At 61.7% G+C, this 112,495-nt stretch carries 106 protein-coding genes, 7 pseudogenes and 1 riboswitch (2 of these 114 cut by a window edge); of the genes and pseudogenes, 44 read left to right on the top strand and 69 right to left on the bottom strand.

Translation table 11 applies throughout. The annotated features are described in order from the left end of the window. The 3 genes from ACZ2HM_RS21085 to ACZ2HM_RS21075 form a co-directional block, all read right to left on the bottom strand. Positions 1–51, bottom strand: partial view of a periplasmic heavy metal sensor gene (locus ACZ2HM_RS21085; RefSeq protein ID WP_470426937.1) — the beginning only. It extends 387 nt beyond the left edge of the window; 51 of the gene's 438 nt are visible here — the first part of the coding sequence; it begins with the start codon at positions 49–51; the stop codon falls past the left edge of the window. Continuing rightward, a complete protein-coding gene (locus tag ACZ2HM_RS21080) occupies positions 48–329 on the bottom strand; it encodes a hypothetical protein (RefSeq protein WP_024018167.1) in 282 nt (93 codons plus the stop codon). The genes ACZ2HM_RS21085 and ACZ2HM_RS21080 overlap by 4 nt, the downstream gene beginning before the upstream one ends. Positions 330–442: 113 nt before the next feature. After that, the gene (locus ACZ2HM_RS21075) at positions 443–1,039 is read right to left on the bottom strand and encodes a c-type cytochrome (protein ID WP_470426936.1); all 597 of its coding nucleotides are present in this window, start codon (positions 1,037–1,039) and stop codon (positions 443–445) included. A 228-nt stretch (positions 1,040–1,267) separates the two neighbouring features. On the opposite strand from ACZ2HM_RS21075, the gene copC reads away from it, so the two are divergent. Together copC and copD are read left to right on the top strand one after the other, a co-directional pair. Continuing rightward, entirely contained in the window at positions 1,268–1,648 is a 381-nt protein-coding gene (copC, locus tag ACZ2HM_RS21070) for a copper homeostasis periplasmic binding protein CopC (RefSeq protein ID WP_404721293.1), read from the top strand. 3 nt (positions 1,649–1,651) lie between these two features. Beyond that, positions 1,652–2,587, top strand: coding sequence for a copper homeostasis membrane protein CopD (copD, locus tag ACZ2HM_RS21065; RefSeq protein WP_404721294.1), 936 nt, complete (start codon positions 1,652–1,654; stop codon positions 2,585–2,587). 11 nt (positions 2,588–2,598) lie between these two features. Here the strand turns inward: copD and ACZ2HM_RS21060 are convergent, their stop codons facing one another. Together ACZ2HM_RS21060 and ACZ2HM_RS21055 are read right to left on the bottom strand one after the other, a co-directional pair. Further along, a complete protein-coding gene (locus ACZ2HM_RS21060) occupies positions 2,599–3,882 on the bottom strand; it encodes a type II restriction endonuclease (protein WP_470426935.1) in 1,284 nt (427 codons plus the stop codon). Between the two features lie 111 nt (positions 3,883–3,993). Beyond that, positions 3,994–4,266, bottom strand: coding sequence for a flagellar biosynthetic protein FliQ (locus tag ACZ2HM_RS21055; RefSeq protein ID WP_088181985.1), 273 nt, complete (start codon positions 4,264–4,266; stop codon positions 3,994–3,996). Positions 4,267–4,551: 285 nt separating this feature from the next. On the opposite strand from ACZ2HM_RS21055, the gene ACZ2HM_RS21050 reads away from it, so the two are divergent. From ACZ2HM_RS21050 to cueR, 3 genes are all read left to right on the top strand, one after another. Next, positions 4,552–5,466, top strand: coding sequence for an NAD(P)/FAD-dependent oxidoreductase (locus ACZ2HM_RS21050; RefSeq protein WP_470426934.1), 915 nt, complete (start codon positions 4,552–4,554; stop codon positions 5,464–5,466). Positions 5,467–5,566: 100 nt separating this feature from the next. Further along, complete coding sequence (locus tag ACZ2HM_RS21045; protein WP_470426933.1) at positions 5,567–7,936, top strand: heavy metal translocating P-type ATPase; 2,370 nt, start codon at positions 5,567–5,569, stop codon at positions 7,934–7,936. Further along, positions 7,933–8,319: a Cu(I)-responsive transcriptional regulator gene (gene cueR / locus ACZ2HM_RS21040; protein WP_470426932.1), complete on the top strand. Its 387-nt coding sequence runs from the start codon at positions 7,933–7,935 to the stop codon at positions 8,317–8,319. The genes ACZ2HM_RS21045 and cueR overlap by 4 nt, the downstream gene beginning before the upstream one ends. 279 nt (positions 8,320–8,598) lie before the next feature. Here the strand turns inward: cueR and ACZ2HM_RS21035 are convergent, their stop codons facing one another. The 5 genes from ACZ2HM_RS21035 to ACZ2HM_RS21015 form a co-directional block, all read right to left on the bottom strand. Then, the gene (locus tag ACZ2HM_RS21035; RefSeq protein ID WP_470426931.1) at positions 8,599–11,577 is read right to left on the bottom strand and encodes a Tn3 family transposase; all 2,979 of its coding nucleotides are present in this window, start codon (positions 11,575–11,577) and stop codon (positions 8,599–8,601) included. Positions 11,578–11,581: 4 nt separating this feature from the next. After that, complete coding sequence (locus tag ACZ2HM_RS21030; RefSeq protein ID WP_020997492.1) at positions 11,582–12,166, bottom strand: recombinase family protein; 585 nt, start codon at positions 12,164–12,166, stop codon at positions 11,582–11,584. Between the two features lie 220 nt (positions 12,167–12,386). After that, positions 12,387–13,805: a YncE family protein gene (locus ACZ2HM_RS21025; RefSeq protein WP_037535052.1), complete on the bottom strand. Its 1,419-nt coding sequence runs from the start codon at positions 13,803–13,805 to the stop codon at positions 12,387–12,389. Next, on the bottom strand, positions 13,802–14,170 hold the full coding sequence (gene copM, locus ACZ2HM_RS21020; protein ID WP_008828623.1) for a CopM family metallochaperone: 369 nt from the start codon (positions 14,168–14,170) through the stop codon (positions 13,802–13,804). Before copM ends, ACZ2HM_RS21025 begins: the two co-directional genes overlap by 4 nt. A 35-nt stretch (positions 14,171–14,205) precedes the next feature. Further along, positions 14,206–14,685: a hypothetical protein gene (locus tag ACZ2HM_RS21015; protein ID WP_043150680.1), complete on the bottom strand. Its 480-nt coding sequence runs from the start codon at positions 14,683–14,685 to the stop codon at positions 14,206–14,208. Positions 14,686–14,929: 244 nt separating this feature from the next. Here ACZ2HM_RS21015 and ACZ2HM_RS21010 point away from each other — a divergent pair, with 244 nt between their 5' ends. The 6 genes from ACZ2HM_RS21010 to ACZ2HM_RS20985 all read left to right on the top strand — a co-directional run bounded on the left by ACZ2HM_RS21010 (position 14,930) and on the right by ACZ2HM_RS20985 (position 21,079). Next, positions 14,930–16,099, top strand: coding sequence for a YncE family protein (locus ACZ2HM_RS21010; protein WP_051583499.1), 1,170 nt, complete (start codon positions 14,930–14,932; stop codon positions 16,097–16,099). 46 nt (positions 16,100–16,145) lie between these two features. Further along, entirely contained in the window at positions 16,146–17,129 is a 984-nt protein-coding gene (locus ACZ2HM_RS21005; RefSeq protein ID WP_037535050.1) for a malate dehydrogenase, read from the top strand. 88 nt (positions 17,130–17,217) lie between these two features. Then, positions 17,218–18,090: a LysR substrate-binding domain-containing protein gene (locus ACZ2HM_RS21000; RefSeq protein ID WP_470426930.1), complete on the top strand. Its 873-nt coding sequence runs from the start codon at positions 17,218–17,220 to the stop codon at positions 18,088–18,090. Then, positions 18,087–19,238 (top strand): TDT family transporter, encoded by a 1,152-nt coding sequence (locus ACZ2HM_RS20995; protein WP_470426929.1) that lies wholly within the window; start codon positions 18,087–18,089, stop codon positions 19,236–19,238. Before ACZ2HM_RS21000 ends, ACZ2HM_RS20995 begins: the two co-directional genes overlap by 4 nt. Before the next feature lie 106 nt (positions 19,239–19,344). Continuing rightward, on the top strand, positions 19,345–20,589 hold the full coding sequence (locus tag ACZ2HM_RS20990; protein ID WP_470426928.1) for a molybdopterin-dependent oxidoreductase: 1,245 nt from the start codon (positions 19,345–19,347) through the stop codon (positions 20,587–20,589). Between the two features lie 13 nt (positions 20,590–20,602). Beyond that, the gene (locus tag ACZ2HM_RS20985; RefSeq protein WP_037535047.1) at positions 20,603–21,079 is read left to right on the top strand and encodes a hypothetical protein; all 477 of its coding nucleotides are present in this window, start codon (positions 20,603–20,605) and stop codon (positions 21,077–21,079) included. A gap of 143 nt (positions 21,080–21,222) precedes the next feature. Here ACZ2HM_RS20985 and ACZ2HM_RS20980 read toward each other — a convergent pair whose 3' ends face one another. From ACZ2HM_RS20980 to ACZ2HM_RS20965, 4 genes are read right to left on the bottom strand one after another with little or no spacing between them, the layout of a single operon-like run. After that, entirely contained in the window at positions 21,223–21,900 is a 678-nt protein-coding gene (locus ACZ2HM_RS20980) for an alkaline phosphatase family protein (RefSeq protein WP_470426927.1), read from the bottom strand. A 22-nt stretch (positions 21,901–21,922) separates the two neighbouring features. Then, the gene (locus ACZ2HM_RS20975; RefSeq protein ID WP_470426926.1) at positions 21,923–22,360 is read right to left on the bottom strand and encodes an EamA family transporter; all 438 of its coding nucleotides are present in this window, start codon (positions 22,358–22,360) and stop codon (positions 21,923–21,925) included. 8 nt (positions 22,361–22,368) lie between these two features. Continuing rightward, the gene (locus ACZ2HM_RS20970) at positions 22,369–22,791 is read right to left on the bottom strand and encodes a DUF190 domain-containing protein (protein WP_056056363.1); all 423 of its coding nucleotides are present in this window, start codon (positions 22,789–22,791) and stop codon (positions 22,369–22,371) included. Then, complete coding sequence (locus tag ACZ2HM_RS20965; RefSeq protein WP_470426925.1) at positions 22,791–23,864, bottom strand: chloride channel protein; 1,074 nt, start codon at positions 23,862–23,864, stop codon at positions 22,791–22,793. The genes ACZ2HM_RS20970 and ACZ2HM_RS20965 overlap by 1 nt, the downstream gene beginning before the upstream one ends. 349 nt (positions 23,865–24,213) lie before the next feature. Further along, positions 24,214–24,291: riboswitch (Fluoride riboswitch) on the bottom strand. A gap of 161 nt (positions 24,292–24,452) precedes the next feature. Between ACZ2HM_RS20965 and ACZ2HM_RS20960 the strand changes: the two are divergent. The 3 genes and pseudogenes from ACZ2HM_RS20960 to ACZ2HM_RS20950 form a co-directional block, all read left to right on the top strand. After that, positions 24,453–24,785: pseudogene (locus ACZ2HM_RS20960) on the top strand (chloride channel protein); the annotation flags it as partial. A gap of 104 nt (positions 24,786–24,889) precedes the next feature. Further along, entirely contained in the window at positions 24,890–25,252 is a 363-nt protein-coding gene (locus ACZ2HM_RS20955; RefSeq protein WP_192239384.1) for a DUF190 domain-containing protein, read from the top strand. A gap of 21 nt (positions 25,253–25,273) precedes the next feature. Next, positions 25,274–25,528, top strand: a complete 255-nt coding sequence (locus tag ACZ2HM_RS20950) for a CrcB family protein (protein ID WP_244647480.1) — start codon at positions 25,274–25,276, stop codon at positions 25,526–25,528. Positions 25,529–25,653: 125 nt separating this feature from the next. Here the strand turns inward: ACZ2HM_RS20950 and ACZ2HM_RS20945 are convergent, their stop codons facing one another. The 4 genes from ACZ2HM_RS20945 to ACZ2HM_RS20930 are packed head-to-tail and all read right to left on the bottom strand — an operon-like array spanning position 25,654 to position 28,562. Continuing rightward, positions 25,654–25,779: a hypothetical protein gene (locus ACZ2HM_RS20945; protein ID WP_260171586.1), complete on the bottom strand. Its 126-nt coding sequence runs from the start codon at positions 25,777–25,779 to the stop codon at positions 25,654–25,656. A gap of 52 nt (positions 25,780–25,831) precedes the next feature. Further along, positions 25,832–26,344, bottom strand: a complete 513-nt coding sequence (locus ACZ2HM_RS20940) for an MgtC/SapB family protein (protein ID WP_107963382.1) — start codon at positions 26,342–26,344, stop codon at positions 25,832–25,834. Next, entirely contained in the window at positions 26,341–27,411 is a 1,071-nt protein-coding gene (locus ACZ2HM_RS20935; protein WP_037535043.1) for a sulfite oxidase, read from the bottom strand. The genes ACZ2HM_RS20940 and ACZ2HM_RS20935 overlap by 4 nt, the downstream gene beginning before the upstream one ends. Positions 27,412–27,470: 59 nt before the next feature. Beyond that, positions 27,471–28,562, bottom strand: coding sequence for a YeiH family protein (locus ACZ2HM_RS20930; protein ID WP_183128845.1), 1,092 nt, complete (start codon positions 28,560–28,562; stop codon positions 27,471–27,473). A gap of 110 nt (positions 28,563–28,672) precedes the next feature. On the opposite strand from ACZ2HM_RS20930, the pseudogene ACZ2HM_RS20925 reads away from it, so the two are divergent. Further along, positions 28,673–29,031: pseudogene (locus ACZ2HM_RS20925) on the top strand (LysR family transcriptional regulator); the annotation flags it as partial. Positions 29,032–29,048: 17 nt separating this feature from the next. Here ACZ2HM_RS20925 and ACZ2HM_RS20920 read toward each other — a convergent pair. Next, a protein-coding gene (locus ACZ2HM_RS20920; RefSeq protein WP_333977088.1) for an IS630 family transposase occupies positions 29,049–30,106 on the bottom strand; the annotation gives its coding sequence in 2 pieces (ribosomal slippage) (positions 29,049–29,618 and positions 29,621–30,106; 1,056 coding nt in all). Positions 30,107–30,135: 29 nt separating this feature from the next. On the opposite strand from ACZ2HM_RS20920, the gene ACZ2HM_RS20915 reads away from it, so the two are divergent. Further along, positions 30,136–30,714 (top strand): LysR substrate-binding domain-containing protein, encoded by a 579-nt coding sequence (locus ACZ2HM_RS20915; RefSeq protein WP_470427328.1) that lies wholly within the window; start codon positions 30,136–30,138, stop codon positions 30,712–30,714. Positions 30,715–30,993: 279 nt separating this feature from the next. Here the strand turns inward: ACZ2HM_RS20915 and ACZ2HM_RS20910 are convergent, their stop codons facing one another. The 11 genes from ACZ2HM_RS20910 to lgt all read right to left on the bottom strand — a co-directional run bounded on the left by ACZ2HM_RS20910 (position 30,994) and on the right by lgt (position 43,965). Then, positions 30,994–33,177: a heavy metal translocating P-type ATPase gene (locus ACZ2HM_RS20910; RefSeq protein ID WP_470426924.1), complete on the bottom strand. Its 2,184-nt coding sequence runs from the start codon at positions 33,175–33,177 to the stop codon at positions 30,994–30,996. A 24-nt stretch (positions 33,178–33,201) separates the two neighbouring features. Further along, entirely contained in the window at positions 33,202–34,167 is a 966-nt protein-coding gene (locus ACZ2HM_RS20905; RefSeq protein WP_470426923.1) for a c-type cytochrome, read from the bottom strand. A gap of 43 nt (positions 34,168–34,210) precedes the next feature. After that, positions 34,211–35,443, bottom strand: a complete 1,233-nt coding sequence (locus ACZ2HM_RS20900) for a c-type cytochrome (protein WP_333970668.1) — start codon at positions 35,441–35,443, stop codon at positions 34,211–34,213. Next, positions 35,440–36,060: a cbb3-type cytochrome c oxidase subunit II gene (locus ACZ2HM_RS20895; protein ID WP_333970667.1), complete on the bottom strand. Its 621-nt coding sequence runs from the start codon at positions 36,058–36,060 to the stop codon at positions 35,440–35,442. Before ACZ2HM_RS20895 ends, ACZ2HM_RS20900 begins: the two co-directional genes overlap by 4 nt. Then, positions 36,057–37,643, bottom strand: a complete 1,587-nt coding sequence (locus tag ACZ2HM_RS20890) for a cbb3-type cytochrome c oxidase subunit I (protein WP_333970665.1) — start codon at positions 37,641–37,643, stop codon at positions 36,057–36,059. The genes ACZ2HM_RS20895 and ACZ2HM_RS20890 overlap by 4 nt, the downstream gene beginning before the upstream one ends. A gap of 9 nt (positions 37,644–37,652) precedes the next feature. Beyond that, the gene (locus ACZ2HM_RS20885) at positions 37,653–39,020 is read right to left on the bottom strand and encodes an alginate export family protein (protein WP_470426922.1); all 1,368 of its coding nucleotides are present in this window, start codon (positions 39,018–39,020) and stop codon (positions 37,653–37,655) included. Continuing rightward, complete coding sequence (locus ACZ2HM_RS20880; protein WP_470426921.1) at positions 39,017–40,531, bottom strand: bifunctional metallophosphatase/5'-nucleotidase; 1,515 nt, start codon at positions 40,529–40,531, stop codon at positions 39,017–39,019. The genes ACZ2HM_RS20885 and ACZ2HM_RS20880 overlap by 4 nt, the downstream gene beginning before the upstream one ends. Before the next feature lie 116 nt (positions 40,532–40,647). Further along, complete coding sequence (locus tag ACZ2HM_RS20875) at positions 40,648–41,232, bottom strand: DsrE family protein (RefSeq protein ID WP_470426920.1); 585 nt, start codon at positions 41,230–41,232, stop codon at positions 40,648–40,650. After that, entirely contained in the window at positions 41,205–41,969 is a 765-nt protein-coding gene (locus ACZ2HM_RS20870; RefSeq protein WP_470426919.1) for a substrate-binding domain-containing protein, read from the bottom strand. Before ACZ2HM_RS20870 ends, ACZ2HM_RS20875 begins: the two co-directional genes overlap by 28 nt. Next, entirely contained in the window at positions 41,966–42,586 is a 621-nt protein-coding gene (locus ACZ2HM_RS20865) for an MBL fold metallo-hydrolase (RefSeq protein WP_470427327.1), read from the bottom strand. The genes ACZ2HM_RS20870 and ACZ2HM_RS20865 overlap by 4 nt, the downstream gene beginning before the upstream one ends. A 542-nt stretch (positions 42,587–43,128) precedes the next feature. Next, positions 43,129–43,965 (bottom strand): prolipoprotein diacylglyceryl transferase, encoded by an 837-nt coding sequence (gene lgt / locus ACZ2HM_RS20860; RefSeq protein WP_470426918.1) that lies wholly within the window; start codon positions 43,963–43,965, stop codon positions 43,129–43,131. Positions 43,966–44,092: 127 nt separating this feature from the next. Here lgt and ACZ2HM_RS20855 point away from each other — a divergent pair, with 127 nt between their 5' ends. Beyond that, positions 44,093–45,844 carry a chloride channel protein gene (locus ACZ2HM_RS20855; RefSeq protein ID WP_470426917.1) on the top strand — a complete coding sequence of 584 codons (1,752 nt, stop codon included), beginning with the start codon at positions 44,093–44,095 and terminating at the stop codon, positions 45,842–45,844. Between the two features lie 25 nt (positions 45,845–45,869). Here the strand turns inward: ACZ2HM_RS20855 and ACZ2HM_RS20850 are convergent, their stop codons facing one another. From ACZ2HM_RS20850 to ACZ2HM_RS20815, 8 genes are all read right to left on the bottom strand, one after another. Beyond that, the gene (locus ACZ2HM_RS20850; RefSeq protein WP_082919883.1) at positions 45,870–45,983 is read right to left on the bottom strand and encodes a DUF2474 domain-containing protein; all 114 of its coding nucleotides are present in this window, start codon (positions 45,981–45,983) and stop codon (positions 45,870–45,872) included. Continuing rightward, a complete protein-coding gene (gene cydB, locus ACZ2HM_RS20845) occupies positions 45,983–46,990 on the bottom strand; it encodes a cytochrome d ubiquinol oxidase subunit II (protein ID WP_119750134.1) in 1,008 nt (335 codons plus the stop codon). Before cydB ends, ACZ2HM_RS20850 begins: the two co-directional genes overlap by 1 nt. A gap of 5 nt (positions 46,991–46,995) precedes the next feature. Further along, positions 46,996–48,399 carry a cytochrome ubiquinol oxidase subunit I gene (locus tag ACZ2HM_RS20840; RefSeq protein ID WP_119750136.1) on the bottom strand — a complete coding sequence of 468 codons (1,404 nt, stop codon included), beginning with the start codon at positions 48,397–48,399 and terminating at the stop codon, positions 46,996–46,998. Positions 48,400–48,556: 157 nt separating this feature from the next. Next, positions 48,557–49,333, bottom strand: a complete 777-nt coding sequence (locus tag ACZ2HM_RS20835; RefSeq protein WP_470426916.1) for a sulfite exporter TauE/SafE family protein — start codon at positions 49,331–49,333, stop codon at positions 48,557–48,559. 5 nt (positions 49,334–49,338) lie between these two features. After that, complete coding sequence (locus ACZ2HM_RS20830; protein ID WP_470426915.1) at positions 49,339–51,024, bottom strand: bifunctional protein tyrosine phosphatase family protein/NAD(P)/FAD-dependent oxidoreductase; 1,686 nt, start codon at positions 51,022–51,024, stop codon at positions 49,339–49,341. A gap of 20 nt (positions 51,025–51,044) precedes the next feature. Then, positions 51,045–51,482: a DUF6691 family protein gene (locus tag ACZ2HM_RS20825; protein ID WP_470427326.1), complete on the bottom strand. Its 438-nt coding sequence runs from the start codon at positions 51,480–51,482 to the stop codon at positions 51,045–51,047. After that, the gene (locus tag ACZ2HM_RS20820) at positions 51,482–51,913 is read right to left on the bottom strand and encodes a YeeE/YedE family protein (RefSeq protein WP_470426914.1); all 432 of its coding nucleotides are present in this window, start codon (positions 51,911–51,913) and stop codon (positions 51,482–51,484) included. The genes ACZ2HM_RS20825 and ACZ2HM_RS20820 overlap by 1 nt, the downstream gene beginning before the upstream one ends. Further along, positions 51,913–52,821 carry an MBL fold metallo-hydrolase gene (locus ACZ2HM_RS20815; RefSeq protein ID WP_470427325.1) on the bottom strand — a complete coding sequence of 303 codons (909 nt, stop codon included), beginning with the start codon at positions 52,819–52,821 and terminating at the stop codon, positions 51,913–51,915. The genes ACZ2HM_RS20820 and ACZ2HM_RS20815 overlap by 1 nt, the downstream gene beginning before the upstream one ends. 104 nt (positions 52,822–52,925) lie before the next feature. Here ACZ2HM_RS20815 and ACZ2HM_RS20810 point away from each other — a divergent pair, with 104 nt between their 5' ends. Both ACZ2HM_RS20810 and ACZ2HM_RS20805 read left to right on the top strand, forming a co-directional pair. Further along, entirely contained in the window at positions 52,926–53,597 is a 672-nt protein-coding gene (locus ACZ2HM_RS20810; RefSeq protein WP_470426913.1) for a peroxiredoxin, read from the top strand. Beyond that, positions 53,594–53,974, top strand: a complete 381-nt coding sequence (locus tag ACZ2HM_RS20805; protein ID WP_182914079.1) for an ArsR/SmtB family transcription factor — start codon at positions 53,594–53,596, stop codon at positions 53,972–53,974. Before ACZ2HM_RS20810 ends, ACZ2HM_RS20805 begins: the two co-directional genes overlap by 4 nt. Positions 53,975–54,010: 36 nt before the next feature. Here ACZ2HM_RS20805 and ACZ2HM_RS20800 read toward each other — a convergent pair whose 3' ends face one another. The 3 genes from ACZ2HM_RS20800 to ACZ2HM_RS20790 form a co-directional block, all read right to left on the bottom strand. Beyond that, a complete protein-coding gene (locus tag ACZ2HM_RS20800) occupies positions 54,011–54,640 on the bottom strand; it encodes a peroxiredoxin (RefSeq protein WP_470426912.1) in 630 nt (209 codons plus the stop codon). 104 nt (positions 54,641–54,744) lie between these two features. After that, positions 54,745–56,184 (bottom strand): bifunctional metallophosphatase/5'-nucleotidase, encoded by a 1,440-nt coding sequence (locus tag ACZ2HM_RS20795; protein WP_470426911.1) that lies wholly within the window; start codon positions 56,182–56,184, stop codon positions 54,745–54,747. Positions 56,185–56,190: 6 nt separating this feature from the next. Continuing rightward, positions 56,191–57,483 (bottom strand): NAD(P)/FAD-dependent oxidoreductase, encoded by a 1,293-nt coding sequence (locus tag ACZ2HM_RS20790; protein WP_470426910.1) that lies wholly within the window; start codon positions 57,481–57,483, stop codon positions 56,191–56,193. A 245-nt stretch (positions 57,484–57,728) separates the two neighbouring features. On the opposite strand from ACZ2HM_RS20790, the gene ACZ2HM_RS20785 reads away from it, so the two are divergent. Genes ACZ2HM_RS20785 through ACZ2HM_RS20775 form a run of 3 tightly spaced genes read left to right on the top strand, consistent with a single transcriptional unit; the run spans position 57,729 to position 63,475 of the window. Continuing rightward, positions 57,729–60,905 carry an efflux RND transporter permease subunit gene (locus ACZ2HM_RS20785; RefSeq protein WP_470426909.1) on the top strand — a complete coding sequence of 1,059 codons (3,177 nt, stop codon included), beginning with the start codon at positions 57,729–57,731 and terminating at the stop codon, positions 60,903–60,905. Further along, positions 60,898–62,070 (top strand): efflux RND transporter periplasmic adaptor subunit, encoded by a 1,173-nt coding sequence (locus ACZ2HM_RS20780; RefSeq protein ID WP_470426908.1) that lies wholly within the window; start codon positions 60,898–60,900, stop codon positions 62,068–62,070. Before ACZ2HM_RS20785 ends, ACZ2HM_RS20780 begins: the two co-directional genes overlap by 8 nt. Next, complete coding sequence (locus ACZ2HM_RS20775) at positions 62,057–63,475, top strand: efflux transporter outer membrane subunit (RefSeq protein WP_333970636.1); 1,419 nt, start codon at positions 62,057–62,059, stop codon at positions 63,473–63,475. Before ACZ2HM_RS20780 ends, ACZ2HM_RS20775 begins: the two co-directional genes overlap by 14 nt. A gap of 17 nt (positions 63,476–63,492) precedes the next feature. On the opposite strand, the gene ACZ2HM_RS20770 is transcribed toward ACZ2HM_RS20775, so the two are convergent. The 6 genes from ACZ2HM_RS20770 to ACZ2HM_RS20745 are packed head-to-tail and all read right to left on the bottom strand — an operon-like array spanning position 63,493 to position 69,703. Next, a complete protein-coding gene (locus ACZ2HM_RS20770) occupies positions 63,493–64,116 on the bottom strand; it encodes a class I SAM-dependent methyltransferase (RefSeq protein WP_254798309.1) in 624 nt (207 codons plus the stop codon). After that, complete coding sequence (locus ACZ2HM_RS20765) at positions 64,109–65,458, bottom strand: MBL fold metallo-hydrolase (protein ID WP_333970633.1); 1,350 nt, start codon at positions 65,456–65,458, stop codon at positions 64,109–64,111. The genes ACZ2HM_RS20770 and ACZ2HM_RS20765 overlap by 8 nt, the downstream gene beginning before the upstream one ends. Positions 65,459–65,505: 47 nt before the next feature. Then, positions 65,506–66,057, bottom strand: a complete 552-nt coding sequence (locus tag ACZ2HM_RS20760) for a DsrE family protein (protein ID WP_333970631.1) — start codon at positions 66,055–66,057, stop codon at positions 65,506–65,508. Beyond that, entirely contained in the window at positions 66,041–68,206 is a 2,166-nt protein-coding gene (locus ACZ2HM_RS20755) for a protein-disulfide reductase DsbD family protein (RefSeq protein ID WP_470426907.1), read from the bottom strand. The genes ACZ2HM_RS20760 and ACZ2HM_RS20755 overlap by 17 nt, the downstream gene beginning before the upstream one ends. Positions 68,207–68,223: 17 nt before the next feature. Continuing rightward, entirely contained in the window at positions 68,224–68,904 is a 681-nt protein-coding gene (locus ACZ2HM_RS20750; protein WP_333970628.1) for a DsbA family protein, read from the bottom strand. Position 68,905: 1 nt separating this feature from the next. Continuing rightward, positions 68,906–69,703, bottom strand: a complete 798-nt coding sequence (locus ACZ2HM_RS20745) for a TlpA disulfide reductase family protein (RefSeq protein ID WP_333970627.1) — start codon at positions 69,701–69,703, stop codon at positions 68,906–68,908. Positions 69,704–69,788: 85 nt separating this feature from the next. Here ACZ2HM_RS20745 and ACZ2HM_RS20740 point away from each other — a divergent pair, with 85 nt between their 5' ends. The 3 genes from ACZ2HM_RS20740 (at position 69,789) to ACZ2HM_RS20730 (ending at position 72,467) form a co-directional block, all read left to right on the top strand. Continuing rightward, the gene (locus ACZ2HM_RS20740; RefSeq protein WP_043150826.1) at positions 69,789–70,442 is read left to right on the top strand and encodes a winged helix-turn-helix domain-containing protein; all 654 of its coding nucleotides are present in this window, start codon (positions 69,789–69,791) and stop codon (positions 70,440–70,442) included. 44 nt (positions 70,443–70,486) lie between these two features. Continuing rightward, positions 70,487–71,779, top strand: a complete 1,293-nt coding sequence (locus ACZ2HM_RS20735; RefSeq protein WP_470426906.1) for an ATP-binding protein — start codon at positions 70,487–70,489, stop codon at positions 71,777–71,779. A 211-nt stretch (positions 71,780–71,990) separates the two neighbouring features. Continuing rightward, positions 71,991–72,467, top strand: a complete 477-nt coding sequence (locus ACZ2HM_RS20730; protein ID WP_182914081.1) for a DsbA family protein — start codon at positions 71,991–71,993, stop codon at positions 72,465–72,467. 143 nt (positions 72,468–72,610) lie between these two features. Here the strand turns inward: ACZ2HM_RS20730 and ACZ2HM_RS20725 are convergent, their stop codons facing one another. Further along, positions 72,611–73,399 (bottom strand): SDR family NAD(P)-dependent oxidoreductase, encoded by a 789-nt coding sequence (locus tag ACZ2HM_RS20725; RefSeq protein ID WP_013039098.1) that lies wholly within the window; start codon positions 73,397–73,399, stop codon positions 72,611–72,613. Beyond that, positions 73,396–73,947 carry a recombinase family protein gene (locus ACZ2HM_RS20720; RefSeq protein ID WP_041386225.1) on the bottom strand — a complete coding sequence of 184 codons (552 nt, stop codon included), beginning with the start codon at positions 73,945–73,947 and terminating at the stop codon, positions 73,396–73,398. Before ACZ2HM_RS20720 ends, ACZ2HM_RS20725 begins: the two co-directional genes overlap by 4 nt. 139 nt (positions 73,948–74,086) lie before the next feature. On the opposite strand from ACZ2HM_RS20720, the gene ACZ2HM_RS20715 reads away from it, so the two are divergent. After that, positions 74,087–77,044 (top strand): Tn3 family transposase, encoded by a 2,958-nt coding sequence (locus ACZ2HM_RS20715; protein WP_470426905.1) that lies wholly within the window; start codon positions 74,087–74,089, stop codon positions 77,042–77,044. Between the two features lie 428 nt (positions 77,045–77,472). On the opposite strand, the gene ACZ2HM_RS20710 is transcribed toward ACZ2HM_RS20715, so the two are convergent. From ACZ2HM_RS20710 to ACZ2HM_RS20695, 4 genes and pseudogenes are all read right to left on the bottom strand, one after another. Continuing rightward, the gene (locus ACZ2HM_RS20710) at positions 77,473–78,216 is read right to left on the bottom strand and encodes a TorF family putative porin (RefSeq protein WP_119749362.1); all 744 of its coding nucleotides are present in this window, start codon (positions 78,214–78,216) and stop codon (positions 77,473–77,475) included. Then, positions 78,213–78,662 (bottom strand): hypothetical protein, encoded by a 450-nt coding sequence (locus ACZ2HM_RS20705; RefSeq protein ID WP_119749364.1) that lies wholly within the window; start codon positions 78,660–78,662, stop codon positions 78,213–78,215. The genes ACZ2HM_RS20710 and ACZ2HM_RS20705 overlap by 4 nt, the downstream gene beginning before the upstream one ends. 92 nt (positions 78,663–78,754) lie before the next feature. Next, positions 78,755–78,928, bottom strand: coding sequence for a DUF465 domain-containing protein (locus ACZ2HM_RS20700; RefSeq protein WP_119749366.1), 174 nt, complete (start codon positions 78,926–78,928; stop codon positions 78,755–78,757). Positions 78,929–79,615: 687 nt separating this feature from the next. After that, a pseudogene (locus ACZ2HM_RS20695) lies at positions 79,616–80,026 on the bottom strand (bifunctional ornithine acetyltransferase/N-acetylglutamate synthase); the annotation flags it as partial. Between the two features lie 526 nt (positions 80,027–80,552). Here ACZ2HM_RS20695 and rnk point away from each other — a divergent pair. The 3 genes from rnk (at position 80,553) to ACZ2HM_RS20680 (ending at position 82,235) form a co-directional block, all read left to right on the top strand. Beyond that, a complete protein-coding gene (gene rnk / locus ACZ2HM_RS20690) occupies positions 80,553–80,969 on the top strand; it encodes a nucleoside diphosphate kinase regulator (RefSeq protein ID WP_119749368.1) in 417 nt (138 codons plus the stop codon). Positions 80,970–80,973: 4 nt separating this feature from the next. Further along, entirely contained in the window at positions 80,974–81,270 is a 297-nt protein-coding gene (locus ACZ2HM_RS20685; RefSeq protein ID WP_096063962.1) for a hypothetical protein, read from the top strand. Between the two features lie 578 nt (positions 81,271–81,848). After that, complete coding sequence (locus ACZ2HM_RS20680) at positions 81,849–82,235, top strand: hypothetical protein (RefSeq protein ID WP_338054922.1); 387 nt, start codon at positions 81,849–81,851, stop codon at positions 82,233–82,235. A 10-nt stretch (positions 82,236–82,245) separates the two neighbouring features. On the opposite strand, the pseudogene ACZ2HM_RS20675 reads toward ACZ2HM_RS20680, so the two are convergent. Next, a pseudogene (locus ACZ2HM_RS20675) lies at positions 82,246–82,470 on the bottom strand (TehB-like domain-containing protein); the annotation flags it as partial. Between the two features lie 11 nt (positions 82,471–82,481). Then, positions 82,482–82,925 (bottom strand): globin domain-containing protein, encoded by a 444-nt coding sequence (locus ACZ2HM_RS20670; protein WP_037479448.1) that lies wholly within the window; start codon positions 82,923–82,925, stop codon positions 82,482–82,484. 93 nt (positions 82,926–83,018) lie between these two features. On the opposite strand from ACZ2HM_RS20670, the gene ACZ2HM_RS20665 reads away from it, so the two are divergent. The 3 genes and pseudogenes from ACZ2HM_RS20665 to istB (ACZ2HM_RS20655) form a co-directional block, all read left to right on the top strand. Then, positions 83,019–83,480 (top strand): RrF2 family transcriptional regulator, encoded by a 462-nt coding sequence (locus ACZ2HM_RS20665; protein WP_037479447.1) that lies wholly within the window; start codon positions 83,019–83,021, stop codon positions 83,478–83,480. Between the two features lie 52 nt (positions 83,481–83,532). Beyond that, entirely contained in the window at positions 83,533–84,168 is a 636-nt protein-coding gene (locus tag ACZ2HM_RS20660; protein ID WP_262504176.1) for an HPP family protein, read from the top strand. A gap of 316 nt (positions 84,169–84,484) precedes the next feature. Beyond that, positions 84,485–85,048: pseudogene (gene istB, locus ACZ2HM_RS20655) on the top strand (IS21-like element helper ATPase IstB); the annotation flags it as partial. A 172-nt stretch (positions 85,049–85,220) separates the two neighbouring features. On the opposite strand, the pseudogene ACZ2HM_RS20650 reads toward istB (ACZ2HM_RS20655), so the two are convergent. Continuing rightward, a pseudogene (locus ACZ2HM_RS20650) lies at positions 85,221–85,786 on the bottom strand (Tn3 family transposase); the annotation flags it as partial. Between the two features lie 532 nt (positions 85,787–86,318). Between ACZ2HM_RS20650 and ACZ2HM_RS20645 the strand changes: the two are divergent. The 3 genes and pseudogenes from ACZ2HM_RS20645 to ACZ2HM_RS20635 form a co-directional block, all read left to right on the top strand. Then, on the top strand, positions 86,319–87,065 hold the full coding sequence (locus tag ACZ2HM_RS20645; RefSeq protein WP_119749380.1) for a carbonic anhydrase: 747 nt from the start codon (positions 86,319–86,321) through the stop codon (positions 87,063–87,065). Beyond that, positions 87,062–87,757, top strand: a complete 696-nt coding sequence (locus tag ACZ2HM_RS20640; RefSeq protein ID WP_119749382.1) for a DUF2490 domain-containing protein — start codon at positions 87,062–87,064, stop codon at positions 87,755–87,757. Before ACZ2HM_RS20645 ends, ACZ2HM_RS20640 begins: the two co-directional genes overlap by 4 nt. A gap of 93 nt (positions 87,758–87,850) precedes the next feature. Further along, positions 87,851–88,102 (top strand): annotated as a pseudogene (locus tag ACZ2HM_RS20635) (tyrosine-type recombinase/integrase); the annotation flags it as partial. Between the two features lie 132 nt (positions 88,103–88,234). Here the strand turns inward: ACZ2HM_RS20635 and ACZ2HM_RS20630 are convergent. From ACZ2HM_RS20630 to ACZ2HM_RS20600, 7 genes are all read right to left on the bottom strand, one after another. Continuing rightward, a complete protein-coding gene (locus ACZ2HM_RS20630; RefSeq protein WP_470425130.1) occupies positions 88,235–88,480 on the bottom strand; it encodes a hypothetical protein in 246 nt (81 codons plus the stop codon). Positions 88,481–88,497: 17 nt separating this feature from the next. Continuing rightward, on the bottom strand, positions 88,498–90,162 hold the full coding sequence (gene tnpC, locus ACZ2HM_RS20625; RefSeq protein ID WP_470425131.1) for an IS66 family transposase: 1,665 nt from the start codon (positions 90,160–90,162) through the stop codon (positions 88,498–88,500). 71 nt (positions 90,163–90,233) lie between these two features. Continuing rightward, positions 90,234–90,497 (bottom strand): IS66 family insertion sequence element accessory protein TnpB, encoded by a 264-nt coding sequence (gene tnpB, locus ACZ2HM_RS20620; protein WP_229710709.1) that lies wholly within the window; start codon positions 90,495–90,497, stop codon positions 90,234–90,236. A 74-nt stretch (positions 90,498–90,571) separates the two neighbouring features. Beyond that, positions 90,572–90,919 (bottom strand): IS66-like element accessory protein TnpA, encoded by a 348-nt coding sequence (gene tnpA / locus ACZ2HM_RS20615; protein WP_043151652.1) that lies wholly within the window; start codon positions 90,917–90,919, stop codon positions 90,572–90,574. Positions 90,920–91,327: 408 nt separating this feature from the next. Beyond that, positions 91,328–92,050 (bottom strand): dethiobiotin synthase, encoded by a 723-nt coding sequence (gene bioD / locus ACZ2HM_RS20610; RefSeq protein ID WP_328804712.1) that lies wholly within the window; start codon positions 92,048–92,050, stop codon positions 91,328–91,330. Continuing rightward, complete coding sequence (locus tag ACZ2HM_RS20605; RefSeq protein ID WP_206378009.1) at positions 92,010–92,450, bottom strand: acyl-CoA thioesterase; 441 nt, start codon at positions 92,448–92,450, stop codon at positions 92,010–92,012. Before ACZ2HM_RS20605 ends, bioD begins: the two co-directional genes overlap by 41 nt. A gap of 32 nt (positions 92,451–92,482) precedes the next feature. Beyond that, entirely contained in the window at positions 92,483–92,830 is a 348-nt protein-coding gene (locus ACZ2HM_RS20600) for a hypothetical protein (RefSeq protein WP_119749384.1), read from the bottom strand. 283 nt (positions 92,831–93,113) lie between these two features. On the opposite strand from ACZ2HM_RS20600, the gene ACZ2HM_RS20595 reads away from it, so the two are divergent. After that, positions 93,114–94,022 (top strand): hydrogen peroxide-inducible genes activator, encoded by a 909-nt coding sequence (locus tag ACZ2HM_RS20595; protein WP_119749386.1) that lies wholly within the window; start codon positions 93,114–93,116, stop codon positions 94,020–94,022. Between the two features lie 4 nt (positions 94,023–94,026). On the opposite strand, the gene ACZ2HM_RS20590 is transcribed toward ACZ2HM_RS20595, so the two are convergent. From ACZ2HM_RS20590 to ACZ2HM_RS20570, 5 genes are read right to left on the bottom strand one after another with little or no spacing between them, the layout of a single operon-like run. Then, positions 94,027–95,469, bottom strand: a complete 1,443-nt coding sequence (locus ACZ2HM_RS20590; protein ID WP_470426904.1) for a TolC family protein — start codon at positions 95,467–95,469, stop codon at positions 94,027–94,029. Then, complete coding sequence (locus ACZ2HM_RS20585; protein WP_119749390.1) at positions 95,459–96,517, bottom strand: HlyD family secretion protein; 1,059 nt, start codon at positions 96,515–96,517, stop codon at positions 95,459–95,461. The genes ACZ2HM_RS20590 and ACZ2HM_RS20585 overlap by 11 nt, the downstream gene beginning before the upstream one ends. A gap of 1 nt (position 96,518) precedes the next feature. Then, a complete protein-coding gene (locus ACZ2HM_RS20580) occupies positions 96,519–98,225 on the bottom strand; it encodes an ABC transporter transmembrane domain-containing protein (protein WP_119749392.1) in 1,707 nt (568 codons plus the stop codon). Positions 98,226–98,268: 43 nt separating this feature from the next. Beyond that, positions 98,269–100,821: a DUF2309 domain-containing protein gene (locus tag ACZ2HM_RS20575; RefSeq protein WP_119749394.1), complete on the bottom strand. Its 2,553-nt coding sequence runs from the start codon at positions 100,819–100,821 to the stop codon at positions 98,269–98,271. A 44-nt stretch (positions 100,822–100,865) separates the two neighbouring features. Next, positions 100,866–102,221 (bottom strand): proton-conducting transporter transmembrane domain-containing protein, encoded by a 1,356-nt coding sequence (locus ACZ2HM_RS20570; protein ID WP_119749396.1) that lies wholly within the window; start codon positions 102,219–102,221, stop codon positions 100,866–100,868. Between the two features lie 106 nt (positions 102,222–102,327). On the opposite strand from ACZ2HM_RS20570, the gene ACZ2HM_RS20565 reads away from it, so the two are divergent. From ACZ2HM_RS20565 to ACZ2HM_RS20530, 8 genes are all read left to right on the top strand, one after another. After that, on the top strand, positions 102,328–103,191 hold the full coding sequence (locus tag ACZ2HM_RS20565; RefSeq protein WP_119749399.1) for a LysR substrate-binding domain-containing protein: 864 nt from the start codon (positions 102,328–102,330) through the stop codon (positions 103,189–103,191). A gap of 339 nt (positions 103,192–103,530) precedes the next feature. Next, positions 103,531–104,529, top strand: coding sequence for an efflux RND transporter periplasmic adaptor subunit (locus ACZ2HM_RS20560; RefSeq protein WP_470426903.1), 999 nt, complete (start codon positions 103,531–103,533; stop codon positions 104,527–104,529). Continuing rightward, entirely contained in the window at positions 104,529–107,630 is a 3,102-nt protein-coding gene (locus tag ACZ2HM_RS20555) for an efflux RND transporter permease subunit (protein WP_470426902.1), read from the top strand. Before ACZ2HM_RS20560 ends, ACZ2HM_RS20555 begins: the two co-directional genes overlap by 1 nt. After that, positions 107,627–109,003 carry an efflux transporter outer membrane subunit gene (locus ACZ2HM_RS20550; RefSeq protein ID WP_470426901.1) on the top strand — a complete coding sequence of 459 codons (1,377 nt, stop codon included), beginning with the start codon at positions 107,627–107,629 and terminating at the stop codon, positions 109,001–109,003. Before ACZ2HM_RS20555 ends, ACZ2HM_RS20550 begins: the two co-directional genes overlap by 4 nt. Before the next feature lie 10 nt (positions 109,004–109,013). Further along, positions 109,014–109,688 carry a response regulator transcription factor gene (locus tag ACZ2HM_RS20545; protein ID WP_470426900.1) on the top strand — a complete coding sequence of 225 codons (675 nt, stop codon included), beginning with the start codon at positions 109,014–109,016 and terminating at the stop codon, positions 109,686–109,688. Then, positions 109,688–111,031 carry a sensor histidine kinase gene (locus ACZ2HM_RS20540; RefSeq protein WP_119749407.1) on the top strand — a complete coding sequence of 448 codons (1,344 nt, stop codon included), beginning with the start codon at positions 109,688–109,690 and terminating at the stop codon, positions 111,029–111,031. Before ACZ2HM_RS20545 ends, ACZ2HM_RS20540 begins: the two co-directional genes overlap by 1 nt. Then, on the top strand, positions 111,031–111,807 hold the full coding sequence (locus ACZ2HM_RS20535; protein ID WP_119749451.1) for a COG4705 family protein: 777 nt from the start codon (positions 111,031–111,033) through the stop codon (positions 111,805–111,807). The genes ACZ2HM_RS20540 and ACZ2HM_RS20535 overlap by 1 nt, the downstream gene beginning before the upstream one ends. Before the next feature lie 47 nt (positions 111,808–111,854). Further along, positions 111,855–112,379: a DedA family protein gene (locus ACZ2HM_RS20530; protein ID WP_470426899.1), complete on the top strand. Its 525-nt coding sequence runs from the start codon at positions 111,855–111,857 to the stop codon at positions 112,377–112,379. A 3-nt stretch (positions 112,380–112,382) separates the two neighbouring features. Here ACZ2HM_RS20530 and istB (ACZ2HM_RS20525) read toward each other — a convergent pair whose 3' ends face one another. Beyond that, on the bottom strand, positions 112,383–112,495 hold the 3' end of the coding sequence (istB, locus tag ACZ2HM_RS20525; RefSeq protein ID WP_007686288.1) for an IS21-like element ISSsp5 family helper ATPase IstB. 655 nt of this gene lie beyond the right edge of the window; only the last 113 of its 768 coding nucleotides appear in the window; its start codon lies off the right edge, out of view; the stop codon is at positions 112,383–112,385.

The following is a 112,495-nucleotide window of genomic DNA, read 5'->3' as shown; positions in this document are numbered from 1 at the left end:
CGCCCCGATAACGGCCACCACTGCGACCAGCAAAAGCAGCTTGGCCTTCATCGCGATCCCACCAACAGCGTCGATGGCGCAAGCGGATTGGACGGCCCAAATGGAGATAATGTCACGGACGCTTCGGCCGGCGTTGCAAGACCATTGCTGGCGACGCCGAGCAATACAGCGCCGAACGCCGCCACCATGCCAAGGGTCAGCTGCTGCGCGGTGGAAACTTGCGGACGCGCCGCAATGCGCCTGAACACAGCCTCCTCCAGACCGGAAAGCCCTGGGTGAACGGCGTCGGTGCGCAAGCGGCTCAAAAGCCCATCAAGGTCAATGTTCATCGTCTATTCCCATCATTCGATCTCACCCGTTGGCGCCTGACGACTCTACCCAATGCCTGGTCACCCGGCAGCACGCGACGCGATATCTCGCGCTGACCGACGCAAGTACCCATTCAAGGCGCCGTCTTCGCCATACCTGGCATGTCTTTCATCATCGCATCATGATCTTCCGGCGCGCTGGCGACAGCGGCCTGATATTGCGCAGCCGACATCTTCGGTAGCTGACGAACAAAAGCCACCATATCCCAAATCAAATCGTCGCTGTGCGTTTTCCCCCACGCCGGCATGGCCGTGAGCTTGACGCCATGTTTGATCATCCAGAACTGCTCCTTGGCCGACCTTTGTGGCTCCCGGAATAGCTCTGGGGCTCGTGGATACAGGCCCTGGCTGATCTCTGTTTTCTCGAGGCCCGGCCCTAGATGACAGCCACTGCACATCTCCGTGTAGAGCCCCGCGCCGCTCTCTAGGCGCTTTACATCCATCAGATTGCCAGGGACGACGACATTACGTGCGCGCACAGCAACAGAACGATCCCGGAATTGCTCGATCATCCAGTAGATAGGCCGACTATGCGGCGAGTCGGCGCCGATGTCATATGCACCGACATACACCACCACACCGCCGACCGCAGCGACGGCGAGTGCTGCGATCGCAAGAAAGGGGCCGCTCGGTAAATGCCGCCTTATGCCTGTCACCCGCGGATCTGCCATTGCATCCTCCCCACAAAATCTCGGGCGACCGGTGTGTCCAAGCCGTCCACTTGATCATACGCGCGGGGCGCCTCGACCCCTCATGGCCTATGAAAATCATCCTCGTTCACCGAACTCAGAAGGTCGGGTGCGGCGCTCGCCTAAGAATTGTAGCGGCATCGTTGAGGGGTCACGGGCGGCCGTGCGTAATTCGAATTGTCGGCAGTACCGCCGCGCATGGAGAAATCGATGTTTCGTAAGACAGTTTTTGCGGTTGCGCTGGCCGCCTCTGCAATCGTAGCCACGGCCGCTCAGGCACACCCCAGGCTGGCGACTGCGATGCCCGCCGCCGACGCGGTGGTCACCGCCCCTACAAAAGTTCAGCTCGCTTTTTCCGAGGCGCTCGTTGCCCAATTTTCCGGCATCGACCTGACCATGACCGAAATGCCCGGCATGAAAATGGGGCCGATGAAGATGAATGGCGTCAAGGCTGCCCTCGCCCCCGATGGCAAGACGCTTGTTGCGACCTTCGCCAAGCCGCTGTCTGCCGGGACGTACAAGGTCGACTATCACATCGTGTCCACCGACACGCATCGCGTCCAGGGCAGCTACACGTTCAAGGTCAAGTAAGGGGTGCCGGACACGGTAGCGACCGCCGTCAGGCTGGGGCTATATCTTGATCTCATGCTCCTCTTTGGGCTGCCGATGTTCGGGCTCTACACGCTGCGCGGGGCCGAGCGGCAATCCGGCTCGGTCCTGCGCTTCCGTCCCGTTCTCGCCGCCATCGCTCTGGTCGGCATCGGATTATCGATCCTGGGCGTCATGGTTTTGGCCGCATCGATGGGCGGAGTCCCCATCGGCGAGGTCGACCGCGCGACGGTCAGCCTGGTAATCTCGGGCACGACGATCGGCACCGTTTGGCAGCTGCGTATCGCCGCTCTCCTGTTAGTGTTGTATTTCTCCATCGTGGGATGGCAGCGGCCGACCTTCGCATTGGCTTCGCTCTCGATAACGGCCGCCGTGGCACTTTCTACGCTGGCGTGGACCGGCCATGGAGCCGCCGATGAAGGCGCACTTGGCTGGCTCCATCTGGGCGCAGACATCACCCATCTGCTGGCGGCCGGGATCTGGATAGGGGCGCTATGTGGCCTCTGTCTCCTGATCTTCCGGTCCGCTACGCGCATGGCGGCCGAGCATATCCATCTTTCCCACCGGGCATTGGACGGATTTGCAAGAGTTGGCTCGATTGTCGTCGGCCTGCTGATTGTCTCGGGCCTCGTAAATAGTTGGATATTGATTGGGCCATCGAAACTCGGCGCACTTTTCACCACCCTCTATGGCATCCTGCTTCTAGGCAAGTTGCTGCTTTTCGGTGCGATGCTCCTCCTGGCCGCGGCGAACCGCTTTTTTCTGACGCCGGCGCTCGCAGCTGCGTTGGAGCGCGGAGAGGGCGCAGCCGCAGTCGGAGCATTACGCCGGAGCCTCCTGATCGAAAGCAGTTGCGCAATCGCGATCCTCGCGCTGGTCGCGTGGCTTGGGCTGCTTGCGCCACCAGCATCGGGAATGTGAGTGAGAGATTTTTAGGGCAGTGTGCGGGCTATGGCCTTGATCGCCTTCAGCCCTGATCCGAACCGCGAAATTGCCTCCTTATGCCGCTCCAGCTCGCCATAGGGAAGATAGGCGATCTCGAGATCGGCGACACGACTGAAGGCGGGGCGCGCCAGTTGCGCCCGCACGTCGGCTTCTCGGGCGTCCGGGGCGACGAGGAACAGCCCAGCGGTTGCGTGTAGTGCGCTCCCGCTCAGGGCCAGGTCGAGCATGCGCACTATGCCGGAATAGATCGAAGTCGAGTGCTCCACCTCGAAAGCCGCCGCAACACGATCACCGCCCTGTTCGAGCCACAACACATCGATCAGGCGGATGGCGTCGCCGCCGGTCGAGGTGGAAATGGAAGCTGGCAAGCTTTCAAGGCACCCCTCCCCAAGGCGTATCCCGTCATGAAGACGGCCGCGATCATTGGCCGCTATCCAGACATCATAGCCAAGGGCCCGACCGATATCGCGGAGCCAGGCTTGAATTTCCGAATGGGTGCGATCGCTTTCGCCCTGCTTCTGAACAGCCTTATTGAGGTTCTGCGCTTCTGCCCGGGCCTGCTCGAGACGAGCTGTCCAGCCGCTAGCGCTTTGATCCTCTTCACCGCGGGGCGGGGCCGGATATCGGCCTGAGCCGATGTCGAACAATAGACCGCCAATGGCGCCAAGATCGTTGGACAGCAGATCCCGGAATTGTTCATTGAGATCGAGAACCCCCGACCGCATTGCCAGAAAATGCGGCCAACTCCCCAGCTTGACCTTTCCGCCCGTGAGCTTGTTGTACCCGTTAACGATCGCCGTGTTGAACGGCGGCACCAGCGTCGGATGCAGAAAATACAGGAGATTGGCGACCGCTGGCCCGAGCCCCTTAATGTTCAGCCGGTCGATCGTATGGATGCCGGAAATAATTTCTTCCGCCGTATCGCAGCACGCGCAGTGATCCAGCAACCGGCCAAAGGCGCGCTGATGCGCCGCGTTCTCATAAATGTCCGGTATCCGCAGCTTTGGCTTCCACAAAAAGGCATGATCTGCCCCCTTGAAGATCTGCCGTTGTTCCGCGACCGAATGAACCACGGTTTCCAGTGACGAGCCGCGATAAGCGACGCCAAATCGTCCCGTCTCGATCTCGGCGACCACCTGGGCCAGACCGCGGCGGATGGAGCGGAAATTCTTGATCCGCTCGTCCCACAAAAACCAGCTCTGATAGGTCGCGTTCGGATCTTCCTTCCATCGCTGAATGAGTTGCCGCGCCAGCAATTCAAAATCCGCCAAACCATCCCCCCTGTTGGTTACTCTATCAGCCCGAGAGGCTAGCATTGTGATCGACGGCAGGCCAGATTCCTGATCGCTGCCGCACTGGGTGAAACTCGATTGCCTCGCTGATCACTGGATGTCGTCTGGAATGTGGATGAGGAGGTCGCGCGTATAATCGACAAGCAATGCTCCCATCGCGGCACCAAAGAGGACCAGGAATAGCAGCAGCGCGAGCAATTTAGGCACGAAGCTGACCGTTTGCTCGTTGATCGAAGTCGCGGCCTGAATAATCGAGATGACCAGCCCCACGACACCCATGATGATCAAAGGCGGTCCCGCTACCATGGCCATGACCCAAAGCGCACGTCCCATCGACACAGAAAAAGGACTGTAGGTCTCCATTTATGCCTCCCCCTGCACTTGCGCTCGCAAGTGCCAAGGAGCCAACAGTTCCGCCCATCGCAGGACGAACGGCCAAGCGGATGATCGTTGGTTCGATCAGGTCTTCCCTTGGACGCTCGCCCCGCTCCACGCTGCGACCCGTGGGCTCCGGAATGGCCCATCGAGTCTCTCGACGGGCTACTACTGACTTACGCACCGGCGGTGCGCACCCCTCGCCCGGGCCAGCAATTTCTTCAAAATATCGAAGGGCATGCGAGGGCAGATGGGCGGGTGCGCGTAATAGAAATGAGGATCACCGTCGGCGAGGTGCGCATGTACGACTGCATTATCATCGGCGGAGGCCCCGCAGGCCTGACAGCTGCCACCTACCTGGGTCGATTTCTGCGTGCCACATTGGTTATCGACGCCGGGGCCGGACGTGCCGCCAGCATTCCCACGACGCATAATCTCATCGGCTTCCCGGAAGGGATATCTGGTGAGGAGTTGTTGTCGCGGATGCGTCAACACGCTGTGGGCTACGGTGCGGAATTGGTCAGTGACGTGGCCCACAGCATCACGCAGTCCAAGACGGGCTTTGTCGTGGGCATGAGTTCCCGCACCGTCGAGGCGCGGACGGTGTTGCTTGCGCCGGGCGTGGCAAACCACCGACCCAACCTCGCCCAAGCTGCACATGACAGAGGCGTTTCGCGCGGCCTCATCCGCTACTGCCCAATTTGTGATGCGTACGAGGTGCGCGGCAAGCGCGTGGCAGTCCTGGGCTGCTCGGAGCATGGAGCGGCCGAGGCGATCTTCGTGCGGCGCTACAGCGAAACCGTTACCCTGCTCACTGAAGAATCCGTGCAGCTTTCTCTTGCCGACCAAGCTGATCTTGCGGACGGCGGAATTGCGGTCGAACGTGCCGTCATACAAACATTCTCGATAAACGATGATGATGTTCTCGTGCGTCTGTCCGATGGCCAATCGCTCAGCTTCGATACGCTCTATGTCGCGCTCGGAAGTTCCGGAAGATCAGAGCTCGCGCGGGTGGCCGGTGCTTCGTTGAGCGCGTCGGGTTGCATCATCGTCGACGACCACCAGCGAACATCGATCAGCGGCCTGTTCGCTGCCGGCGACGTCGTCGAAGGGTTGGACCAGATTGCCGTCGCGGCGGGTCAGGCGGCCAAGGCAGCGACCGCGATCCACAATTTCTTGCTCGAATAATCAGGCCCCAGCGTCGGGCGGACAGAATATTTGAACCGGGGCCTTGACCCTGACACGATGTCAGACCCCAGATTGTTTAGCGTCGACAAGGAGACGAGCCATGACCGATCCTATTTCCGCGAACACATCTGGTGCGCATAACTGTTGCGCTGGAAAGCACCGCGAGCCGCAAGGTCCGACGACAGCGACGGATCCTGTCTGCGGCATGATGGTCGATCCCGGCGCGACCGCGCACCATGCCTCACACGGCGACCAGGAGTTTCACTTCTGCAGTGCCGGATGTCGGGCGAAGTTCGTCGCCGAGCCGGAACGATATCTGTCGAGCGGGGGCGACACGCCCACGGCCGCAGAACCTGGCACGATTTGGACTTGTCCGATGCACCCGGAGATCCGAAAGGATCGTGCCGGTCCTTGCCCGATCTGCGGCATGGCACTCGAGCCCGAGCTCATAACGGCGGAATCAGGCCCGAGCCCTGAACTCGTCGATATGTCACGGCGCTTCTGGATCGCCCTGGCGCTGACGGTGCCTATATTCCTGCTCGAAATGGGCGGACACCTTTTCCCCGCGCTTCATCAACTCGTCCCCGAGCGAATATCAGGGTGGGTTCAGCTCGCTTTGGCGACCCCCGTCGTGCTTTGGGCCGGTTGGCCGTTTTTCGAGCGCGGTTGGGCGTCCATTCGGACGCGAAACCTGAACATGTTCACGCTGATCGCGATGGGAACCGGTGTCGCCTGGGCCTATAGCGTGGTGGCCACGCTTGCCCCCGGAATATTCCCGGCGGCATTCCGCATGATGGATGGCACGGTCGCCATCTATTTCGAGGCCGCCGCGGTCATCACCGTCCTCGTGCTCCTTGGGCAGGTTCTCGAGCTGCGCGCGCGAGAGCGGACATCGGGCGCGATCAAGGCCCTGCTCAATCTGGCACCCAAGACTGCCCGCCGGATCCTGCCGGATGGTCACGATGAGGAAGTCGCGATTGACCTGATCGTGGTCGGCGACAGGTTGCGCGTCCGCCCCGGCGAAAAGGTGCCTGTGGATGCGATTGTCGAGGACGGCCGCTCTTCGATCGACGAGTCCATGGTGACTGGCGAGTCGATGCCGGTGACGAAGACGGTCGATGCCCATGTAGTGGCGGGCACGATAAACCAAACGGGATCGCTCGTCATACGCGCGGACAAGGTTGGCCGGGATACGATGCTGGCGCGGATCGTCCAGATGGTGGCAGATGCGCAGCGTTCGCGCGCGCCGATCCAGCGCATGGCCGACAAGGTTGCGGGCTGGTTCGTCCCGGCAGTGCTTGCCGTCGCACTGCTCTCCTTTGCGATCTGGGGAATATGGGGTCCAGAACCGCGACTGGCGCATGGCCTCGTGGCCGCGGTCGCGGTGCTGATCATCGCTTGTCCCTGCGCGCTGGGTCTCGCGACGCCGATGTCGATCATGGTCGGGATCGGACGGGGTGCCGGCCTCGGTGTCCTGATCAAGAATGCCGAGGCGCTGGAGCGCATGGAAAAGGTCGACACGATCGTCGTCGACAAAACCGGCACGCTGACAGAAGGGCGCCCATCGGTGACGAATATCGTGGCGATGGACGGCTTTTCGGAGCACGATCTTCTTCGCCTGGCGGCGGGCGTCGAGCGGGCGTCGGAGCATCCGCTGGCGCTCGCGATCGTCGCGGCCGCGAAGGATCGTGACATCGACGTTCCCGAGGTTTCCGACTTTGACTCGCCTACCGGAAAGGGCGCGGTCGGAACCGTGGACGGCAAGCGGATGTTTCTGGGCGGCGCGGCCTATCTCAATGAGAATGGCATCGATGTGTCAGCCGCGGCTGCACGCGCCAATGAGCTGCGGGCGGACGGGGCGACGGCGATTTTTGCGGCCGTTGATGGCCGGGTCGCCGGGATTCTCGCCATTGCGGACTCGATCAAGGCAACCACAGCGGAGGCGCTGGCAGCCTTGCGAAAAGAGGGCGTGAGCGTCGTCATGTTGACGGGCGACAACCGGACAACCGCCGAGGCGGTGGCCCGGAAACTTGGCATCGATGCGGTCGAGGCCGAGGTGCTGCCCGATCAGAAGAGCGCTGTCGTCCTGCGGCTGCAGCGCGAAGGCCATGTCGTTGCCATGGCTGGCGATGGGGTGAACGACGCGCCCGCTCTCGCGGCAGCGGACGTCGGCATCGCGATGGGTTCGGGCACCGATGTCGCCATCGAAAGCGCCGGTATCACGCTGCTCAAGGGCGATCTCAACGGCATCGTGCGAGCGCGGCGGCTGAGCGAGGCGACGATGGCCAACATCCGCCAGAACCTGTTCTTCGCCTTCATCTACAATGCAGCCGGCGTCCCCATCGCCGCCGGGCTACTCTATCCGGTGTTCGGCATCCTTCTTTCGCCTGTCATCGCCGCCGCGGCGATGGCCCTGTCATCCGTCAGCGTCGTCACCAACGCGCTGCGCCTCAACCGGGTGACGCTGTGAACATCGGAGCGGCCTCCGACGCGAGCGCTGTGTCGCAGCGGATGATCCGCCATTATGAGAAGATCGGCCTTATCCCGTCGCCGCCGCGACGTGAGAGCGGGTATCGCGACTATTCGCAAGCCGACGTGCACCTCCTGCGTTTCATCGCCAACGCCCGCGATCTCGGCTTTCCCGTTGAGGAAATCCGCGTGCTGCTTGATCTCTGGTCCGACCGCGAGCGCGCCAGCGCGGAGGTCAAGGCTCTGGCGGAATCGCGCGCGGGAGACTTGGGTCGGAAGGCGGATGCACTCAATGCCATGCGCGAAGCACTGCTCGATCTGGCGAATGCCTGCCATGGGGACGAGCGGCCCGAATGCCCTATACTCACGCGTCTGGCGTCCTGAGCCTATCTGGCGGCTCGGCCTTGTCCTCGATGACGCACGTCAGGTCGCTCCGCATTTTTGAGTGTCATAATCACTGTCGGCGCTTTCGGTACGCGACCGTACATCGCGTTGACCTGTGGCTCGTGGGTGTGTGGCTGAAGCAGGTCATCGGCACGATGCACGCGCTTGGCCCCCACGGGCAGAGTGTCACGCCCGAAAAGATGGCCGCTCCCATGCTCAGCATGTTCCGGGTCCGATGGCCGGCATGGGGGCGGTACATAGAACGGACCCAGATATACGCTAAGGTTTCGCCGGGCCTTCGACGGCGTGCATCTGGCGAAGCGGCCTGAGGGCCGGCGATGGCGCATCGGGGTCGGTCCAAAGATAATCGCCGGTGAGGTTGATGTGCTGCCATCCGAGCGGCGAAAGGTGTTGCAGCAGGTCCGGCGGGATCGACCGGCCTAGACTGGCAAGATGCATGCGGGCGGCTTGCATGTAGGTCGTATTCCAGAGGACGATAGCACCGGCGACGAGGTTGAGTGCGCTCGCTCGATGGGTCTGGGCTTGCAATGCGTGATCGCGGATACGGCCGATCCGGTGGAAAAAGATGGCGCGTTTCAGCGCATTTTCGGCCTCACCCTTGTTGAGTTCGCGGGTCGCGCGACGCCGCTGTTCGGGTTGTTCGATCCAATCGAGCGTGAACAGGGTGCGCTCGACGCGGCCGATCTCGCGCAGTGCCAAGGCCAGGCCATTGGCGCGGGGATAGGAGCCAAGCCGTTCCAGCATGATTGACGCACTCACGACGCCGGTGCGGATCGAGGTGCCCAAGCGCAGCACGTCGTCCCAATGGGCAGCGATCAGGCCCTCATCGACCTTGCCCGCGAGGAGCGGCGCAATATCGGGGCCGGGTTCGATGCCGTCAAACAGGTAAAGCCGGCGCGCGGAGATATTCGGTATGCGCGGCGCAAACCGGAATCCGAGTAGATGGCATAGCGCAAATACATGGTCGGAAATGCCCCCACCATCGACGTGATGCTCCTCGATGTGCAGATCAGCACCGTGATGGAGCAGCCCGTCCAGCACCTGCGCCGCCTCGCTCGCGGATGCGGAGATGACGGTGGAATGAAACGGCGCGTAGCGATCCGAGACATGGCTGTAGAAGGAGACGGCAGGCTCCGCGCCCTTGTGCGGATTGACCGCACCGGTCGCCTGGGCACGGCGATCGAGCGGGAAGTTCTGACCATCCGAACTGGACGATGTCCCGGCCCCAAACAGGGCGGCGAGTGGCGCGGTGTGCTGGGCATCGACCAACCTGGCGAGAGCCCGACCGTAGGTTTCCTCGCGTAAATGCCACGAGGCGAGCCAGCTGAGTTGGCGTTGGGTCACGAGATTGCAGGCTTCAGCCATGCGCGTATGACCAAGATTGGTTGCATCGGCGAGCACCGCCGTGAGGATAGCGCGGGGTTCATCGGCAACCCGACCGCTTTGCAGATGCGTAAAGCACTGGCTGAATCCGGTCCATCGATCGACTTCAGCAAGGAGATCGGTGATGCGGATCGCGGGAAGATGGGCGTAAAGCGGCGCAAGGGCGCTATCCGCTTCAGCCGGCGTGACCGCCTTCAACGGCGAAATCCGCAGCTTGCCGAGGCTGAGTTGTACATCTTCCAGCGTATCCGTCTCCGCTTTTCGCTCGACCTCTGCCAATCTACGGGCGAGCCGGGTACGCCGTTCGGCTAGCCAGGCATCGGCCGTATCAGGTGCCGGAATCGGCAAAGGGCCGGCTGCCCGCATGGTGGCGAATACCGGGCCAGGAATAAGCTGTTGCTCGACGGCACGATAGCGTCTGCTTCCCTCGACCCACATGTCGCCGGCACGAAGCCTGTCCCGAAGCTCGACCAGGACGCAAAATTCATAAACTCTGCGATCGGGAATGCCGGGGCCGATCGCGCGACGCCAGGCCTGCCGAATGAAGGCAACCGGCGTATCCGGCGGCAGTTTTTTCAGGCGACCGAGATGAAGGTCGCGCATGATAGCGACTGCTCGCGCGAGCGTATGGCAGGCCGGGACCGCTCCGAACGTGAACGAGGCGATGAACAAGGGACCGACCTGTCGGAGGACGGGGTAGTTGGTAGCGGCGATCGTAACGGGATCGACGGCATCGGGGCGGATCAGCTTGCGGGCTTCATCGACTTCACGGCCGAGATCGTCCCATCCAACTACGGCCTCGACCGCGGCGCCGATGTCGCCGCCCGACACTTTGGCAGTGAGCAGGGCATCGCCGAGCCGGGCGAGTAGCCGGATTTTACCATTGATGGTGCGCCGGTCGCGCTTGAGCGCTGTGTCTGCACCGTTCTGCTCGCGCCGAAACATCTGACCCAGCAGGCGGTCGAACATCAGCACCGCATCGTCGGTAAGCGTGACGATGGTTTCGAGTACGGTTGCCGCCAGCGTCGCACGGCGCCGCGTTGCTTGCAGCGTCCGGACATGTTGCGCCGTCAGCCGAGCCCCTTCCTGACAGAGGCGTCGCAGGCGTTCGGGATGTATGCCTGCCGCGATATCGGGATCGATCCCGATATCGCGCAGCAGAGCTAGCCGCCGGATGATGACGGCGAACGTCTTGCGACCGGGCTTGCCGGGCGGCTGCCGCACCCATCCGAGGCCGCTGAGGTTCGTGCCGGCGTGAGGCAGAAGAAGGGCGTCAAGCAGACGGCGTTGCCCAGTCTCCAGCCCTCGGGTCAGATGCTCGGCGACGTGGCGCTCGGCGTCGAGCAACGCCTGCGCAACCATCCGTTCGACCGAACTGATGCCAGGTACGATGATGCGCCGTCGTCGGCACTCGCCTAGTAGCGACCGTGCCAGCCCAGCCCCGCTGGTCGTCGTCAGCCCAATCGGCAGCAGCCATTCCTGCAACGCCGCTCGCAATGGCCGGCTGAACTGTGTGAACCCAAAGCCCTCGCGCAGCGCATCGAGCTGTTCGTACCGGGTCGGGCCGCGCGTCGCATAATCGGCCAGCACCTCGGGCGCGATCTGCAATTGCTCGGCGACGAACGCGAGCGGCGTATCGGGGATCAATTCGCCCGGGCGCAGCAAACGGCCGGGATAGCGCAGCGCGCATAGCTGGATCGCGAAACCCAGACGATTATGCGGTCGCCTGCGGCGCACGATGATAGCCAGGTCATCCTCACTCAACGTCCAGTGCTGAACGAGCGTGGTTTCATCATCGGGAAGTGCGAGCAACGCCATGCGTTGCTCGTCCGACAGCACGGCGCGACGAGGCATCGGGTTAGGCTCTAGCGGGCGGCGCCCAACCGATCCGGGCAAGAGTGCCAATCAAGGTCGAACGCGGCACCTTGAAGGTGCGACAAACGGATGCCTTGCTTGCTCCGCCATCAAGCGCGGCAGTAATCCGTTCAAGGGTCTCAGTGTCGATCATGGGAGGCCGTCCACCCTGGCGCCCTCGACGCTTTGCAGCCGCCAGTCCCGCCATCACCCGCTCGCGCGTCAGCGCGCGCTCATATTGCGCCAGCGCGCCGAACAGCGAAAATAGCAGTTCGCCGTGCGGCGTGTTCGTATCCATCTGCTCAGTCAGCGAACGGAACGCGATGCCACGCGCCTTTAGGTCAGTGACGATCGCCAGCAAATGCGGCAACGATCGCCCAAGCCGATCGAGTTTCCACACGATCAGCGTATCACCCGCACTCAAATAATCGAGGCAGTCCTTCAGGCCCGGTCGATCGTCGCGTGCTCCCGATGCCTTATCAGTATGCAAATTACGCGGATCGACACCCGCCGCGACCAGAGCGTCGCGCTGAAGATCGACAGTTTGGCGATCATCGGCCGATGACACTCGCATATATCCGACCAGCATGTACGACAAACCCTCAAAACCACTTTGTCGTACACTACGTCAAAGCGACAGGGTTTGTCGACTATTCAGGCGCAGCATTGCCGACCAAAGCCGAGGGATCACCCAAGGGTGTCCGAAAACATGTGTTTTCCGACAGTCTCAAGACGCTGCGGCAACCTATACCGGCGTCATGACCAAGATACTGGATACGGACAGGAGATCGCAGGGTTCACCTGAACCCTCATTTCTGCACCTGAACGACAGCGCTCGGCATCATCGGGTCGCCTGACGCAATGACGAGGTACCGGCGCATGTCGCCCTTCGCGTCGCTGACGATCTGGCGGAGCGGTCCGAGCGTGTTGACGATCGCGCCGCCCGCCGGATTGGTCATGAACTTTGCCAGAGGCTGGATCACGCCGCCACCATCAGCGCGGGAGGATAGCCCAAGGACATAGGGCATCTTTGGGCTGAGGCCCGCAACCGCCGCCTGCAGGATCTGGACTTGGCCTTGATCGAACAGCGTGACCTGGCTGCGGCCAGTCCCGGCGAGGGTCAGCTGGATCTTCATGCCGGCCTGTGCGAGCGGTATCAGGTTTGCACGGCCTTCGCCTACCGGCACCGCGCCGGGAACATAGGCCACGCCTTGCGGCCCCTGACCGATCGGAATCGTCGCGATGACGGTGTTGCTGGCGGTGTCGATCGCCGCAACAGCGTCGGCGTTCTCCAGCCCGACATAGATCCGCGAGCCGTCGCCCGACGGCCACAGACCGTGCGGCAGCGCGCCGACCGGGATGCTCGCGACCTGCACGAAGTCGGTGGTGCGGAACACCTTCACGACATTCTCGGTGCCGACCGTCACATAGGCGAACTGGCCGGCCTTGGTGCGGGCGATGTTGACGTGGTTGGTGATCGCGCCGGTGTCGAACGTCTTCAGCACTGCGAAGGGTGGCTTGGCGTCGAACACCATGACCTTGCCGACGTCCTTCAGCGTCAGCCAGACCTGCTTGCCGTCGGGCGTCGCGGCGATGTCGGGGCAGAACGGGCTTGCCTGCTTGACGCGACCGACGATCTTCTTCGAGGCGGTGTCGATCACCACGGTCTCGGGTGAGAAGCTCGAACAGACATAGCCGTATTTCCCGTTCGGCGAGAAAATCGTCATGCCGGGGCCGTTGGGGACGGGGATGCGCGTGGTCGGCGCGAAGGTCTTGCCGTCGAGCACCTGGATATAATCCTCGCCGCGCACCGCGACCCAGACTTCGCGACCGTCGGGGCGGAAAAACGCCTCATGCGGCGAGCGCCCGACATAGGTCGTGTGCTTCACGGCATTGGTCGCGGTATCGATGAACGTCACCGAGTTCGAACCGATCGAGATCGCCGCCAGCGTCTTACGATCGGGCGAGAAGCCCATGCCGTGGACAAGCAGCTGCCCCTTGTAGAGCGGGCTGAGGTTGGCGGGGGTCTGGTCGCCGAGCTTGATGACGCCGAGCAGCGTGTTGGTTGATGGGTCGATCACCGACACGGTGTTGGAGAACTGGTCCGACGTGTAGAACCGGTCCTGCGCGCTGACAGGGATGTCGGGGGTCGCATTGGGCACTTGCTGGGCAAACGCAGGGCCTGAAAAGCACAAGGCGGTGCAGGCGGTTAGGGTGAAACGCTTCATGGACGGTCTCCGTGATGGGGGTGACCAGTCGCGGTCGGTCCGGTGTGACGTGGCAACGCGCCGCCTTCGGATAGGATGCCCTGCATCACCGCGATTTCCTGACGCTGTTCGACGATGATCCCTTGCGCAAGCCGGCGCAGGCGTTCGTCCTTGCCGTAACGCAGCTCGATCTCAGCCATGTCGATCGCACCTTGATGATGCGGGATCATCATCCTTGCGAAGTCGCGATCGGGATCGTTTGAATAGCCGGTCATCATCGCGCCGTGCATCCGCGTCATCGCCGCATCCATCGCGGACGCGAAGCCGTCCGTTTGCGCGATAGCAGCGGTCGATACGGACAAGCCTATCGCCATCAGCAAGGTCATGCGTGATCTCATCGTCCTGTCCCTAGTTTTCCTGTTTACGACACGCGAGCGATGATGCCGATAATCGTTGCTAGCACGGCCATGCAGGCCGGGAGAAAGAGCATCTGTATAGCCGCTTCGCGCCCTGTGATCGTGCCCGTCAAGATATCGACCGGGCCCTTGATGAACTCCGAGAACGAACGGAGGGGTTCGCCGGGGGCGGGAGTATCGCTGAGTACGATGCCGCCAGCAATCAGACCGAAATACAGGATCATGAAGACCGACACGACCGTCAGGACGAGCGCCGTAGCTGCATCACGTGCGAAGAAGGTCCAGAAAGTCAGCAACATTGCTGCATACACGCCGACGAGCAAGCCCAACGTGGCAGGATGGACGCCGCGCGATGCGATGCCTGGAGCCGTTCTTTCCAGCTCGTCATAATTGCCTGCATCCGGCACGATTGCGAGATGTCGACGCACAGGCTTAGGAGCAACGAGTGTCTCGGTAGCGAGATCGTAGATCGGCTGTGTTGCCATGAGGAAGTCTCCGCGCGTCTCGATGAATGCCGAGCGTGACAGGATAGATGATTGCGGCGGGGCGGTCGGTCCAACGCATAACCACGGTCATTCCAATCATTTAACAGGAACGGTCGGCGATCTATAATCGCGTTTTCGTATTGAAATCATCGCGACCATGCGTTGGACGCGAGGGACATATCGGTCGATCTAGCGGCATCGGACCGGCACGATCACCCGCCGGGTCCGTGATAAGGATCAAACGATGAAAGCTGCGATCGTTCTGGTTGCCGCGATGTTGGCCTCCGTAGCGCCAGTCCCGGCGATCGCTCAGGCCTATTGGGCTGCACCTGCGGCGGACGACTTTCCCTACGATATCAAGGCGGTTCAGGCACCGTGGTCGAAGGCTGATATCGACCTCAGCCATCATGACCGGATCTATGTGTCTGACCCTACATCGACGAAGATCGTTGTCATCGATCCTGCAGCGGGCAACGAACTGGGACGGATCGACCTCGCCAAAAGCGCGATAGCTGAGCCCAGCTTTTCCAGCCCCAAAGTCCAGCACCTGGCTGCAACGCGTGACGGGCGGACCCTGGCGGTATCGGCATTAGCGCAGCACAGTGTGACGCTCGTAGATCTGGCCACGAACACGGAACGAGGCCGGACCGTGTTCCAGACGTCGCCTACCGCCGTCGCGTTTACGCCCAATGGGCACGAACTCTGGGTTTCGCTCGGCGATGAACATGCCATCGCGGTCGTGGATCCTAAGACAGCGCGGGAGATCACCCGCGTACCAGCAAGTGGCGGAGCGGGCGCGACCATCCTGTCGCCAAACGGACGCTATGCCTTTGTATCGCTTACTGAAAGGCCGTCCATCCTGGTTGTCGACGTCGAGCATCGGCGCGTCGTCGGACACGTTGCCAGCAACGGTGCAGGTGCGGGAGCAATCGCGGTCTCGCCAGATGGCAAACAGATCTGGGCAACACGCCGCGAGAGCGGCACGACCACGGTCTTTGCTGCCAAACCGCCGTTTGCGGTACGCGAAGTGATAAACACTGGTCCAGCAACGGGCGCGGTCAACTTCGCCCAGCGCGCAGACGATTCCTTTGCCTATGTCAGCGTTGGCGGCGATCAACCTGCAATCAAGGTCTATAGAACCGACAGCCTGGAGGCTGTGGCAACCGTCCCGCTACAAGCGGCTCCGAGTGCGGTTTGGCCGTCGGGCGATGGTACGAGGATCTATGCCAGCCTGGCCGGAACCAACAAGGTCGCTGGGATCGACACGCTGACGTACACCACCGTGTCGACGATCCCGATCAGTACGGATGCGCAGAGCCTGATCTACGTTCCTGGTGCCGTAAGATCAGGAAAAGGTCTCGCCAATCTGGTGCCATCCGGGCGCGATGCGGCGCTTGCCCTGGCGGCGCGTTGATCGGTCTCACACCGTCTGTAATCTCCCAACGAAAGCCCTTTCCAAAATGACCAAGCCCCCCGTCAGGATCGCGATCAGCGGTGCCGCAGGACAAATTTGCTATTCGCTGCTCTTCCGGGTCGCGCAGGGTGACGTGTTCGGACCGGACCAGCCCGTTATCCTTCAACTGCTCGACGTGCCGCAGGCGCTGGACGCAGTACGCGGCGTGGTCATGGAACTGGAGGATTGCGCGTTCCCGCTGCTGGCAGATGTGATCATTACTGATGATCCGATGGTGGCTTTCAAGGACATCGATGCGGCCATGCTGGTCGGGTCTCGTCCCCGCTCGAAGGGCATGGAGCGCCGTGATTTGCTCGCTGCCAACGCAGCGATCTTCAAGACGCAGGGCGCAGCGCTGGACGCAGTGGCCAAACGCGACGCCAAGATCCTGGTCGTCGGTAATCCCGCCAACACAAATGCCTGGATCATTGCGCAAAGCGCACCGGGTTTCCCTGCCGAAAACATCACGTCGATGATCCGCCTCGATCACAACCGCGCGCAGGGACAGCTTGCGGCCAAGGCGGGTGTCGGTGTCGATGCGATTACAAAGCTCGTCGTCTGGGGAAACCATTCGCCGACGATGTTTGCCGACTGGGGGAATGCCGAACTCGATGGCCAAAAGCTTGCCGACCGTATCGGAAACGAGGCCTGGTACCGCGAGACCCTGATCCCCACCGTTGCGCAGCGCGGAACCGCGATCATCGAAGCACGGGGTGCGTCCTCGGCCGCGTCGGCAGCAAATGCGGCGATCGACCATCTGCGCGATTGGGTGCACGGCGCAGGCGACAATTGGGTGTCGATGGGCGTGGTGTCAGATGGCTCCTACGGTATCCCGCAAGGGCTGGTGTGCGGCGTGCCGGTGCACTGCAAAAGCGGTGGGTATGCGCGTATCGAAGGACTGATCCTCGATCCATTCCAGCGAACGATGCTTGATCGCACGATTGCCGAACTGGTCGATGAACGTGAGGCGGTTATCGACATTCTGAAATGACCGATCGGTATATCTGATTGGAATGACCGTAATCTTTGGTTGGTGCGATTGATCTCCTTTCCCTATCATTGGGGCAAGGAGATCGGGCATGACCCTGGAACAACTCAGGATTTTCGTCGGTGTCGCTGAGCGCGAGCACATGACGCGCGCGGCCGAAGCGCTCAATGTGACGCAGTCAGCCGCAAGCGCTGCCATCGCCGCGCTGGAAGCCCGGCACGGCGTGCCGCTGTTCCACCGGGTCGGCCGTGGGATCGAACTGTCCGAAGCGGGCCGCATGTTTCTGGTCGACGCACGCGCAGTGCTTGGCCGTGCCGCCAGCGCGGAACTTGCACTGGCCGAATATGCAGGACTGGAGCGCGGCACTCTGCGGCTAGTCGCAAGCCAGACGATCGCGGGCTATTGGCTGCCCCGCCAGCTGGCCGCGTTCCATGCGCGCTACCCCGCGATCTCAATCGAACTGGCGATCGACAACACCGAGGGGGCCGCGGCGCGCGTGCTCGACGGTGCGGTCGAGCTCGGCTTCGTCGAGGGTGTGATCGACGAGCCCGCGCTCGCGCATTGGACGGTCGCGAACGACCGCATGGTGCTGGTAAGCGACCGCGCAGCCGACACGATCGACGAGGACTGGATCCGCGCCGCACGCTGGATCGTCCGCGAGCAGGGATCGGGCACGCGCTCGTCGTTCGAGGAGGTGCTGCGCCAGCGCGGCGTCGATCCGTCGGACATCACCGTGGCGCTGATGCTACCATCGAACGAGGCGGTACGTAGCGCGGTCGAGGCCGGGGCGGGCGTCGCGGTGCTGTCGCAGCATGTCGTCGCACCTGCAATCGCGGCCGGCACGTTGCACGATCTACCGCTCGGTCTGCCGCGGCGTCCGTTCTACGCGCTGCGCCATAAAGAGCGGTATCGAACGCGGGCGGCCGATGCGCTGACCGATCTCATCAAGGAGACTGGCAAGTGACCGCCGATCTGAAACCCGTTCTCGATGGCCTGAAGCCCCTCAGCCGGCTCGACTCCCCGCGCGAGATGATCCGGCAGTTCACCCCCAACTGGTTCGCCGCTACGATGGGCACCGGCATTCTCGCGCTCGCCTTGCCGCAGGTGCCGGGCGTCGGCGCATTGCTGCACCCGGTCGGCGAGGCGCTGTGGTACTTCAACATCGCGCTCTTCACGCTGTTCGCCGGGCTCTACACCGCGCGCTGGACGATGTTCGGACACGAGGCGCGGCGGATCTTCGGGCACAACGCCGTGTCGATGTTCATCGGCACGATCCCGATGGGGCTGGCGACGATCATCAACGGATGTCTTGCATTCGGCCTGCCGCAGTTCGGCGCGGGCGTGATCCCGATCGCCGAGACATTGTGGTGGATCGACGTCGCGATGTCGCTCGCCTGCGGTGTGGCGATCCCCTACCTCATGTTCACGCGGCACGAACATTCGCTCGACGGCATGACCGCGGTGTGGCTGCTGCCGGTGGTCGCGGCGGAGGTCGCAGGTGCGAGCGGCGGCCTGCTCGCCCCGCATCTGGCGGACGCGCATCACCAGTTCGTCGTGCTCGCAACGTCGTATGTGCTCTGGGCTTATTCAGTGCCGGTCGCGTTCGGCATCCTCGCGATCCTGATCCTGCGGATGGCACTGCACAAGCTGCCGCACGAGAGCATGGCCGCCTCGAGCTGGCTCGCGCTCGGTCCGATTGGCACCGGCGCGCTTGGGATGCTGGTGCTCGGCAGCAACGCGCCCGCGATCCTCGCCGCCAACGGCCTGGGGCAGATCGGCGCGGTAGCGCAGGGGATTGGCACGATTGCCGGGCTGCTGCTCTGGGGTTTCGGTCTGTGGTGGCTGGCGCTCGCGACGCTGATCACGATCCGCTACTGGCGCGCGGGCATTCCGTTCAACCTCGGCTGGTGGGGCTATACCTTCCCGCTTGGCGTCTACACGGTCGCCACCTTCAAGCTCGGCACGACGCTTCAGCTCGGCTTTTTCGGGATCGTCGGCACTGTCCTCACAGTGGCGCTCGCAGCAATGTGGCTGCTGGTCGGCGCCAAGACGGTCGCGGGCGGCTGGCGCGGGAACCTGTTCGTGTCGCCCTGCATCGCCCAAGCCAATTGATGGGCCGAACTGATCGTCCTGTCGGATCGAACCGTCGCATCCGATCGACCCGTACCGGGTAGACCGGCGGACGGGTCGCGCATAAAAGCATGACATCGAAGGGAGAATGCTGGTGGACAGCCTGGATATGAAATTGGCGCAGGCGATGAACCGCCGTCGCTTTCTCTCAGAAGCCGCGATCGGTAGCGGCGCGCTGATCGCCGCACCCGCGCTGGCGCAGAGCATGGTCGATCTGCATCTGCCAGGTGGCCCATCGGAACGGCCCATGACCAACGCGTTCCCCGGCAAGGGCAACATGATCCTCCAGCGTATCCACCCGCCGTTGCTGGAAACGCCGATGAGCGTGTTCAATGGCGACGTCTTCACGCCGAACGACCAGTTCTTCGTCCGCTGGCACTGGGCCGACATTCCGACCGCGATCGATGTCGAGGCGTTCCGGATCAAGGTGTACGGCGCGGTCACGCGTCCGCTGTCGATCTCGCTCGCGCAACTGCTGAAGCTGCCGCGCGTCGAGTTGGCGGCAATCAACCAATGCTCGGGCAATTCGCGGGCGTTGTTCCAGCCTCCGGTGGCGGGTGCGCAGTGGCGTCACGGGGCGATGGGCAACGCCAAATGGCTCGGCGTGCGGCTGCGGGATGTGCTCGATATCGCCGGCGTGAAGCCGGGCGCGGTCGCGGTGCGGTTCGGTGCGCTCGACCAGCCGGTGGTCGCGGGCGGACCGGATTTCGCCAAGTCGCTGTCGATCGACCACGCACGCGACGGCGAAGTGATGCTCGCCTTCGGGATGAACGGCGAACAGATGCCGCTCCTCAACGGCTTCCCGGTCCGGCTGATCGTACCCGGCTGGTATTCGACCTATTGGGTCAAGATGCTGAACGACATCGAGGTGCTCGCCGCACCCGACGACGGTTACTGGATGGCCAAGGCGTACAAGATCCCTGACACTCCAGGCGCGAACGTGCGGCCTGGCCAGAAGGATTTCCCGGCCGTGCCCATCAACAAGATGATCCCGCGCAGCTGGGTCACGAGCCTCGACGAAGGGCAGGCAATCGCGTTCGACCGGTCAATCCCGCTGGGCGGCATTGCGATGGGGGGCGATTGCGGCGTCGCCAAGGTCGATGTGTCGACCGACAACGGCAAGACCTGGTACAAGACAGTGCTCGGCCCCGATCACGGCAAATACAGTTTCCGCCGCTGGGACGCGCAGGTGCCGCTCACGCATGCGGGCCCGACCAGGCTGATGTCGCGCTGCTGGAACACCGCCGGCATCGCGCAGCCGATGACGCCGATCTGGAACCCGGGCGGGTTCATGCGCGGCAACATCGAAACCACCAACATCGTCGTCGGCTGAGGAGCGCTCCCCCATGAAAACGCCTTCCATCGGCACGCTGTCGTTCGGGTTCGTCGGCGCGACCGTCGTTCTTCTGCTCGCGATTGGTGCCCCGAACAGCCGCGTCGCCCCGCCGCCTGCCGCCCCGACCGCACCACCGCCGCCAAGCGTCTCGGCGCGCGGCTTCTCGCTGGCGTCCACTTCGGTCGATCTCCCAACCGACGAAGGGCAATATCCCGCCGGCCCGCATGCCGACGTCATCAATGCGAACTGCACCTCGTGTCATTCGGCGAGCATGGCGCTGAACCAGCCGCCACTCTCCGCCGACCAGTGGACCGCGGAGGTCACCAAGATGCGCGAGGTCTACAAAGCACCCGTCGCCGCAGCCGACGTGCCGGCGATCGTCGCTTATCTGACCGCCATGAGCGCAAAGCAGCCGGGCGCCGCGAAGGGCAAGGCGCAAGACCCCGATCCGAAGGCTGCGCCCGACGTATCGGGGGGATCAGGCTAAGCCCATCAACTCACGACACGCGGTTCTGCGCGCGAAGTGCTGTGCGGTGTGGCCTCTGGGGGAGGGCGTCGACGCCAATCGAAACACTGCTCGCGCCTGCGCGTTCGCAGGTGCGCCACGTGGCACACCTTACGCGATAATCGTCACCCGGCAGGGCCGAGACGCCGGCACGATGGCTCGGTCGGCACGCCCAGCGGGCCGATAGAGCCGTGCCCGCGGGGTCCCGCCCCACTCGTTGGGGACTTCGGAAAAGCGTCGGCAGACAGCGGAATCCCGCCGGGACGCCCGGTTGAATCGTCGATGATGAGTGTGGTGGCTCCGTCGCGTGCACGATGGTCCTGGATCAATGCGGGACCGAGCTTGCCGATCGCGGCCGTGCCGTACCCTGCTTGCCGCGCCGCTTCGAGAACGGTGGTCTCGTTGAGGTAATTGCCCCCGAAATGCTCGTCGACCTCGCCCAGAACAGCATCGTTCTCGAGGAAGGGCGTCACGCTGCCGGCAGCTGCAGCAATCGGCGCACGAGTCCATATCGTGTTGCTGAAGTCTCCGGTGTCGCCGAGCTGGTGACCGGTTGCGAGCGCCGACGCATTGGCGGTGGTGAACGTCGGGAAGACCGAGTGGCTGTTGGAAAAATAGGTGCCGGTGTCCCGCAATTGCGCGAGCGTCGGCGCGCTCTGGGATGTGACGATCTTGCCTCGCAGGCCGTCGATCACGACAAGAATGACATTGTGGGGCGCCGGGTGGCGCTTTGGCGTGCGCGCCTGAACCGTGGGCGAGACCGTGAGGACCAGGGTCGCAGAGAGTGTCGCAAGGAGGCGCATCGTTGGGTTCCGGTTTCGAGGTTCAGGCAAGGGCGACGAGCACGGCTCCGGCACCGATCAGGACGATCCCAAGCCAGCCGCGGGTGGAAAGATGCTCACCGAGAAACGCCACGCCGAGCACCGCGACGAGGACGACGCTCAGCTTATCGATCGGTGCGACGCGGGCGGCATCGCCGATCTTCAAGGCGCGGAAGTAGCAAATCCAGGAGGCACCCGTCGCAAGGCCCGAAAGGGCAAGGAACAGCCAGCTTCGCGGACTGATCGCATCGAGTGGCTGAAATTTGCCCGTGACCGCAAGAAGGATGGTCAGCACGGCAACTATCACCAGCGTCCGAAAGAGCGTGGCCAAATCGGAGTCGATCCCTTCGACGCCGATCTTCGCGAAAATCGCGGTCGTCGCGGCGAAGCCGGCGGAGCCCAATGCCCAGACGAGCCAGGACGCTGAAGCGGTGCTTCCCATCCTCGCGCTCACTCCGGCTCTGCCGCGAGGATCGCGGGCGCGGCATCTTCGTGACGGATACCGGCAGAGCCGATGCTCCAGTGTTCGAGATGCTTGTAGACGATAACCTTGCCACCAAGGATCTCGCCATGTGCTTCGCAGAAGCGTTCCAGTTCGTGGCGCTGCCCGATCAACTCGACACACATGGTCAGGTGCGGATCGGCGATTTCGGAACCATTTTCGCGCACCGGGCCGTGATTGCTGTAGCCGTAGTGCGTGTTGTGAGCGACCGCGTTCATGATGCCGTCGCGCTTCGCTTGCGCGACAAGCTCACGGTAGAGCGGCTTGCGCGACCAGAAGCTGCGCGATCCGGTCGCGATCTTGTCGGATGGCTTTAGATAGATGCGGATCATACCGATCTCGCTCGGCGTGACCTTATGCTGTTGAGACATCAGTCATGCTCCTTGGTGATGACGGGGGTCGGGGATGGACGGGGGCCGCGCCGTGACGCACGAGCATCGCGCAGGGTCGCAGCCCCGGTATGTGCGCGAGACGCGCGCTTTGGCACCGCGATCCGCTGCGACAGGTAGATGCCGTTATGGCCCGAGCAGATGTAAGCGATGAAACAAGCGACTGCGATCGGGACGGCGTGGGCCGCTCCGAACAGCTCGATCCCCATGATCGTGCAGGCGAGCGGCGTATTGGCCGCGCCAGCGAACACCGCAACGAAGCCTAGTCCCGCGAACAGATCGAGCGGTGCGCCAAGCAGCCAACCGAGCGCATTACCGAGCGCTGCGCCGATGAAAAATAGTGGGGTCACCTCGCCGCCCTTGAAGCCGGCGCTAAGCGTCACGACCGTGAACAGCATCTTGAGCGCCCAGCTCCACCGATCGGCAGGGCCGGTGAAAAAGCCGGCGATCGTGGGATCACCGGGAATGGCCGACCATACGCCTAGGCCGAGATAAGCGCGTGTACCAACGATCCAGACCAGCGCGATGACCAGCACCCCGCCCAGCGCCGCACGCGCAGGGCCGTAAGGGATATGGCGCTTCAAAACTCCGCCGAAGGCGTGGTTGGCTTCTGCAAACACAAGTCCGGCGAGACCAAACGCTACGCCGGCTATTGCCGCCTTGAAGAGCAACACCGGCTCGACGAACAAGGCACCGCTCGCGGACGCCACATAGGTGATGTGGTAAGGCGTATGATGGATGCCCCAGGCGTGACATGCCCAGTCGCCGACGAGCGCGGCTAGCAGACAGGGGATAATGCCGCCGTATTCGATACGTCCGACGGCCAGCACCTCGAGTGCGAACACCGCCCCGGCGAGCGGGGTCCCGAAGACCGCGCCGAAGCCGGCTGCGACACCTGCCATAAGCAGAATGCGGACGCTGGCAGGATCGAGCCGGAAGAGGCCGGCAACGGCGCTGGCTAGACTGCCGCCGAGCTGGACCGCAGTGCCCTCACGCCCTGCGGAACCGCCGAAGAGATGAGTGGCGATCGTGCCGATGAAGACCAACGGTGCCATGCGCAGCGGAACGCCGCCTCCGGGCTCGTGTATCTGCTCGACGATGAGATTATTGCCCGCTTCGACCGAACGGCCGGGAGGTGATAGAGCAACGCGACCGCCGCTCCGCCTAAGGGCAGGAGGTAAAGCAGCCAGGGATAGTCGAACCGCGCCTGTGTCGCGGCGTCGAGGCTCCAAAGGAAAGCCGCGCAGAGTGTTCCCACCAGCGCCGCCATCGGCACGAGGACCAGCGTCCAGCGCAACACCGACAGGGCATGGTCATGGCGATCGCGAAAAAAAGCGGCCAAGTTTAATGCGTTATAGAGATTGCGAAACGTCGCGCGCACAATTCCTCCTTGCTGCCTTGCGGCGCCCGGTAGGAATCATCGGCCCTTGCGAGGGCGGTTCGGCCAACATAGCCAGGCGGAAATCCATCGCCTTCGGCCACTATATGTCGCCGCGGTGCGGCAACGTCAATCCGATGTAGAAATGAAACTGTATGGTTGCCGGATGACAGGCCCGAAACGGCAGGATAACTGACGGACCGATGCTGTTGCTCGCAGCCATCCGATTGCTGTGGCCGGCGGAGCAGGCGAAGAGCCGCCGCCCAAGGGCGGCGAGGTCACGCCGCTGTTCTTCATCGGCGCGGCGCTGGGTCATGCGCTCGCCGGCCCGATCGGTGTCCCCGTCGACCTCTTTGCCGCGCTCGGTTTCGTGGCGGTTTTCGCGGGCGCGGCCAATACGCCGCTGGCCTGCACGATCATGGGCGTCGAGCTGTTCGGCGCCGAGACCGCAGTGCCGGTCGCGGTCGCCTGTTTCGTCGCTTACGCCTGCTCCGGGCATAACGGCATCTACCTGTCGCAACGGGTGGCGGTGCCGAAGCGGGCGGGCAGCACCCTGCCGCCGGACCTGACGCTGCGCGATGCGCGCGCGCTCCGTCCCGTGCCCGACCTTTCAGACCTGTTCGCTCCTCACCCCACGGAAGGCTTATCCATGTCCGACGCCCACCACGTGTCGCAGACCGAGATCGGCTGGTCCGCATCTACATGAAGCCAGCCGACAAGGCGGTAAAGCCGGGCACGCGCTCACGCTGGGCTGCCAAGCCGCTCGACCGAACGCTCGTCGCGCAGGCCAAGGCGGACGGAATCATGAACGCTGTCGCCCACCATACCCACTACGGCTACAGCAACCACGGCCCGGTGCGTGAGAACGGCGCCGAGATCGCCGATCCGCACCTCACCATGTGTGTCGAACTGATCGGCCAGCGCGAGCAGCTCGAAGGCTTCTGCCGGGCGCACGGCGACCTGCTTGCGAACAAGGTCATCGTCTACAAGCACCTGGAGCATTGGACGGTCAGCCCGGCGGGCTTGCGCCAGGAAGATGCGGATACGGCCGAGCTGGCTGGCTGAGGCATGGGGCCATACCTGATTATGTTCGCCGGGACTGGTTCCGACGGCATGCTGCGGTATGGGCTGAACGGCCTCAGCCTGCGCCTGTTCGGCCCCGACCTGCCGATCGGAACGCCCATCATCAACGTGCTCGGCTCATTCCTTATGGGTCTGCTGGACGGCTGGTTCCTGTTGCGGAGCGGATCGAGCCGGGGATGGCGATTGTTCCTCACCACCGGCGGGCTGGGCGGCGTCACGACCTTCTCGACCTTCTCGCTGGAAGCGGCCTTGCTTTAGGAGAGAGCCGAAGTCGGGCAAGCCGCCCTTTATGTTGTCGGATCGGTTGGGCTGGGCGTGCTCGCGCTGTTCGGCGGCCTCGCTCTCGTTCGCTCCTTCAGCCCGGCTTAGCGGCGCCAACCGGCTCAGGAGCGATCATCTTCCTTGACGTTGTCAACCTTCGCCTTGTCTTTGGCGCGGACCGACTCCTCCAGCTCCAGAATCTCGGCCGATTCTTGCGTGGTGGGCTTCTTCTTGTCAATATCGCTCATGAAGTCCTCCGTCTGCAAAACTACTGGTACACCGTTTCGCGCCAAGGATTATTCAGGGTTTCTGCTCGGCGTCCCGCCGGTCCGCTTCGGCCGGGGTCTGCCGAGCGCGTTCGCGGATACGGCGTTCGAGCGGTGCGCCGACGAACAACACTAGCATCGCCAGCAGCAGACCGCCCACAAGTAGTGGCCACACCGCCAATCCCGCTGCCGCTCCGAGCGTCGCTGACACCCAGATGCACGCCGCCGTTGCTAGCCCGTGCACCTCCTGCCCGCTGCCAACGCGCAGGACCGCGCCCGCGCCGATGAAGCCGACGCCGGATAGGATGCCCTGCATCACTCGACCTGCTGCATCGGCGTTCACGTTCGGCAAGCCGCTGTGGACGATCGCCTGGACGGCGATGCAACTCGCGAGCCCGACCAGCCCCAGCGTCCGCAGACCCATGATCTGTCGGTTCTCGCGTGACCGTTCCCAGCCGAGCGTCATGCCGGCCGCCGTCGCCACGATCATCCTGCCGATCGCGTCGACCCAGAAGGCGAGATCGACCGACAAAGGCGGCGGATTCACTCGACCAGCACGTGGACGTGGTGCCAGGCCGTGCAGAGGTATCCGGCGAAGTTCCACATCGTATCGGGTAGTTCGGGCTGACCCTGGCCCGCATCGTCGAACGCGCGCACCACAAGGTGCTGGCGCCCCTTGGGCAGTTCCGCATCGAGCGACCAGCGCTGCCAGCTCCACTGCCCGTCCGGATCGTCGGAGAAATCGGCCTGCCGCCAGTCTCGACCGCCGTTCAGCGACACCTCTACCCGCGACACGTCGCGCTCATAGGCGACGGCATAGCCCTCGATCCGGACCTTGCCCGCGGGCAGACTCTCGCCCGAACCAGGCGAGCAGATCGCGGCGTTGAGCGGCATGGCGTTGATCGTCAGCCCTTGCGTCCAGTCCGCCGTCTCGCTGGTCACGTCGGCCGGAAAAAGCTTGTAATCGTGCGCCTGGATCGGCGCCTCGGAGGGCGTGTCCTTGACCTCGATCCGGGTCAGCCACTTGGCGCTACGCACGCCAGCATAGCCTGGCACGACCAGACGCAACGGCGCACCGTGCTCGGATGCCAGCGGTTCGCCGTTCATCGCCCAGGCGAGCAGCACGTCGGGCGCCCGCGCCTTGGTCATAGCGATCGAGACGCCGAACGGTGCCACCTCGCCTTCCACATCCACCTCGTCAGCGCCGGTGAAGCAGACGAACAGGTTGGACGCGTCCGATGCTCCAACTGCATCCAACAGGTCTGCGAGCCGCACGCCCGTCCACTCGGCATTGCCGATCGCGCCTATGTCCCACGGATCGCCTGAAGTCTTGCCCACCTGTTGGAGATCGGTCCGGCGGTTGCCGGCGCACTGAAGCACAGCCGTGACAGTCCGGACCGGAAAGCGCGCCTTCAACTCCGCAATCGAGATGGAGCACTCGCCCACACTGATCCCGCCCACCTCAATCCGGTGATCGGCCGGCAGGTCCGGCACGGGCCCATGGCTGCGCACATAGAACAGGTTCTGTGGCGTCAAGAACCGCTCGATCAAGGCGCCGGGCACCGGCTCGGCGTTGTAGGGCTCGGGGTTCCGCTCTATCATCAGCTCGCTCATGCTATTGTAACGCCTGACAATCGGTTTGGCCTCGGCCTCATCCTCACTATCTTGCCCGATCATGCGATGTGCAGCGCGGCCAGCAGCGTCAGGCTGATCGCGGCCAAGCCGAGCAACGACAACACGACGGCCATGGTCACGCGGCCCCCGGCCTTGGCGACGGTGCGGACGTCCACGCCGAGCCCGAGCGCCGCCATGGAAACGACGGTCAGCAGCGTGGCGCTCCGGCCGATCGGCGCGATGGCGACGGTCGGCACCAGACCCAGCGAGCGGCAGGCGACCAGTGCGAGGAAGCCGATGATGAACCAGGGCACGAGGTGGGCGAGGTCCATCCGCTTGGCCGTAGGCGCACCGGCGACGAACTCGCCTTCGGGAACCGACTGCGGCGCGAGACGAGGCGCCACCAGCGACAGAACAAGGCACACCGGCCCGAGCATCAGCACGCGCACCAGCTTGACGAGCGTACCCATCTGCACGGCGGTGGCGCCCAACGGCGAGGCGGCTGCGATCACCTGCGGCACGGCATAGACAGTGAGCCCGGCGAGCGCCCCGAAGGCGAGCCCGCCCATGCCGAGCGCAATCCCGAGCAGTGGCAGGCCAAGCACTACCACCACACCCAGTACCGCCGTGAACGCGATCGAGGCAGCTACGTCGTCGCTGTCGGCGCCGATTACCGGTGCCACGGCCGCGATGGCGGAGTTGCCGCAGATTGAATTGCCGCAAGCCACCAGCAGCGCCATCCGCGTCGGCAAGCCGAGCAATCGGCCGATCCCAAAGCTGAGCAGGATTGCGCTCACGACCACGCCGGCGATACCGGCGAGGAGCGGCAGCCCGGCCGCCAAGATGGTCGCGGCACTGACCGAAGCACCGAGCAGGACGACCGCCACCTCCAGTAAGTATTTGGCGCTGAATGCGATGCCTTCGTGCCACCTTTCATCCGGGGTCCACAGGCTGCGCACGGCGGTGCCGATCAGGATGGCGAGCACCAGCGCCTCCAGCCACGCCTTGCCGGCCAGTGCGCGCTCGCCCGCCTCCAGCGCGTAGGCCGAGCCGGTGACGGCGAGGCAGAGGCCGACGCCGGGCAGCAGCGCGGGCAATCTGCTAGTCTGGACGGTAGGGAATATACGATCGGGATAGGCAAAACTGGCCACGGCGGTGTTCCTTCCGTCGCACGATCTAAACCCTGCCTACCGATCGCTCCAACTTAGCCTTGTTGTCATTCCGATCGTCAATCGTGATCGGTTTCTATATCAGGTGCGGTGTGACACTGGAGCAACTGCGCATCTTCGTCGGCGTGGCCGAGCGCAAGCATATGACCGTCGCGGCGCGGCCTTAAACGTCACGCAGTCAGAGGCTTCCGCAGCCATCGCCTCGCTTGAGGAGCGACACGCAACCAAGCTCTTCCACCGCGTCGGGCGCGGCATCGCTCTGACAGAGGCCGGACGGCTGTTCCTGACCGAGGCTCGCGGAGTTCTTGCGCGGGCCGACGCGGCCGAGACGGTGCTGGAGGAGCTTGGCGGGCTGAAGCGGGGCACGCTGCGCCTCGTCGCCAGCCAGACCATCGCCGCCTACTGGTTGCCGCCCATCCTTGCGGCTTTCCATGAGCGCTATCCGGCGATTATACCAAGATTCATTGATCAGAACCCGTGTGCCCAGTCTCGGAGACCGATGGACATGATCTTCCACGGCCGATCGACGAGCTGATTCCAGGCGTAGGTGCAGTGATCGACAATCTCTTCGTAGGAACCGAACACCCGGTTCGACAGCCAATTGTCACGCATGAATTGCCAGATGTTTTCCTGCGGATTGAGTTCGGGGCTTTTCGAAGGGATTGGCACGATAGAGATATTGGACGGAAGTATGAGTTTTGGGGTCAGGTGCCAACCGGCTTGGTCCATGAGGAGTACCGCGTGAGCGCCGGGCGCAACCGCCAATGAGATTTCTGCCAAGTGAAGGTTCATCGTGTCGGTATTGCAAAATGGCAGGATGAGCCCTGCCGCCTTTCCCTCCTGGGGACAGATTGCACCAAAGATATAGGCGGATTTCGTGCGCTGATCCTGTGGTGCCGAGGGGCGTGTCCCCCGTTTCGCCCATCGCCGCGTGATCTTGTTCTTTTGTCCGATACGGGCCTCGTCCGTGAACCAAATTTCTACAGGTGTACCGCGCGGGAGGGACGCTCTGACCTTGTCCAACTCGGCGGCGAAGCCCCCCTTTTGAAGGCCTCGATCGCCTCTGGATCCTGAGCATGATGTTTGGGCCGCGCCGAAAGTTTGCGGTAGCCAAGCGCTCGTAGTTCGCGGCTCAATGTTGGCCTTGAGACTGACACACCAAATTCGTCCCAAAGCAATTGTGCCAGATCGATGATCCGCCACCGGACCACCCCATGAGCCGCCGGGATAGGACCGCTTTCGATTGCCTCTACCAGGGCCGCGCGATGGGTCGCATTCAGGATCGACGGCTGCCCAGGGGCTTTGCGGTCAATCAATCCGTCGGGCCCGGTTGCGTTGAACTTCACAACCCAGTCGCGGATGATCTGCAACGTCACGCCGCCGATCCGCGCCCCTTCCGTTCGGCTCGCTCCCTCATAGATCGCCGCCAGCGCAAGCAACCGCCGGGCCTGACCCCCATCTTTCGATCTACGAGCCGCTGCCCTGGTCGCGGCGGCGTCAAAATCGGGACGAAGAGGGATCGGCATGGCAAAACTCCAACTGTTCGCCATGTTGAATCAAGCCGCGCGCCTCTTGGCAACCCCCTCCAGAGTCACGCTCTCAGAGATTTGGTATTAGTATCGAACTGTCGATCGGCAACACCGGGCAGGCCGCGGCACGCGTCTATGACGGCAAGGCCGATCTGGGTATTGTCGAGGGCGAGATCGACAACCCGGCGTTGGCGCATTGGCCGATCGGCGAAGACCGGCTGTTGCTCGTCGGAGCACAGCCTTTCGGCGACGCCGACATCGACGTGACATGGCTGCGACGAGCACGCTGGGGGCAACGGGAGCCTGGATCAGGCACGCGATCGACGTTGAATAGCGAGTTGCGCAGCTTGGGAGTCGATCCGGCTGCCCTCGACGTGGCGCTGACGATGCCGTCTAATGAAAGCGACCGAACGGCCGTGGAGGCTGGGGCGGACGTTGCTGTCCTGTCGGCGCTAGTGGTCGACCCGGCCATCAAGGCAGGTCTGTTGCACGTCGCACCGATCACATTCGCTCCTCGCCCCTTCTTCGGGCTGCGGCATAAGGAACGCTATCGCACGAAAGCCGCGGATGCGCTGTTGGACGTGATCGGGTTGCAGCGGCGGTAGGTACGCATCGGCATTCTCAAAACGCCATCCTTTTTGGGACCGCCCGCGATCGCCATCTCCTTCCTGAAACCTGTCTGACCGCACTCTACCAGATTTGCGCCATAGTAGGACGGGACATCGCCCACGAGCGGCCGGATCTGGCAGTAGCTGTCGTTCGGCAGACCGTGCCGGGACGACGCCCTTGTCCCAGAAGGCGTAGATTACGGCGGAAAACCCTGTCGCCATCCTGGATGCACGACAAACGAGTGTTTGCCGACACCTGAGCGGGGCTGTCGGCGCTTAGCGTATATCTGGGTCCGTTCTATGTACTGACCCCGCTGATGCAGGCGCTGGGAGGTGGCGGCCGGCCTCCGCAGGTCGCCGCTGCCCCAATACCTGAAACGGCTGCAAGGCCAACCCGGCTGTGACCAGCGAGCTTGCCGCCATTAACGCTGCGGCCGTTACGGGATTGATAAAGCCGGCCGCACCGGCCGCCGCCGCGAAGACGTTATATGCAATCGTCACGAACATAAGCCGTCGCAGCACCGCGATCAGCCGTCCGCCTAGCATCCGCGCGACCAGCAAACTGTCGATCCTGTCGTCGAGCACGATCTGCGCCGTCCTAACCGCCGCGGGATGGGCGCTGGCGACCGCCAAACCGACATCGGCGGCAGCAAAGGCCGGCGCGTCGTTCACGCCGTCGCCGACAAAGGCGACGGGGCGGCGGCTCCGATGGATCAGATCGGCCTTGTCTTGCGGCGACAGCGCTGCGTGTCGATCCTCAGGCGCAATATCGACGATCCTTCCGATCGCATCCACGGCTCCGCGATGGTCGCCACTGGCAATGCCCGCCCTTACGCCTGCACCTGTCAGCGCGGACAGAGTCGTTTCGATCCCGTCACGCGGCTGATCGCTCAGGCGCAACGTACCGACATGCACGCCCCCGATCCGGACTGCGAGCGCGGTTGCGCTGCTGTCATCGTCAGGCGCGGTACCTACTTCGACGGCCTGACCGCACCAGGATCCCGAGGCACCGCGGGGGTGCCGCTCGCCAACACCGCGCGCTTTTCCGGCCCTGGCTGAGATGGCGTAGGCAATGGGATGATCGATCCCCGCCTCAGCCTCCGCCGCAGCGTTCAGGACATCGCTGGCCGTCCAGCCGGGCTGGGGAAGCACCGCCTCGACGAAAGGCTTGCCGCGAGTGAGAGTCCCGGTCTTGTCGAAATAAATGGTACGGACGCGCGCCAATGTCTCGAGCGCGCCTGGATCGACGACGCGGATGCCCAACGTCGCGGCCGCGGCAACCGCTGCGAGGCCAGCTAGCGGGCGAGCGAGTACGAGCGCACAGGGGCACAGCACGATCATTGTCGCAAGGCCGTGCTGAATGGCCAGCGCCGGCGCCTCGCCTGTAACGACCCAACCTAGCGCAACCAGCATCCCCAGCAGCGGGATGATCGCGCTCAGCCATCCCGCCAGGCGCTCTACAGGGTCCGCAGGACCGCGTCGCGCCGCCAACTCGATCGCCACTCGGCCGCCAATCCGATCAATGTCGCGATCCCCTGCCCGGCGATCGGTGCGCAGCACGATTGCGCGTTTCAGGTTAAGCGCCCCGGCGGGCACGCGCATGCCCGGACCGATGCTCAGAGGCATCGCCTCGCCCGTCAGAATGGCACGGTCGATACTGCTCTCGCCCGCTTCCACGAAACCGTCGATCGGCACTTCGGCGCCGGCCTCGACGATGATCCGGGTGCCTGGCATTACCGCATCGATCGCGACCCTGGTGCCGTCATCGGCCAGACGCGCCGTCTCCGGGGCGGCGCGTTCGATCGCATCGATTGCATCGATCGCTCGGCTTCGCAGGCGAAGATCGATCAGGCGGGCGACCAGCAGCACGGTGACGAGCATCACCGCGGCATCGAAATACACATTGGCTCCGCCGCTCGCCAATGCCTGGATCGAAGCCAGTATCGCTGCCACGATGCCGACCCCGATCATCAAGTCGAACGAGGGCGAACGCAATCGGAGCGAGCGGACGGCCATCGCCATCAGATCGGAGGCGGCATAGCCCAAAACCGGGACCGCCAAGAGACCTGACGCCAGCGCCAGCCACCAGCGTGTCGAGCTATCCCGCGGCGGATCGAGATACAGGATCAGAGAAGGCAACATCGACCACATGCCGAAAAACAGCGCGACCGCCAGCCGTATCACGAGCCTCCGCCGCGTCGCATCCAAGGCGGATCGCATCGCCGCCGCGTTGCGCGGCGGCGCCAGACCGTAGCCACCGGACTTTACGCAGTCCGCGATCTGCGCTTCGTGAAGCTGTGCGGCGTCCCATTCCACAAAGGCCGAGCGGGTGAGGAAATGGACGGCGACATATCGCACGCCGGGGAGCGCGGCGATCCGTCGTTCGAGCCCGCTCGCGCAGCCTCCGCACCAAAGTCCGTCCACGCCGTAAAGCTGTCGCCTGGGTTCGGGTTTGGTCATGGCTCCAAGGTCACGACCGAATCATCAAGGTGTGCCGGTTTTGACGCCGACGCCGATGAGGCGTCCCCCGAGGGTCTTCCCATAAAAGCTGTCACCGCCATAGTTGGCCTTTGCGTTCTCGACGACACTTCCCTTCTGCCGCGGGTCCTTGGGCCGCTCGCGGCTGTCGATAAACGCTGCCGCGTCCCAGGCTTCCTGATCTGTCAGGCTGTTACCTTGGCCCAGCGGCATGTTTGCCTTGATGAACCCGGCGGCGGTGTTGACCCGCGCCATGCCCGCTCCCCAATTGTAGCTCTCCGGCCCCCACAAAGGAGGGAAGACCACACGGCCATTTAGATCCCGTTGCCCCTGACCGTCGCTTCCGTGGCACGTCGCGCATTTGGCGGCATAGACTTGGCGGCCGCGTTCAGGATCATAGCCCATCGCGGTCTTTTCAAGTTCGGGATAGCCGCCGCCTTCCATCTTCTCGCCGGTTGGCGCGCCGGTCGCCAGCCAGTGCATATAGGTCTGCAAATCCTTGTAAACGTCATGTCCGCCGGGTGGCGGGCCGCCAGACGGCGAGCCCTGGGCATTCATTGAATAGGTGAAACACCCCTTTACCCGGTCCTCCATCGTGTTGATCTGTTTGTTTTTCGACCGGTACATCGGGTAGATGACCCATGCCGCCCACATTGGCGCGGAATTGGCTTTCCGCCCGCCATCGAGATGACAATTGGCGCAGGCGAGCTGGTTGCCGACGAACTGACCGGCATTCGCACCCGTGTTCATGAAGATCGCCTGGCCGCGCCGGATCGCGTCGCCTGCCGGCCCGTCCGGAATCTTGCTCTCCGAGGGCGGCTGAAATGACGATGGCTTGGCGACGGTTTCAGAGCGAGCGGAAGGATCGCCCCGGTCGCTGATAATTCCCAGATCGAATGCGAGCGAGGCAAGAACGAACAAGGCGGCACCGCCGCCGACAGCATAGACGGCGGTCTGGATGCCGCGCCCCATGCCAGCCTGGCGCGGGGTCTCGGACCCCTCGACTGCCTGACGTTCATTGTCGGACATCGGTCTTCTCCTTGGCGCGGGGTGCTGCCGGAATCGGGGGTAGTGTCGCGAGATAATCCGCCACCGCCCGGCGATCGCCGTCGGTCAGCGCTTTTGCGATCCCGTTCATCAGCTTCTGACGTGCATTATCGCGTTCGCCTGAAATCCACGCGGTCAGCTGACCAGCGGTGTAGGCGGGGTGTTGAGCCGCCAGGGCCGGGAATTCTGGTGGCACGCCGAAGCTGGATGGCCCGTGACACGAGGTGCAGGCCGGTATGTTGCGGTTCCAGTCCCCTTCGAGAACAAGCTGCTCACCGCGATCGATATCTCCCCCAAGTCCGGGATGGGCGGTAGATGGCGCGCGCAGTTGCGAATAATAAAGCCCCAAGGCGTTGCGCTCGGATGCCGTAAGCGCCCCTGCCACCATCGCCATCGTCTCATTGCGGCGTGCACCGCTGACGTAATCGGAAAGCTGCTTCGCGATATAAGCCTCCGGCAGCCCGGCAAGGCGTGGCACCGTCTCGGCGCCCTGCCCCTGCGCGCCGTGGCAGGATGCGCAGGCCCACACGCCCGAACGCCCTTGCGAAACGAGCCGCATGATCTCGGCGTTCGCTGGTCCAGCTGCGGGTGCCGCGATGTACATTGGTTGAACTCCTACCTCGGACGAGAGCCGCACGGCGATCTCGTGACCGCCTTGCCAGGGCCCTCGACCGCGGCCAGCCTCACGGATCGATGCGACTCGGTGTTCCGACACGGGGTCTCGCTTGCCAACGAACGTTGCCCGAACATGTGTGACCAGCCGCGCAATCTCGGCATCCGAAAGAACACTCGAGAAATTGGGCATATGTCCGTTATAGACGGTATCGCCGACCCGGATTGGTCCGTCGATGCCATGCAACAGAATGTTAGTCGCAACATCCGGAGTTGCCGTGAGAAATGGGGACGCTGCAAGCGGTGGCACCGCATCACGCACGCCAGACCCGTTAGACTGATGGCAGGTGCCGCACCGGGCTGCGAAAAGAGCCGCGCCGCTGGTGTCGCCGCGGGCGGGCATGTCTGCAAGCTGGTCGGCGCGTTCGACCTGGCCGACAGATACCGCCTCGCTATTGTCGAACAGCAAAACACCACCCCAGATGGCAAGCGCCACCGCGATCATCAGTACCGGCAGGGGGATGGGCCGAAAATTCTCATAAGGCTCGAAAGTCTCTTCAGGCCGCTGGGGATTGGCATGGCCGGTCATCGCGGTTCGCCCGGCTCGGAATAGCCATCGTCGCGCACCGCCATGGGCGGCACGGGATAGCTATGGTCGAGTCCTTGAAGATAAGCGACGAGATCGAGCGCTTCGGGTCTGGCAACCACGACCCCCGTGTCCGGCCGGTACTGGGAAGGCAGCGAGATCACCACATCACCGGGTGCTGCGCGCGCTTTGAGCTCGAACAGATATGGATAGCCCGGCATGATGCTCCAGTCGAAGATCGCCCTTGGCTGATAGAGGTGCGTCAGGTGCCAATCCCGGCTGGGTAGCCGCGCGCCGACATTGAACAGATCCGGACCGGTGCGCATCGTCCCCAGCTGATGAGGGCGATCATTGACATAATCGGAGGCGACGGACGCGCGACCCCAGCCGCGTTCGGCGTCGGGCGCCTGGTCGACCGAGCGCGGCTGCTGGCTGTGGCAGTAGACACACCCTTGCGAGACATATTGGGCACGCCCGCGCATCTGCTGCTCGGTATATGGCTTGAGGCCTGGAGTCGCGGTCATGCCGCGAATCTGGACTGCCGGTGCGATCACCAGCATCAGCGTAGCAAACGCCAGGATCGCCAGCGCCAGGATGCCGAGCGGAACAAGGCGGTTCATGTCGTCACCGCGGGACGCGAGGAAACGACACGATCGGGCTGCGCCGCATCCCGGCGCAGAAGCGCTACGGCGAAATGCGCCGCAAAAAGCAAATGCCCTGCGACCATCAGGCCGCCACCCACGGAACGCGCCGCAAGATAGGGCATCGTGACGCGCACGCTATCGGCGAAAGGACGGGTCGCATCGAGCATAGCGAGACCTTGAAAGATGCCGCCGACCGTCAGTGCGACGAAGTAAATCAGGAACCCGATCACGACTAGCCAGAAATGGGCGGCAATCGCTGCCGGCCAAGGCCATTGTCGTCCCGTCGTCCGGGGCAGGATGTAATAGACTGCGCCGAACAGGATGAGCGATAGAAAGCCATACACGCCAAGATGGGCATGCCCGACGGTATAGTGCGTGAAGTGGGTCACGCTGTTGATCGATCGGAGCGCCTCGATCGAACCCTGAAACGATGCCAGGGTGTAGAACAGAGCGCCCAATGACACAAAGCGCAGCGGGACGGATTCCTTGAGTGCCCAAAGGTTGCGCGCGACCAGAACGTGCTGATTTATCGCGACAGCGATAACAGGAACGAACATCATCACCGAATGGACGATCGATAAGGTGACCACCCAGGTCGGAACGGGGCCGCCGATCAGGTGGTGGATTCCGACTTGACTGTAGAACAGGGCAAGCGCCCAGAATCCCAAGAGTGACAGGCTGTAGGAATAGATCGGCTTGCCGATGATCTTGGGGATGAAATAATAGGCCGCGCCGACGCCGAGCGGGGTTAGCCAAAGCCCTAAGACATTGTGGGCGAACCACCAATTTACGGTGGCTTCCTGAACACCCGAATGGATGCATGGGATATTTGCGATGGCGAAGAGTATCGGGAACCAGCAAAGCGCGCCGAGGTAATACCAACCGGTCACGTAGATATGATGGACCTGCCGACGGACCGCCGTGACGATCAACGGCAGCACGAAAAAGCTGCCGGCGACCGCCAGCAGGATATCGATCTGCCAAGGGATCTCCAGCCATTCCTCGCCGTCGGTCCAGCCCCGCGCGATGGCGATGGCGCCGGCCAGCACGCCGAGATTCCACAGCACCGCGCCAACGATCGGCAACCTCGGGAACCGCAATGGTGTGTGGAATATCCTGGGGGTGACCCACAACGCGACCGCAATCCCCGTCATCGACGCCCATCCATAGATGACGAGGTTGAGGTGCAGTGTCCGAACCCGCCCGAAGGTAAGCATCGCCGAACCATCTAGCCAGTCCGGCCAGTGCAGCTTGAGCGAGGCGATGAGCCCGAACAGCGACCCGACAACCAGCCATGCGATGCCGCTGGACACGAGCAGCAGAACCGGAGCCTTCGAAACATGATCAAGCCCGGCGCGCTCGACATCGAAGTGATGGACGTCGGGACCCTCGGTAGTCGGATCGTCGGCCTGGCCCGCCTCGCCCTCGGTAAAGATCGTGTACGCGTGGCGCTGCTCGATCCGCAGCTGGTTGTTGTTGATCGCCCAGATCATGAACGCGAGCGCCAAGAGTGACGCAACGAAGCTCAGGCCCAGCAACAGGCCGATCGTCAGCGACATGGTGTGCGCTCAGAAGGTGAAAGTGATATCGGCATAGCCATAATTTGTATCGCCCGTCGCTGGCGCATTGGGTGCGGTGCGGAGAAAGTGCCCCTTGAACAGGCGCGCATAGCCTATATCCAGCAGCGCCACTTTGGGGATCAGCTGATAACGCAGCTGCACTTCGAGTTGCTGGCCGGCATCGTGGCCCGAGCGGCCTGCAGGATCGCGCACGCCGGTCAGCCCGAAGCTGTCCGTGGCGCTGTCGAGCCGCAATAGCCGGAAATTACTCATCAGATCGAGCCGCTCGCTCGGCTTCGCCTCGACGCGAACACCGGGCGATACCAGGTTCGACCGCGACACCGGGCCGAACAATGCCGTCGGGCCGAATTCAAACCGGCGACCTCCGTACAGGAAGTCGAAGCGATTGAGCGCATCGCTACCGCGATCCCCGGTGTAGTAATCGAAGAAGCCCACGACCCGCGGCTTCCAACCGTTTGCCCATCGATAGCCGACTTCGCCATGAAACCCGTAGGACCGCACATCTCGATCAACGGTATCGCTTGCCGAACGGCTGGCGCGGGCAGAACCGAACTGCCCCATCCCCTCAAACTCGAAGTCGATTCCGCCATTCTTGGGCGCTCGCTTGATCCGTAGCCCGGGCGTGAACAGTCGGCGATTGGTCGTCTCGAAGCCTTCGGCGTCACGCTCAGTCAGGCCATAGGCATAGGTCTCGAGCAAAAGCGCTTCGCCAATCGGCTGCGCGTTGAACACTCCGAACAGCTGCAAGTCGGTCGTCTCGCGATCCCACTGATGCGCATTGTCGCGGATTGCCGCCGTATCCGACGGCAGGCGGATATTGGGCATCGACCAAAATGCGACAAACCGCCGACCGCCTGGCGCGGTGCGTTCGAGGCGCGCGCCGGTGTAGGCGTTCATCGAATTGCGAAAGCCCTGGCGCGACACCAATCGCGAGGATCCAAGCGCCATCGTCATCCGGCCCGTGGTCACATGTGTATCGCTGCCGTTGCCCAGTGCATCATCGAGGTCAAAGCCAACATAATATTGCGAAAATTCGAGCGCGTTGACCACGCCTGTATCGGCGGATGAGTCTTGGTCCTGGAAATAGCCTCGCGCATCATGAAACTCGGCGCCGATACGGATCGGCCCCGTATCATATTCGGCGAACAGCGTGGTGCGCAGTGACACCAACTGATCGGATGTCGCCGCTTCGGGGCGGAACTGACCGTCGACCACCTCGACCCTAGGGCGAAAGCTGCCTGAAATATGCAGATTGTCGGGCGACCCGATCGCCTCGTGCAATTCGCCGTCCTCGGTGACCTGCGCTGTAGCTGGCGCGGCGAGGGTCAACCCAAGGAGTAATAGCGCCGATTTCATTTCCCGAGCAACGGGATCAGGCGGATATTGCCCATCGCCGGACTGACGATTGTGCGGCGTCTGACCAGACCATCCTCGACCAACTGCGTGATCGAAACGTCGTGTGTCTTAAGCTTGCGGCCATCCTCGAACACGTAGCGGTGCAATCCACCCGTCATCCCGGCATTCGTGGCAACCTTGTACCAGCGCCCGGGTTCGAGTGCGGTTCCCGCCACAGCGACCCCGCTGACGCGCTTGCCCACCGGCGCGTTGAGATCGAGCGTCCAACCGATCCCTGAACCTTGGAGTAGCCCACCGACGCGGTCGAGATCATTACCCGGATTGAGGTTGGTGGCGCTTTGCTCGAGCAACCGCTTCACCTGCGCACCAGTCATCTCCAGGGTGACCAGCTTCGTCGGGTGGGGAACGAGCGTGTAAAGCCTTTCGCGCGTCACCGGCCCCGGCTCGATCGAGACGCCGTACCCCACGCCCGGCATGAAGGCGATATCAGCCCCGGTATGTTCGCGCATCAGGTCGCCGACGAGCACGTCAAACGGGCTTTCTGACTTATACTGCCGTCCGATCCTGTCGGCGCTGTTCGCAAGGACCTCGTCCAACCGCTTTCGGTAGGGCGCATCGATTTGGGTCACCAACTGAGTCATAGTCGGGTCAGGCGCGATCCGGTCGCTCCACAGATCATGGACCGTCCCGGATACGCCCTTGAGCTTGCGATCGCCGCCGATCGTAATGCGCAATTCTCCCAACGCCGCGCCATCCGACAACGCTTGCACGATCCAGGTATTGTTGATCTTCTCAGGCGGCGCGATGCGATCATGCGAGTGGCCGCCAACGATCAGATCTACGCCCCGCAACTCGCGCGCGAGCCTGCGATCGACCGCAGTACCCTGGTGTGACAGCAATACCACGACATCAGCGGCCTTGCGCATCTCTGGGAGATATTGCCTGGTCGCCTCGATTCCGCTGGTGAATTCAAGTCCGCGGACATTGGCCTTGCTGCCAGTCTCATCGGTATTGTGGTAGCTGAGCGCGAGCATCGCAACGCGAATGCCGTTCACGTTGAAAATGTGCCAGGGCCGGCCGAAAATGGGCTTTCCCGCATCCAGCGTGTTGGCGCCCCGCATTGGGAAATTGGCGAGCTTGGCCAGTTCGCGCGTCCGCGCGAGGCCATAATCGAAATCATGATTTCCCAACGCCATGTACTGGTAGCCGAGCGCGTTCATGAGCCGGATGATGGCTGCACCGCGCGTTTCGTTGCCGACAAGGTCGTCGCTGAAGGTGTCGCCTGCATCAACCAGCAGAACATTGTTGGCGCCATCGCGCCGTCGAATTTCGTTAACCTTGCCCGCCAAATATTGAAACCCACCTATCATTGCCGCGCGGTCGAACTGCGCGGGCGCGCGACCGGGATCACCGGTTTGTGCAGTCGCATCGCCGGGGGCAACATGAAACGGCACATGCCGCCCATGGATGTCGTTCGTATGGAGGATGGTAATGGTGCGATCCTGCGCCACCGCCGGCGTCGCCAGAAATACCGTCAGCGCAGCTATGATATGACGCATCTTATCCTCTCCTCAGATTGATTGGCTGATCGACCATTGCGGCCTTACCTTAAGCCAGCCTTAAGGCTTCAGTCCGGTATCAGTGCGAAGCCTTGAAGTTGCAACGTCGCCAGCGTGGTCAGCGCGGCCAGATCGACCCGTACGTCTTTCGCAGTTGAATCGGCCGCAATGTTCTGGCCATGAAGCGCCTGACTGCAGACATGGACCTGGGCGCCTGCGCCTTTGAGCGCCGCAATCAGAGGCAGGTTCGGGTTCGCGACCTTGAACTTGGCTTGATAGGCTGCGTCATTCATCACCAGCGGTGTGGCGGGACCGTGGACGATGGCAACGATATCGCCCGCCGCTGGGCGGATACCGCGCGTCGCAAGCAGATTGAGGAAGCGCGCCACTTTCACAATGCTCGGATTGGGCTGAGCGGGATCGGTCGGCGCCTTGGTGATATTGAAGACGACACGGTATCGGATCGATGGATCCGGCTGATTGTAGGCACCCGGTGCCGGCACGATGGGGCCATGACCCGAAATGGCTGGAAAGCGTGCATCCTGGGCCATAGCGGCGCCAGGCACCAGCAAGCTCATGGCTGAGAGAAGGAGGAGTCGTTTCAACATGGCAGCAGGGACTTTCATCACTTGGAGGTTGCGGGCACGCGCCAACCGTAGCGCCGAAAGATCCGTGCCGCCTCCAGGCTGGTCAGATATGTCGCGAACGCGCGTGCATCCGCAGACGAGCGGTTCGTGCGCGTCACGGCGACCGCCATCGACCGATAGAGGACGATGTTGCGCTCGATGGCGACCTGGTCGGCGATCGCCGGGTTCGCCACTTGCCAAATATTCCAGATGACCCAGGCGTCGATCTCAGGGCGCGTGGTCCAAGCCTCACGGGCAGCGGCGCTGTTCGCGGCAAAAAGCTTGATACGCGGCCGCAGCTTGCGGATGAAATCGATGCCTCCCGCGCGGCTGGCAAGGTCTTCCCAAAGTCCGTTCTGTCCCGCACCCTCCACGACCATGACATCGACATCGGGGCGCGTCAGATCGCGAAAACCGCGGACGCGAAGCGGATTATCCTTGCGTACCAGAATTGTCGCCGGGCGATCATAAAGCGGGGTCACATCCGACTGATGCAACAGATCGGGCAGCGCACGCACGAACTCGGTCATCATCGTGTCGGACCCGCTGTAGATCAGATCGGCCTCGCGTCGCGCACGATCGATCCACTGCGGCGTCGGTCCGCTGACGATCTCCACCTTGGTCCCACTCTGCTGCTCGAACTGGTCAGCGGCGTCACGCATCGCCGGCGCCGGCCCGCCGGGACCAAAGACCCGTAATTGCGCCGACGCCGGCGCGGCGCCGAGCAGCAGGACGACTGCCACGTATAGGAGCGAACGTATCATTTGGCCTCGTTCTCGGGTGGCTTGAAATGGTTGAGAGGTATCTTCAGGAACGCACGGCCGCACGGTTCGGGATCGGGAAGTCTGCCGCCGCGGATGTTGACCTGCAGCGCAGCAAGCATCAGCTTGGGAAGCGGCAGTGTTGCATCGCGCGTGTCGCGCAGCTTGACGAAATCGACCTCGCTGCGATCGCCACCGACATGCACGTTCTTCGCTTTGTGTTCAGCGACGGTTGCACAGCACTGGACGTCGCGATCATCCTTTTCATAGTCGTGCCCGACGAACAGCGCCGTGTCGTCCGGCAAAGCCAGTAAGCGTTCAATACTTCGATACAATGAGAGCGAGCTACCGCCCGGAAAGTCCGCACGCGACGTGCCCATATCGGGCATCATCAGCGTATCGTGGACAAACGCTGCGCCATCAGTTGCATAGGTGATCGACGCCAGCGTGTGACCTGGCGAAAACAAAACGCGCATCTCGGTTTCACCGATCATGAAACTGTCGCCATCCCCGAATAGCCGATCCCATTGCGACCCATCAGTGGGGAAGTCCGGAAGGCAGTAGATGTCGCGCCAAAGTTTCTGGACCTCGACCACATTAGCGCCAATCGCGCGCGGGATACCCAGGGCATCCGCCAGATAGGGCGCCGACGAAAAATGATCGGCATGCGGTGCGTATCTAGGATCCAGTCGACGGTCACCTGCTGCTCCTTAACAAAGGCCAGCAAAGCATCCGCATTGCGTGTGGCGGTCGCGCCGGACATAGGATCGAAGTCGAGCACCGGGTCGATAATAGCCGCATGATTGGTCGCGCGATCGATCACGATATACTGCCAGCTGCCGGTCGGCTCGTCCCACAGCGCCGCGACTGAAATCCCGTCCAACTCGAAGCGTCTCAACGCGCGTCTCCTTTCGAATCACCTACACAATGATTGTAAGCGTGTTAGGTTGCAACCGCCTGATGCGTGACCCACCAGCAGATCAGGAGTGAGCACTTGCGGGAGTCAACCGTGCTTCCGTCTGCATTGGCGAAAAGATGAATTCCGTCCGTTCGCCCTGAGCAACCGGATGATTGCCAGATCGCCGTGTACAGGGCCGCACGGGTTAGTGCGCCGTACACGCTCCATTGGGTGCCGCAGGGGGCATGCTCGGCTTGCGTTCGTCTAGCATGGCGATGGCTGTCGCCGGATGGCCCAAAGCATCAGGGCCGTTCCGCCAGCGATCATCGGGATACAGAGCCATTGGCCCATATGTAGCCCGGTCGCTGTCGTGAAAGCAATGAGTTGCCTGTCAGGCTCGCGAACATATTCAACGAGAAACCGGAACACGCCATAGCCGAGGACAAACGCACCGCTCAGCATGCCGGGACGCTGGCGTGCATTCGTGAAACGGAACAGGCACCAGAGCAGCAGGAAAAGAAACGGCCCTTCGAGCACCGCTTCGTAGACTTGGCTCGGATGGCGGGGATAGGGGCCGCCGCCGGGAAAGACGATGCCCCAGGGTAAAGTCGTTGGCCGCCCCCAAAGCTCGCCATTTACAAAATTCGCAAGGCGGCCAAGCAGCAGCCCGATCGGGGCGCACATCGCGACATAGTCGATGATCCTAAGCCACCGCAGGCTATGGCTGCGCGCAAATATGATGATTGCGATCGCCACGCCGAACGCACCTCCATGGAAGGACATGCCGCCCGCCCAGAGCTGGAAGATTTTCCAGGGCTGCACGACGTAGGTGCTCAAGTCGTAGAAGAGAACGTAGGCAAGACGCCCGCCGATGATGATGCCCGCCGTCACCCATGTCACCAAGCCGTCGGCTTGGTCACGCGTCATCGGTGCCCCGTCTTCGGCGAGCAACCGGATCAGATAGAACCAGCCCAGTAGAATGCCCGAAATATAGGCGAGGCTGTACCAGCGCAGCGCGAACGGCCCGATCTGAACCAGCACGGGATTAAGATGCAGCGACGAAAAATAGATCGCGGTTTGGGCATGACCCGCGAGACTCATAGGATAGTCCATTCTAAGGGAAAAATGCTCCTTCGCATCTTCCTGACTCACGCTCAAACGGTATCCGCAGCATGCTCATGTTCCCATCCTCATCTGTCCAGCAGAACGGCACCCGGCGATATCCTGGATGAGTGAGCGTCTTTTGCGCCCCACGGGAATCGTTTCGGCCGCGCGACGTATTTTCCGGTCCAGTGAAGCCAGCTTCATTCTCCTGGCGGTCGGCATTGGCATAGGTGCGGGCCTGCTTGCAGCTTTGCTCGGCGCAACTGCGCATTTTTTCCAATCCACGCTCTACGGCCTCCATCTCGATGATCGCTTGAGCGGACTAGTGCACATCGCGCCAATGCGACTCCTGGCGCTGCCGTTGGGAGGCATGATGCTCGCAGGGATCGTTCTCCTTGTCCGCAATCACAAGCGGACAGCTATCGACGTTGTCGAGGCGAACGCCCTCCATGGCGGGCGCATACCTTTTCGCGACACGATGCTCGTATCCGGTCAGACATTGGTTTCCAACGGTTGCGGTGCATCGGTGGGGTTGGAGGCGGCTTATGCGCAAGCTGGAGGCGGCATCGCATCACTCATCGGCCAATGGTTGAACCTGCGGCGCAACGACCTGCGTGTTCTGGTGGGTGCAGGAGCCGGGGCCGCGATCGGTGCGGCGTTCGGCGCACCTCTGACTGGCGCCTTCTACGCTTTTGAAATCGTCATCGGCGCTTACACGCCGGCGAGCATCGCACCCGTGGTGGCAGCTACCTTGGCAGCGGTCGTAACCGCGCGCACGCTCGGCGCAACGCCCTACCTCATTGCCGCGACCAGCAGCCAGAGCCTCGCGACAGTGGACTATCTGCTTTATGCCGTCCTGGGGCTCGTTTGCGCGGTAGTGGGCATCGCACTGATGCGCTTGGTATCTTTTGCAGAAGCTTCTGTCCGGCGTACCAAGCTTCCGGAATGGGCAAGGCCGATAGTGGGCGGCACGTTGCTTATTCCGATCGCGCTGGCATCTCCCCACGCGCTTTCGGCTGGGCATGGAGCGCTGCATCTCACCATCGGTGGAGAACTGGCGATCGGCGCGCTTGCCCTAATTTTCTTGCTCAAATGCCTGGCCTCCGTGGTGTCTTTAGGATTCGGCTTTCGCGGCGGCCTGTTTTTTGCGTCACTTTTCCTGGGGGCCTTGCTCGGTCAGATTCTTACCCGGCTATGGATGCTGATCCCTGGCGTTGTCCCGTTATCGCCGGTGGATGCGGCGCTGGTCGGGATGGCCGCACTGGCTGTGGCGGTGGTCGGAGGGCCGATGACCATGTCCTTGCTGGTACTCGAGGCAACACATGATTTTGGCATCACGGCGGTGGTGCTTACGGCAACGCTGTGCTCGAGCGCCCTCGTCCGTGAACGCTTCGGCTATTCCTTCTCGACCTGGCGTCTGCACCTGCGCGGAGAAGTGATCCGAAGCGCCCGCGATATTGGCTGGATGCGTTCGTTGACGGCACGCAAGATGATGCGCGCTGCCCCGGCGACCGCACTGCCGACACTTTCGATGTCCGATTTCAGGCAGCAGTTCCCGTTGGGTTCGACCAGCCGAGTACTCCTGCAGGACCGATCAGGCCTCTACGCGGGCCTGGTGCCGACCGCGGCCGTCTTTGCAGATTTGGGCTCGGCGGAGCGGGCCATATCCGAGTTGGCCATCCTCCAGAATGTCGTGCTGTCACCTGAGATGTCGATCGCCTCAATCATGGAAGCATTCGACGTGAGTGGAGCCGACGATCTCGCCGTTGTCGATGAAGATCGACGGATTTTGGGTATGCTGACCGAAAAATACGTTCGCAAACGCTATGCTGACGAGATCGATCGTTCGCAGCGCGACCTTTATGGCGAAAACTGACTGCCTGTCGATGTCGCGCTGGCGATCAGGTCTTCAGCCAGAAGCGGAGAATCATCGATACCGCACCGAGCGCAACAACGCTGCCGGTCCAGATCAGCGCCATCCATCCCAGCCGCTTCCAAAAGGGCGTATACTTCATCAGTGATAGCCGTGCGTACCAACTTTGCCACGAAAGACCCAATAGGCCCATCCAGTATAGGCAAGGATGACCGGCATGATGATCGCAGTCCCCACCAACATGAATATCTGGCTCCGCTCAGGCGCAGCGGCATCCCATATGGTGATGCTGTCGGGCACGATGTAAGGAAACAGGCTGATGCCAAGTCCTGCAAATCCTAACGCGAACAGGGCCAGCGCAAGCAGGAACGGTGCAGCGGTGGCCCCGCCGCGCAGTTTGCGGAAAAACAGGAAAGCGACGATCCCGGTAAGCAGCGGCACTTGCGCCGTCGCCAGCACGCCGGGCATGTCGAACCAGCGCTTCCAATATTCGAACTGCAGGAACGGGGTGGCGGCACTGACCGCCGCCATCGCGACCAGCGTGCCTGCCCCCGCCCACAGCGCCAGCCGGCGGGCATGCGCCTCTGCGCTACCTTCGACTTTCCAGATCAGCCAGGCAGCGCCGAGCAGCGCGTAGCCGATGACCACCCCAGCCCCGGTCAACAGGCTGAACGGGGTCAACCAGTCGAGCCAGCCACCGGCATAGGCCTGGTTTTCGACTTGAACGCCTTGGAGGATCGCGCCCAGCGTCACGCCCTGCGCAAAGGCGGCTATGAACGAGCCCAGGCTGAACGCAATGTCCCATAGCGCACGGTGCCGTGGGTCGCGCCAGCGGAATTCAAAGGCCACGCCACGAAAAACCAGCCCCAATAGCATCGCGATAATAAGTGGGTACGTCGCGGTCAGGACGACACCATAGGCGAGCGGGAAGGCAGCGAATAGCCCGCCGCCGCCCAGCACCAGCCATGTCTCGTTGCCGTCCCACACTGGCGCGATCGAATTCATCGCCTGATCGCGCTCCTCCCCAACTTTGAAGCTCGCGAACAGGATGCCGATGCCTAGGTCGAACCCGTCCATGACAACGTACATGAATACGGCGAAGGCGATGATGAAAGCCCAGACGACCGTCAAATCGACGTTGATGCCCATTTTGTTTACTCCGCCCCAGTCGCGATGGCCGGTGCAGGCGTAATACCCGCAGTGCGTACCGGCATATGCTCAGGCTCCGACTCATGCGGCCCGGCCGGCTTATGCATCAGATGCAGGATGTACCATGCGCCCGCACCGAAGACTGCGAAATACACGATGACGAACGCGATCAGCGAGGCGGCAACCGCAGGCGCGGCGAGAGGCGACGCGCTTTGGGCCGTGAGCATGTGGCCATAAACGGTATAGGGTTGGCGCCCCACCTCCGTCGTGATCCACCCGGCAATCACTGCCACGAAGCCTGACGGCCCCATCAGCACGGCGGCGCGATGCAGCCACGACCAGTCGTAGAGACGTTTACGCATCCGCGCGACCAGGCTCCACAGACCAAGGCCCAGCATGGCAAAGCCGATGCCGACCATCACCCGGAAAGACCAGAAGATGACCGGCACGGGAGGCTCACGGTCATCGGGAATCGTATCGAGGCCGGCGAGCGGTGCGTTCAGATCATGCTTCAGGATCAGCGACGATGCCTTGGGAACCTCCACGGCATAATCGATGCGTTTCTCCGCGCTGTTGGGAATGCCGAACAGGATCAGCGGCGCACCGTCCGGGTGGCTCTCGTAATGCCCCTCCATGGCCATGACCTTGGCGGGCTGATGCTCCAGTGTGTTGAGGCCGTGCATGTCGCCAGCGAAAATCTGAATCGGCGCGACGATCGCAGCCATCCACATCGCCATGCTAAACATCTTCCGCGCATGCAGGTTCGCGCGGTCGCGCAGCAGATGCCAGGCGCCCACCGCACCGACTACAAAGGCAGTGGTCAGATAGGCGGCTATCACCGTATGGACGAGCCGGTAGGGGAAGCTGGGGTTGAAGATGATCGCCAGCCAGGATTCCCCTGGCAGGAAACGGCCATCGGGTGACATCTCGAAGCCGGTCGGCGTCTGCATCCAGCTGTTCACCGACAGGATCCAGAAGGCCGAAATGAACGTGCCGAGCGCCACCATGCAGGTAGCGGCGAAATGCAGGCCTTTGCCCACCTTGGACATGCCGAACAGCATTACGCCGAGAAAGCCGGCCTCCAGGAAGAAGGCGGTGAGCACTTCATAGGCCATCAGCGGCCCGATCACCGGCCCTGCCTTTGTCGAGAAAACCGACCAGTTCGTGCCGAACTGATAAGACATGACGATGCCCGATACGACGCCCATGGCGAAAGCGATGGCAAAGATCTTCACCCAGTAGCGGAACAGGTCGAGATAGATGTCCCGTCCGGTTTTCAGCCACAGTCCTTCCAGGACCATCAGATAGCTGGCAAGGCCGATTGAAAATGCCGGAAAAATGAAGTGGAAGCTGACCGTGAACCCGAACTGGATTCGGGCGAGCAGCAGAGCATCGAGGCCGTCGAACATCTTTAGTCTTCCGGTAAAGCTGCGCGCTGTGCGCGCCGCCAGCGATTGAATGTCTTTTCCGATATACCGATTTGCCGGCAACTGGCGCAAACGCCCTGACCGGAGGCGATCAAGGCGGCAATCGCCTGACAGCGGCGTTCCTTGTCGGGGATCGTGGTCACAGGGCCGCCGCGCTCTTCCAGAGCATATAGGCCGCGACGACGAAGATCAGCACCGCAAACACGGTTGTCAGCGTGCCAGTGCCAGATAGCCGCTTGGCGGCGATTGTGCCGATGAACCCGCCAGCGATGCCACCAGTGATGAACACGCCAGCCAGCACCCAGTCGATCAGCCCGGAAAATGCGTAGTTGGCGGCTGTCGTCAGGCCGAACGCCGTTACCGCGACGAGACTGGTTCCGACCGCGTTGATGATCGGCATGCTGGTCGATGCAACGAGGCCGGGGACGATCAGGAAACCGCCACCGATGCCGAAGAAGCCCGAGAAGATGCCGGTGCCCAGACCATAGCCCAGAACTTTGGGCGCATTCTCACGATTACATTGGGCACCCGGGATGCCCAGCGCTTTGCGCCCGCGCAGCATCAGTATGCTGACGACGATCATCACCAGAGCGAACAGGAACAGCAGCTTCTGCCCGTCGAACGCCTTGCCGACCGTCGACCCGCCCAGCGCGCCAAGGACGCCTGCAGCCGCATACATGCCGCCGCAGCGCCATTTGACCGTATGCTCGCGTGCATGGCTGGCCAGCCCCGTCGCGGCGTTGACGGCGACCGCCAGCGCCGACGTGCCAATCGCGACATGCGGACTGGAGACACCGACCAGATAGACCATCAGCGGCACGGCGAGGATCGAGCCGCCGCCCCCAACCAGTCCCAGCGAGAAGCCGACCAGCGAGCCTGACAGGAGGCCCAACACATATTGCAGGGGTTCGAGCATGGTGATCACGCCGCCTGACGCGCGCGTTCGATTGGTTGCGGCTTTACCAGCCACTCATGACCCTTGAGCATGCCGTTCCAATAAATCCACGGCAGCGCCTCGGACTTGAGCAGCCAGGACAGCCTCGCAGGCTGCGTTCCATCGATCAGCCATTTTGGGAAGCTGGGCAGGAGCTTGCCACCATAGCCGAACTCGGCGAGCACGATCTTGCCCTTCTCGACGGTCAGCGGGCAGGAGCCGTAGCCGTCATAACCGGCAACCGGCTCTCCCCCCTTAAGTACCGACAGCAGATTGACCGCCACGATCGGCGCCTGTTTGCGCGCCGCGGCGGCGGTCTTGGCATTGGGCGTGGAGCCACCATCGCCAAGACCGAAGATATTGGGATAACGGACGTGCTGCAACGTCACCTGATCGACCTCGACATAGCCTGCCTTGTCCGCCAGCAGACTGTCCGCAACGACACGCGGCGCGATCTGGGGCGGGGTCACATGGATCATGTCGAACGCGCGCGTCACTTCGCCCGTCTTTTCGCGGAAGGTCGCGGTCTTTGCCGCGCCGTCGACCGCGATCAGGGTGGATTCGAAATTGAGGTCGATGCCGTACCGCTCGACATAGCCCATCAGCGCGGGGACATAGTCCTTCACGCCGAACAGCACGCCGCCCGCATTGTGGAAGGCAACATCAATGTTGTTCAGGACGCCGCGTTCCAGCCAGTTGTCGCACGACAGGTACATCGCCTTCTGAGGGGCGCCGGCGCATTTGATGGGCATCGGCGGCTGGGTGAACAGCGCAACGCCTTCCCGCAGATTGCGTACCAGCTCCCAGGTATAGGGCGCTGTGTCGTAGCGATAATTGGACGTAACGCCGTTCTGGCCCAGCGTTGCCGCCAGCCCGTCGATCGCGTCCCAGTCCAGCACGTTGCCCGGCGCGACAACCAACGCGCGATAGCCAATCGCGCGGCCATTGGCTGTCGTCACCTGATCCTGTTCGGGCTGAAAGCTTTGCGCGGCTTCCCTGATCCAGGTGGCACCCTTGGGCATCACCGACGCCATCGAATGGCAGGTTGATTTCGGTTCGAACACACCTGCACCGACCATCGTCCAGCCAGGCTGGTAATAATGTTCGGTACGCGGTTCGATGATCGCCACCGAAAGCTTGGGATCCCGCTTGAGGATCGATGCCGCCGTCGCGATGCCGCCTGCACCCCCGCCGACAATGACAACGTCATAGCGGGCGGCGGGGCGATCGGCCGCGGGGCCATCCGGGCCGCTGGCCCCTGTGGCCTCGATCCGATCGCGCAATTGCGACAGGTCATAGCCAGCCGCATTTGCCGCGCCCAGGATGGCTGCGGTCGGGCGCGATCCAGCCTGGGACAATGCCCAAAGCGTCGTGGCACGGGTGCCGGTCCTGCAGAAAGCGAGAGTGGGGCCATCGGCAGATGCCAGCGCATCGCCAAAGGCCATAACCGATGCGTCGTCGAAATTGCCACCGCTGATGGGAATATAACGATAGGCAATGTCGAGCGCGTCAGCCTTTGCCTTCAGGTCGGCTGAGAGAGGTTGGCCGGGCTCTTCGCCATCAGGCCGATTGTTGATGATCAGACGGACGCCAGCAGATGCGGCCTGGTCAATGTCTTCCGGGGTAATCTGGCCACAAACGAGCAGCTTTTCGTCGAGCTTATGGGGATTCATCGAACCTCTCCTTTTTAAGTTCAGGCGTGGACCGGCGTTCGCGGTCCCGACGGGCGATCAAGCGCCCACACGATCGCGAAGCCGACCGCCATCGCAGCAGTAAAGACGGCGGCTGCCGGAGGGTTTATGGCAAAGGCGGCCAGCGCCGGGCCGGGGCACAATCCGCCAAGCCCCCAACCGATGCCGAACAGGCCAGACCCGCCGAGCAGGCGTGGCGTGATTGGATCGGTGTCGGGCAGATGAAAATCGGCATCGGCAACAGGCGCCGCCATCCGCCGCTGAATCAGCCAGGCGATCGCCATCGGGATCATCGCGCCACCCATCACAAAGGCAAGGGTGGGATCCCAGGCACCAAACAGGTCGAGGAACCCGCGGACCCGCACGGGATCCAGCATGCCCGACACGGAGAGGCCCGCGCCGAACAACAGGCCGGAGGCAAGGCCGATCACGCCGCGCATCACCAGCCACCTCCAACAGCATTCACGATTGCCACGGTCGCGAAGCCGGTCGCCATGAAGGTGAATGTCGCAACGATGGATCGCTTCGACAGGCGCGACATGCCGCATACGCCGTGACCGGACGTGCAGCCCGACCCGAGCCGCGTGCCGATGCCGACGATCAGCCCGGCAACGGCGAGCGTCGCCATGCTCATGGGGAAGCGTGACAGGATCGGCCCCGCCAGCCATGTGACGAGTGCTGCACCAAGCGGCAGGCCGATGATGAAGGCCAGCGCGAGCATGCGCGGTGCGCCACCGCCCAGCCCGATCGCCCGCGCCGCCATGCCGCTGACGCCGGCGATGCGGCCCGCGCCCAACAGCATGATGGCAGCCGCCACGCCGATCATCAGGCCACCGATCAGCCCCTGCAGCGGCATCGCATGATCAGGCATCACAGCACGTCCAGCGGCAGCTTGAGGTAGCGCGTGCCGTTATCCTCCGGCTCCGGTAGGTGCCCGCCGCGCATATTCACCTGTATCGAGGGAAGGATGAGCCGTGGCATCCCCAGCGTCGCGTCACGCCGCGTGCGCATCTCGACAAATTCGTCCTCGCCCACGCCTTCATGGACGTGGACATTGGAATCGCGTTCCTGGCCGATGGTGGTTTCCCACACAAAGTCGTCACGGCCCGGCGCTTTGTAATCATGGCAAAGGAAAGTGCGCGTCTCACGGGGCAAATCCATCAGGCGGCGGATAGAGCGATAGAGCATCCGCGCATCGCCGCCGGGGAAATCCGCGCGGGCGGTGCCATAGTCCGGCATGAACAGCGTATCGCCGGTGAACACTGCGTCGCCGATGACATAGGCCAGGTCCGCAGGCGTATGCCCCGGCACGTGCAACGCGACCGCAGGAATCGACCCGATCGCGAACCTGTCGCCGTCATCGAACAGATGGTCGAACTGCGAACCGTCACGCTCGAACTGCGTGCCCTCGTTGAAGATCTTGCCAAACACGCTCTGGACTGTCGTGATCGCGCGGCCGATGGCGAGCTTGCCGCCGAGCTTTTCCTGAAGGAACGGCGCGGCAGACAGATGATCTGCATGAGCATGCGTTTCCAGCAGCCATTCGACCTTCAAGCCTTCGATCTCGACATAGTCGATGATCGCCTGGGCAGAGCCGTGCTCGGTGCGGCCTGATGCAGCATCGAAATCGAGCACGCTGTCGATAATCGCTGCGGCGCGGGTTACCGGATCATGCACCACATAGCTTGCAGTGAATGTCGGCTCGTCAAAGAACGAGCGCACAACCGGCGCGGACAATTCCCCGGCCTGGGTTTCCGCCACAATCTGTGTTGCGAGCATGAGTGGCTCGTCACGTTGGTCCATCTCGACTCTCCAAACTTTCATACTTACACGTTTCTAATAATCGAGTATTATAGTTGCGTCAACTCACGAGATTGACGACAATGTCGATCACCTTGAATGAAAGCTTCGATTTGGCTCCTGAACTCCCCTCCTGTTCCGCGTTGCGCCTTGGCGAGGAAGCGCCGGATTTCACCGCCCGCTCGACCCGTGGCCCGGTGTCACTTTCGGATTTCCGAGGACGATGGCTTGCGCTCTTTTCGCATCCGGCGGATTTCACGCCGGTCTGTACCAGCGAGTTCGTGTCGATCGCGCGCGCGCATGACCGGTTTGCGGCGTTGGGGTGCGAACTGATGGCACTGTCGGTCGACAGCCTGTTTTCCCACCTCGCCTGGATCCGCGCGATCCGCGATCGGTTCGATGTCGTCGTGGACTTCCCGATCATCGAAGATCCGACGCTGGAGATCGCGCGCGCTTATGGCATGGTCGGCCCAAACGCGATGGATGCCAGCGCGGTGCGGACGACCTATTTCCTCGATCCGGACGGGATATTGCGGGCATCGACCTGCTATCCGGCCAGCGTCGGGCGCTCCGTGGAGGAGATGCTGCGTCTCGTCGCCGCGCTTCAGCGTGTTCATGATGGATCGGCTCTGGCGCCGGAAGGTTGGATGCCAGGCAGTGATCTGCTCGCGGTCCCAAGCCACGATGTCGCAGACGTGCTGGCAGCGCCCGCCGGCACCGACTGGTTCTACACGCCGATCAAGGATCAGGCATGATGGCGGATATCGCGACGCTTGATCTCGAGGCCGCGGCGGATTTGCTTCGGGCGCTTGCACATCCGGTGCGCCTCTCCCTGCTGCGCACGCTCATAGATGGCGAGCGCTCGGTCGGCGAGATCGAACACTTAGCCAATGTGGTGCAGCCCGGCCTCAGCCAACAGCTCGGTGTTCTGCGAAAGGCCGACCTTGTGCACACACGACGCGAGGCAAAGCTGGTTTTCTATCGCATCAACCAGGCCCGTATCGCTGAAGTCAGCGCCTTGCTTGATGCCTATGCGGGGACGGTAGCCATATCCCGTGCAGACGCGGTCGCGGCCCGACTGCAGGCCGGCGGCGGCGCGGCCATGTTCGCTCGGATCGCGCCACGTAAATGATGCTGCGAGGCTGTAGAGCCTCGCAGCATCAAACTCTCAGTCCACCAATACGGTGCGCAGATAAGGGCGATGCTCGGTCCAGCCCTGGGGGAAGAGGGCGCGTGCCTCGTCATCCTTGATCGAGGGAGGAATGATCACTTCCTTACCCTTCTGCCAGTCTGCCGGAGTTGCGATACGCTTGGCGTCGCCGAGTTGAAGCGCATCGATAACCCGCAATATCTCGTCGAAGTTACGTCCCACGCTCATCGGGTAGGTCATTGTCAGCCGAATCTTCTTTTTTGGATCGATGATGAAGACCGATCGCACCGCTGCGGTCGCGCTCTGATCGGGGTGGATCATGTCATACATCTTGGCGATCGACAGATCCGCGTCAGCGACGATGGGGAAAGTCAGGTTGGTGTTCTGGGTGTCGTTAACATCCTCGATCCATTTGCGGTGCTCGTCGGCAGTGTCAGTCGACAGGCCGAGCGGTTTGACGTTGCGGGCCTCGAACTGATCGGCAAGCTGGGCTGTGCGGCCCATCTCGGTCGTGCAGACCGGCGTGAAATCGGCAGGGTGGCTGAAGAAGAATACCCAGGAGTCGCCAGCCCACTCATGCAGGCTGATGGGGCCGTTCTGGGTGTCGACGGTGAAATCGGGTGCGGTGTCGCCAATGTGCAGGCTCATGTCGGGTCCTTTCGGGGTTGCGATAACAGACACCTACCGCAGGACACCGAAAGGAACCAACACAATATGTGACTTTCTGTGATCGTGTATATGAATATGCGCAATTATATGAGTTCAGTGCTTGAGCTTTCTGCGTCATCCGCCCCAGCCCATGGTCTCGCAAGCCTTCGACGCAGAGCTTCAATCGCCGAGATAGTCAGTTTACGCCGGTTGGCGCCGAATTTCGCTGGAACACCTTGGGCAGTAATGAAAGCGGCGGTGTAGCGAGCAGATTCCTCAATCGGAGCGCCGTCGATATATAGTCGGTCAATACGGCGGCCTTTATCATTCTCCGCCTTGAAGACGAGCCGCACGCCGCGCATCCTTTTGATATAGCCGCCCATCTGCTCATACGGATCCGACGCAAAGGTTCGCTCGAGATTTTCCTCCAGCATCTCGCGGATTTCCGAGCCGGTAACGTCCACAACCGAAACAGGTGGGTCCACCGGCACCATGTTCCAAAGGTCGTTCATCGTGATCGGTCCAGGCGCGATCGGTGCGCCGTAACGCCAGCCATTGGAAAAGGCGATCGGCGTTCCCGCTGCCTCGGCAATGGCTTCGAGCAACAGGTCATCCATCGGGCTGTTGAGCATCGCATACCGATGCAGGGCGACGTCCGTGTGCCCGACGACCTCGCTCATCGACTGCCTTTCGCTTGCGAGAGCCGCGGCGACAGCATCCGCCAGGCCCGGATCGCTCGCAACGCTGTCATCGACGGGTATCAGGCGATGGCGCCAGCCCTGAATGCCATTTTCCGAAACATCCAGATCGAGCCGCCCGACATAGGAGCCATGACAGCCAGACTGGAAAATGATCGCCCCATTGACGACGACGGCGTTTTCCATGCGGTTATGGGTGTGGCCGCTGGCGATCACGTCAATTCCGGCCACGTCCTTGGCCAGTTGCACATCCTGCGGAAAACCGAGGTGGGACAGGACAACAATCAGATCGGCATCCTGCCGCAGCCGTTCAATATGGCCGGGCAGTTCGGCATTGCCCGTGACGAAGCGAAGGCCCTTGCTGAAGGATGGCGGCATCGTCTTGTCCACAATCGGGCAGGCGAGGCCGACAATGCCTACCTGCACCCCGTTGCGTTCGATGATGGTCGAGGGCGGCATAAACAATTCGCTACTGTCTTCGAGAAAGATATTCGCGGCGAGCATAGGGTGGGCCAGCTCGCTCGATATCTCAGCCACACGTTCCGGGCCGTAGGCAAACTCCCAGTGTAGCGTCATCGCGTCGAAGCCCAGCGCGTTGATCAGTGGCACCATCGCCCGTGCCCGATCCTGCACGGCGAAATGGGTGCCGTGGAACGTGTCGCCATTATCCAGCGCGATCACTCCGCCGGGATTTTCCTGCCGTGCCTGGTCGAACAGAGCCTTGATTCGCGCCAGTCCACCCATCTGCGCGAACTGGAAATCGCCATGCGCATCGCGCCACAGTTCGGAATGGGGCTCCACATAGCCGTGCAGATCATTGAGTTGCAGAATGGTCAGGTTTGTCATGGCGGCTCAAAGCCCTTCCGCGATCAGCGCTGCGGCATCCAGTCCCCATGCGGGCACTTTGCCATCTGCGGCAAAGAACATGTCGCGATATCGCATTTTCAGGAAATAGGGCACGCGCCCCACCTTCAGTATTTGGCTGTCACCGCCGAACCAGCTGTTGGAATGTATCCAGAACGCCTTCCCATCGCCCATATCGCCGATGCACAGCACCTCGGGCTTCAGCGGAAAGTCAGCCTTTTCCGCGTCCACGGTGCCGAAAATCTTGCCAAGTTGAAGCCCGATGATGTCTGATTGCTGATGTCCGATGGCGCCCAATTTGGGCACCGTAACAGCGGCGCAATCGCCACAGGCGAACACTTCGGGGTGGTCAGGGTTGCGCATCAGCAGGTCGGTTTTGATAAACCCTTGGGAATCGCTGACAGGCAGGCGTTTGACAAAGTCGTGCGCTACCCAGTCGGGGAAAATGATCTTCACCTCTGCCAGCAGGGTGCGGCCATCGGCAAACTCGATGGCGTCGGCCGTCAGTCGCGTGATGTCCTGCGTGTTGTTCCAGTAGTTGAAGCCCATCTTGGTCGCGAGTGTCAGGAGTTGTTTGACGACATCCTCGCCTGCGTCTTCCGCGATCATGGGGGCTGGCGTAAAGACAGTGACGTTTTCGGGGCCGCCAAGTTTCCGATCCTTGAGCCAGGTCGCCATCGACATCATGACCTCGACGGGAGGCCCTTCACAGGCGGCAAGCGCCCGCGGGATCGATCCGCCGGGATAGGGTTCCAGACCGTCAGCTCCGTCCCCTTGGTGGAACCTTGCCGATCCGATCGCGATCGGGCCGCCTGCGTAGCGGGTGTTGAGATAGCGGCGCAGCTTTTCCCCGTGGTACAGGTCACTGACAGTGTGGCCATGTTCGGCGAAACCCTCGATCCGATCATAGGCAAGCCGGGCGCCCAGTGCGAAGATGACATAATCATAATGTTCGACATGATCTTCGGCGCCACCCCGTTCTGCGGGCCTGAAAGTTACATTGCGCGCTGCAATGTCGACAGCAGTGACTTCCCCATGGATAAAATCGATGTCATCCTTTGCCAGGATGGGCACCAGATCCATCCGCTGGTGCAGCGCTGGGTTGCGATCTTCGAACACGTCAGCCGGGATGTTGGGAATGAACAGCAGATAGCTTTTGCGATCGACTACGGTGATGCGCGCCTTGTCCCCCACATATTGTCGCACTTTTTGCGCGCAGGCCAGCCCCGCAAAATTTCCGCCAAGAATGAGGACATGGGGGCGACCATCATAGTGTGGCATAGTAATCTCCTTGGCCGTCGCGGGCAGCAAAACGGAAGTAAAACGAACAGTCGCGCGCGCGTTCCAACTTGGCAGGATAGCCACGCACCTTAAGGCATCCTTACCACTTGGCGATGCGGATGGATGCGTGCGGCTTGGCAGCGAAATTACCGCCCTCGCATAAGCCTGCCTTAAGCTGGCCCGGCTTTTGACCTTCCGGACGGGAGGTCCACGATCATGATCAATTCATCACGGCGCGGCGAACGATGATCGCGCTGGTACGCACGGCACTGACAAAACCGCTCACGTTCATCGTGATGGCCATAATGATTTTCGGCATCGGGGTGCTGTCTATCCTGCGCATGCCGGTCGATATTTTTCCGCGCATTGGGGTGCCAGTCATCGCCACAGCCTGGACCTATACGGGTCTGTCCCCGCAGGACATGGCCGGGCGCATCGTCACGCCGTACGAACGGGTGTTGACCAGCGCGGTCAACGATATTCAGCGGATCGAAAGCCAGTCCCTGAACGGGGTGGCGGTGGTGAAGATCTATTTCCAGCCGGGCGTGGATATCCGCACCGCCACGGCGCAGGTCACGTCCATTTCGCAAACCGTGCTGCGCCAGTTGCCGCCCGGCATCACCCCGCCGATGATCGTCAATTACGATGCTTCCACCGTGCCGATCCTGCAACTGGCCCTGTCCGGAGAGGGGTTGAGCGAACAGCAGCTGTTCGATCTGGGCCTGAACCAGATCAGACCGCAAATGGTCACCGTGCCCGGCGTCGCCATGCCGTTTCCATCGGGCGGGAAGCAGCGGCAGATGCAGATCGACGTCGATCCCGCAGCGCTGCAGGCGCGCGGGCTTTCGGCGCAGGACGTCGCGGAGGCGCTGGCCGCGCAGACACAGATCAGCCCGGTCGGCTTCGCCAAGATGGGCGATCTGCAATATAATATCCGCCTGAACAATGCCCCTGCATCGGTCGATCAACTGAACAATCTGCCGGTGAAGGTGGTGGATGGCGCCACCATTTTGATGCGAGATATCGCACAGGTGCGCGACGGGTCCGCCCCTCAGATCAATGTTGTTCATGTTGATGGTCAGCGATCCGCACTGATGACCGTGTTGAAAAGCGGCAGCGCATCCACTCTCGCCATCGTGGACGGGATCAAGGAGCGCCTGCCGCTGGTGCTGGCTGGCCTGCCCGGCGCATTGAAAGTGACAGCCATCGGCGATCAGTCAGAACTGGTGAAGGCGGCGGTATCTTCCGTGGTGATGGAAGGCGCATTGGCTGCCCTGCTGACCTCGTTGATGATCCTGCTGTTCCTTGGATCATGGCGATCGACAATCATCATCGTCACTGCCATTCCTCTTGCGATCCTGGGTTCCATTGCAGGTTTGGGCGCGGTGGGCCACACACTGAACCTCATGACGCTGAGCGGGCTGGTGCTGGCGATCGGCATTCTGGTGGATGATGCCACTGTCACGATCGAAAACATCAACTGGCATCTTGAACAAGGCAAGAGCGTGATCGCTGCCATCCTGGATGGTGCGGCACAGATCGTGAAGCCGGCACTTGTTGCGTTGCTGAGCATCTGCATTGTTTTCGTGCCGATGTTCTTTCTGCCCGGCATTGCGGGCTTCCTGTTCGTGCCGCTGGCGCTGGCGGTGATATTCGCCTTGCTCACGTCCTTCGTGCTCGCCCGCACGCTGGTGCCGACCATGGCGATGTTCCTGCTGCGCCCGCATGATGAAGGAGCAAAGACCCGCCCGACTCGCAATATATTCGTTCGTTTTCAGCGCGGGTTTGACCAGCGGTTCGAACGGATGCGTGCCCGTTATGGCCAGTTGCTGCGCCGCGTGTTGGATGTTCGCCGCGGCTTTGCCATGGTCTTTCTAGGCGTCATGCTTCTGTCGTTGGCACTAGTGCCGCTGCTGGGGCGCGACTTTTTCCCGGCGGTAGATTCCGGCCAGATCGCCCTGCACGTGCGGACGCCTGCCGGCACGCGGATCGAACAAAGCTCCGCCACTTTCGCGCAGGTGCAGCGGCAGATTCGCCGCGTGATCCCCGATGAGGAAATCGAAACAGTGGTCGACAACATCGGCATCTCGCTGGCGCCGCTGAATAATATCTATGCCAACTCCGGCACGGTCGGGACCAATGAAGGAGATATCCTGATTACCTTGGCGGAAGTGCACGGCGATACCGATGGCTATGTCCGTGCGCTGCGACATCAATTGCCACTCAGCTTCCCTGGTGTGGATTTCGCCTTCCTGCCTGCGGACATGACCAGCCAGATCCTGAACTTTGGATCGCCTGCCCCCATCGATGTCCAGATACGTGGGCGCAACATCCCGGAAAATCAGCAATATGCGCAAAAGCTGCTGAAGCGCTTGCGGCAGATCCCGGGGCTGGCCGATGCGCGCATTCAGCAATCGACCCGCTATCCGCAGTTGAATATCGATGTCGACCGGGCACGCATCGCGCAATATGGCCTCAGCCAGCGTGATGTGACGTCCAGCCTAGCCACGGCGCTCGCCGGTACGGCGCAAAGCTCGCCCGTATTCTATCTCAACCCGGAAAACGGCGTGTCCTATCCTGTCGTGGCGCAGTTGCCGGAACAGGACGTAGGCTCCGTGGCCGAACTGGCCGCACTGCCGGTGGCGGGCGGTGCCAATGCCGCATCGCAGACGTTGGGCGGTCTTGGGCAGATTACGCGCAGCAACACCCTGTCTGTCGTCAGCAAATATGACATTCAGCCGGTCATCAACATCTATGCCACCACGCAAGGGCGTGATCTGGGTGCCGTTGCGACCGACGTGAACGCCGCCATCGCCGCGCTGGAAAAGGACCTGCCGAAAGCATCCACCGTCACACTGCGCGGCCAATATGAAACGATGAACATAGCCTTCACCGGCCTCGCATTCGGCCTGATCGCGGCGATCGTGCTGATCTATCTGGTGATCGTGGTGAACTTCCAGAACTGGATCGATCCGCTTGTAATCATCGGCGCGTTGCCCGCCGCATTGGCAGGCATTGCGTGGATGCTGTTCCTGACCGGCACCACTTTGTCCGTACCGGCACTGATCGGCGCGATCATGGCAATGGGCGTATCCACTGCAAATGCTATCCTCGTCGTCAGTTTCGCGCGCGAAAGGCTGGCGGAAACGGGCAATGCTGCAACGGCCGCACTGGAAGCGGGCATGGTTCGCCTGCGCCCGGTGCTGATGACCGCGCTGGTAATGATCATCGGCATGTCGCCCATGGCGCTGGCCCTGGGCGAAGGGGCGGAACAGAACGCGCCGCTGGGCCGTGCGGTGATCGGCGGTTTGGCGTTTGCCACAATCGCCACGCTGGTGCTGGTGCCCGCGCTGTTCGCGCTGGCCCACCGCAAGGGCGCCCCGAAAACCCGCACTATCGAACTGGAACCGAGCCATGCCTGATCCCACCCCATCACGGACTTCATCGCGAAAGGGCCGCCTTTATGGTGCGGCGGCAGCTGTTGGCGTAGCGCTGCTGGTGGGTGGCGGCATCGTTTTCCGCAATGCGGACCATACCGAACAAGCGGAATTCGCCCGCGCCAATGCATTGCCGACCGTCAATGTCTTGCACCCACAACCGGCGGAAGCAGGCGCCATTCGTCTGCCCGGCATGTTGGAACCGGATAACGAAGCCGCCATCCATGCCCGCGCCAGCGGCTATGTGGCGCAGCGACTGGTCGATATTGGCGATCATGTGCGTGCGGGGCAGGTTCTGGCCGTGCTGGACGCGCCGGAGGTGGAACAACAACTGGCACAGGCGCAAGCGGACCTGCGCACGGCGGAAGCCAACCGGGGACTGGCGCAAACTACGGCCGTACGTTGGAACGCGCTGCGCGCGAAGGACGCGGTATCGCAACAGGAAACCGATGAAAAGACCGGGCGGCTAGCGGCGGCAGCGGCCCTCGCCAGTTCGGCCCGTGCCAATGTCGAACGATTGCGCGCCACGCTAGGCTTCAGCCGTGTTGTGGCACCTTTTGCAGGCCGGGTGACCACCCGGAACGCGGAAATCGGCGCCCTGGTGAATGCGGGCAACGGCGCCGCCAGCCCCCTGTTCACCATTGCAGATGACCGCCGACTGCGCCTGCGCGTCCGTGTGCCCCAGGCCTTATCAGGACAGCTGACGCGAGGTGTGGTGGCCAGTCTGACCGTACCGGAATATCCGGGCGAGAGTTTCGACGCCGTACTGGCACGCACAGCAGGTGCAGTGGACCGGGCCTCGGGCACGATACTGGCCGAGTTCGAGGTGAACAACTCAGGCCAGCGGCTGAAGCCGGGCGGCTATGCTGCAGTGGCCATCCCCATGGCGGCGGGCACCGCAGTAACGCTGCCTGCCAGTGCGCTGATTGTCACACCGAAGGGAACGATGGTGGGGCTGGTCGATCGCGAAGGGCGCGTGACGATGCGCCCGGTTATGATCGGACGCGACGATGGCGCCAGCGTACAGATCGCTTCCGGCCTGACGCCGCATGCCCGCGTGATCGCCGCTCCTCCAGAAGCGCTGGCACAAGGCGATCGGGTTCGCATCGTCCGCAACCGGGGGAAAGGTACTGCCAATGCGCAGAATTAACCTCGCCGCGCCCGCCTTGCTGTTGATGGCGGGCTGTTCCATGGCGCCGCCACTCAATATTCCGGTCACGCCGGTGGCGGAAAGTTACAAATATGGCGCACGGTGGCAGGATGCCGCGCCGGCGGACCGGCAGCCGCGAGGGCAATGGTGGCGTGATTTCGACGACCCTGTACTGGACGACCTGATCGCGCGGGCGGACGAGGGCAGCCCAAGCCTTGCCGCAGCAGTAGCCCGGCTTGACCGCGCGCGGGCGGAGGCGCGCCTTGCGGGGTCGGATCTTGTCCCCACGCTGGATGCCCGCACGGCCATATCGCGCGAACGGCTTTCCGCTGGTCGGCCCATCGGTCCTGGCGTTCCGATAACGGCGGACCAGTATATTCTGGGCGGTGCGCTGAACTATGAAATCGACCTTTGGGGTCGGGTGCGCGACAGCGTCAGGGCTAGCGAAGCGGACGCGGGAGTCGAAGCGGCCAGTCTCGCCTCCGTCCGCCTCAGCCTTCATGGCGCGCTGGCGGATGCCTATTTCCAGTTGCGTGGACTTGACCGGGAAGGTGCCCTGCTGCGCCGCACAGTGGACGCTTACGAAGCGTCAGACGCACTGATCCGCATCCGCCACGTAGGCGGCATCGCATCGGGCGTGGATCGCAGTCGGTCGCAGACGCAACTCGCCAATGCACAAGCGCTGTTCCGGCAGATCGCGGCACGCCGGGCGACGCTGGAAAACCGCATCGCAACACTGATTGGCATGATACCCGGGCAATTTGCCGTTGCCCCCGCCGATAGCATTGGGGCTTTGCCCACCATTGCGCCGGGCCTGCCATCCACCCTGCTCGAACGGCGACCTGACATTGCCGGGGCACAGCGGCGGCTAATTGCTGCCAATGCCCGCATCGGCGTGGCGAAGGCGGCCCGGTTCCCCCGCATCGATCTGGCATTGGCGGGTGGTTTTCAGGCCAGTGGTGCGCCCCTTGTCAGCGCCCCAACCGGATATTGGGCGCTGGGACCATTGTCGGCGGTGCTCAACTTGTTTGATGGCGGGCGGCAGCGGGCGCGGGTTGCCGTCAGCGAGGCGGAATACAACATCCTCGCCGCCAATTACCGCGAAACAGTGCTGAATGCCTTCCAGGAGGTAGAGGATTCGCTGGCCAGCACCGCGGCGCTGGCGGCCGAGGAAGCCGACCGGCGGCGGGCCGCGCAGGCCGCTTCGCGCGGGGAAGAACTGGCGTTGGACCGTTATCGCGATGGCGCGGCGGACTATCTGGAAGTCGTCACCGCACAAACTGCCGCCCTGGCTGCGCAACAAGCCTTCATCACTGTGCAGACAGCGCGGCAACGGGCTGCGATCACCCTTGTTCGCGCGCTTGGCGGCGGGACGCAGGGCAGGGTCGAACCGGCCGGTGGCTGATACGAATCAGGCTGAGGCTAGCCGGGCTGCAGCGCAACAAGATCGATCAGTGCGGACATCCCGCCATGGCCGCTGCCTTCGCGAATATCCGCATCGTAGCTCTGCAGGGAAACAATATCCCACCCGGCAAACGCTTCGCGCAGCATGCTTTGGGTATAGAGGTTGTCTTCTACCTTCGGCCCGCCTGTGCCATATTCCAGCTGTTCCGGGCGATAGCCTTCCAGCAGCAGAATGCCGCCGGGCCGCAAAGTTCTGGCAAAGCCGGCGAACATCTTGGCCCGCAATATGGGATCGGCAAATTGCACGAAGATCGCCACGACCGCGTCAAATGCGGCCTCCGGCCAGTCGTAGGCGGCCAGATCGACCTGCTCCAGCGTCAAGGAAACGCCACGCTGTTGCGCCAGCCTGCGCGCCTTCGCGATTCCGGCGGCGGATATGTCGGTTGCGGTAACGTCCAGGCCCTGTTGGGCCAGATAGACCCCATTGCGCCCTTCCCCATCGGCCACCGCCAGCACCCGCCCGCCTTGCGGCAAACGGCCCGCTTCACGGCGCACAAATGCATTGGGCTCGGTTCCAAAGACATAGTCTTCCGAAGCGAAGCGACTGTCCCAGAATGCGGCTGAATCCATACGATCAGTCATGCGCTGCCTTCCATGCTCCCATCGAACCAAGATAGATGTCGAGCTTTTCAAAACCGCGGCTGGCCAGCCACCCTGCGGCGACCGTCGCGCGCATGCCGCTGGCGCACATCAGGGTGTAATGCCGCTTCTTGTCCAGTTCCTGCCAACGGTCGTTAAGCTGGCCGACATAGATATGGTGCGATCCGTCGATGGCAGATTTGGCCCGTTCGTCTGCATCGCGCACATCCAGCAACGTCCACCCTTCAGCACCACCTAAACGGTTTTCGACTTCGTCCGTATCGATCATGGGCGTCTGCTGAATCGTTACGCCTTTCGCCGCGGCAGGCACCATGCCGACATAGCCACCCACCACATTATCCAGCGCGATCCGCACCAGATGTTCCAGCGCGGCGGCGAGTTGATCTTCATCTGAAGCGATCAGGGCGACGCTTTCCCCTTCGCGGATGAACCAGCCAGCAAATGCGGAAATCATATCCACGGGCAGGCTCATCGCGCCAGGCAGATGGCCCGCAGCATAGGCCATGGGTTCGCGGACGTCGACCAGATGATCCGCTTCGCAGTGCCTTAACTGCGCGAGCGAAAGGCGGCGCGGGCGCATCACCGGCGGCAGCGCACTGCCCCCTTCCACGTTCAGCCGTTCCATCAGCCGGAAATAGGGCGGTTGATAGTGATTCTCATTGACTTTGAACCGAATGAATTCGTCGCGATCCGTGGTCTGGAGCCGCGGATTGTTGAGCCGCTCATGGCCGATGGTAGAGAACTCGCGATCGGCCATGCCTGATCCGCAGACCGAGCCGGCACCGTGCGCCGGATAGATGATGGTCTGATCGCCGAGCGCCAGCAGCTTGCGGAGGGAATCGAACAACAGCCCGGCCACTTCCTCGCGCCGGTCGGGATAAAAATCGGTTCGGCCGACATCGCCGACGAACATTGCGTCGCCAGTGAACACGCCCACCGCCTTGTCAGGATAGGCGGTATCAAACAGCGCATAGGCCAGATGGTCATCAGTATGGCCGGGTGTTTCCATGGCCCGGATTTCCAGTTGGCCGATGGCATAACAATCACCGTCGCGCGCCGTTGTCGCATAGACTATGGGCCGTTCCGGGTTCGGCCCATGCAGCACCTTTGCACCCGTCATGCCGGCGAGCACCGACGCGCCAGATACAAGATCTTCGTTACGATGAGTCTCGAAGATATACGTGATCTCAAGCCCTGCTGCACGCGCCTTCTCCAGGTAGATGGCGCAGTCGCGGCGTGGGTCGATCACGGCTGCCTGCCCTCCCGACCCCACCAGATAAGACAGGTGGGAAAGGCCCGGCGTCTTTATCTTTTCCAGCAGCATAGTTCGTTCCTTCTTGTATGGGTTTCGCGCCGCGACGACTGCTATTGTCAATTTGAAACGAGCGGCCATCCCTGGCGTTGCAGGAGGACCAGCGTTGTCATCGCGGACAGATCGAGAGTGACCGCCGGATCGATGTCCTCCCGCGCAATGCCCTGTCCAGCGGTGGCCTGGCCACAGACATGGATTTCAACGCCAGCCCGCGTAAGTGCGGCAATCAGCGGCGTGTTTGGGTTGGCGGACTTGAACCGCTTTTGGTAGGCTTCGTCACGCAGAATCAGCGGTGTGGCTGGCCCGTGGATGATAACCTTGATATCGCCTGGTTTGGTGGACACGCCGCTCGATGCGAGCAGATTGAGATAGCGCGCGACCCTGTCGAGACTACGGTTGACCCCGTTTGGCCCACGTGCCTCGCCGGTGATTTCGAACAGCGCCCGCATATCATCCGTGGCGGCGGGACGGTTGGCAACCTGCGCCACGGGCGCAATCGCGCCATAGTCCGCGACCGCCGGGTGCCTCGCAACTTGAGCGGATGCGGGCATGCAAACAACCAATGTGGCGGCGCCCCCCAGAATGAGTAATTTGTTATAAATGCTCATCATCTGTCTCACCTTCCGACTCATTGGCTAGCCTGATCAGAATCTCGCTGCTTAGCATCTGCGGCAGCTCCCGAACCGGACTTTTAGACGGCGCGTAGAGATAGTAAGGGATCGAATTGCGGCCGCGGCTGGCCAGGAAGCGCGTGATCTCTGGATCGCCCCGCGTCCAGTCGGCAACGAGCATCGTCACACCCGCCTTCGCGAATGCCGCTTGCGTGTCCGCCCGGTCGATCGCCACTCGCTTGTTGACTTGGCAGACGAGGCACCAGTCTGCTGTGAAATCGACAAAGACCGGTACGCCCTGCGCGCGCAACTCAGAAAAGCGCGCTTCACTGAACATTTGTGATCCGGTACTCGCCGGAGCGGTCGCGGCGGGCGGGCGCGGCAGCTCTACCGCGATCGCGACCAGGAGCGCCGCCATCACCGGGGCCAGCCCGACCATAGCGGAGCGCCCCCCGCTTTGTCTCAAGCCCACCCACCATAATCCCATCGCGGCCAGCGCGGCGATCAGCAGGCCCATCGCAAGCCCGTCCACGCCACTTTGCCGTCCCAGGACCCAGGCAAGCCCGATCGCGGTCAGCAGCATCGGAATCGCAAGAATGCGGCGGAAGGTTGCCATCCACGGGCCGGGTTTCGGCAGCCAGCGTTGAAGTCGGGGCACGAAGGCGATAAGCAGGAATGGGAGCGCCATACCGAGGCCCAGGCCTGCAAAGACCGCCAGCGCAGCTGGCACCGGCAGAACCAGTGCCGCGCCCAGCGCGACGCCCATAAAGGGGCCACTACAAGGAGTCGCGATCAGCGCAGCAAGCGCACCGGTGCCAAACGCGCCGAGGCCGCCTTTCTTCGTCATCCAATTGCCGGACAAAGAGGGGCCACTCACTTCGAACAGACCAGCCAAATTGAGCGCGATTGCCAGCGACAAGAGCATCAGCAGCAGGATCATCCGGGGATCCTGAAGCTGAAAAGACCAGCCAATGTCATGGCCCATCGCGCGGGCGCCTACCAATATTGCGCCCAGCGCCGTGGTCGTCGCTACGCTCCCGGCAAAATAGGCAAGCCCTTCCACTTTCGCGGTGTGCCGGTCAGCGCCCGATCGAGCGAGGCTCAGCGTCTTGAGCGACAGGATCGGGAACACGCAAGGCATCAGGTTGAGCAGCAGCCCGCCAAGGATCGCACCGGCAAGTGCAATTCTGAACGCGCGCGTATCGGCTGGCGCGGCACGCTTAGAGCCCTGCGCCGGAGTGGGCTTGTCGACAGCGTCGGGGAGAACGGCGGCTGTGGCTGGCGCCGACCGTGCTACAGGCGCCTTGGTCTTGGGGATTTCACGGGCACCCGAAGCCATCAACGCGAAACTGCGCTTACTATCCGCAAACACGCCGCGAAAATCTGAAGGCGTGGGCGCAGCATTGTCCGATGCGGCGACAGTCACGCGCCATCCACCTTCCCGGCGCACGACGGTCTGCGGCGCCGATGCCGCGAACCAGCCATCCTGAGCGGGAAACAGGCGCACCGACGATGCATCCAGCCTGGCTTCGCCATCAATGTCGAAGCGCCAGTCTCCACCCTGACGCCCGACCACCATTTTAAGTCTGCCTTCCACAGGCAGTGCCGCCTTGGCCGCCCGGAAAACCGGCGCCGCAGCTGCATTGGTTGTTCCATCACCCGCCGTCAGCAGCAGATCGAGCGTGGCGCGTTCGGGGACACACAGCGTGTCCGAGCAGGCAAGCCATGAGAGGTTGACGCGCAGCGTGATGGAAGTGCCCGGAGCAACATCGTCGTTCAGGTTCAAATCTGTAAGGAGCGTGAATGCACCTTTGTGAACATAGCTTGCCAACCCCGCGAGCTCGAGCAGGGTTGGTGCGGGATGGCGCAGGTCACCCATGGTTACGCCGTCCGGCACGGTCCAGTTCGCCTCTACCGAGAGCCCGCTGTCGCCCGGATTGACCCAATAGCCATGCCAGCCAGTGCGTGGCACCATGCGGATAGCGATGCGCGTTGTCGTGCCGGGCTTTGGGGAACTGGATTCGGCCAGCACCGACGCATTGATATTTGCCGTGCCCTGAGCGGCGATCGGTCCAGCGATGAAACCAAGCAAAGCGGCTGCGAAGAGTGCGAAAAACCTTATCGCAAGACGCGGTAGTCGATCAATCATCGTCCTGGCCGGCGTTTTCATTGTGATGCAGTTCCGTTCGGATCGCGTCGCGCAAGCGCCACTGCCTCACGCAACCCGCGCAGATCCATGCCGCCGGGGATGAGATAGGGGCCGATCAGCATACCGGGCGTGCCTTGAAGGCCCAGCATTGCTGCGTATCGGCTATTGCGATCCAGCACAGCATCGATCTCAGCCTTGTGCGCGGTAAGGTCAGCCTGCAGTTTCGCCCAATCCACCCCTGCCTTGCCTGCTGCGGCGCGAATATTGTCCGATGTCAGCTTGCCTGTCGTGGTCATCAGCGCATCGTTGAACGCGGCATGCTTGCCTTGCCATTTGGAGGCGATGGCTGCCCGCGCGGCTTCGGTGGACGCAGCGCCGAAGACCGGCCAGTCACGAAAGACCAGTTTCACCTTGGGGTCTTCGTTCACCAGTGCTTCGAGCGACGGGTGGAGCTTGCGGCAAAAGGGACATTGATAGTCGGAGAAAACCACGACAGTGACATCGTGCCCCTGCGGCGCGATGGCGGGGGCAACAGGATCATTCTGGATTTGCGAGCGGATGCGCAGCGCGTCTGCGCTGGAGGTGTCGCTCGACGCCTGACGAGCTTGCGCCGGGTCGGCATCACCGCTCCAAAGCGCCACGCCGCCGGCCAGAAGCGCGGCCAAGCCGATGCCAGCGGCGATTGTCAGTGTCTTCATCTCATTGGGTCCTTTGCAGATCACGCATCCCTGCGGTCAGCGCCGCCCGGGATATCTCGCCGGCGTGGAGACCGGCAATTTCGCCCGCCTCGTTTACGAACAGGGTGGTTGGAAGCGCCACCGAAGCGACAGCCTTGCCCAAGACGCCGCCCGGATCACTCACGATTGCCCCATTGGCCAGGCCCTGCTTGGCAAGAAACGCACGGATGGCCGCAGCGTCCTCGCCTTGATTGACGAGCAGAACCGGAACTTTGGAGCTTTGCGCCACGTCGATCAGCATCGGCATTTCACGACGGCACGGCGGACACCATGTGGCCCACAGATTGATAACCATAGGTCGCCCCGGAATGCCCAGCTCGACCGGTTTGCCATCGAGGTCCGTCAGCATCAGGCGCGGCATCGGTCGTACATCCGGTGCAATCAAGGTGGCCGCACCGAGATGAAGTACAAAAAGACCTGCAACCGTGGCGATCAGGGCAAGACCTGCAGGTTTGCGCCCCAGCATAACCAAGATGATGATCAACGCCGCCGCAGCGCCTGCCCAAACCGAGAACCCGCCCTGCCAGATTGCAAGCATGCCCCAGGGTTCGGCGATAAAAGCATCAAGATTGGCAAGAATAAAGCCGATGCGCGCTGCAACCAGTCCGGCCAGCAAGGACAACCATCCGGCACGCATTGCCCTACTATCCAGCCGCGCGGCAATCACACCCGCGATCGCCAGAAACGCCCAGATCGCTGCAACAGCGATCAAACGGTCTGTAGCCATGGCAAGTGGGCCGATCTGTATGACGCCATCCATTGTGGTTCTCCTTGCCGCCCTTTCTTAAGGCAGGCTTAGCATCCGGCTTAAGGTAGCGGTAAGGCGGACAGGGAAAGGAGCAGAAATGCGGATTCTGCTTGTTGAAGATGATGATATTCTGCGCGACGGTATCGTGGTGGGGCTGGGCCTTGAGGGGTTCGAGGTCGATGCTGTGGCCTGTCTTGCCGACGCGCGCGCCGCGATAGGAGATCATGCTGGCGTCGTGCTCGATATCGGCCTGCCAGATGGATCCGGTCTCGACCTGCTAGCGGAATGGCGACGGGCCGGCGTCGAGACTCCGGTGCTGCTGCTGACGGCGCGTGACATGGTCGCGGACCGGGTCGAGGGACTTGATCGCGGTGCCGATGATTATCTGGGCAAACCCTTCGATCTTACAGAACTATCAGCCCGCCTGCGCGCGATCATGCGTCGAGCCAGTGGCCGGGCAAGCGGCGATCTGGAACTGGGTGCGCTGATAATCAGCGAAGCGCGTAGATCAGTGGCCTTGGATGGCGAGGAAATCGCCGTGTCTCGCCGCGAGTTTGCGATCCTGCATGCTTTGGCGGAGCGCCCGGGGCACGTGCTGTCGCGCAGTCAGCTGGAAGATCGCATCTACGGCTGGCAGGAAGAAATCGAAAGCAACGCGGTGGAGGTACACATCCACAAGCTCCGTGCGAAACTCGGCCGGAGCCGCATCGAAACGGTGCGCGGAGAGGGTTACCGGATTATACGATCATGACCGCGTTACGGATCCGTCTGTTCATTCTCGTCGCTGGCGTGACCATGCTGGTCTGGGCGGGTGCAGCAGGCTGGACGAGTTTTTCAACCAGGGCTGAAGTGCAGCGTGTGCTCGACGGGCGGTTGGTGGAGGCGGCACGAATGGTCGCTGCGCTCGATATTCCCGCCAGCGGACCAGTGCGGCGACTGGCACCGGCACCTTACTCCCGCCAGTTGTCGTGCCAGATCTGGTCTCTGAACGGCGCTTTGATCGGTCAGTCAACCGGAGCGCCCGATGCACCGTTGGCTGGGGGCGCGCCCGGTTTTTCAAGTCGCCGGATCGGAGATGAACAGTGGCGCGTCTATACACATGTTGACGCGGCGCGTGGCATCAGGGTCATGGTTGGCGACAGCTTGGCGGTCCGCCAGCATCTGGTCAACGATCTGATGCTGGGCTTGCTGTTGCCCGCAGCGGCTGGGCTCGTTGCGCTCGCTGTGTTGCTTTGGTTTGGTGTCCGGAGTGGCCTTGCACCGCTCGGTCGTGTTGCCCGCGCAATCGAGCTGCGTTCGCCACAGACCCTTGAGCCACTCGCCGTCGACCCCGTGCCCGAAGAACTGAGGCCGCTGGTGCAGGCAATGGACGACCTGCTCGCCAGACTTGAGGGGGCCAGACGTGCGGAGCGCGATTTTGTGGCCAATGCCGCGCACGAGCTCCAGACGCCGCTGGCTGGACTCAAAACCCAGGCCGAAGTGGCCCGTCGCGCCACGGACCCGGCCATGCGCGATCATGCCCTGGAGCGCATCGCTATAGCGGTGGATCGCACCAGCCGGCTGGTGCGCCAGTTGCTGGAGCTGGCCCGGCAGGAAGGGCGAGAGGCCGAACCGGCCGACTGCTTCGCGCGCGTGCGTGACGTGGTGAACGGCGTGGCCGGCGATTATGCACATCTGGCCGCGACGGGCAGTCGGTCGATCGTCACCGCCTGCGGACTCCGCGATGTCGACCTGGCAATCGATGCCGAAGCCCTTCGCCTTGCGCTGGGCAACCTGGTGGAAAACGCTCTGCACCATGGAGGCAAAGGCCCAGTCCGGATCGAGTGTGCCGCAAACGATGGATTGGAACTGCGTGTCATCGATGGTGGCGCGGGCATCGCGGCGGAAGAGGTTGAGCGTGTGCGTCGCAGATTCGAACGCGGCCCTCGCGCCATGTCGGGCGGCACCGGGCTGGGCTTGTCGATCGTCGAGGCCGCAATCGCTCCAGCGCAGGGCGTTCTGGAATTTCGTCCGGATAATGCCGGCTTTGCCGCCGTGCTGCGCTTTCCATCAAATCGCGTCAGGATATCGAGCGATGGTGCCAGCTGACGTTCCCCCCGATCAAGGAGATGGATCTCCACGAAAGGCATTCAGCCGCCGCGACTTTGCTACACTGAGCCTATTTGCCGCAGTGGGATGGCTCGGAAGCTGGATACTTCGCGAAACTGCGCCTTTGGCTCAGGACATGTCTTCAAATGGCAGAGCTCAAACCGCCGCGGACCAGCGGACGAGTCGGTCGGCTGGGAACCCGGATGGGTCGGTGACCGTGGTTGCGTTCAATGATTTTCTCTGTCCGATCTGCAAGGTGACCGCGCACATACTTGCAGCCGCAGTGAAGCATGACGGTGACGTGCGGATCGAGTATCGCGATCTGGCTTTCTTCGGGCCAATGGCGGAGCGTGCCGCCCTGGTCGGCCTCGCGATGGACCGACAGAGTCTTTATCCCGCCTATCACGACCGTACGATGGCAATGCACATACCGCTGAACGATGCAGTGCTGCGCGATATCGGACACGATATAGGCGCGGATTGGGAACAGGCCACGAAGGATCTGAAAGACCAGCGCCAAGCATTTCTAAACCGTTTGCATCAGGACGCCAATCTTGCTTTCGGTCTCGGTATCCGCGGCACACCTGCGTTCCTCGTCGAAAGCCTCCTCGCCATTGGCCGTAAGACTGAAGATGAATTTTTGGCGATCTTTGCCGAGGCTCGGGATAAGGCTCGCATCGCTGAATGACTGACCGGCTAACCCCGGTAGGGGTGACTACACGAAAGTGACGTATCTGCACGCTAAGAGCGAACAAATCCGGTACAATGCCAGCAGAGGCTACCTGTAGGTACTCAACGGCGTGTTCAACCTATCCTTTGAGCATGTGTCGATCATTGCGGGCGCCGATATGGGAGTGCCGCAAGCCGGCTCACCAACGATCGAGGTAGAGCCCTGCTCGCCAAGTATGTGAGTCGGTTGCCCATCCCCGGTATGGCGAAGGATCGCCGATGAACCAGAGCGTCGACGGCAAGGGTCGCGCAGCGATCAACGTTCATCAAGCCCAACTTTCCCCACTTCAAATCGCTGAGGGCAGCCATGTCGGTGTCAATGCCACCGGGTGCAAAAGACCCAACGCTCACACCCGTCCCGGCAAGCTCGATGGAAAGTGCCCGCATGAGGGTACTCACATAGGCCTTCGACGCGCCGTAGACCGCTTGGAAGGGTACGGATGTTTCGCCCGCCAGGCTCGACACTGCGATTATTGAGGATTCAAACGGCTGCTGCCGGAAGATCGCAATCAGGCGGGCCAGCAAATCCGTGAAGCCGGCTACGTTTGTTCCAATCACCTCGGCATAGGCGTCGGCACGGCTAGCATCAAACGGACCGGCGCTCGTCAGCCCGGCAGCCAAGAAAGCCGCATTGACTTTCAATTCTATAACCTTGGCCGCAATCTTCTCCCTGCCCTCAATTTCACGTTGATCGGCCACTATGATCTCGCACGGGACATTAAACCGCTCGCCAATTTCGGATTGTAGCTCCCGCAAGTTGTCGAGCCTTCGCCCAACAATCAGGGGCTTGGCCTGGTACGATGCCGCCAAACGGAGGGCTGACGCCCTGCCCAAACCGGTTGAGGCCCCTGTAACCAGCACCCACGAGTTCTGGATCGGCAGCGGTTTCATGCGCTTTCCAGAGCCTTGTACAGGGCGGTTTTCCCGATCTTGAGCCGAGCCGCCGCCTCACGAACAGTTAGGCCCGCTGCGATGTGCGCCCGCGCCTTGCGCAGCTTGTCGGGAGTGACGACAGGGCGGCGACCGCCCTGACTACCGCGCTCGCGCGCGGCTCGCAGGCCAGCATGGGTGCGTTCCCGGATCAGATCGCGCTCGAATTGGGCAAGCGAGCCGAAGATGTTGAATACCAGCATCCCGCCTGACGTGGTGGTATCGATCTGCTCGGTGAGCGAGCGGAAACCCACGCCGCGCGCCGCCAGCTCGCCGACTTTCTCGATCAGGTGGCTCATCGAACGCCCAAGACGATCGAGTTTCCAGACCACCAGCGTGTCGCCGGTACGCAGATAGGTGAGCGCCTCGGCCAGGCCGGGCCGATCGGCTTTTGCTCCAGATGCATAATCGTCGAATATGCGATCGCAACCGGCAGCGCTCAACGCGTCGAGCTGGAGCGCCAGCTTCTGGTCTGCGGTCGAGACGCGCGCATAGCCGATCAGCGCCACATGCTGCCCGATCGTGTCCGTTTTCCCATCATTTTGCGATCTTGTCCGAATCGCCATCACAGGTCCAGAGTTGACGGACATATTCATCCTGGCCGCCAGAGGACCGTCTGACGGACAGGCACAGCGAAGGAGATGATGCTTGGCGAGGCGGCGACTGGTGAGCCTGGAAATCTGGGCGGGGCATTATGACGCGCCGCTCGATGAGCGCGAGATTGCACGTCACTATACGCTGACCAGTGACGACCTGGAAATTGTCGGTCGCCGTCGCGGCGATGCCACCCGGCTCGGTTTCGCGATGCTCCTGCTCACCATGAGATGGCCTGGCCGTGCGCTGGAAGCGGGCGAAGTCCCGCCCGCCCCTGTGCTCGGTTATGTGGCCCGCCAACTCGGCGTCGCGCCCGACGCCTTTGCGGACTATGCTCGTCGGGATCAGACCCGCCGCGAGCATCTTGTCGAAATCCGACGATCGCACGGGTTCAGGATTTTCGATCGCGACGCATTCCGCGAAGTCGTCGCCTTCTCGATCCCTATCGCACAGACCATCATCCACCCCGGCCAGATGGCAGGCGTCATCGTCGACGAACTCCGGCGTCGGCAGATCCTCCTACCTTCTTCTTCGATTCTAGAAGCGGTGCTGCGGCGGGCTCGCCAGCAAGCCGAACAGCTTACCTATGAAGTGCTCACAAACGGTCTGCGGCCCGACACCCTTCAGGACCTGGACGATTTGCTGGCCCGACGAACGGGGCAAGCCGCGACATGGCTATCCTGGCTTCGCAATGCGTCACAATCGCCGGCAGCGCGCAACATTCTGCGCCTGATCGAACGGCTCGCCTATGTCCGCGCACTGGGCCTCGATCGCGGGCGGGCTGACATGATTCCGGCTTCGACTTTTGACAGGCTCGCGGACGAGGGCAGCCGCATCACGCCCCAGCATCTTGGCGAACTCAATGCCCTGCGCCGACATGCGACGCTGGCGGCAACCGGCATCCGCCTTGAGGAAGACCTGACCGACGCAACCCTGACGATGTTCGACAAGCTGTTGGGCAGCATGGTGCGCCGCGCCGAAAACCGGACCCGCGACAAAGCCCTCAAGACGGTGCGCGAGCTGCAGGGTCATCTCCGGACGCTCACAGGGTCTTGCCGCATCCTCATCGACGCGCGAACCAACGGCGTGGACTCGCTGGCGCAGATCGAGGCGCTGGACTGGCAGCGCTTCGCCGTGTCGGTCGAGCAAGCCGAAGTGCTCAGCCGACCGGAAACCGTCGATCGCACCGCTGAATTGATTGAGCGGCATCGCACGGTAAAGCTCTTTGCCGGCGCCTTTCTCAACACCTTCGAATTTCGCGGTGCCGGTGCGGTGCAGGGACTTCTGTCGGCGCTGGCCATTATCGCGGAGCTATACCGGACCGGCAAACGGCGCTTGCCTGATCGCGTGCCGCTGCGCTTTGTGCCGTCCGCATGGCGGCCGTTCATCCTGCGCGATGGCATCGTCGACCGCGCCGCCTATGAACTATGCGCTCTGTCGCAGCTACGTGAGCGGCTGCGAGCGGGAGACATATGGGTCGCGGGCAGCCGCCAGTTTCGCGATTTCGACAGCTACCTCATCCCACCGGCCACCTATGCGGCGCTTCGCGAGAAGGGACCACTGCCGCTCGCCATCGAAACGGATTTCGAGCGCCATATTGAGGAAAGGCGCACCAGGCTCGACACGGCCATCGAACAGGTAACGGTCCTCGCGCGACAAGGCGAGCTGCCCCAGGTCAGGCTTGACGAAAACGGCCTCATCATCTCGCCGCTGAAGGCGGCAACGCCGCCCGCTACCGAAATTGCCCGTCGCGCAGCCTATGATCGCCTGCCACGGGTGAAGATCACCGACCTGCTGCTTGAGGTCGATGCTTGGACCGGGTTCAGCGAATGCTTCATCCACCGACGTTCGGGCCGGGAGGCCGACGATCGCAATGCGCTTCTCACCGTCATCCTCGCCGATGGCATCAATCTCGGCCTCACGCGCATGGCGGAAACCTGCCGGGGCGCAAGTCTGCGCCAGCTTGCTCACTTGCATGACTGGCACATCAGCGAGGCCGCCTATGGCGAGGCGCTGGGAAGGCTGATCAACGCCCATCGCACCATGCCGCTCGCCGCGCTGTGGGGAGACGGCACCACCTCGTCGAGCGACGGACAGCAGTTTCATGCCGGCGGTCGTGGGGCCGCGATCGGTGACATCAACGCGCGCAGCGGCAACGAACCGGGCGTCGCCTTCTACACCCATGTCTCGGATCGATATGATCCCTTTGCGAGCCGGGTGATCGCGGCGACCGCAGGCGAAGCGCCCTATGTCCTGGATGGCTTGCTGTATCACCAGACCGGCATGACGATCGAGGAGCACTACACCGATACGGGTGGAGCATCGGACCATGTGTTCGGTCTCATGCCCTTCTTCGGCTACCGCTTCGCGCCGCGCTTGCGCGACATTAAGGAGCGTCGTTTGCACCTCCTTCCCGGCCAGGAATCCGGCCCCTTGCTCGCCGGCATGACGACCGAACCGATCGCATTGGGCCATGTCGCGGCGCATTGGGACGAACTGCTACGGTTCGCCACGTCGATCCGCACCGGCACCGTCACTGCTTCGGCGATGCTGCGCCGGCTATCCGGCTATCCGCGACAGAACGGACTGGCCCTCGCGCTGCGCGAGCTTGGCCGCCTCGAACGCTCGATCTACATGCTCGACTGGCTGCGCGACATCGACCTGCGCCGGCGCACCCAGGCGGGCCTCAACAAGGGCGAAGCCCGCAACGCGCTCGCCCGCGCGCTCTTCTTTAACCAGCTCGGCGAATTGCGTGATCGGCGGTTCGAAAACCAGACTTATCGCGCCTCCGGCCTCAACCTGCTCGTCGCCGCCATCATCCTGTGGAACACTCGCTATCTCGAAATGGCGCTGGCTGACATCGGCACGCCCGACGAGATCGCGCGCCACGTCGCGCCATTGGGCTGGGAGCATATCTCGCTGACGGGGGACTATAGCTGGAATGTCGAAGATCGGCCCGATCCGGATGCCTTGCGGCCGCTGCGCGCCGTCAGCTCCCTGCTCGCCGCGTGAAGTTCGCTATCCGTTCGCCCTTAGCGTGCAGATACGTCACTTTCGTGTAGTCACCCCTTTTAGAACGCGTGAAAGTGCATTCGGCCATACGCCGTGCAGACAAAAATGTTATAAAACTGCGTTGAGGCTCACACGGATAGACCTTTAGGATATAACCATTTCGGCGTTAACAAGGTGCGGATTCTAAAAGCCAGCTATCCGCTATTCAGAATCACAACCGAACGGCTGTGATCCTAGCATTGGTGGGATTCCTGTTAGTGATCGGCGTCAACATTTTCTCGTTTCTACGCTCTTGACTGATTTTGGGAAGCCGCTCGCGTTCAGAAAACGCGAGCGATTGTGGGAACCACTAAATTAACGGCAAAGCGTCGATTGCTCGCCGATCGCAACCTGTTGGTATCATCGGATGATGGAGCATCTGGTAATCCTCAGAACGAAACCTGTACGCGCCCTACGATTCTGTCTCCGGCGTTGCGTTGATCGGCAAACCGGCTGGCAGTGGCGGTGCGGGAGACTTCAGTCCCAATATAATCGACGCCGATCGTCAGACGGTCACGACGATGCTCGAGACCCAGCCGCCAGTTGGTGTAACTGCCGCCCGGACGAAGACGCTGCGCCCGACTGGGGTCGCGGACGCTGCCGGACGAGTGGCCGACCTCGGCCAGCATCGTCAGCGGCGTACCAGGAATACCGGCATTGGCGTTCGCATAGGCATACACGTTGCTGCCACCGATCGCGCGCTGCGACGGCGCGCCGATCACGCCGACCGTGGCGTAAAGCGGACCATAGGCATAGCTTGCCGACACGCCGGCCTCGACATAGTCCATGCGGCCCCGCGCGCCCGCGAATGCGTGGCCGGTGGCGTCGGTACGGATACGCACCGCACCCAGATCCCAGTCGGTTCCCACCGAAAGGTCGACGACCGCATCGGCGCCACCGTGTCGCACGCTGTTTCGAAGCGTTACCACGCGCGCCGATGCATCAAGCCGGCCGCGCGAGACGCGAATATCGCCTGCCAGCGCGGCACGTCCTTCACTCCAACTCAGCCCGCGGCGTTCCTCCTCGCTCATTACCTCCAAGGTTACCGAACCGGCATCCTGTGCAAACGCGGGCGTGATCAGGCCGCAGCTCGCGGCACCGAGCACTCCCGCCAATTGAACGCGGCGGATCATCCAGCGCGCTGCGGACTGTGGATCTGGTCGAGCTCGACGCGCAGCATCTGCTCGTCTTCCTGCGCCAGCTTTACCAGATGCTGCTGCATGTCCGCGGACTTCGTCGCGACCTCCTTCCTGATCGCGCCATGGCTCGAAACGCACCAGCCGGGCCGGGTGCCCGAAATCACCGGTTCGCTATTCATGCTGCGCACCAGCCTGGTACCCGATGCCGCGACCGCGTGTCGCGCCACCGACATGCTCGCCGCCCAGTCGCAGCGTAGCGACGACGGTCTTCCGCCAGGTGCAACCGCGCCCACCTGCTTATGGGTGATGACCACGTCGCCGCGATATTTGACGGCGACCGGACCGCTGCGGTGATCCACCTGGTTCTGATGATCGACAGTTATGCCGAGGGCCGCACCGGTAGCAGCAAGCACCAAGCCGGCAGTTAGAAAATAGGCCATTTTCGCTCTCCTTTTGTCATCCCGATCCATTCTGATCGGTGAAGCCAATCCTTACGGACGATGATTCTACAACGATGGTTCAGCGTGTCGGTTCAGCTGAACTGCGGCCGCAAGGCGCGTGCGTGCAGGCGGTCCTTTACGCCGAGACGCAACCGCTTCAAACGAAATAGCCGCAAGGTATCGGGCATGCGTCGCTTCATCTCGACGCGGATCTGCTCATCCAGCCGCGCATGCAACTGGGTCAACTTGTGAGAAAATATAGGCAAAGCCGCTCTCCAACCAACGATTAAACGATCGGATCAGCCGCGATGAAAGCAGGCAAACAGGCCAGGCCTAGACATCGAGATAACCCGATGCGGTCCGACATCACGTTCGTCCAGAGACGATCGCCAGAGGGGCCCGGCCCGCTCCCTCGAGCTAGGGTTTTCGCCGGTCAAGGTCAATAGGAGAGCGAATGGATTTGCACGAGTTGACATTAGGACACGGGTCCCCGATGTTACTGACATGTACGCTCCTACGACACATAAGCGTTTCCGCGACCACGCCGGCCAACTCGCCGCACGCGCTTAGCCCGAGCTCGCGGCCACTGCCGTTCGAGTTCGGGCTTTATTCGATCTGACCTTTGGGACGCGTTCTGCGCGCCCATGATCTCGAATAAGTGGAAACCGTGTAGTGGAAAACCAAGTCTCGAAATCCGATGACTTGTGTCAAGATGACCGTCAGCATCAGGTTGCCAATCCAGCACCTCAGCCTTTCCTGCGGATGAGGCCACAAAACTTTTTCTCGAACGAATTTGATCTGGAAATTGTAGAAGACTATTCTAAGGCAGATACCGAGGATAGGCGAAATGAAGGTAAAGACTGGCTAAGCCGACTTATGGAGCTTAACCTTTTACTTTTAATCGTTCTGGTTGGCGTACCGGTGCTGGTATATTGCGTCTTATCCTCCGCACTTTAGACAGGACAAGATCCCACTTTTGCGCCGCAACCGGGAGTGCGGATAAAACCGATCTTGATTTCCTGACCCATCAGATATGCCGCCACAGGCGCCTCGTCATACCCGCTCAGCGCAAGCCCACCCTCGGCAACCTGCGTGTTCCCAAAGCGGATCGACAGCGTATCGCGGTCGGCGGGTTCACCGGCCTTGCCGACCGCCATCACGACCCGGCCCCAGTTGGCGTCCTCGCCGGCAATGGGCGTCTTCACCAGCGGCGAGTTGACGATGCTCATCGCGATACGGTGTGCGCTGCGGTCGCTCTCCGCGCAAGTGACCTGAATCTCGATCAGCTTCTGTGCGCCCTCGCCATCGCGGACGACGAGCATCGCGAGCTGGTGGCAAAGGTCCTCTAACGCCGCGCGAAATGCAGACGTCTGACTCGTATCACTGAAGGCTCGGGCCATACCGTTTTCCGACACCCTGCAGATCACCGGTGTTCTTGCTTTACCCCGAGGTCCCTGCCGCTGCTCAGTAGCACTGTCGGAAAGGTTGTGTTTTCCGACAGGGTTCGGCTCTTAAAAGCTGCCGGGCCGCTTCCTCCCAAATTCACGAGAAAAGTCGGCCACTTTTTGAAAGCGGACGTTTCGAACCGTGGTTCTGACACTTCCTGCCTCGCAAAATGTGTGGGGCCTGCGGCAGCTTCACAGCCGACCGGTTGTGACACCGTACGCTCGATAGAAGTGCCAAGGGTTGACGTAACCTGTTGCAGGCATCATCTTCGATTGATGTACGCTCCCGCGACATACAGGCGCTTTCGCCACCACGCCGGGCAACTCGCCGCGCGCCTGTAGCCCGGGCTTTGAACGGCGTTGCCGCCTGAGTTCGGGCCTTATTCGATCTGATCCTTATGGTCGCGCCGTGCGCGCCGGTCTTGAATGGCGGAAAGCTGCTGCAATGGAACAATACACTCTCCCGGCGAATAGTCGTCCGACTATCCATCTTACCGCTGGCGAATGCGACGCGCTCTCGGAACTGGCGCTTAGCGCCGAACACAGGGACCCACATTCCTCGGCGATGCTTCTGGCCGAGCTTTATCGCGCCGAGTTGTGCGAGCCGGGCGAACTGCCGGAGCAAACGGTGGCGATGAACTCGCGGATCGACTTCATCTATGAAGGCACTGGCGCGCGCCGCACCGTGCAACTCGTCTATCCGCGCGATGCGGACATAGCTGCAGGACGCGTTTCGATACTGACTCCGATTGGTGCCGGCCTGATCGGCATGACAGCCGGGTCTTCGATCCGCTGGCCGGATCGCGATGGCCATGACCGGCTGTTGCGCATCGTGAGCGTGACGCCGCCCGGAGAGGGTTGAGGCCATGATCGAGGAACTGGCCCGTCACCGCTGCACCGGGGATGACGGCACGCCTTTGTTCGTGGTTGAGCACCGCCACCTCTTCACTTCGCAAGGGGGAGTAGGAGCGCGACAACATCGCGGCTCGGCCTGGACAACTCTGCTCAACGGCGAGCCTGTGCGCTACATCGACAACCGGACCTTTGAAGTGATCGCGACGGGTGAGCTGCTTGCCCACGATCCGCAGCGTTGCGACTGTGCGCCCGCAGTCAGGATCGCGACACGGGATGGTAGCAAGGAAAATATGGCGGGGCAGACATAGCCATGTCCGTCTGGATTACCCGATCAGCCCCCGATAACCTGCGCACGGCGCGCGAACTGCGCGCGTTGGGACAAATAATCGATCGGCTGCCGCGTCGATTTGACATTAAGGAGGTGTACCGCGATGTTCGCTGGATGCCTCTGCTTGAGACATATAAGCGGTTCATTGATCACGCCGGCCAACTCGCCGCACGCCGCTAGCCCGAGCTCGCGGACATTTGCCGCTTGAGTTCGGGCTCTATTCGATTTTGATCCCGCGGATGCGCGAAGCGCGTCCGCGATCTCGAATAAGCGGGAATCGCACATGTCAGAATTTACTGAAAAGCCGCACCATCGCCTATCGCACCATATCGATGGGATTCGCATCGTAGAGAATCGCCAGCGGTTACGCTCAAGACCCAAGCACTTCTTTTCTAACAATTTCTCTCTGGAAATAGAAGACGAAGCGACCACACATTATGAAACCGATTCCAACAGCAGGCTCAGTCGTCTGGGTAGATTTATTGACCTAAACCTTGCTTTCCTAATTCTGGTCGTTGGCGTTCCAATACTTGTTTATTGCGTGATTAGCTCGTCGCTTTGATAGGCCAGATCGGCATCATCGTCCATGACCGTTGGTATCACCGGTCATGGACGGTGCGTCGAATTTTGACATTGGCTTTCCCGAAGCCTGTTTCCGATCTGATGCATAAATCACAATTTGTGCATCAGATCGAGAATGGCGGAAATCTGCGCCTCTCCCTGATGCAAAAATCTGATGCACAGATAGTGCCCATAATAGTGGGCGAAGCCACCGTTGGGCAAACTAATCTTGCGGCTCTGCCGCAGTGGCTCCGCTGCGCAGTCGGTTTTCCCGTGTTGCCAGTTCTTCAAACCGACACAGCGGCACAGCCTCGGAAAGCTGACGGTAGAATTGAACATGAAACCGGACGGGTCCAAGCGGCACAACATGATGGAGGATCGTAGGCTCCACCAAACCTGGTCTGCTCTCAGGCGTCAGTATAAGTTCGGCACCCACTCGGCGTGGATCGGTTACGCAATAGCGCAATCGGCCTTCCGCCACCTGTATCAGCCCCCATACCCCTGGCTTCGTACAATGATCCTTACGAAGGCCCGCTGGAATCGAAACCTCTGTAAACACGTCAGTCTGACGATATGGCTCCAAGCCTTCGGGAAGTTCGGCAGCGGCCTCTGATGGCATGATTTCCGATGTCACGCCGCCTCAGTGTAGAGCATGGTTTCACGTGCCTTCAGAACGTCAGCAAGGAACCAATACGCCTCGCCCCATGCATTCAGCACGGTATCATCAACCGCATCCCCAAGAACGTCCTTGATCGCCGGGAGCAAGGCGTTCGCAACGGCAGGGTAATGCTCTGGCTTAATGTGCGTCGCGACGTGGCGCGCAGCGATGCGTTCGATCGCGGGTTTCAACGCCTCAAGCTTGTCGGCGTTCTGTGCGAAGGCAAGGATGGCAGCCGCAAGCCGCTTAGGCTGCTCGCCAGATTCTTGAGCCGCCATATCGAATAGGGCTTTGATTTCAGGATCGACAAACAGCCGTTCGTACATGCGCGTCGTGATTTCCACGCCATGAACCTGCAGGATCGGCGCAGTGGATTTGACGATGGCGATAGTCTGTTCAGAAAGCGGCGTGGTCATGGGCAATTCCATATAAACATGCTGATGGAATGCATCTATACTCCTGCTCTAAAAAGATGCAATGCACCTGCATGTTTAAGGTCAAGATTTGAGATGCGCCTGACCGCGCATACCGACTACGCGCTACGCATTTTGCTCCATGCAGCACTAGCTGCTCGGGATGGAGACGGGCTGTTGGGGGTCGCGCAAGTGGCTGCCGACCATGCTATTTCACGCAATAATGCGATGAAGGTAGTAAATGTGCTTTCCAACGCTGGTCTACTCCAGACCGTGCGCGGGCGCAGCGGAGGATTTCGTCTCGGGCGTTCAGCCGAAACTATCACGCTTGGTGAAGTGGTGAGACTTACCGAGCCATGTCTGAATCTTGCCGATTGCGAAAACTGCATCCTGCGCGGCAGCTGTGGTCTAAGAGGTATGCTTAACAAAGCTATGGGCGTATTTCTCGCTGAGTTGGACCAACAAACTCTTGCGCAGGCTGCCGCTGGCTCACGGCTCCCTGCAGCGATCCAGCTCTCGAACGTACCCCGCGCCAGCACCACTTTAGTCTACAACTAATTTCCCAGATATCGTGCTAAACATATTCAAGCCAATCCTTGCAGGCGCGACCTTGCCAGATCGATTGATCGCAAGTTTGGGTGCTGCGATTGCCATCGCTCTTACCATCGTAGTTTGTGCTGGCCTTCCTCTTTCTGCTATGGATTTGCCGATCATTGTCGCACCCCTTGGTGCTTCAGCGGTACTGGTATTTGCCGTGCCTTCCAGCCCTCTAGCCCAGCCTTGGGCCGTGGTCGGCGGCAACACCATTTCAACCTTGATTGGCGTATGGGCGTTCAATCTGTTTCCAGACATCACACTTGCCGCTGGCGTCGCGGTGGGCGGCGCGATTCTGGTGATGTCGCTACTACGCTGCCTACATCCTCCGGGAGGCGCGGCTGCGCTTACTGCAGTAATTGGCAGCCAAGGCATTCACGCAGCAGGGTATAGCTTCGCTTTCGCGCCGGTAGCGATCAATTCCATAGCACTTGTGTCGATAGCTATGTTCTTTCATCGTATGACCACACATAGCTATCCGCACGTACCAGCCCTCACGCCGGAGCCTCGCGTTCCACGAGCTTTTCATTCATCCGATATCGATGCGGCACTGGAAGATATGCATGAAAGCTTCGATATCAGTCGTGAAGATATCGAAGTGCTGCTGGCACATGTCGAACGACATGCTCTAATGAAATCCCAGCGTCGGTAAATCCGTCAACTTCTCGATAATTTATGGCATTGTGGTTGCCCATTTCGTTGATGCAAAAGTTTTGATTTTTGCATCAAAAGCGACCGGGATGGCAAAGATCGACCTGAACGAAAGACCGTTTTTGGATCCCCCATTTGTAACTCGAGCGTCCGCTAATGGGGTTGCGATCGGAACACCGGCCTTCGACTCCCGCAAGCACAAAAACGGCCATCTTCCGCATCAATGTGCGACAAACAGGTGTTTTCCGACACCTGAGCGGGGCTGTCGGCGCTTAGCGTATATCTGGGTCCGTTCTATGTACTGACCCCAGCTTACAAAGGACCTAGCCGGGTTCGACTTCGCATCCAGCGAGGCCAACGAGGCCTTGGTTCGGCAACTCCATGGCGGCGAGTTCATCGACGGCGCTGACAACGTAGTACTGATTGGCGGGCCCGGCACCGGCAAATCGCACATCGCCACTGCGCTGGGAGTTCAAGCCGTCGAGCATCACCGCAGAAAAGTGCGCTTCTTTGCCACGGTCGATCTGGTCAACGCGCTCGAACAGGAAAAAGCAGCCAACAAGGCGGGGCAGATTGCCGAACGTCTGCTCAAACTCGATCTCATCATTCTCGACGAATTGGGCTATCTGCCGTTCAGCCCATCAGGCGGAGCTTTGCTGTTCCACCTGCTCAGCAAATTGTACGAACGCACCAGCGTCGTGATCACCACCAACCTCAGCTTCAGCGAATGGGCCGAGGTATTCAGCGATGCCAAAATGACCACCGCCCTGCTGGATCGACTAACCCATCATTGCCACATCATCGAAACTGGCAATGACAGCTTCCGGTTCAGGGCAAGCTCTGCATCACCAAAACCACGAAAGGAAAAATCACCAGCTTGACCCAAAACCCGCTCTGCGGGACATACCATCACCCGGGTCAATTCTCGATGGAAATACCGGGTCACTTCTCAGCGGAAATCTACAGCCTGATTTTCGGCCATCTGAAGCAAACTCGTTTGGAGAACGATAATAGGTTCAAGCGGGTGTCGGCAACTCGTGCTCGCCGATTTACAAGACCGGCGTGGCACCGCCGGCGCAGGTCGGGATTTCAAGCCAGTCCAGCAAGAACAGGGGCCGCTCAATCTTGCCGATTTCTTGTAGCGCCACTTCGAGTTGGTTCTGCCGCTCATAGGCGGCGAGCTTTCGCAACATGACCGAAGGCGCGACATGGCCGGTCTTGACCGAACCGACAAGCCGCAGCACGTCCCCCCATTGCTCACGGATAATATCGGTCCGGATGCGTTTGCCCAACAGCGGGCCAAGGAGTGGATAGGCTGTGGCCAGGGCAATCGGCGCGAGGTGTCTGTCGGGGAACCCCCTCAGACGCGGGCAGAAACGAAATCCCAGCATGGCGCACAGAGCGAAGACATGATCGGTCGTTCCGCCGGTGTCGGTATAATGCTCGGAGATCACGAGATCGGTGCCATGTCTGGTCAGGCCATCAAGCATATAAGATGCCTCATGTGTCGCGGCCGAGATCACATTGACATGGTAGGGTGCGCGCTGATCGGAATTATGGGTGTAGAATCTGAATACATGGTCAACGCCGTAGCGGGCGTTGATGTCGCCGCCACGTTTCGATCAACACTTTCGCCTCGGTCAGGCTGTAGAAGATCTCGCCATTGCTTCCCCATCCAGGACGTTGTCGGATCGTATATGATGCGCGCGGGCGGTCGGGTTCCACATGATGGCTTCCAAGGTTGGTCTCGCAATCCCTCGGGATCATATCGGACTTCGATCGTGCACCGTTACGCCAGCGTTCTGACGCAGCCTCTATGCGCGTCTGTGCGGGCCGCCATGCGCTAAATGCTCTTGTGATCGCTAGAGCCAATCAAGCCGGCAATATAGGCGGTATACATCTGACGTTGCGTCTTGTTACCCAAGTTCTTCAGATGAAGAAGCGGCGACTGACGCCCGCGTGCGGTTGCTGGACGCTCAAGCGTGCGCAGCACTGGCTGCCGCCGATTTGGCCGCCGCTTCCGATGACCGCGCCCGGCTGTGGCTTTAAAGAAGAGGATATAACTTGATATTGCGGCTGTCTTGGTCTTCTGTTGAATGGTTAAATATCCCATTTCACCTGCAATCTTTTAAATAGAAGGAGAGGATACCCATGTTCGACATTAATTTGTCGCGCCGCACTCTTGTGACCGGCGCGATGACCACAGCGACGATCGCCGTCGCACCTGCGAGCGCGCAAGTCGCATCGAGACACCAGTCGCGCGTTGTCCCACCCGCACCGACCAAGGACGGCAAGACAACACTCGACCCTGATGGGGCGCTGCGGCTCCTCGAGGACGGCAACGCCGCGTTTCTGCGCAGTGAAATCCTCAATCCCGACATCTCGCCGCAGCGCCGCCTGGAACTCGCTCGTTATCAGGCGCCGTTCGTTGCCTATGTTTCCTGCTCGGACAGCCGAGTGCCGCCGGAGTTGTTGTTTGGACGCGGCTTGGGCGAACTGTTCATCGTCCGCAACGCTGGCAATACCGTCGACACAGTCGCCAAGGGTTCGATTGAGTTCGCGGTAGCAGTTCTAGGTGTGCCCTTGATCGTGGTCATGGGGCACGAAGCGTGTGGTGCGGTCAAGGCCGCGATGGACGTGGTCAGTAAGAACGCGCGTTTCCCTGGTGCGATCGGCACCATGGTCGAGCCGATAATCCCCGCCGTGCTTGAAGCGCGGGGCATTGCTGGCGACGCCACCGAGGCCGCGATACGCCAGAACGTCCGACGCACGGTGCGTAACCTGCGCGAAGCTAGCGATCCACTATTGATGAAGCCACTTGTAGAGGGCAAGCTCATGATTGTCGGGGCTTACTACGAGCTCGGCACTGGCCGCGTTGATTTCTTCGATCGCTCATGAGCACGCACCCCATGCCCCTTTTCCGATACATCGCCGCACCGCTCGCCATTGTCGTGGGCACGATTCCTGCCCACGCATCCGAACATGACGAGCAAATCTGGACTTCGATGACTGGAACGACCACCCTGTTCGACAACGTGGATGCAACGCTCGAACTCCACGGTCGCTATACGGACGAAGTATCTAGACTAGGCCAGGTACTGATCCGACCGAGCCTGACCTTAAGGCTGCCGCGCGGGTGGTCCGCGACGGCGGGCTATGTTTACGTCCACACCCGGTTCGCTCGCACCGTCGCCAATGAGGAGCATCGGGCATGGGAGCAGGTCGCCTACATCTTCAAACAAGACAGGGCGACTGGGTTGTCGATCAGCGGCCGTACGCGGGTCGAACAGCGTTTTCGGTCGGATTCGGAGGGAGTTGGTTGGCGCCTTCGTCAACAGCTTCGGGCACAGTTGCCGTTACCGCGGGGGCCCTTACGTGTAGTCGTGTGGAACGAAACGTTCGTTGGTTTGAACACAACCCGATGGGACCGGCACAAGGGCATCGATCAGGTCCGAACCTTTATAGGTGCGAGCTTGCCAGTAGCGGAGGGAATCACGATCGAACCAGGCTACCTCAACCAGACGGTGTTTCGGATTGGCCCGGACCGGGTGAATCACATTTTAGCAACCAACGTATTCATTAGGTTTTAACTGAGCTCGCGATCGTGTCCCACCTGAACCGCGCCGGGTTTGTCTGAGGCTCCAACTCCTGAGAAGGTGGAGCTATGACGAGCAAGGCGCGGCACCCCCCTGCCCCAGGCCAATGCCTTCGCGATGGTGCGCCGGCGCGCGGCGGCCGCCGAGATCGGGACGGCGATTAGCAACCACAGTTTCCGCGCGACCGGGATCACCGCCTATATGAAAAATGGCGGCACGTTGGAAACGGCCGCGACGATGGCGAACCACAGTTCGATCCGCACCACCCAGCTCTACGATCGGCGGCCCGATGATGACGATGATGTGACGCTGGACGAGGTGGAGCGGGTGTTAATTTAGGGTAGCGGAAAACCCCACTAGGCCGGTTGTCTGTAGCTCACCATTCCGACAGGGTTTTTCGTGCAGCCAGATCGGGAGTATGCATCCGGTGAGGACCGCAGCTACTGACGGTTCGCTGCAGGATTTGGCATCTTACTTGCCGAGGAAGGCCTCGACGCCTTCTTGAGCGAGCACATCGCGGAATGCAGCATCGGCATCGCGGTCGGTGGGGAATAGATTGTCCCAGACCGTCGAGGTGCCGTGCTCGTTGACGACCTCGAGGGACCAACCGCGCTCGGTGGCGAGCCGCACGATGTTGATGGTCAGCCGTATGCCCGCCTGTTCGATGGACCGGCAGAGAGAGGATTCAATCAGTTCGGGTTGCGGGCCAAATTCCATGCCGTGATGCTATGAGATCACGGCTCCAGCTTCAACGCTGTTGGTTTCCAATTCCATGGGAGTAGATCGCCAAGCCGATTAGCCGGATGACCGGCGATGCGGGCGAGGACGTCAGCGAGCCAAGCCTGGGGATCGACGTCGTTGAGGCGACAGCTCTGAATGAGTGAAAACATGATGGCGGCGCGCTGACCGCCGCGATCGGAGCCGCAAAATAGCCATGCTTTCCGCCCGAGTGGCACACAGCGCAGCGCCCGTTCCGCTGCGTTGTTCGTGAGGCATACCCTGCCATCGATGAGGAAGCGGGTGAAGGCGTCCCAGCGCCGGAGCATATAGTTGATGGCCTTGGCGAGATCATGGTTACGCGACAGCTTGGCGAGTTGGGCGTTCAACCAGTCGTGCAGTTCGGCGATCAGCGGCGCGCTCAACTCCTGACGTGCGGCAAGCCGCTCCGCTGGTGTCTTGCCGTTGACACCGCGCTCAACGTCGAACAGGGCGTCCAGCTTCTGCACCGCCTCCAGCGCAATCGGATAGATGGGGCCAGTCCGCTCGCCGCGGCTCTTCTTGCGCGCAGCGCCCTCGACGTCAGCAAGTTCGAAGAACTTCCTGCGCGCGTGAGCAAAGCATCCTGCCTCCAGGATGAGACCAGGCTGGCGGTCGGGAGCGTACAGCTCGAAATAGCCCGCATAGGCATCTGCCTGCAGAATCCCGGACCAGGACGCGAGATGCGCCTGGGGATGTTCGCCGCGCCGGTCGCGCGAATAATAGAAAACGACCGCCGGCGGATCGGCGCCGCCGAATGGGCGGTCATCCCGGACATAATCCCATAATCGACCGGTATCGGTCTTGCCCTTGGCCATGACTGGCACGGTGGTGTCGTCGCCATGCACACGTTCGGCGGCAAAGACATAGGCCTCGATCAATCGGAAGATGGGCATCAGGGCGAAGGAAGCTGCACCGACCTGATCGGCAAGCGTGGAGACGCTCAGCGGCACGCCTTCGCGGGTGAACCGCTCCGCCTGGCGGTTGAGAGGCTGGTGCTGGCCATACTTCTCGAACAGCAGCATGGCGAGGAAGCTTGGGCCTGCCCAGCCACGCGGCACGACATGGAATGGCGCGGGCGGCTGCGTGATCTTCTCGCAGTCACGGCAGGAGAACTTCTCGCGTACGGTCTGGATGACCTTCCAGGTACGCGGGATCACCTCCAGCGTCTCGGTTACATCCTCGCCCAGCTTCGACAGGCGCATGCCGCCACAGGCCGGACAGGAACAGGGCGCCGGAACGACGACGCGGTCGCGGGGCAAATGGTCGGGGAACGGCTTTCTGACCGGCCTCTTGCGCTCGAAGGCGGTGACGTTCGTCGCCTTTGTCGCGGCGGTCTCGGCGGCCAGATCGTCTTCGGCGGCGTCGGCCTCCAAATCTTCGAGCTCAAACTCCATCTGCGCAAGAAGCCGGCGGGTGCGTTCGGCGCTGGGGCCGTATTGCTCGCGCCTGAGCTTGGCGATCTGCAACTTGTAGTGCGAGATCAATGCCTCGGTGGCGCTCTCCCGGGCACGGGCATTGGCCAGTTCGGCCTCGGCGCTGGTGGCGCGCTGTTCGGCCGCATCGGCGCGTTGCGTGCTGAGCCGGACCAGCGCCTTGAGCACTTCAATGTCGTCAGGCAGGGGCGAAACGGCGGCGTCCACAACCAGGATGGAATCATAGAAAACCGCCCGGTTAAAGCGGAAAATGCGGCCTCGACGAAGAAAGTCTGCGCCTATCCCGCGCTCTGCGGGCGCCAGCTATATTGCGGGTTCCGCCAGTCCACGCCGTCGAGCAAACAGGCCAGCTGTGAGCTCGTCAGCGACACTACGCCGTCCTTCGCGGAGGGCCAAATAAACTTCCCTCGTTCCAACCGCTTCGAATAAAGCGACATCCCGAGACCGTCGTGCCAGATTATCTTCACCAGCGACCCGTTACGCCCGCGAAAGACCCAAAGATCGCCGGCAAATGGGTCTCGCGAAAAACTCTGCTGTACCATCGCCGCGAGGCTCTGCATGCCGCGACGCATATCGGTATGGCCCATTGCGATCCACACCCGTGCGCCTGCTGGGATCATCGCAAGGCCTTCAGCGCCGCCGACACCAATGCAGGTGATGCCGCAGCTGATACGTTCACGCGTCCCTTGGCGCCGAGATCGATGATGATCACCGGCATCCCGGCCTGTTGCCCGCCTTGCTGGGTGCCATCGTCTACCACCGCCTCGGCGAACTCGGTCAGGGCGGGCGGTTGTCGCAGCTTGCTGCGCCATGTGTAGATCCGCGCCGTGGAAATGTCGTGCCGTCGCGCCACGGCCGAAACGCTGGATCCCGGCGCAAAGGCTTCCGCCAAAATCTGCAGCCGTTCCTCGTCGCTCCAACGCCGCCGCCGTTCCGGCCCGGTCATTACCGTTATGTGCCCCATGAACCGCTCCTAAGCCTACTCTCGAGAGCATGCTTAAGAGCAGTCCACTACCTCACGACAAGGCGGGCGCCGCCGGATGGATACGATCGGGAGCGCAAAGTCGTGATCGGGCGGGACGATCCATGTGTTTTCCGGCAAGGAGACTTTCGATCGATAAGCTGCCTGTTATGATGTAACGATGCAGTATATAAGGAATGGAATCCCTATAAAAACGATTGATATTAGTAAATTAGAGTCCGTAAATCGTTCCACATAAATCTTGAATTGAAATATATTTATGTATAACTTTCTAACTGTTAATCTTATTAAATATCGGCACATTTTTGCCTCGTATTTATCATCGTAATTATCATATTTTTTCGTAATAGAATACGATTTCAATTTTTCGAACAATATCATCTATGTTTATTAGTTTTTACAATTTATAAGTGAAATATCAATATAATCATTCATAGCCTGAATTAGGCTTTCAGTATTAAGTGTACTTAATATTGGCAAAATTCCTAGATTTGGTATTCCGGAATAATGCCCTATTATCCTCTGATTTTCTGTATGTTCTGGCGATCCTGAATAAATTACACCAATCAGTGGTATATTATATCGCTTCAACTTATCAATTGTCAGCAATGTATGGTTGATTGTTCCTACGGAATTTCTCGCACACAGAATTGCTGGCAATTTCCAGTCTTTGAATATGTCGATGAATAGAAGCTGTTCATTTAGAGGCACCATGACCCCGCCCGCCCCTTCGATTACCACTCCCTTTGCTTTGTCAGGGGTGAGGCAGAGGCGGCTTGGATCGATCATTTCACCCGCAAGACGGGCTGACAGATGCGGTGACGCCGGGACTGGAAATTTATAGACTTCCGGGACTATTCTTGATCGGTCGATCCCAGCCAATTCCATCACGCGTTCGGCATCGCCATCGGGATCGAGACCGGACTGTACAGGTTTCCAGTATCGCATTCTGAGCGATGCTACCAAACCGGCGGCGACCACGGTTTTGCCGACGTCGGTGTCGGTCCCGGTTACGATGAACGACATGATATTGCTTTCTGGATTGGATGAATATCGGTGTGATTTTCGTCCATCACCTTCGTTGGCCCGGATCGACTTTTTGAGGGCTTCCATCCGGCCCGATAGCCACAAATGTGAAGCGGCCCTCGGTTACCCGATGCTTGATCCCGCTGTCCTCGCTGTTGGCGATGGCGCGGACCTCAACGATCAGGGAGGTCCGCCCCTCTTCGACAACATCGGCGTAGAAGCTCACGACGTCGCCGACCTTGACCGGACGCAGAAACTCCATCGCGTCGACGGCGACGGTGACTACGCGGCATCTAGTCCTTTCTCTGGCGGCCGCCTCGCCCGCCAGGTCCATTTGGGCCAGCAGCCATCCGCCCCAAATGTCGCCTGCCGAGTTGGTATCTTTGGGCATCGCGCGAGTGCGGATTGCCGGTTCCTTCATCGGAGGCGGATTGACCGATACCGGATTTGGAGCATCCTCGTTCGCGCCGCCATTGCGCGTTGACATGGACAGGGTCCGCCGGGTGACTATCGGCTTGCTCATGGAACGTCCCAAGAAATTCCGTCAACTGCCGTGATGCTGACGAGTTGGGTGGGGCGAACGCAGCGGGATGCGATATTGAGGAGCACGGTGCAGGACGACGCCGATCCTCGGGCGATATAGGCCAGGGTTTCATGGTCTCTGGTAGCTAAGGGGACAGGCTTATAGGACGCCCGGCTCTCCACTATGATCTCAGCGGTTTGCGGTGTTGAAGGGGCGGTTTGCGAACCTTCGAGATGCTTCAGGTCGAACATATGAAAATTTGAAGCGGCGAAAGCCGTATCTGCCTGCTGCGGCGTTATCGCCGAGATTACCAGGAATGCCGACAACATAGCAGTCAGGGACATGGTGTAACCCTTTCAGGGAGAGGAAATAGTCTGGCGACGCACGAAGAGGGGGGTATCGACGTGCGTCGCCAGTGTCCGCCGCCAGCGATAAAGGCCGGTTGGGAGCCGCGGCGGCGGTAGCTGGCTGGGGTTGGCAACCTGTAGAGGAGGAAGAAACGATCTTGCCGATGTCTCTACAGTTTGCTTGCCCTTTGGGCTGTTGACGCCCTTATGGCTCATCATAAGTTTTCGAGCCAATCGAAATTTTATAGATTAAACGATAGAAGTTATCTATCGTTTGCCTATGCCATCCGTTCGCCAACTGGAATATCTCGTCGCGGTCGCCGACCTGCTGCACTTTGGTAAGGCGGCAGATGAATGTGGCGTATCTCAACCGACGCTGAGCCAACAGATCTCGGCGCTGGAAAAGCGGCTTGGTGCCGCGCTGATCGAACGAAAAGGCTGGGCGGTGCAAATGACACCGCTAGGTCGATTGGTGGTGGAACGGGCGCGACGGGTTCTTGTGGAAATTCAGGAAATTCGGTCAGTTGCTCGAAGATCCCGCGAGAAGATGGTCGGCGTCATTCGATTCGGAGTTACACCTACCCTTGGCCCCTACCTGATGCCGTCGCTGATCGCTTCACTCCATGCCGAACAGCCCGACATCAAACTCTATATTCGTGAAGGGCTTCCGACGGAGCAAGCCCTGGAGCTAGCGAGGGGTAACCTCGATATGATGATCGGGCCATTGCCTCTGATCGGCGAAGGGCTGGAAATCGAACCGTTGTTTCGCGAGCCGATGCATATCGTCGTCCCACCCCATCATCCACTTGCCGAAAAATCGAACGTGACGCGCCATGACCTGGCTGGTGAAGCATTTCTGTCGCTCGATCCTCGGCACCATTATCACCGGATGGTGGAAGGGATTTGTGACGACCTTCGTGCGGTCATTTTACGAGATTACGAAGGCACAAGCCTAGACAGCATTCAACAAATGGTAGGTTCCGGGATTGGCATAGCAGTCCTGCCTGAACTCTATCTGCGGTCCGATGTCGGGGGCGAGGCGTTGATACGTCGTGTCACGCCCGTCGATTGGCAGGTGACCCGCTCCATCGCGGCTGCATGGCGCCAAAATGCAGCAAATAGCGCCGATTTCCGCTTGATCGCGGCGCGCGTTCAAGCGGAAGCAAAACGCATTCTAAGCGACCATTGACACGTCACAGGCCAAGAGCCGCTGCATTGCCGGACGAGGCCGCAAGATCAGCATTGGCTGCAATCCGCCGCAATCGCTGATCAAGAAGGGTGAGAGAGACGCTGGCTGCTGCCTCTTCGCGCGAGTTCACGAGAAACAGGTCACTGGCCCCCATGGTGAAACGGCGCCGTTCTGCGGTCGCCATCTCCTGGGCGCGCTGCGTTTCATCCTCCGACAAGGCGATCAATCGATCTGCCGCGCTGAGGGTGATGCCGATACCGTCTATCTCCGCCCTGATCTGTTCGTCCAGCCACTGCGTCCGACGGCGGTTTGCGTCGAGTTCAGCCTGGGTCTGCATCAGCTTGCCACGCGCGGCCCGTTGTTCCAGTGGTACCGAAAAGCGCAGTCCAAAACGAACGTCATTGCCACTTCGTGACACTCCGCCCAAGCCAACATCGCCAATATCCCGCGCCACTTCCATCTGGAGTTCGAGACGGGGCAGCAAGGCGTTCCGGTCCAAGGACAGACGGTCACGCACCAGTCGTTCTCGCAACTGTGCGACAATGAGGTCTGGCCGCGTCACCACCTGCGGAACATTGGCCATAGGTAGGGCGGGCAAGCTGACCGGCATTTGTTCCTTGCGGGGGATAAGCGGCCTGCCATCAGCATCGCGCCAATAGAGCGATAGAGTGTTGGCGGCATTGGCGACCGCCTGCTCTGACTGGACGACCATGGCTTGCCTTCGCAGCAGCGTTTGGTCGTTCTCAACCAGAATGATGCGTGGGCGCAGTCCAGCTTCGAACGATCGCTGCAAGCCTCGCTGCCGCTCCTGCGCCAGATCGAGAAGATGGCGATAAATTCCAAGGCGCTGTCCGGCGGCAACCCAATTTAGATAGGCGTCGAATGCCCTGCGTTGCACGCCGATCGCGACCATCTGCCGTTCTGCGTCGGCAACGGCCCGATCGGCGTCGGCGGAAACACGGCCAAAGCGCCGTTCATCGATCATCCGGTCCCGCAAAAGCGAGAAAACCGCGCCAGCCCTGATTTCGCCCAACTGGTTAGTGTAGTTTTTGTCCTCATAGATGGGGAAGCTTCCGCTCGACACGCGGTATCCGCCATATATCTGGCCGCCCCAATTCTCGATAGGGCGCGCGACTTTGGCGTCGGCATAAGTGCCGTTATAATAGCCCAAGACGCGCGACCCACCCTCGGCCGAAAATAACGTGTCGAACGCGCCCTCCGCGCTCAAACGTCTGCCATCGGCTGAACGTGCACGAGCCAATGCTTCCAGAATCTGGGGCGATTGTTTGGCCGAAGTGGCCAACACATCGTCCAAAGACAGTACTCCGGCGTCGGTGGGCGCGAGCGCGGGTAGCGCCGCAACATCCTGGGCCTTCCCTGGTGAAATCATGGCGGTAATTGCGAACAGCACAGCGGACAGGACGGGGAGATGGAGCCTATTTGGCATTGCCATCCCCCGTTGCGGCCTTGCCGAGAGTTCCGTCGATAGCACCTGCGGGATATTGCAGCGGAAAGTCGTTGAGCAGTCGCCAGAGTTCATAGCCCGATGTCACGGTATCCATCATCACCCAGCCACGAACCTTTGCACCAAGGCGCACGAACGGTTCCTTGGGCCACGGCCGTCCGCCGCGCCGTTGTTCGACCAATATGCGGAACAGGCCGTTACTCGATGCCGACACGTCGATCGCGCGGACCTGCCCGTCGAACATGCCCATTGCCACAGAAGGCCATCCACTGAACTGGATGGCGGGCCATCCTTCAAATTCCAGTCTGACGGGGCGTCCGGGATAGATGAGCGGAACATCGCGCCCATCGACATAGAGTTCGACAACCCGAACAGCCTCCTCCGGTGCGAAGGTCGCGAGGATTTCCCCCTCCTTCACCATCGTAGCCGTGTCGCCGCCGAGGATACGCAATATGCGGCCATTACGCGGAGCGCGCACGATTTGCACGGATTGCCGACTGATATCGATGTCGAGCCGGTTGCGATCAGCGAGACCCTTAGCAACTTTCGCGCCATAATCTTCAACCTTGATCTGGGCGAGTTCCAGGTCGCGGCGTGGCGACAGGCCTTCGCTATAAAGCTGCCCCATGCGGCCGACATCACGCTGAGCAACACCCATGGCTCGCCGTGTCGCTGCAATCTCTGCGTCGGCTTGGGCGCGTTCGGCGCGCAGACGTGAAATCAAACCTGGATCATTATCGGAAATGCGGGCTATCGGGTCACCCTTTCTGACGCGCGATCCGTCCGTGACGAACCATTGTTCGACGCGGCCAGGCACCAGGGCGGTCACATTTTGAACCCGATCGCGCGGATCGAGCGCGATGACTGTCCCAGTGCCGGTCGATGTTTGCACCCACGGAACGAGCAACAGGAACGCTATGGACCCTGCCATGCCCAACAGCAATATCCATGCCAGTGCGCGCGCGGGCCGTGGAACCGCTATGCTGGCAAGAGTTTTGAAATGCGAAATATGGTCGGTGCGGAATGGCATGTCAGCGTCCTCGCGCAGCAGTGCGGACGGCCTGAAATTCCAAGGCATCGCGCGTCAGCAGTTGTTTGTCGTGGCCCAACCAGAGCCAGTGATCGAAGGCGAGATTTTCGGACCTGCTAGTGAAGCATATGATTGTCGTAGCGAAATCATCGAGCATTCGTAGCGCTGGTCGCAACTCATGTGCTGGCAGCATATCGAAAAGGCCCGACAGAACGAGGATACGAGGCTCTGCCAGAATTGCACCGACCAGCTTGAGACGCATCGTGTCCGCAAGCGTCAACGGCCAGCCAGTCGAAGACAGCACGCAGTCCATTCCACCGGGTAAAGTGCTTATGCGACTGCCAAGGCCAACGGCATCCAACACGTCGAGAGTGCGCTCTGACGTTGCCTGTGGCGCAGCCAGACGCAGATAGTCACGGATCGAGCTTTCCACAATACTGGGTCGGTCAAGCACGATGACGTCACTGCGCAACTGGAAGATATCCAGCGCACCAATGTCTGCGCCGCCCAAAGTAATCAATCCTTCGGCGGGGCGGTAGTGACGTTTGAGAAGTCGGCTGAACAGCCTGTCGGCACCCGTGTCGCAGTCTGCCACGATATGGAGCCCTGCCGGGATCGTCAGATTGAAATTGCCACGTTCGCCGCCAACTTCCAGTCGCACAGATCGTAACGCAAGCGCGCCATCGCGCGGCCTCACGCCAGCGCCGCCAGCCAATGGTGCGTCTTCCTGATTGATGGTCCCGAACAACGCAAGTTCCTCGACCGCTGCCACAAGGTCATAGAATCCATCGAGATATGGACCTAGCTGTGCTGCTCCATAGAATATGCTTGAAAGAATCAACTCAGCCGCGACAAGTTGACCGATGGACAACTGGCCTTGAATGACCAGCCAACCACCCAGCGCGAGCAAGGCGGCGCTGGCGACAGCATAGAGCAGTAGTAATGCCACGCTTTGAGGGAAAGTCGCGCGAAAATGCTTTTGATGGGCACTGACATATGCAGCAGTTCGCTGTTCAGAGACATCCATGGCATAGTCGAGATGCCGACTGGATTTGTAGAATCCGTTAGAAGCACCGACACTTTCCAGCCAGTGGGCCGCCTCGTATTTGCGATGGCTGAGCGCCACTGCCGTTTCCATGGCTTTGCCGGCCCAGCCTTTCCAGATCAGCCAGACGCAGGCAATGAAGAGCAGGTTGAAGCCCAGAAAAATCGGATGGTAAAAGGATGTAACGATAAATCCGACCGCTGCCTGGAAGAAGATTGAGAACCCCCCGACCAACAACGACGGGATGGCCTTCTGGATATTCATCACCTCGAAAAAGCGATTGAACAGGTCGCCGCGGCGGACGTCCTGAAAGAATGGATCTTGAGCGTGAACGGCCTGCAGGGTGATCTCCGCGACAAGCCGGGCAAAGAAGCGGCGACGGAAAATCTCCATCACATAGGTACGTAATGCACCCAGCAAAGCCCATAGCAGCAACAGGCACAGCAGGACGGCAGCGAGCGTGAAAAGTGGGGCCGGAAGGGCCGTGTTCGCAACCGAATTGATTAACATTTGCACAGAAATGGGCGTCGCCAGCGAAAGTAGGCCTATGGCTGCGCCGTAGATCAATACCAGGGTCATGAAGGCACGGTCGGGTGCCAGGGTGGCGCGCGCCCATCCCATGAATGCGCGCCAATCAATCCGTCCATGGGGATGGGCGGCCATTCAGTAACTCCTCATATCAAACAGAATTTTTCAAGGTAGTTTTTCAAACTATGGTTCGGGGCTCTGCCCAACCACCAGGCGCGTCCGAAAATCTGATTAGTTCATCGCCTGCAGTCCAGCGCGACACGCGGCCATTAGTAGGGTCGATCACGACCAGCTTGACCCAACCATTCCCGAACAGACGACCGAGCAATGCATCCTCCAATATTATGGCATCCACCCGGTCAAGTGGGGCCTGTACAATGGTGAGGAGGCGCTGAGGGACATGGTGAGGCGTACCATCGTCACAAAATAATGACTGACGGGGCAGGCCGACGCACAGGTCGCCGCCATTGCCTCGCACGACTCCAAAGCCGCCGAGCACATTATGCACTGTTTTATCCCCCGCGCCGTAGACATTGTTGTCGATCGTCGAGAATAGATATTGGCAGTTAATCCATTGCGCGACAACCATCGGAGCGGTCAATATTGTCTTCAAAGCACCGCCATCGCTGTCGGTGCGCCAGTCATAGCTATGAAGAAAAACTCGGCCATCGAGGTCGATCTCCTGTGTCAGGCTGCGCGGCCCCGCTATAAAGGCTGCATTGCCAGAAAGCCCCCATTCGGGCCTAACTTCGCCCCAATGCAATGCGCCAACCATCAGGTCAGCCGCTGACCTGTTGAGCTTCCGGCCACGTTCTTCACGGCTTCGCGTGCTAGCATAAGCCATATCCCAGGCAATTTTCCCCAGAGCGTCGCAATGGCTTTGGGGCACCTGCTCGCAATCGAACAACATGACATTATCAGTGGTAGTGTCGTGCTGGCCCGCTACGAACCGCGTGTCACAAGGAATGGTCATATTCTGCTCTGCCAGACGCGCACGCACATTCGGATCATTCAGGATTGCAGCCATGACACGTGCGTTAGGACCACCGGCCCTACCGCCACATGCCCCACATTCGAGCGCACCGCCGAAGGGATTATTGGTTGAGGTCGCACCATGGCCGACCAGCAGGACAAGCGGGGCCAGGGTTTCCGGCACAAGGCCCGTCAACTTGAAGAGGCCTGTGGCATAACTCGCCTTTTCCTCCAGACCTAAGCCGTGACTATGAACATCTGACAGGCATGGGCTAAGCTGCGCTGACAGGCCGGCATCATCCGGGCCGGTCAGTTGTCGGGCGATCCTAGGGGCAAGGTTGCGCAACAGCATCATCGCTCCAGCAATTGGGCCGGTGCCTTCCGCCGCAGCAAAGCTGGTTGCCATGGTCCGCTTGGCACCATTCAATAGCCTCGATGCAGAGGATTGCCGGGCATGGCTGGCCAATAGAGAACTGTCGCTGCCAAGGCGGCTGGAAGCAACAGCCTGGGCAACTTCGTGTTGCGGCTCCAGCAGCACAGGCAGTTGCCTGCGCGCTATACGGTCGGTTGGCGCGCGCATCGCGATCGGCAAGCCGAAAAAACCGGCATAGCCATAGGTGTCGTAACTGCCTTGCTGCTCAATCGCGCGGCGCAGTGGTTCGGAACGCACGTCAATACAGAAGATGAGCTGCGCATCATACCTCTTAGGCGTGACCTTTGGTGCACGCTCTGCGTTCCGCAAACCTTGCACGATTTTGGCCTGAAATCCACGCTCGGCAGCTTCCATGAACATCATCGACAGCTGGTGACCGTTGATGCCGAGGATATAATTCAACCGTGTTTTCGCAGCACCGTTTAAGGAGACGAACGCCTTAACTGGTATGCCGAAATGGGATGCGAGCCCTTCATACTCTTGTATGGGCAGACTATCGGCGACGGGCATAGCGGTGTCGAAATCGAGCACCAACATCCACAAGGCGAGATAGTCTGTGATGGTCGCCGGTGCTCCAACACTATAGGCCTGATCTGCATACTCGCTGCGCCAGCGAATATGACCCGCCCATCCGGGCAGTCTGCCCAACAACTCTCGTAAAAGGGCCAATTTGCCCAGTTGGTTGTCGCCAAAGGAATCGAGCCGTTGGGCAATGGCTGTGACAGGGTCCATGGGTGCCTTGTGATAGACTGCCTTTGCCCGTTTCCCGGTCAGCGCGATGAATTCCGGATCATGGACAATCAGGTCGAGAGTGGCCCTGTACAGGCCTTTTTCTCTGCCCGGCATCTCCACGGCGGATAGCCCCTGATCCAGAAAGGCCGCGCACCATTTCGCAACGAACAATTCAGCCCGGCTCGGGGAAGCCAGTGGCTTGGGTTCCGTGTCGTCCGAAGGTAGGTGCAACAGACGGGCCATGAGGATATCATGCGCGTTGATGTTTGGGAGCACCGCTTCGAAGGCCAGATTTAGACCCCCGAGGCGTTCGACTGCGACCTCAGCCAATATTGCGCGATCGACTTTGCTATTATCGGTGAGCCGGCGCCACAGCGAAACGGGCAAACAACTGCGCGCCTTGAAAATGTCGGAGGCCGCTTCAGCCGCGTCGAAGAAGGGCAAGTCCTCAAAGCCGGACAACGGGTTGACCGCAATCGGGCTTTCCAGCGGCCAGAGGGGAGCGACGGCCTTGGACGCCAGACCGACCAGCTTTGCGGTTTCCGCATAACCTGGAGCCAGAGCACATGATGGATGGGCAAATTCGAGCGTCATGGTTCTATTCCTTCTGGTAGAGGGAAGTCAGCGGTTTTCAGATGTCAGCGGGTCATGGCTCCGGCACTCAGCAGCCGGACATAGATCCAGCGAGGCATTTGCCACCGGCGGGCGAACAGTCGGTTCTGGACGACCAGACTACCTAGGAAAATAGCCGCAACAAACATTTGCAGGGTCATCGGTAGTGGCGATTGGGCTGACGGGAGCAGGCGGCTCACAAAACCAAGGCCGGTAGAATGAATGACCACAAGACCCGATATCAAGGCCGCCATGACCCAGCGCTGACGGCCAGAGTTGTCGCCGATGGCGGACAACATCGCGATTATTGCGGCAACCAGCGTAAGAGCAGTTGGGATAAGGCTCGTCCTATCCAGCGGCGATACGATATCGACCAAGGTCAGGCCGATGCCGGTAGCGCCGATTGCAAATCCTGCCTTGAAGCCAAATCCTTCAGCAGCCTTCAGGGGCTGGCGACGAACAACCTGCCCTGCGCCCAGAAACAGCCATGCCTTGAACAGACCATGGGCAAGAATATGCCATAGCGCTGCAGCATATGCGCCCAATCCGCATGTCATCACCATAAAGCCCATTTGCGAAACAGTGGAGGCGGCCAGCGCCCGCTTCACGTCGGGACGAACAATCATGATCGCTGCGCCTACGATTGCGCCGAAAAGGCCCAGCAGAACTATCGCAAGTCGAGCTGCCGGTAGCAGTTCGATAACCGGAGACATGCGGATAAGCAGGAAACCGCCAGCGTTGACCAGGCCCGCGTGCATCATGGCCGAGACGGGCGTGGGGGCGGTAACAGACGCGAGCAACCATCCCGAAAAGGGGGGCACCGCGCATCGTGCGAGCGCTGCAACTATCACCGTAGCCACTAGGCCTGCGAGCATCGGCGTGGGGAGTTCACCGGCCCGTGTGACAATGTCGGAAATGGCCAATGTTTTCAGGCGCAGGGCGGCCATCGTCAGGCCGCATATAAAAATCCAGTCCGTCGCGAGGAAGGTCTTGCGAGCCTTGCGAGCCACTTGCTGCGCTTCGGGCCAAGTATCGACATGGCCGATCATGCCTGCGAGCATCAAGCCGCTGGCTACCCAAGTGGACGCCAGGACAAGGATATTATCTGTAAGCAGAAAGATGATCGCCGCAGTGAACGTCGTTACCATGCTCACAAAAAAACGTGTTCGACGTTTGTGGAGGCGCATGTGCCGCCGCGCAAACCCGAACACGCAAGCTGCCACGAAGACGGTCAGGCCTGACATGGCGACTGACAATATGTCCCAATGCAAAGCCATCGGTTCGAACCTCAGCTCAATGGCCAGCACCAAAAGGCAGATAAATGCCCACACCATCAGGGGCACGGCAAATTCCTCACGCGGTTTTGATGGCATAGTTCCCATGGCGATCTCCTTCGGAACCGCATTGACAAACCAGCCTTTATTTATGAAATGATTTTATGCAATCTCATGAATTGATAAATCGAATGCTTACGGGGTGTATTGGGCTATGACGTTGCGAAATCTCGATATTGATCAGCTCCGCGCATTTCTAACGATCGCAGAAACGGGCAGCTTCACGCGTGCAGGTGAAAGGCTTGGGCGCACCCAATCGACAATCAGTCTTCAATTGAAGCGACTCGAAAACCACCTGAATCGTGTACTTTTGGACCGAAATGCGCGCGGCGTCCGCCTCACCCTTGACGGACACAAGCTAATGGGGACTGCGCGCAAACTCGTCCACCTCAATGACAAGGCCGTTGCTGAGTTGCTGGAGCCGGACATTCGGGGCGTGGTTCGCCTTGGTGTGCCAGAGGATTTTGCTACGGTGCATCTACCCGAAATACTCGCTCTTTTTAACGAGGCCCATCCTCTCGTGGAATTGGAGGTGACGTGCGATTTGACGCTTAATCTCCTTGAGCGATTCCATGCGGGGGCCTTTGACCTAGTTTTGGTGAAGCGGGAACCGGCAGCCGCGCTGGAGGGGATGCGCGTGTGGCGTGAGCCTTTGGTTTGGGTAGCCAGAGATCAAAGCGCAGCCGACAGTGTCGATACTGTACCACTCGTAATGTCGCCGGCACCTTGTGTTTACCGTAAGCGCGCGACCGATGCCCTTGACGCCATCGGACGCCCCTGGCGCATAGCCTACACGTCAACCAGCCTGGCGGGGAGCCAGGCAGCGGTTCGCGCAGGGCTTGGGATTACAGTGCTGCCGCGCGAAATGGTTCCGGAGCCTCTCGCAACTGTGACGGGTGAAGCAGGGTTGCCGGTCTTACCTGACACGGAAATAGCGTTGATCGAAGGTTCAGCGATTTCTGAGACGGGACATATGCTGGCGCAACACATTGTTGAAACGCTTGAACGGACAAACTGACGGATAGGGAGTGATTCTACATCTTCCGCTCTGAACTGTCGGAAAACCCAGTCGGCAATCGCCGTGTGCTGCCACCATGTGTTATCTGGCGGGAAGTAGGCGCTCTAGGCGGCAGGGCCGGTATCGCGCGATGTCGGTCGGAACCGAGCTGGATCGCCGACCTCATAGCCGACATTGTGAAGCGGGTTTCTGATCTTTGCAAAGCCGCGCACGCAGGTGGCGCGGCGCATGTGTCAAAACCTACCGATTGTGACAACCGCCTGTCGTATCCTGCCGAACATTGGGATTTTGTATAATCGCCCCAAGCTGCCGCCAACATGAGGCTGCTATCGTCGTGGCATGACGCATATCCGATGCCTTCCGATCGCCACGTTGCCTCTGCTGGCGGTCCTGACCGGCTGCGGCAGTGATCCGGCTACGCCCCCGGTTCCCCCCGCCAAAGCGGAGGCGGTCGCTCACGAAAGCGATCTGCTGAAGCTCACCCTCACGACAAAAGCGCAACAGCGTCTCGGCATCCGAACGGTAAGAATTGGCGATGGTTCGGCGGCGCAAGTCCGGGAAACCAGCGGTGAGGTCGTCGTGCCGGCAACCGGCGGGGCGGGTGTGCCAACGGGATCGACGAGCAACCTCGCCCAGATCGGGGTCAGTCAGGTTGCGGCCGAAGGCGAGATCGCGCGAGCGCAAGCGCAAGTGCGGCTCGCAGTCGTCGCCTATAACCGCGCCGACGCCTTGGTGCGCGAGGAAGCGGGTAGCGTGCGCGGTCGCGACGAAGCCGCGGCGTCGCTCGCTACCGCCCGGGCTGCACTGGAGGCGGCGCGCGCGCAACGCGGGCTGCTCGGTCCCTCAATCGCGTCGATGGGCAATCTTTCGACACTGTGGGTGCGGGTGCCGGTGTTCGGGACCGACGTGAGCGCCATCAAACGCGGTCGCACCGCTACGGTTCGCCCCCTCGGCGACAATCGCGCCGCTCCGCGCGCTGCGCGCCCGGTCCAGGCCCCACCCTCGGCCAATGCAGTCGCGGGCACCGTCGATCTGTTCTTCGCGCTCGATAATCGCGACCGTGCCTACCGCGTCGGCCAGCGCGTCTCCGTGGCGTTGCCGCTTGGCGGGAGGGCGGATGGACTGTCGGTGCCGACCGCAGCGATCGTCCGCGACATCTATGGCGGCGAATGGGTGTACCGGAAGACTGCGCCCGACACCTATGTCCGGCAGCGGATTGAGGTCGCGAGCGTCGCGGACGGCCGTGCGCTGTTGTCGCGGGGCCTGGAGCGCGGTGCCGAAGTCGTGACGGACGGGGCGGCCGAGCTGTTCGGGACCGAGTTCGGGACGCCGCACTGATGCTCGCCTGGCTGGTCCGTGCCGCGCTGACCCAGCGCGTTCTCGTCCTCGCGCTCGCTGCGCTGCTGGTCGTCCTTGGGCTACGCGCGACCGGCGATGTGCCGCTCGACGTGTTTCCCGAGTTCGCACCGCCTATGGTCGAGATCCAGACCGAAGCGCCTGGTCTTTCGACCGAAGAGGTGGAAAGCCTGATTACCGTACCGATCGAAACGGCGGTCAACGGCGTCCCCGATCTGATGACGCTACGGTCCAAGTCCGTGCTGGGCCTGTCGTCGGTATCGATCCTGTTCGCGTCCGGCACCGATGTGATCCGCGCCCGCCAGCTCGTCCAGGAGCGGGTGACACAGGTGCAGGCGCGGTTGCCCGCCGCGGCGCGTCCCCCGGTGATGCTGCCGCCACTGTCGTCAACCAGTCGGGCGATGAAGATCGGCATATCGTCGGCAAAGCTCGATCAGATGCAGCTCTCCGAACTGGCGCGATGGACGATCCGGCCGCGCCTGATGGCGGTGCCGGGCGTCGCAAACGTCGCAATCTGGGGTCTGCGCGACCGCCAATTGCAGGTTTTGGTCGATCCCGACCGGCTGCGCGCGGCCGGCGTTACGCTCGCCGAACTGCGCACCGCGGCCGGCGATGCGGTGCTGGTCGGTGGGGGCGGCTTTGTCGATACGGCAACCCAGCGGCTCGCCGTGCAGCAGACGAGCGCGATCCAGTCCTCGGCCGATCTTGCACATGCGGTCATCAAGCAGAGCGGCGAAGCGGCGGTCCGCATCGGCGACGTCGCCCGCGTGGTCGACGGCTTCGCCGCGCCGATCGGCAATGCGATCATCGACGACGGGCCCGGCCTGATGCTGATCGTCGAGAAGCAACCGACCGGCAACACCCTCCAGCTTACCCGTGACGTGGAGGCCGCGATCGGTGAGCTGAAGCCGGGCCTGCGCGACGTGAAGGTCGATACGACGATCTTCCGCCCCGCGACCTTCATCGAACGCTCGATCGACAATCTGACGCGCGCGCTCGCGATCGGCTGCCTGCTCGTGGCCGTGGTGCTATTCGTATTCACCCGCGATTGGCGGCAGGCGACGATCAGCCTGGTCGCCATACCGTTGTCGTTGCTCGGCGCAGGCCTGGTGCTGTTGTGGAGTGGCGCGACGATCAACACGATGGTGATCGCCGGGTTGGTCATCGCACTCGGCGAGGTGGTCGATGACGCGATCATCGACGTGGAAAACATCGCTCGGCGGCTGCGGCTTAACCGCGAGGCGAGCAATCCGCGCTCCAACTTCGATGTGGTGTTGTCCGCCTCGCTGGAAGTGCGATCGGCGGTGGTGTTCGCGTCGCTGATCGTGATGCTGGTGTTCCTGCCGATCTTCTTCCTGGGCGGGGTCGCGGGCACGTTCTTTCAGCCGCTCGCCATCGCCTATGTGCTGGCGATCGCCGCGTCGCTGCTGGTCGCGCTGGTGGTGACGCCAGCGATGTGCCTGTTCCTGCTGCCGAACGCGCCCCTAAAGGCAGAACGTGACACGCGGCTCGTCGGGGCGCTCAAGCGCCGCTACGCTGGGGTGCTGCCGCGCATGGTGGCGCAACCGGCGCTGGCAATGGGGATCGTCGCGGGCGGCCTCCTGCTGGCGGGCGTCGGCTATGCTGGATTCAAAGACCAGTTCCTGCCCGACTTTCGCGAAACCGACTTCCTGATGCACTTCGTCGAGAAGCCCGGCACGTCGATCGAGGCGATGGACCGCATCACGATCCGCGCCTCCAAGGAGCTGCGCGCGATCCCCGGCGTGCGCAATTTCGGCGCGCATATCGGCCGTGCGGAAGCCGCGGACGAGGTAGTCGGCCCGAACTTCACCGAGCTATGGATCAGCCTGGACGAGAATGTCGACTATGACGCCAGCGTCGCGCGTATCAAGGAAGTGATCGACGGCTATCCCGGCCTCTACCGCGACGTGCTCACCTATTTGCGCGAGCGCATCAAGGAAGTGCTGAGCGGCGCAGGCGCGACCGTCGTCATCCGCATCTTCGGGCCCGATCAGGCCGAGCTTCGCGCTGCGGCCGAACGTGTCCGCGCCAAGGTGGCGGCGATCGACGGGGTTGCGGATCTCAAGGTCGAGCAACAGGTGCTGGTGCCGCAGATCCAAGTCCGTCCACGCCCCGCCGATCTCGCCACGCTGGGCCTCACCGCGGGCGAAGTACGGCGACAGGCGCAAACCTTGGTCGCGGGGCAGAAGGTCGGCGAAATCTACCGCGACCAGAAAGCGTTCGACGTGGCGCTGTGGGGCGAACCCAAGGTGCGCGGCGATGTCCATGCGCTTGCCGACATGATGATCCAGACGCCCGCCGGTGCGCCGATGCGGCTGCGCGACGTGGCCGATATTCGCATCATGCCCGCGCCCAATGAAATCAAGCGCGAGAACGGTGAGCGCCGGATCGACGTCACGCTCAATGTCGCCGGTGCGGACCTCGGCACGGTCGCGCGCGCTGTCGAAACGGCTGTGGGTCAGATGCCGTTCGCGACCGGATACCATCCCCAGGTGCTGGGCGAATACGCGGCGCTGCGTGATTCACGCCAGCGGCTTTGGACGACGGGGCTGCTCTGCCTGCTCGGCGTCCTGCTGCTGGTCTGGCTGGAGTTCCGCTCGGCGCGGATCACCGCGCTGGTAGCGACCAGCCTGCCGTTCGCGCTGGTCGGCGGGGTAGTCGGCGTGGCGCTGACGGGCGGCGTGCTGTCGCTCGGCTCGCTGGTCGGGTTCGTGACGGTCATCGGCATTTCGGCGCGCAACGGCATCATGCTGCTGTCGCACTACGATCATCTCCGCCGGTTCGAGGGCGAGGACTTCGGCCCGCGTCTGATCCTGCGCGGCGCGGAGGAACGACTGGTGCCGATCCTGATGACCGCGGCGTGCGCCGGTCTGGCGCTGCTGCCGCTGATCGTCGCCGGCAACGCGCCGGGCCATGAAATCGAGCATCCGATGGCGATCGTCATCCTGGGCGGACTTGTCTCCTCGACCGTGCTCAACCTGTTCCTGATGCCCGCGCTATACGCGCGCTTCGGACGGGAGAAGCCCGCGCCCGATGCCCCACTTGCCGGAGTTCCCGCATGATCCGCCGGTTTGCTCCGATCGCCGCGCTCGCGGTCGCGGGGTGCATGTCTGCGCCTCTGCCCCCGCCGACGATCCCACCCGCGTCCGCCACAGGTGCTTTCGCAAACCTTCCGACCACGGCGATCGGCCCGGTCCCGAATGACTGGTGGCGGCTGTACGACGATCCGGCGCTTGATCGACTGGTCCAGGCAAGCCTCGCCGCCAATGCCGATCTGCGCGTCGCCTATGCCAATCTCGACGGCGCACGCGCGGCACTGCGGCAGGCGCGCGCCGCGCGGCTGCCGCAAACCACGATCGAAAGCGCGGGCACGATCGACAACAGCGCGACGCAGCCAAGCGCGTCATCGAACGTGCCGACCACCGACTACGATCTCGCCCTGACCGCAAGTTGGGACATCGACCTGTTCGGCCGCCTGCGCTCGGGCGCGCTGGCGGCGGGGGCCGATGCTGACGCTCAGGCTGCGGCGCTGGACTCCCTGCGCGTCGCGGTCGTGGCGGATACGGTGCTCGCCTATGTCGATCTGTGCGGTGCGACCCGTGCGGCGAATGTCTCGCGCGAGATTGTCGCGGTTCAGGAACGCTCGGTTGGCGTGGTACGTGACCAGCTTGCCGCTGGCGAAGTATCGCCGCTCGAAGTCTCGCAGGCCGCCAGCCTGCTGGAATCCACCCGCGCCACGCTGGCCCCGTTCGAGGCGGCGCGCGCGAATGCCCTGTACCGGATCGCAACCTTGCAGGGCCGCCCCCCCGCTGAAGCGCGCGGGTTCGACATCGCCTGCAATGCGCCCCCGAAGCTCCGCGCGGCGGTGCCCGTGGGCGAAGGACAGGCGCTACTGCTGCGTCGCCCCGATATTCGCGAAGCCGAACGCCGCCTCGCCGCTGCCGCGGCGCGGATCGGGGTCGCCCATGCCGATCTCTACCCGCGCGTGAACCTGGGTGGTGCAGTCGGGCTGTTGACGGGTGGCTTCGTCGCGACGGCTTCACCGCTGATAAGCTGGGCCTTCCCCAATCAGGCCCCAGCGCGAGCACGACTGGAACAGGCCCGCGCAACAGAACGCGCGGCGCTCGCCGGCTGGGATGTGGCGGTATTGCGGGCATTGCGCGAAGTCGAAACCGCGCTCGCCGTCTATGATGGCGAGGTGCGCCGCAATCGCGCGCTCGATGCCGCGCGGATCCAATCTACGCTTTACGCCCGCCGTGCAGCCGCCCGTGTTCGGCTTGGGGATGCCGCCTCGCTGATCCAGTTCGATGCCGAGCGGGCGCGGGCGCAAGCCGCGCTCGCCCAAACACAGTCCGATCTCACCGTGGCGCAATCCCAGGTCGCGCTATTCCGGGCGCTGGGTGGGGGATGGCAGACGAACGGTCCGGCGGGCTAGAAGGGCAGCCATGCGAATCCTGATCGTAGAAGATGATAACGAGACGAACCGCTTCGTGGCCCGCGGGCTTGCGGAATTGGGACATCATGTCGTCACCAGCACCGATGGTCGCGACGGGCTGTTTCAGGCGACTGGCGACCAGTTCGACGCGCTGATCGTCGATCGGATGCTTCCCGGTCTGGATGGCCTGTCGCTTATCAAGGCGCTGCGCGCGGCGGGCAACATGACGCCGGCGCTCATGCTCACCGCCGTGGGCGGCATTGCCGATCGCGTCGAAGGACTGGAAGGCGGGGCCGACGATTATCTGGTCAAGCCGTTCGCCTTTTCCGAGCTGGCCGCGCGCGTGCATGCACTCGGTCGGCGTCCCGCTGCCCAGACCGAAGCGAGCGTGCTCGTTATCGGATCGATCGAGCTCGATCTTCACCGGCGCACCGTCACGCGAGACGGTCGCCGGATCGTGCTGCAACCGCGCGAGTTCGCGTTGCTCGCCGAGCTGATGCGCAATCCTCGCCGGGTGATGACGCGCACGATGCTGCTGGAGCGGGTCTGGGATTTCGATTTCGATCCCAAGACTAACATCGTCGAGACGCACTTGAGCCGCCTGCGCTCCAAGCTCAACGCCGGGTTCGACGATGATGCGATCGAAACCGTACGCGGCGCTGGCTATATGATCCGCGGCGCGTGATGACCCGCCCGTGGCGATCCACCTTCGGGCTTGTCGCCCTTGTCGCGTGCCTTTTCGCGGTGGGGACGCTCATCATCGGGGTCGTCGCCTATGAAGTGACGCACGAAGCCTTGGAAATCCAGCTCGATCACCGGGTCGCGATCGAAACCCGCGCGTTGATCGACGAAGGCGATGATGGTCCTACAGGCGTTGCGGCTGCAATCCGCCGGCGCGAGGCGGCGCGAAGTACCGCCAGCTTGGATTACCTATTGGTCGACCCTGCGGGTCGCCGCGTGGCAGGGTTGCTCGACGCGACCGCACCGACCGCACCGGGCTATCTGGAGTTCCTGCATTACCGGCGCGATGGCCAACACAGGATCGCACAAGCCCTGACCACACGCTTGCCCGACGACAGCCGGTTGGTGGTCGCCGCCGATCGCGGCGTCATCGACGAGATGGATGCGACGCTGCTGAAGCTGTTCGCGGGGGCGTTCGGGGTAATGCTCCTGCTCGGCATCGGCGCGGCTTGGCTGGTCGGTGCGGTAACGCGCGTGCGCCTGTCGCGCATCGACCGCACCGCGCTCGCGATCATCGATGGCGATCTGGCGCGACGTATGCCGCTCACCGGCGCGGGTGACGAGTTCGATCGCGTGTCGGCGACGCTCAACCGGATGCTCGACCGGATCGGCGGACTGATGGACAACCTGCGCCAGGTGTCGAGCGACGTAGCCCACGACCTGCGCACACCGCTGACCCGCCTGCATAACCGGCTCGATGAAGCGCTATCGGCACGGGACGTGGACGAGAAACGCCAGGCGATCGAGGCCGCTGCCGCACAATCACGCGAGCTGCTCGATATCTTCGGGGCATTGCTGCGCATCGCGGAGGTGGAAGCATTGTCACCCCGCGCCCATTTTCAGGACGTACCGCTGGACCAACTGGTCGATGAACTAGTCGAAACCTACCGCCCCGATATTGAGGCAAGTGGCCACCTGCTCGTCACAGCGATAGCCCCCGCGATATGGACGATGGGCGATCGACGGCTGCTGCAACAGCTTATCACCAATCTCCTCGACAACGCGCTTCGCCACACCCCCCCTGGGACGACGGTTCGCGTCGAGCTGGAGCGTGATGACGCCGTTGCTCGCTTGACGGTCGCCGATGATGGACACGGAGTAGCACCCGAAGATACGTCCCGGCTGTTTCAGCGGTTCGCGCGCGCGGAACGTAGCCGATCGTCGGAAGGTCATGGTCTGGGGCTTGCACTCGTCGCTGCGGTCGCGACCGCGCACAGGGGCGCGGTTTCGCTGCTCGCGCCGCCCGGATTTGGGGTTGTCGTTGAACTACCAGTTGGGAAAACATGATGACAATCGGCGACAGGCGCGAACTTCTGAGCAAGGTGCCAGCGATCACGTTGGGCTTCTGGATCATCAAGATTCTGGCGACGACGCTCGGCGAAACAGCCGGCGATACCGTCAGCATGTCGATGAACCTGGGCTATCTTGTCGGCACCGCGATTTTCCTGACGGCGTTGATCGCGCTGGTTTGGTGGCAGATGGCGGCGACGCGCTTCCACCCCTTTCTCTATTGGTCGACGATCATCGCATCGACCACCGCGGGAACGACGATGGCGGACTTCGCCACGCGGTCGTTGGGCATCGGCTATACCGGGGGTTCGGCGCTGCTGCTAGGATGCGTGCTGGCGTCCTTGTTTGCCTGGTATCGCACCCTTGGGTCAATCTCGGTCGATACCGTGCGGGAACCCAAGGCGGAACTGTTCTACTGGCTCACCATCACCTTCTCGCAGACGCTCGGCACGGCGCTAGGGGATTGGACAGCGGACACCGGGGGCCTCGGCTATCTTGGTGCAGCGGCGATCTTCAGCGCGATGCTGGCAATACTCGCCGGTCTCTACTTCTTGACAAAGGCAAGCCGGGTATTCCTGTTCTGGGCAGCGTTCATCATGACCCGGCCGCTCGGCGCGGCCGTGGGTGACTTCCTCGATAAGCCAATCGCAAAGGGTGGACTGGATTTCAGCCGCCCGCTCGCTTCCGCAGTGCTCGCGGCGGCCATCCTGGTCCTCATTTTGGTCCTCCCACAACGCGCAGGCCAACATCCTGGTGAGAACAGGGCCGGGTAAACTGAACCGGTATCTCGCCACGACACCCGACCATTGAAAGACAGCCTGTGTTCGATCGCCTAATCGAGTTCCTTAACGAAGCCGACTACCTCGGCATTGCCGCGCTGATGTTTCTTGAAAATGTGTTTCCGCCAATCCCCTCCGAAATCATTATGCCCGCTGCCGGTTTTGGCGCGGGGCAAGGGCGATTGAGTCTGTTCGGGGTGATCGTGGCCGGCACGGGCGGCTCGGTCGCGGGCGCACTTTTCTGGTACTATGTTGGCAAATGGATCGATGCCGATCGGCTACGGCGCTGGGCCGGACGGCATGGGCGCTGGCTGACGCTTGCACCACGGGACATCGACCGCGTAGACCGCTGGTTCGATCGACATTCCGGTAAAGCCGTGTTGCTCGGCCGGCTCGTCCCCGCGCTGCGAACGCTGATCTCGGTACCAGCAGGCGTGTTCGGTATGTGTCAACGGCGGAGCAAAAGTCGGCCATTCGGCGGCGTAAAACCAGGCCATCGTGTTACATGCCGGGGGGAGTGGCGTGAGGGCGTAGCCCGAGGGCCACTCCCCCCGGCATTGGTGTAATTTTCAGGGTCTGGTTTTGGCCTTGCGGGCCCGGCTGTGCGCGAGGCGATAGCTTTCGCCGTTCATCTCGAGGATGCTGACGTGATGGGTCAGGCGATCGAGGAGCGCGCCTGTGA

It is taken from the genome of Sphingobium sp. KKT206, assembly GCF_055640555.1.
The sequence above is the reverse complement of the archived record's forward strand: the minus strand, read 5'-3'. Positions and strand labels throughout refer to the sequence as shown.

What these genes read in the sequence shown, in the direction of transcription:
- ACZ2HM_RS21045 (WP_470426933.1), top strand. Translation starts at nt 5,567, where the DNA reads ATGACCGATCCTATTTCCGCGAACACATCTGGTGCGCATAACTGTTGC.
- ACZ2HM_RS21035 (WP_470426931.1), bottom strand. Translation starts at nt 11,577, where the DNA reads ATGCCTCGTCGCGCCGTGCTGTCGGACGAGCAACGCATGGCGTTGCTC.
- ACZ2HM_RS20830 (WP_470426915.1), bottom strand. Translation starts at nt 51,024, where the DNA reads ATGAATCCCCATAAGCTCGACGAAAAGCTGCTCGTTTGTGGCCAGATT.
- ACZ2HM_RS20820 (WP_470426914.1), bottom strand. Translation starts at nt 51,913, where the DNA reads ATGCCTGATCATGCGATGCCGCTGCAGGGGCTGATCGGTGGCCTGATG.
- ACZ2HM_RS20840 (WP_119750136.1), bottom strand. Translation starts at nt 48,399, where the DNA reads ATGTTCGACGGCCTCGATGCTCTGCTGCTCGCCCGAATCCAGTTCGGG.
- ACZ2HM_RS20815 (WP_470427325.1), bottom strand. Translation starts at nt 52,821, where the DNA reads ATGCTCGCAACACAGATTGTGGCGGAAACCCAGGCCGGGGAATTGTCC.
- ACZ2HM_RS20570 (WP_119749396.1), bottom strand. Translation starts at nt 102,221, where the DNA reads ATGGGAACTATGCCATCAAAACCGCGTGAGGAATTTGCCGTGCCCCTG.
- ACZ2HM_RS21030 (WP_020997492.1), bottom strand. Translation starts at nt 12,166, where the DNA reads ATGCTGGTCGGATATATGCGAGTGTCATCGGCCGATGATCGCCAAACT.
- ACZ2HM_RS20545 (WP_470426900.1), top strand. Translation starts at nt 109,014, where the DNA reads ATGCGAATCCTGATCGTAGAAGATGATAACGAGACGAACCGCTTCGTG.
- ACZ2HM_RS20555 (WP_470426902.1), top strand. Translation starts at nt 104,529, where the DNA reads ATGCTCGCCTGGCTGGTCCGTGCCGCGCTGACCCAGCGCGTTCTCGTC.
- ACZ2HM_RS20835 (WP_470426916.1), bottom strand. Translation starts at nt 49,333, where the DNA reads ATGCTCGAACCCCTGCAATATGTGTTGGGCCTCCTGTCAGGCTCGCTG.
- ACZ2HM_RS20770 (WP_254798309.1), bottom strand. Translation starts at nt 64,116, where the DNA reads ATGACTGATCGTATGGATTCAGCCGCATTCTGGGACAGTCGCTTCGCT.
- ACZ2HM_RS20685 (WP_096063962.1), top strand. Translation starts at nt 80,974, where the DNA reads ATGATCGAGGAACTGGCCCGTCACCGCTGCACCGGGGATGACGGCACG.
- ACZ2HM_RS20810 (WP_470426913.1), top strand. Translation starts at nt 52,926, where the DNA reads ATGTCGATCACCTTGAATGAAAGCTTCGATTTGGCTCCTGAACTCCCC.
- ACZ2HM_RS20645 (WP_119749380.1), top strand. Translation starts at nt 86,319, where the DNA reads ATGTTCGACATTAATTTGTCGCGCCGCACTCTTGTGACCGGCGCGATG.
- ACZ2HM_RS21015 (WP_043150680.1), bottom strand. Translation starts at nt 14,685, where the DNA reads ATGGCAACACAGCCGATCTACGATCTCGCTACCGAGACACTCGTTGCT.
- ACZ2HM_RS20900 (WP_333970668.1), bottom strand. Translation starts at nt 35,443, where the DNA reads ATGACCGGCCATGCCAATCCCCAGCGGCCTGAAGAGACTTTCGAGCCT.
- ACZ2HM_RS20575 (WP_119749394.1), bottom strand. Translation starts at nt 100,821, where the DNA reads ATGACGCTCGAATTTGCCCATCCATCATGTGCTCTGGCTCCAGGTTAT.
- ACZ2HM_RS20895 (WP_333970667.1), bottom strand. Translation starts at nt 36,060, where the DNA reads ATGAACCGCCTTGTTCCGCTCGGCATCCTGGCGCTGGCGATCCTGGCG.
- ACZ2HM_RS20725 (WP_013039098.1), bottom strand. Translation starts at nt 73,399, where the DNA reads ATGAAACCGCTGCCGATCCAGAACTCGTGGGTGCTGGTTACAGGGGCC.
- ACZ2HM_RS20850 (WP_082919883.1), bottom strand. Translation starts at nt 45,983, where the DNA reads ATGAAGTATACGCCCTTTTGGAAGCGGCTGGGATGGATGGCGCTGATC.
- ACZ2HM_RS20740 (WP_043150826.1), top strand. Translation starts at nt 69,789, where the DNA reads ATGCGGATTCTGCTTGTTGAAGATGATGATATTCTGCGCGACGGTATC.
- tnpA (WP_043151652.1), bottom strand. Translation starts at nt 90,919, where the DNA reads ATGGGGCACATAACGGTAATGACCGGGCCGGAACGGCGGCGGCGTTGG.
- ACZ2HM_RS20540 (WP_119749407.1), top strand. Translation starts at nt 109,688, where the DNA reads ATGACCCGCCCGTGGCGATCCACCTTCGGGCTTGTCGCCCTTGTCGCG.
- ACZ2HM_RS21050 (WP_470426934.1), top strand. Translation starts at nt 4,552, where the DNA reads ATGAGGATCACCGTCGGCGAGGTGCGCATGTACGACTGCATTATCATC.
- ACZ2HM_RS20535 (WP_119749451.1), top strand. Translation starts at nt 111,031, where the DNA reads ATGACAATCGGCGACAGGCGCGAACTTCTGAGCAAGGTGCCAGCGATC.
- ACZ2HM_RS20760 (WP_333970631.1), bottom strand. Translation starts at nt 66,057, where the DNA reads ATGATGAGCATTTATAACAAATTACTCATTCTGGGGGGCGCCGCCACA.
- ACZ2HM_RS20935 (WP_037535043.1), bottom strand. Translation starts at nt 27,411, where the DNA reads ATGAGCGAGCTGATGATAGAGCGGAACCCCGAGCCCTACAACGCCGAG.
- ACZ2HM_RS20775 (WP_333970636.1), top strand. Translation starts at nt 62,057, where the DNA reads ATGCGCAGAATTAACCTCGCCGCGCCCGCCTTGCTGTTGATGGCGGGC.
- rnk (WP_119749368.1), top strand. Translation starts at nt 80,553, where the DNA reads ATGGAACAATACACTCTCCCGGCGAATAGTCGTCCGACTATCCATCTT.
- ACZ2HM_RS20580 (WP_119749392.1), bottom strand. Translation starts at nt 98,225, where the DNA reads ATGGCCGCCCATCCCCATGGACGGATTGATTGGCGCGCATTCATGGGA.
- ACZ2HM_RS21000 (WP_470426930.1), top strand. Translation starts at nt 17,218, where the DNA reads ATGACCCTGGAACAACTCAGGATTTTCGTCGGTGTCGCTGAGCGCGAG.
- ACZ2HM_RS20640 (WP_119749382.1), top strand. Translation starts at nt 87,062, where the DNA reads ATGAGCACGCACCCCATGCCCCTTTTCCGATACATCGCCGCACCGCTC.
- ACZ2HM_RS20735 (WP_470426906.1), top strand. Translation starts at nt 70,487, where the DNA reads ATGCTGGTCTGGGCGGGTGCAGCAGGCTGGACGAGTTTTTCAACCAGG.
- ACZ2HM_RS21010 (WP_051583499.1), top strand. Translation starts at nt 14,930, where the DNA reads ATGAAAGCTGCGATCGTTCTGGTTGCCGCGATGTTGGCCTCCGTAGCG.
- ACZ2HM_RS20950 (WP_244647480.1), top strand. Translation starts at nt 25,274, where the DNA reads ATGTTCGCCGGGACTGGTTCCGACGGCATGCTGCGGTATGGGCTGAAC.
- copC (WP_404721293.1), top strand. Translation starts at nt 1,268, where the DNA reads ATGTTTCGTAAGACAGTTTTTGCGGTTGCGCTGGCCGCCTCTGCAATC.
- ACZ2HM_RS20965 (WP_470426925.1), bottom strand. Translation starts at nt 23,864, where the DNA reads ATGGCACCGTTGGTCTTCATCGGCACGATCGCCACTCATCTCTTCGGC.
- ACZ2HM_RS20590 (WP_470426904.1), bottom strand. Translation starts at nt 95,469, where the DNA reads ATGCCAAATAGGCTCCATCTCCCCGTCCTGTCCGCTGTGCTGTTCGCA.
- ACZ2HM_RS20910 (WP_470426924.1), bottom strand. Translation starts at nt 33,177, where the DNA reads ATGACCAAACCCGAACCCAGGCGACAGCTTTACGGCGTGGACGGACTT.
- lgt (WP_470426918.1), bottom strand. Translation starts at nt 43,965, where the DNA reads ATGAGTCTCGCGGGTCATGCCCAAACCGCGATCTATTTTTCGTCGCTG.
- ACZ2HM_RS20565 (WP_119749399.1), top strand. Translation starts at nt 102,328, where the DNA reads ATGACGTTGCGAAATCTCGATATTGATCAGCTCCGCGCATTTCTAACG.
- ACZ2HM_RS20585 (WP_119749390.1), bottom strand. Translation starts at nt 96,517, where the DNA reads ATGCCATTCCGCACCGACCATATTTCGCATTTCAAAACTCTTGCCAGC.
- ACZ2HM_RS20905 (WP_470426923.1), bottom strand. Translation starts at nt 34,167, where the DNA reads ATGGGGCGCGGCATCCAGACCGCCGTCTATGCTGTCGGCGGCGGTGCC.
- ACZ2HM_RS20605 (WP_206378009.1), bottom strand. Translation starts at nt 92,450, where the DNA reads ATGTCAACGCGCAATGGCGGCGCGAACGAGGATGCTCCAAATCCGGTA.
- ACZ2HM_RS20780 (WP_470426908.1), top strand. Translation starts at nt 60,898, where the DNA reads ATGCCTGATCCCACCCCATCACGGACTTCATCGCGAAAGGGCCGCCTT.
- ACZ2HM_RS20595 (WP_119749386.1), top strand. Translation starts at nt 93,114, where the DNA reads ATGCCATCCGTTCGCCAACTGGAATATCTCGTCGCGGTCGCCGACCTG.
- ACZ2HM_RS20945 (WP_260171586.1), bottom strand. Translation starts at nt 25,779, where the DNA reads ATGAGCGATATTGACAAGAAGAAGCCCACCACGCAAGAATCGGCCGAG.
- ACZ2HM_RS20710 (WP_119749362.1), bottom strand. Translation starts at nt 78,216, where the DNA reads ATGATCCGCCGCGTTCAATTGGCGGGAGTGCTCGGTGCCGCGAGCTGC.
- ACZ2HM_RS20550 (WP_470426901.1), top strand. Translation starts at nt 107,627, where the DNA reads ATGATCCGCCGGTTTGCTCCGATCGCCGCGCTCGCGGTCGCGGGGTGC.
- ACZ2HM_RS20705 (WP_119749364.1), bottom strand. Translation starts at nt 78,662, where the DNA reads ATGGCCTATTTTCTAACTGCCGGCTTGGTGCTTGCTGCTACCGGTGCG.
- ACZ2HM_RS20560 (WP_470426903.1), top strand. Translation starts at nt 103,531, where the DNA reads ATGACGCATATCCGATGCCTTCCGATCGCCACGTTGCCTCTGCTGGCG.
- ACZ2HM_RS20985 (WP_037535047.1), top strand. Translation starts at nt 20,603, where the DNA reads ATGAAAACGCCTTCCATCGGCACGCTGTCGTTCGGGTTCGTCGGCGCG.
- ACZ2HM_RS20975 (WP_470426926.1), bottom strand. Translation starts at nt 22,360, where the DNA reads ATGGGAAGCACCGCTTCAGCGTCCTGGCTCGTCTGGGCATTGGGCTCC.
- ACZ2HM_RS21080 (WP_024018167.1), bottom strand. Translation starts at nt 329, where the DNA reads ATGAACATTGACCTTGATGGGCTTTTGAGCCGCTTGCGCACCGACGCC.
- ACZ2HM_RS20980 (WP_470426927.1), bottom strand. Translation starts at nt 21,900, where the DNA reads ATGCGCCTCCTTGCGACACTCTCTGCGACCCTGGTCCTCACGGTCTCG.
- ACZ2HM_RS20795 (WP_470426911.1), bottom strand. Translation starts at nt 56,184, where the DNA reads ATGACAAACCTGACCATTCTGCAACTCAATGATCTGCACGGCTATGTG.
- ACZ2HM_RS20805 (WP_182914079.1), top strand. Translation starts at nt 53,594, where the DNA reads ATGATGGCGGATATCGCGACGCTTGATCTCGAGGCCGCGGCGGATTTG.
- ACZ2HM_RS20600 (WP_119749384.1), bottom strand. Translation starts at nt 92,830, where the DNA reads ATGTCCCTGACTGCTATGTTGTCGGCATTCCTGGTAATCTCGGCGATA.
- ACZ2HM_RS20765 (WP_333970633.1), bottom strand. Translation starts at nt 65,458, where the DNA reads ATGCTGCTGGAAAAGATAAAGACGCCGGGCCTTTCCCACCTGTCTTAT.
- ACZ2HM_RS20665 (WP_037479447.1), top strand. Translation starts at nt 83,019, where the DNA reads ATGCGCCTGACCGCGCATACCGACTACGCGCTACGCATTTTGCTCCAT.
- ACZ2HM_RS20890 (WP_333970665.1), bottom strand. Translation starts at nt 37,643, where the DNA reads ATGTCGCTGACGATCGGCCTGTTGCTGGGCCTGAGCTTCGTTGCGTCA.
- ACZ2HM_RS20800 (WP_470426912.1), bottom strand. Translation starts at nt 54,640, where the DNA reads ATGAGCCTGCACATTGGCGACACCGCACCCGATTTCACCGTCGACACC.
- ACZ2HM_RS20825 (WP_470427326.1), bottom strand. Translation starts at nt 51,482, where the DNA reads ATGCGCGGCGTGATCGGCCTTGCCTCCGGCCTGTTGTTCGGCGCGGGC.
- ACZ2HM_RS20790 (WP_470426910.1), bottom strand. Translation starts at nt 57,483, where the DNA reads ATGCCACACTATGATGGTCGCCCCCATGTCCTCATTCTTGGCGGAAAT.
- ACZ2HM_RS21055 (WP_088181985.1), bottom strand. Translation starts at nt 4,266, where the DNA reads ATGGAGACCTACAGTCCTTTTTCTGTGTCGATGGGACGTGCGCTTTGG.
- ACZ2HM_RS21005 (WP_037535050.1), top strand. Translation starts at nt 16,146, where the DNA reads ATGACCAAGCCCCCCGTCAGGATCGCGATCAGCGGTGCCGCAGGACAA.
- ACZ2HM_RS20970 (WP_056056363.1), bottom strand. Translation starts at nt 22,791, where the DNA reads ATGTCTCAACAGCATAAGGTCACGCCGAGCGAGATCGGTATGATCCGC.
- ACZ2HM_RS20745 (WP_333970627.1), bottom strand. Translation starts at nt 69,703, where the DNA reads ATGGATGGCGTCATACAGATCGGCCCACTTGCCATGGCTACAGACCGT.
- ACZ2HM_RS20785 (WP_470426909.1), top strand. Translation starts at nt 57,729, where the DNA reads ATGATCGCGCTGGTACGCACGGCACTGACAAAACCGCTCACGTTCATC.
- ACZ2HM_RS20750 (WP_333970628.1), bottom strand. Translation starts at nt 68,904, where the DNA reads ATGAAGACACTGACAATCGCCGCTGGCATCGGCTTGGCCGCGCTTCTG.
- bioD (WP_328804712.1), bottom strand. Translation starts at nt 92,050, where the DNA reads ATGGAAGCCCTCAAAAAGTCGATCCGGGCCAACGAAGGTGATGGACGA.
- ACZ2HM_RS20670 (WP_037479448.1), bottom strand. Translation starts at nt 82,925, where the DNA reads ATGACCACGCCGCTTTCTGAACAGACTATCGCCATCGTCAAATCCACT.
- tnpB (WP_229710709.1), bottom strand. Translation starts at nt 90,497, where the DNA reads ATGGTACAGCAGAGTTTTTCGCGAGACCCATTTGCCGGCGATCTTTGG.
- ACZ2HM_RS20630 (WP_470425130.1), bottom strand. Translation starts at nt 88,480, where the DNA reads ATGGAATTTGGCCCGCAACCCGAACTGATTGAATCCTCTCTCTGCCGG.
- ACZ2HM_RS20755 (WP_470426907.1), bottom strand. Translation starts at nt 68,206, where the DNA reads ATGATTGATCGACTACCGCGTCTTGCGATAAGGTTTTTCGCACTCTTC.
- ACZ2HM_RS20990 (WP_470426928.1), top strand. Translation starts at nt 19,345, where the DNA reads ATGCTGGTGGACAGCCTGGATATGAAATTGGCGCAGGCGATGAACCGC.
- cydB (WP_119750134.1), bottom strand. Translation starts at nt 46,990, where the DNA reads ATGGGCATCAACGTCGATTTGACGGTCGTCTGGGCTTTCATCATCGCC.
- ACZ2HM_RS20870 (WP_470426919.1), bottom strand. Translation starts at nt 41,969, where the DNA reads ATGATACGTTCGCTCCTATACGTGGCAGTCGTCCTGCTGCTCGGCGCC.
- ACZ2HM_RS20855 (WP_470426917.1), top strand. Translation starts at nt 44,093, where the DNA reads ATGAGTGAGCGTCTTTTGCGCCCCACGGGAATCGTTTCGGCCGCGCGA.
- ACZ2HM_RS21075 (WP_470426936.1), bottom strand. Translation starts at nt 1,039, where the DNA reads ATGGCAGATCCGCGGGTGACAGGCATAAGGCGGCATTTACCGAGCGGC.
- ACZ2HM_RS20885 (WP_470426922.1), bottom strand. Translation starts at nt 39,020, where the DNA reads ATGAAATCGGCGCTATTACTCCTTGGGTTGACCCTCGCCGCGCCAGCT.
- copM (WP_008828623.1), bottom strand. Translation starts at nt 14,170, where the DNA reads ATGACCTTGCTGATGGCGATAGGCTTGTCCGTATCGACCGCTGCTATC.
- ACZ2HM_RS21025 (WP_037535052.1), bottom strand. Translation starts at nt 13,805, where the DNA reads ATGAAGCGTTTCACCCTAACCGCCTGCACCGCCTTGTGCTTTTCAGGC.
- ACZ2HM_RS20955 (WP_192239384.1), top strand. Translation starts at nt 24,890, where the DNA reads ATGAAGCCAGCCGACAAGGCGGTAAAGCCGGGCACGCGCTCACGCTGG.